This is a genomic window from Streptomyces sp. NBC_00386, from assembly GCF_036063235.1.
Classification (GTDB): domain Bacteria; phylum Actinomycetota; class Actinomycetes; order Streptomycetales; family Streptomycetaceae; genus Streptomyces.
This window is the reverse complement of record NZ_CP107950.1, coordinates 8,974,106-9,089,448: the sequence shown is the minus strand read 5'-3', so window position 1 is coordinate 9,089,448 and position 115,343 is coordinate 8,974,106. Positions and strand designations below refer to the sequence as shown.

Genomic DNA, 115,343 nt, shown 5'->3' with positions numbered 1-115,343 from the left:
GCCACGCTTGCCGACCGCACGGCCGACGCGGGCCCACCCGCGCGACGCCCAGCGCGCGGCCCGTCGGCGAACGGCCCCCTCGCGCTGCGAAGGAGACCGCCACGACGGAGAGTCGAGCCGGACGGGCCAGGCGAGAAGGAAGCAACGGACGGATTCTGTGAGCGATGCCAAGACCGGCCGGGACGGACACGGTTCGCGACGGCACCCATCGGCGGACGCGTGGCTGGACGCCCGGCTTGAGCGCGCCGCACAGGGCGACCAGGACGCGTTCACCGACGTGTACGACACCCTCGCGCGGCCGGTCAAAGGCCTGATCTGCCGCGTACTGCGGGACGAGGCACAGGCCGAGGAGGTGACACAGGACGTGATGGTGGAGATCTGGCGGACCGCCGACCGCTATCGCCCGGACCTCGGTACCGCCCGGGGATGGGTCCTGACCCTCGCGCACCGGCGGGCCGTCGACCGGGTCCGGCACGTCCAGGCCAGTACGGCACGGGAGCGGCGCAGCGCCCTGCTCGCGGAGGACCGCCCCTTCGACGAGGTGGCCGAGGCCGTGGAGCGGCACGAGGAGCACGATCGCGTGCAGCACTGTCTCGCCGACCTGGAACGGCATCAGCGCGTACCGCTGGTGCTCGCCTACTACCAGGGCATGACCTACCTGGAGGTGGCCGCCTGTCTGGCCACCCCGGCGGGCACCGTGAAGTCCAGGATGCGCACCGGGCTCCGCCTGCTCCGCAGATGCCTGGAGGAAGGCCGATGACGGCCGCCGAAGATCCCCACCAGTTCGTCGGCGCGTACGTCCTGCACGCCCTGCCGGCGGCCGAGGAAGCCTCCTTCGAGAACCATCTCGCCGGCTGCGCCGCGTGCCGGGAGGAAGTGGCGGAACTGTCCGAGGTCACGCTGCGACTGGCCTCGGCCCAGGACGCGACCCCGTCCCCCGAACTGCGCCGGGACGTCCTCGAACGGATCGCCCGCACCCGCCAGGAGCGCCTCCCGCGCGCCGTTCCGGTTCACCGGCGGGCACTGCGGGCGGCCCTGGCCGCGTGCCTGGCTCTCGCGGCCGCGCTCGGCGGGGTCGCCGTCTGGCAGCACACCGAGGCGGACGAGGCACGCGGCGAAGTCTCCGTGAGGAAGGCACAGGCCTCCGTCCTCACCGGCCTCCTGACGGCCCGGGACGCCACGATCAGCACTCAGAAACTGAGCAACGGGGCCGACATCGGCGTCGTCGCCTCCCGTTCCCAGGGCCGGGCGGCCTTCATCGCCTCGGACCTGCCCCGCCTCGGGAACGATCAGGTCTACGAACTCTGGTACGCCGCGAAGTCCGGCGGCCTCCGCCCGGCGGGCCTGCTCCCCGGCTCCGGCGGCGGGCACGCCCAACTGCTCCACGGCTCCCTGGACGACGTCGGCGCCGTAGGCATCACGGCCGAACCGGCGGGCGGATCGCGGCAGCCGACGAGCGATCCGCTCGGCATCGTCACGGTGCCCGCCTGACGTGCCCCCGGTCCGCGCCCGCCACCGCGGGCACCCGTCGCTTCAGGCCGCATCGATCCATGAGTCACCCGACATGACGCGGTAAAACAGGATAATTAACTTTTGATGCAATTAGCTCTTGATCACCCTATGCTGAGGTGAGGGGGGCTCGGGCGGCGGTCAACAGCCGGTTCCTGACCGGCGGGAAGCGGGCTTCCATGACTGATCGGTTGAAAAGGTCGGGGCTGATCGGCGAGTTGTCCGGTGAGTTCCTCGGCACCATGATTCTCATCCTGTTCGGGTGCGGCGTGGTGGCCCAAGTGGTCGCCGGCGGCGCGCTCACGACGCCGCCGGGCGGTCTGGGGAACCACGACAGCATCGCGTGGGCCTGGGGCATCGGCGTCACCATGGGCGTCTACGTCGCGGCACGCCTGAGCGGCGCCCATCTCAACCCCGCGGTGACCCTCGCCCTCGCCACGTTCAAGGGCTTCCCGTGGCGCAAGGTGGCGCCCTACGTGGTGGCGCAGACCATCGGCGCCTTCGTGGCCGCGCTGATCGTGCGCTGGAACTACACGGAGGCCCTGGCCAAGGCCGACCCCGGCCACACCATCAAGACCCAGGGCGTGTTCTCCACACTGCCCGCCAACGGCAACCCGAACCTGCCGGTCCACGAATGGGGCGCGTTCCGCGACCAGATCATCGGAACCGCCATCCTGCTCCTGGTGATCTTCGCGGTCACGGACCTGCTCAACACCCCGCCCGGCGCGAACCTGGGCCCGTTCGTCATCGGTCTGCTCGTCGTGGGCATCGGCATGGCGTGGGGAACCCTCGCGGGCTACGCGATCAACCCGGCCCGTGACTTCGGTCCGCGCCTGGCCAGCTTCCTCACGGGCTACGGAGGGGCCTGGCGAGATCAGTACGGCAACTTCTACTTCTGGGTGCCGATCATCGGTCCATTCATCGGTGGTGTGCTCGGCGCCGGCATCTACAAGCTCTTCATCGGCAGGTTCCTGCCGACGGCGGAGCCCGAACCGCCGGGACGCATCCCGCCTTCCGAGTCCTGACTCCCGCAACACCCACAGCAGAGGCGGCAACCCATGGCTGACTTCGTGGGCGCGGTGGACCAGGGGACCACCAGCACCCGATTCATGATCTTCGACCACGCGGGCAACGAAGTGGCGAAGCACCAACTGGAACACGCCCAGATCCTTCCGCGCTCCGGGTGGGTCGAGCACGACCCGGTGGAGATCTGGGAACGCACCAACTCGGTGATCCAGAACGCCCTGCGGCACAAGAACCTGACCGCGGAGGACCTGGCGGCGATCGGCATCACCAACCAGCGGGAGACCACCGTGGTGTGGGACCCGCGCAACGGCCGTCCTTACTACAACGCCATCGTCTGGCAGGACACCCGGACGGATTCCATCGCCGCGGCACTGGAGCGTGACGGCCGGGGCGACGTCATCCGCCGCAAGGCGGGGCTGCCGCCGGCGACCTACTTCTCCGGCGGCAAGATCCAGTGGATCCTGGAGAACATCGACGGGGTCCGGGAAGCGGCGGAGCAGGGACACGCGCTGTTCGGCAACACCGACGCCTGGGTCCTGTGGAACCTGACCGGCGGTCCCGACGGCGGTATCCACGCCACCGACGTGACCAACGCCAGCCGCACCATGCTCATGGACCTCGAGACCCTCGACTGGGACGACGAGCTGCTGGGCTTCTTCGGCGTGCCGAGGGCCATGCTGCCCAGCATCAACCCCTCGTCCGACCGCGAGGCGTACGGCACGGCACGCACCTCCAGGCCACTGCGCGCCGCCGTCCCCATCACCGGCGTGCTCGGCGACCAGCAGGCGGCCACCGTCGGGCAGGTCTGCTACTCGCCCGGCGAGGCCAAGAACACGTACGGCACCGGCAACTTCCTGGTCCTCAACACCGGTACGGAACTGGTCCGTTCACAGCACGGCCTGCTGACCACCGTCGCCTACCGGTTCGGCGGCGAGCCCGCCGTCTACGCACTGGAGGGGTCCATCGCGGTCACCGGATCCGCGGTGCAGTGGCTGCGCGACCAGATGAAGATCATCACGGACGCGGCCGGGAGCGAGACGCTGGCCCGCACGGTGGAGGACAACGGCGGGATGTACTTCGTCCCGGCGTTCTCCGGACTGTTCGCCCCGTACTGGCGTTCCGACGCCCGCGGCGCGATCGTCGGACTCGCCCGGTACAACAGCAACGCCCACCTGGCCCGCGCGACGCTGGAGGCGATCTGTTACCAGAGCCGCGATGTCGTCGAGGCGATGGAGCAGGATTCCGGAGTCCATCTCGACGTGCTCAAGGTCGACGGCGGGGTGACCGCCAACGACCTGTGCATGCAGATCCAGGCCGACGTCCTCGGCGTCCCCGTGAGCCGTCCCGTCGTCGCCGAGACCACCGCGCTCGGCGCCTCGTACGCGGCCGGTCTGGCCACCGGCTTCTGGCGGGACACCGACGAACTGCGCACCCACTGGCAGGAGTCCAAGCGCTGGGAGCCCCAGTGGTCGGAGGACCGGCGCCAACAGGGGTACGCGGACTGGAAGAGGGCGGTGGAGCGGACGCTCGACTGGGCGAAGGTGGAATAGGCGGGCCCGCCATCACGCGGGGTGACCGAGGGTGGATCACGTCGGTGACCGGAGGACACTCCGTTCAGCCCCTGGCGCGTAGCGCGCGTCAGGGGCCGGCCACTCGGTTCCGTCGACGTGGCCGGACTCCAGCAGGCGGGAGCTACGGGCCGCCTGAGAACCAGGGCCGGATACCCTGACGGAATGATCGAAAACCTTCCTCCCTGTCCTACGTGCTCGTGTGAGTACACCTACGAGATGAACGCCCTTGTGGTGTGCCCGGAGTGCGGCCACGAATGGGTTCCCGCCGAAAGCGGTGCCGAGGGTGGGTCCACCACCGGGGAGCGGGTCGTCAAGGACGCTGTCGGCAACGTGCTGCAGGACGGGGACAGCGTGGTTGTCGTCAAGGCGCTCAAGGTCAAGGGAAGCCCTTCGGGGATCAAGGCCGGCACCAAGGTGCGCGGCATCCGGTTGGTCGACGGCGTCGACGGCCATGACATCGATTGCAAGGTCGACGGTTTCGGGGCGATGCAGCTCAAGTCCAGCGTGGTCAAGAAGGCCTGATCCCTGACTCGCGGGTGACCGAGGCGGCAGTGTCTTGCTGAATTGCAAAATTTCGCAATTGGTTAGATGCTGTATTCGCTGTACCTGCAGGTAGCCTCAGGCACAGCCCTTTGTGTCTGCCCCGGGTGGGGCGCCATCCGGGGAAGGTGAGGGGTCGTGTCCGTTCCGCTGCACCAGGCCGAGCTCGGCTCGACGGTCGTCCACGCACTGGCCGGCGGGGACGTGGGCGACCTGATGAAGGCCGCGCGCCGGATCCCGACCCGGATGTTGTCCGGGCGCAACGAACTGCCGGCTGAGCTGCTGGAGACCGAGGTCGCCGCGCGATGACCTCGGGGATCAGCCGGGTCCGGGCCCGGATCGCCTCGCTGCTGCCCGCCCGCGGCGACCTGGCGGAGATGGGACGCAACCCCCGCCGGGACCTGCTCGCCGGGCTGGCTGTGGCAATCGTCGCGCTGCCGCTCGCCCTCGGCTTCGGCGTCTCCTCCGGGCTCGGCGCCGAGGCGGGCCTGGCCACCGCCGTCGTCGCGGGCGCCCTCGCCGCGTTGTTCGGCGGATCCAGTCTGCAGGTCTCGGGGCCGACGGGCGCCATGACGGTGGTGCTGGTCCCGATCGTGGGGCGGTACGGTCCGGCAGGCGTCCTCACGGTCGGCGTGATGGCTGGGGTGATGCTCGTCGGCCTCGCCGTGCTGAAGGCCGGGCGGTACATGCGGTACGTGCCCGCGCCGGTCGTCGAGGGCTTCACGCTGGGCATCGCGTGCGTGATCGGGCTGCAGCAGATTCCGGGCGTGCTCGGTGTGCCCGAACCAGAGGGCGACCGGGTACTGGTGGTGACCTGGCGGGCCATCGAGGAGTTCGTGCGGCACCCCAACTGGACGGCCGTCGCCGTCGCTGTCTCGGTGGCCGTGGTCATGCTCGTGGGAGCCCGGTGGCGTCCGACCGTGCCGTTCTCCGTCGTCGCGGTGATCGCCGCCACGGTCGTGGCACAGGCCGCCGGGCTGACCGGGGCGAAACCTATCGGTGAACTGCCCTCGGGACTGCCCGCGCCCTCGCTGTCCTTCCTCGACCTGGGCTCGCTGGGCTCCTTGCTGGCCCCCGCGGTGGCGGTCGCGGCGCTGGCCGCGCTGGAGTCGCTGTTGTCGGCCTCGGTCGCCGACGGCATGACCGTCGGCCGGCAGCACGACCCGGATCGGGAGCTGTTCGGCCAGGGCCTTGCCAACATCGCCGCCCCCCTGTTCGGTGGCGTGCCGGCGACCGGGGCGATCGCGCGCACCGCGGTCAACGTGCGCACCGGTGCGAGTTCCCGGCTCGCCGCCCTCACCCACGCCGCGATCCTCGCGGTGATCGTCTTCGCGGCCGCGCCTCTCGTCTCGAAGATTCCGCTGGCGGCCCTTGCCGGTGTCCTGCTGGCCACCGCGATCCGCATGGTCGAGGTCGGTTCGCTGCGGGCGATGGTGAAGGCCACCCGCTCGGACGCGCTGATCCTCGTCCTGACCGCCGTCGCGACGCTGGCCCTCGATCTCGTATACGCCGTCATCGTCGGCCTGGTCGTCGCGGGCGCCCTCGCGTTGCGCGCCGTTGCCAAGCAGGCCCGCTTCGACCAGGTACCCCTCGACCGCGGAAACCACACCGCCGAGGAACACGCCCTGCTCGCCGAGCACATCATTGCCTACCGCGTCGACGGGCCCTTGTTCTTCGCCGCCGCGCACCGGTTCCTGCTGGAGATGGCCGAGGTGGCCGACGTACGCGTGGTGATCCTTCGTATGTCGCGGGTGTCGACGATGGACGCGACCGGGGCGCTGGTGCTCAAGGACGCGGTCCAGAAACTGAACCGGCGCGGAATCGTCGTCCTGACCTCCGGAATCAGGCCGGGGCAACACCGAGTCCTCGACTCCGTCGGCGTGTTGGACCTTCTGCGGCTGGAGGGCCGCGAGTACACCACTACCGCCGAAGCGATCCACGGGGCCCGGGACCACCTGGAGAGGGCCGGGATCCTCCTCGCTGCCCGGAAGTCCGCCCACGACGTCACAGAGAAGAGAGAGGAGACACCCCGATGAGCGCCGCTCCCGCCACCCTGCGCATGGTCGAGAGCTCCGACACTGAGGCGCTGTGGCCATTGCCGGGGGCTGCCTCGAGCCGCCTTGTCTCTGTGCAGCGGGATCCGACCGTTGTCCGCCTGGCCCGGCATGTGTGGGAGTTGGGGCGGCTGGTGGTGCGCACACCACTGCGGGCTGCCGCGGCTCATTTGTCCGTGACGGACGACGTCGACAAGGTCCGGGCCGCGTCCGGCACCGGCACCGGCACCGGCACCGGCTGGACGGTGCCGGTCACTGGGCCCGCCGAGGCGACTGCCGACCCGCACGAGGCCGTCCACAACCGCCGAACGCTCGCCGGCCGGAGCCACGGCCCGCACGATGCGATCGTCTGCATCCGTCCCCGGACGGTATCCGGCCTCCGGCCGGTCCCAGGGACGGAGAGCTGATGTCCAGGCTGTTCGAAGCCCTGCCCTACCGGCACGTTCTCACCCTGCCCACCGAGCCGTCCGCTGTCCGGCTGTCCCGCCAGACCGCTGAACAGGCCCTGACCGAATGGGGGATCAACCTGCGCCACCCCACCGTCGACCCGGCGCTGTTGATCCTCGGCGAACTGGTCACCAACAGCGTCCGGCACGCTGTGACACTCTCCCCCCAGCTCACCGTCATCTACGCGGCCGGATCCGACTGCCTGGCTTTTGCCGTCCACGACCGCCACCCCCACCAGCCACCGCTGTACGGGGCCGCGATCGGCACGGGAACCGGCGGTCTGAGCACCGTCATGGAACTCACCCTCGGTCTGGGCGGCACCGCCGTCGTCCGCGGTGACGCCGACGGAAACGGCAAAAGCATCTGGATCACCCTGCCCCTGTGATCAGAGCCGATCCAGGAGACGAGCCGAACAGGTAACACCCACAAGAAGGTGCACCACCATGACCATCGAATGGCACCACACCGCCGGAGAGGATTTCAGTCTCCTCTCCCTCTCCGGGCACCTCGGACCCGAGGGCGCACATCGCTTCACCGGTGCCATCGGCTGGGTCCTGACCCGCGGAACCGGTCCGGTCATCGTCGACATGAGCGGACTGCGCAGCTGGTCCGCCAACGGCCGGCTCGCCGTCATCGAGGCAGCACGCCGGCTCACCGCACACGAACGCAGCCTGGAACTGGCCGCGATCCCCGCCGACGGCTCCCTCGTCCCTGACGGCGACTGCCCGCCCATCACCATCCACACCGACCTTGCGGCGGCCATCGCGGAACACGACGCGCACAACCAGCGCGATGCCGATCAGCAGCAGTGGCGTACCAACGGCTGGTCCGGCTGAATGCCGACCGGTGCTCTGAAGGCCCGACCTGCGCAGAACGAGGGATAGCCCACCGTTGACCGCCAGACCGAGGTTTCCCCTGCCCGAACTGTCACTGTGCAGCGGCGGAAGTCGGAGAGAGCCCTTGACCCGGGCACCGAGGCGCAGCTCGGCATGTGCCTCGCCGCGCGGAACCCTGCCACTCCCCGCCATGGGGTCATCCAGGTCGGCTGCCTGCGAGATCCGCCCTGACCGGTGGCCAGTTGCTCGCCACGGTGCGGCGACACCCAGGAGGGCGCTGCCGCAGAATGTGCCTACCCGGTCCTTCTCGCTCATGGCACGCGCGTTCACTTCCACACTCGCCATAGCGTCTCTCCTCTGTTGTCGGTCACGCGGGAGGAGCGGCAGTGCCGGTCCTCCCGCGTGACCGCACCGTATGCGCACGCCCGAGTCGCCAACGGAGCATCTCCGAGGCTTACATGCAGTGATCGGGCACGATCGCAAGAGAACCGCCTGTCGACTGCTCCTGCCGAAATCGAGCACCAGGGGCGCACTCGGAGCTCGCCCGTTGATCACTTCGCCTGGGCGAGCCAGACCGCGTCGGGGCCGGCCGGGAAGCGCAGCTGGCCGGTCGTGTCGTGCACGGCACGCCACACCGTCTCGGCGACGTCGCTCTCCTTGGTGAACAGGTCCTGGCCCGTGAATGCGTCCATGGTCTTCTTCGCCCACGGTGCGTAGGGCGCGGGGACCAGCTCGTCCGTCGAGGCGCCGTTGGTCGCGTTGGCTGCGAAGTTGGTCGTCGGACAGGCACCTGGCTCGACCGTCTTCGCCTGCACGCCGAAGGGCGCGAGTTCGAGCGAGAGGGATGCGGTGAACCCCTCGATGGCCATCTTGCTCGCCTTGTAGACGGCCGAGAGGGGCATGTGGCCCAGCACCACGCTGGAGGTCACGTTGACCACCACGCCGGAGCCCCGCTCACGGAACTGGGGGAGTACGGCCTGCGTTGTTGCCATCACGCCGAACGTGTTGGTCTCGAAGACGTCCCGCACCCGGGCCATGGGGGTGCCCTCGAACACGCCGATCGACGGGACGCCCGCGTTGTTGACCAGGACGTCGATGGGCCCCGCCGCCTCGAGCGCGGCGGTGATGGTTTCGGGCTTGGTCACGTCGAGTTCGATGACGCGCAGCCGGTCCGACTCGGGAAGGACCCCGACACGCGGCGTACGCATCGTGGCGATGACGTTCCACCCCTGTGAGTGGAAGTGGAGGGCGGTCTCCCGCCCGTATCCGGATGAGGCACCAGTGATCAGAACTGTCTTCATGCTGCGATCCTTGCGATGTAGTGGGATCCGCGACGAGCAGGCATTTTCCTACTCAGCGGAAGAACTACTGATCCCATTGAATCGCTCTGACCTGCATGAATAGTAGAACTATTCTCTCTTTGGCTTGCACGATCCTCCTTCATGTTCCAGTTCTACTCAGGGGAGGATGCTCACGGGGGTGCGCACGGCGTTCCGCAGGCGGGCCGCGTCCCGGCTCGGGGGTTCACCGAACTGGCGGCGGTACTCGCGACTGAACTGCGACGGGTTGTCGTAGCCGACGCGATGTCCGACCCCGGTGACGTCTCCAGGGTTGGTGGCGAGCAGCAGTCGGGCCTCCTGGAGGCGGATCTGCTTCTGGAACTGAATGGGGCTCATCGCGGTCACCGCCTGGAAACTGCGGTAGAAGGCGGAGACGCTCATGCCGGACATCCGCGCCACGTCCTCGACGCGGAAGGGCTGCGCGTAGTGCTCGCGGATCCAGCGCACGGCCCGGGAGACGTGACTGAGGCCGCTGTCGGCCAGGCCGAGCTGGCGTACCGTCGCACCCTGCTCGCCGGTGATCAGGCGCCACAGGATCTCGCGCTTGACCAGCGGGGCCAGCACGGCCCGGTCGCGGGGCTGGTCGAGCAGACGCAGCAGCCGGACCACCGCGTCGAGCAGGGCGGGCGGGGCGTCGCCGACGGCGATCCCCGACGGCGTGCCTCCGCCGGTGCGGGGGAGGTCACCCGGACCGGCCTGCAGCAGGAGTTCGGCGACAGCGGACGGTTCCAGGGTGAGGCCGAAGCCGAGGGCGGGCTGCTTGGGGTCGGCCTGGGTGAACTGCCCGGTGACGGGCAGGTCGACGGATGCGACCAGGTACTGCCCGGGGCCGTACTCGTAGACCCTCTCGCCCAGCGCGAGCCGTTTGGCGCCCTGGGCGATGACGGCGAGCACCGTGCCGGACATGGAGGGCGCCGACGGATCCGGCCGGTCGACCTTCGAGATCAGGACGCCGTCGATGGCAGTGGTCCAGTCGGGCCGGGCATGCCGGTCCAGCAGGGTTCGGAACTCTTCCAGGGACATGCGTCCATTGCAGCACCCCTCCGCCACCCTGCTCCCAAATTCGCGAGGATCGTGCAAATGCTCGCGAACATCGTTCTAACGTTTCAGCAGGTCAGGAGCATTGAATGGAATCAGCTCACTCCAGCAGTGCGAAGGAGAACATCATGTTTGCCAACTACGGCTTCAACGCCACCCTGACCGCCAAGCCCGGGATGGGCGGCCGACTGGTCGATCTGCTGCTGACCGGCCTGAACGAAGGCAACCCCGGCGCGAGCGAACACTGCGTCGTCTACCTCGTCTCCCGTTCCGCGTCCGACACCGACGTCATCCACGTCACCGAGGGCTGGACCAGCGAGGAGAACCACCACCGGATCTTCGCCGGCGAGGCCGCCCAGGCCATCGTGGCGCAGATCGCCGGGCTGCTGGCCAAGGAGCCCGAGTACACCGACTACGTCCCGGTCCTCGGCAGGACCGCCTTCTGAGCCCCCGGACCGATCTGCCGGCCCGCCACCTGGCCACCTGGCCAAACGCCACCCGTCTTCGTTTGTCCGGCACCACACCACGAAAGGCCCACGCCATGACCCCGGCACGCCCCGCTCTGGACCCCGAACTGCGCGAGCTGCTGACCGACATGCCCCTCCTGTCCCAGCTCGCCCCGGAAGTTCTCGCGCAACTGCGACAGCTCCCCTCGGCGCCCGTCGACTCGCTGCCGGCACACCGGCAGGTCGACAGGCGCGAGGTCAGCGTGCAGGCCAAGGACGGTGCCCAGATCCGCCTGTCAGTCTTCAGCCCCGCGAACACTGATCGCGGGGCGGCCGCCCCCTGCATCTACTGGATCCATGGTGGCGGGATGGTCATGGGCGACCGCTTCTCGCAGATCGACATCCCGCTGGAATGGCTCGACGAGTTCGGCGCGGTCGTGGTGTCCGTGGACTACCGGCTCGCGCCGGAAGCCACCGGCACCACCCTCGTCGACGACTGCTACCAAGGTCTGCTCTGGACTGCCGAACACTCCGAGGAACTGGGCATCGACCCCACTCGTATCATCGTCGCCGGCGCCAGCGCCGGCGGCGGCCTCGCTGCCGGCCTCACCCTGCTGGCGCGCGACCTCCATGCCCCGGCGATCGCCGCGCAGGTGCTGATCTGCCCCATGCTCGACCACCGCAACACCACCACCTCCAGCCGCCAGTACTCCGGCGTGCCCGGTGTCTGGACCGGCGAGATGAACGAGTTCGGATGGCGGGCCGTTCTCGGCGACCTCACCGTCGACGAGGTGTCCGCGTACGTCTCGCCCGCCCGGGCCAAGGCCCTCTCGGGCCTGCCGACCACCTACATCGACGTCGGCTCCGCCGAAGTCTTCCGCGACGAGGACACCGACTACGCCACCCGCATCTGGGCAGCCGGCGGCCAGGCCGAACTCCACGTCTGGGCAGGCGGCTTCCACGGCTTCGACGCCCTGTACCCGCAGGCACACATCTCGGCCACAGCCCGCCGAACCCGCACCGACTGGCTCGCCCGACTCCTGCTCTCGAACGGCTCCGCGTAACGCACACAACCCACTCACGCCCACACCCCGCCAGGAGAGCGGGAGCGAGGCCGCGGACACGGCGATGCAGCGCGGATCCTTCGTGCCGGAAGCCACCCCGCGCATCGGAGAGCCGCGCAGACGCTGCGCACCATGGGTTTGTTCGGTCCCCGGCGCGCCGGGGACGGGGTACGGCGGTCGACAGCCCCAGGTCGCGTCCGTCGCCGCGACTGCGAGCAGCTGGTCGCGCGGGAGGAACCGCGGCCCGCTCCCGTTTGACGGAGCGGGGAGGAGGTGTGGCCGAAGCAGTACGCCGACGGCCACACTTCCTCCCGGCGGTGTGTCAGCTCTTGCCGAGCATCTTGTTCATCTGCTCGATCTCAGCCGTCTGGGCCGTGATCACGTCGTCCGCGAGCTTGACGGCAGGACTCTGCTTGCCGTCGGCCTTCTCGGTCTTGGCCATCGTGATGGCGCCCTCGTGGTGTTCGACCATCATCTCAAGGAACATCTTGTCGAACCCGGTGCCGGAAGCCTTCTCCAGCTTGGCCATGTCCTCACTGCTCATCATGCCGGGCATGGACGACGACATGTCGTGGTCCATCCCGGGCATGGCGGACGACACGTCCTCGGGGACCTCCTCGCCCCACGAAGCGAGCCAGCCGGACATCGTCTTGATCTCCGGGGCCTGAGCGCCCTTGATTTCCGTAGCGAGATCCTTGACCTCCGGCGAAGAGGCGCGACTCGCGGCCAGATCGGCCATCGCGACGGCCTGACGGTGGTGCTGGATCATCTCCGTGGAGAAGGACACGTCCTGGTCGTTGTGGGCGCCGGCCTTGGCCGAGGCGGTCGCGGAGGGGCTGGAGCCGGAGTTCATCGACCCCGTGTCGTGGCCGCCGTTGTCGCTGCCACAGGCAGCCAGCGCGAAAGCGGCCGCACCAGCGGTGACGGCGAGGGCGGTACGACGAATGAGCCTGCGGTGTGCAGTCATGGTTGAGCTCCTGCGTTCGGATCCGGTGAAGGGCATGCAGAGGCACAGCACCGCGCCCGCAAGGGCATACGGCGGCATGCAGGCCGTTCTAGATCCGCAGGAGTTGCAGTTCGGAGAGTGAGGGCGGGGCGCGACCGCCGTCGGGGCCGCTTCCGGACGGCGAGTTGCCGGCATCCACCCGCTCGACGCAGGCCGCCACGTCGGGCAGGAGCACCGGTGCGACCGCAGGAGTCCCGGCGACGGACGCTGAGGCGCAGGTCGAGTCCGCATGGTCGATGTGACCCGTGCAGCCCCCGTCACCGTGATCGCATTCGCCCGGCATCGAGGCCGTGACTTCTGTGTGCCCGGGTGCCGCCATCCGGTGGAGCCCGGACTCGGCGTGCGCGCCGGGGACCGGCCCGAGACCGTGCATCCCCATTAGACCCAGCAGCAGGGCACCCACGAGCAGAACCCAGGACCGCAACGCCAGTTGCGGTCGGGCGAACTGTCCGGGGCTTGTCACGGCCCCATCGTAGGCATAGATCATCGGCACCTTGCATCCCGGGCGTCGCCGGAGCGGACCGGATACGCAATACCCGCCCAGAGTGTCCTCTCCAGTGCCGCATCAGGCAACGTTCGCCCCGTCTTGAGTCGCCCCGCGTGTCTTGCGGTGGGTAGGCAGGATGGAAGGGCTCCGGTCGTGCCGATCTTGGTCAGGGCTGCGGAGCGGGAGGACGTGCCCGCACTTGTCCGCTTGCGTCTCACGAATGCTGAAAGGCATGTCCAACTCGATCCGGCCATCTACCGCGTGCCGACATAGAGGCCGTGCGCGGGCGTTTCGAGGAGGTGCTTGCAGCCGAGTCCAAGGTGCTGATCTTGGTCGCCGAAATGGTGGGCGAGATGGTGGGCGAGATGGTGGGCGAGATGGTGGGCAGTCGCGCCGTCGTAGCGAGCGCGGCCCGGGCTCCATCATCTGGATGCCGGCACACGCCCAAGCAGCCGGCCGTGCTGGTCTGCTGACCCAGCAGCCGGCCTGTCGCGCCAGGTCGGCAGACCGGCCGATGCGCACACTTCCCTCGCCAGGGAGCTCCGACCAAGGCGTTCCATTGCGCCAGATCGCGAGTTGAGGGCGCATCCCGAGAGCCTCTTGCACGGAGGTGCCCGGGATGGAAACCGCACCAGCACGCCTGGACTGCCCCCAGGCACACAGACCGTCGAGGGCTAGCTGACATCCCGCCAAGCGGCTGTGTCCAGCCCAGGGACTGGTCCCGATTCCGCCCGCGGCGGTTCACTCAGTGCCGCCGCCGGGTGCGCGGTGCCGAGTTCGGTACGCGCCATGGAAGCCACCATGCGGCGCCGGCGCCGGCCTCGTCGTGGCGGGCCGAGCAGAGGTTGCCCAGGTTGAGGGCCGCCCAGGAGCCGGCCTCGGGGTGTCCGGACTCCAGCGCGCTTCGCCATGCCTCCCCAACGCCCGCCTTCGACGACGAACCGGTGCAGCTCGTCCAGCCAGATCACGGTGCGCCCGAAGTCGGCACCGGAGTCGACCTGCTCGACCGGTTCGGCCGCGCCGCGCGGGATGTAGAGCTTCCAATCGGACAGGCAGGCCCGTGCGGCCTCGTAGGCACAGCGCGTCTTGCCGGTCGCGGCGGCGCCGCAGAGCAGGAGGAAGCCTCCCGCGGAGCCGGGTCGGCTCGCCGCGCGCAGGGCGTCGCGGACGTCGGCGTCCACATCGCGGGTCACGTAGGTGGGAAGCTCCGCGTCGAGCTCGTCCGCGGTCCCTGCGGGCGGGCTGGTGGCCGGGTGGATCCCGAGCAGTTCGCGCCGGTCCGCGTTCCGGATCACCCTGTCCCTGCGACCCGAGACGGTCCAGGAAACGAGCCTCCCGTCCGCCGGAAGGCCGTCGCAGGACATCCACTGTCTCAACCGGCAGGGGCTGCGCAACCTCAGGAAGGCTGGAGAGGACCGACTGCCCATCCGCTCGGCCGGCATGCGGCGCACTTGAGCCGGACGACGCCCAAGCCGCGCAGGGGGATGCCCCTCACCCAAGCATCCCTTACGAGATATAGAATTTATTATCTTGGCAAGTCATGAGGCCTTCACTGCTTGAACGAGTGGACGGGTCCTCGCACACGGATTCGGATAGGTCGACTCCGCGGGCGAAGATGGGCGCCATATTGTTGACGAGTAGGTGGATGCGATGCACCGAGGACTGGCCGGCTCGGCCGGACACCTGTTCCGGGGAGGCGACAGCACGATGAGCACGCCGCTGTACCAGCTGAAGGCCGAGTTCTTCAAAACCCTTGGGCACCCTGCCCGCATCCGCGTCCTGGAACTGCTCAGCGAGCGTGAACACGCCGTCGCGGAGATGCTGCCCGAGGTGGGCATCGAAGCCGCGCACCTGTCCCAGCAGCTTGCCGTGCTGCGCCGGGCGAACCTGGTGGTGACACGCAAGGAGGGCTCGACGGTGTACTACTCCCTGACCAGCCCGCATGTGGCGGAGCTGCTCAGGGTCGCGCGGACAATCCTGTCCGGGGTGCTGGCCGGGCAGGCCGAGCTGCTCGCCGACCTGAAGGCCGCTCAGCAGGAGACGAAAGCGCCCTCCTAAGGGCTGTCCCGTAATCCCCGGTGGATCAGCGCGCGGCGTCGGATGCTGGGCCCCTCCCACGCCTTTCGGGCTGTGGGGGGAGCATCGCAAGGCGGAGGGTCGTCCTCATACCGGGTGTATTCGGGCGATCCGACAACGCGGCGTGGGTGTCCCCTGCTCGAAGAGCTCGGAGGAGTGCCGTAGTTGTCGTCGTGCGCCCGACGGGGATTACGGGACAGCCCTTAGCGACGGCCCTCGATCGACGGCCGCCTCCTGGAGGCGGGACAGCGCTCCGGTGTGGTGCCTGGCCGCGGCTGCTCCCTTCGGGCCGGACGCTCCACGGCAACAAGGCGGCCTGCCCCGGCCGGTCGCCATTCCTGTCGAAAATTCGGGCACCAGGGACGTACGCGGAACTCGCTCGGCGCGCACGGCACATCAGTCTCGAAGGCAGGCCCGTCCCACGCCTCCCGATAGCGTGCCGGGTCACTCGATCCATTGGACACGGGCCGGCTGCCGGCGCGCATCCGACCAATTTCCGACCCGCCAGAGCGGTGGCTGCCGGTACGCTTCCGGGCCGGTTGACGCAGCTCAATTCGCACCAGTGGGCGCGGGCGGATACCACGCGCCGGAGACCGCGGTGTCCCGGTGATATCCGAGACACGTTTCACCCGCGGCTCATCACTCCACCACCCCGGCCCACACGCCGAATGATCACCCCCGGTCACGCACCCACCCTCTCAGCTTCTCTATGCTCGGGGGCGAACATTCGCATCCATGAGGAGCAGAGCAATGAGCGAGAACGTCTACTTCGACGTCACCGCAAACGACGAGCCGCTGGGCCGCATCGAGTTCAAGCTCTACGACGACGTCGTCCCGAAGACCGCGAAGAACTTCCGTGAGCTCGCCACCGGCGCACACGGCTTCGGTTACAAGGGCTCGCCGTTCCATCGCGTCATCCCTGACTTCATGCTCCAGGGCGGCGACTTCACGCGGCAGAACGGCACGGGCGGCAAGAGCATCTACGGCGAGAAGTTCGCGGACGAGAACTTCCAGCTGAAGCACACCAAGCCGGGTCTGCTGTCGATGGCCAACGCGGGCCCGAACACCAACGGCTCGCAGTTCTTCATCACCACCGTCGTCACCGGCTGGCTGGACGGCAAGCACGTCGTCTTCGGCGAGGTCGTCAAGGGCATGGACGTGGTGGAGGCGATCGAGAAGCTCGGCAGCGGCAACGGCGCCACCTCCAAGAAGATCGTCATCTCCGACAGCGGCACCGTCTGAGCGGTCCGGCAGCCGGTCCCGGGTCCCTCCCGCGGACCCATGCCGGCGGGGGCGGTGGGTCCATCACCCGCCGCCCCCGGGCGGTCCGCCGCACCGGACTCCGCGGTCCCCTGAGCCGATCGTGCCCCACGCGTCGCGGCGCCTCGAAAGAGTTCAGCCGGATTCGTGGCCGGATCCCGTACTCAGGGGACCGGCCCGCCCGCGAGGGGTAGCCCTCCCCGGACACGCCGAAGCGCGCGAGGGTTGGGGGGAGCTGGCCCGAGTGAGTTCGAGGGGGCGGACACCGGGAAAACGCCTGTCAGCACGCGCACAGCGGCGCCGAGCCGTCCGCCGACTGCGTGCGGAAGGGGCCTACGGGCCCGCACTTCGCGAGGTGCTGCCCGCCCTCGCGGCGGTCGTCGTCATCCTGTGCGCGGTCGTAGCCGGCGTCGCCGTCGGTTACCGGGTCGCCGGTATCGGCGTACCGATCGGCGTTCTGGCCGTCCTGGCCGTCGTCACCCCCGCCTCGATACGACGGCACCGGCCACTGGCCCGCCGCCGCCTCGGCTTCTACACACCCGAGGAACTCGCGGAGCTGGACACCCAGGGTCTGGCCCTGGCCGTCTCCCGGATGCTGCGCCGGGACGGCTGGCGGGTGCTCCCGCAGCGCAGGAGCGAGGCCCGTGTCCGGGTCCGCGCCCGGGACGGCCGGGGGCACCGTCTGGAGGTCGCCTTCCGGCCCGTGGCCGAGCCGCTGCCCGACGAGGACACGCCCTCGCGTTCGGGGCGTACCGGCGGCCCCGGCCCCCCGCTCCGTCTCGTGGTGCACCGCGGGGCCTTCACCCGGCGTGACGTCCAGTGGGCGCGACGCCAGGGCGGTGTCCGTCTGATCGACGGTCCGTGCCTGCGGCGCTGGGCGCACGGAACCCCGCTGAACGAACTGAGCGACTCCCCCTGAGCCGTACGGACCCGTCCTCCGCCCGCCCGCGGGACCCGCGGGCGGCCACAGCGCCGAACGCTCGCCCCACCCCTGTCGGACCGCCTCCCGAACCGCCGCTCCGATCACCTCCCGGACCGCCTCCTCGACCGACACGTACGCCCTCGGTGTCCCGCCCCACGGTGGGTCCGGCACCGGATCCGCGCACGCCGGACGTCCGCACCACCCCCACCACACTCCTCACTCCAGGCCCGGGCGCAACAGCGGTTTCTCCGACAACAGACGAGGTCAGCGGCGTGGACACGTTCCGACCAGGTAGTTGAAGGAAAGCCCTTCGCACGGGCCGACGGGCCGCATAGCGTGCGAGGACCCGAGCCGTTCCCCCACCGTCCCGCGGTCCGTGCACGCCGGGCCCGCACCCCACCTGGAGACCGGCATGTCGTACGACAGTTCCGCCCCACGGCCCGCACGACCGCCGCGGGGACACCAGAACTCGTTCGCCCAGCACGTCCCGGACCCGTCCGCGGCGGAACCCTTACGCGGCGGGGCATCACCCCGCGCCTGGACCGGGCACCACCGCGATCTGCGCATCCTGCGGCGCGCCTACCGCCGCCAGCGGCGCGTGACCACCTTCGCGGTGCTCGGCTGCTTCACTCTCTTCCTCGGCCTGACCGCCGGCTGCCCCGGCCTGATGAACCGTCCCGTCACCGGTGGTCTCTCGGCCGGCCTGGTCATCGCCCTCTCCCAGATCCCCGCCACCTGGTTCGCGGTGCTCGTCTACGAACGCACCGCCCGCCGCTATGTGGATCCCCTCGCACACCGCGTGAACCGGAGCGTTCCGTGGGCCGAAGCCCAGCAGGAGCGGAAGCGGTGAGTGACTTCGCCGGCTCCACGCAGTCCTGGTCCCTCGTCGCCTTCTCCATCGCCGTCACGGTCACCCTGCTGCTGTGCGTTCTGACCGGCCCCGACAGCGACGATCTCGCCGAGTTCTACACCGGCTACCGCTCGCTCTCCCCGCTGCGCAACGGACTCGCCATCGCCGGCGACTACATCTCCGCCGCGACCGTGCTGACCATCGGCGGTGTCATCGCCCTGTGCGGTTTCGACGGCGTCGTCCTCGCTCTCAGCACGCTGCTCTCCCTGCTGGTGCTGATGTTCCTGCTGGCCGAACCCCTGCGGAACACGGGGAAGTTCACCATGGGCGACGTGCTGGCCCGCCGGATGCCGGGCCGCACCGTGCGGATCACGGGGTGCGGTGTCACGATCGCCGCTCTCGTGCCGATGATGCTCGTCCAACTCGCCAGCACGGGGCAGCTCCTGGCGTACATCCTCGGCTTCACGGACAGCTCCATGAAGACGGGCTGCATCGTGGGAGTCGGCACCCTGATGATCACCTACGCCGCCATCGGCGGCATGCGGGGCACCGCGTTGATCCAGCTCCTGAAGATGGTCGTGCTCCTCGGCTCCGGAATCGTCGTCTCCCTGCTGATCCTCCGTCAATTCCACTGGAACCCCGGGGCGTTGTTCACCGCGGCAGCGCGACGCAGCGGCTCACCGGACGCGTTCCTGCACGGCGGACTCCAGTTCGCCGGTGGCCCGCATCCCCGGCTCGACATGATCAGTACGCAGTTCGCCATCGTGCTGGGCGGTGCCTGCCTCCCACATGTGACCATGCGTATGTTCACCGCGAACAGCGCCCGCCAGGTGCGGCGTTCGATGTCCTGGGCGGTGTCGTCGGTGGCGTTGTTCATGCTGATGGCGGGCGTTGTCGCCATCGGGGCGATGGCCTTGATCGGCCGGGCCGGCGTCACCGCCGCCGACCCGCGCGGGCACACCGCCTATCTGCTGGGCTCTCGTGCCGCGTTCGGCCCCGTGGTGTCCCGGGCGGAGACCCTCTTGTTCACCACGGTGACCACGGCGATCTTCCTCACCCTACTCGCCTCGGTCGCCGGCATGACCCTGGCCTGCGCCAACTCGCTGGCCCACGACGTCTTCGCGGGCCACAGCACCGCCATGTCGTCCCAGCGGGAGACGGCTTTCGCCCGCGGCTCGGCCCTGGTCGTCGGCGCGCCCGTGATCGCCCTCGCGGTCCTCGTCCAGAACCGAAGTCTCCAGCCGCTGGCCACGATGTCCTTCTGCGTGGGCGCCTCGGCGATCGCCCCGGCCCTGGTCTACAGCCTCTTCTGGCGCCGCTACACCCGCGCCGGTCTGCTGAGCACGCTCATCGGCGGCACGCTCGCCGTCCTGGTCCTGATGCCGGGCACCAGACTGGTGTCCGGCTCCCCGACCTCCGCCTTTCCCACCGCCGACTTCAACTGGTTCCCGTTCACCACCACGGGGCTGGTGTCCATCCCGCTGGGCTTCGCGTTCGGCTGGCTCGGCAGCATGCTGTCCGGTCGCCGTGCGGCGGACCGGGAACGCGGGGTGTACGAGCGTGTCGAGAGCCTGATACTCGCCGGGCCGCGACCGAGGGACCGGTGACGGCGGCAAGGCGGCCGCCACCGTCACCCGGGCCTTCGTCGTCACCGGTTCACGGGCCGCTGACCACGATCTCCCGCTTGAGGATCTTGCCCGTGGGTCCCTTGGGCAGTTCGGCCGCGATCGTGACGACCCGGGGGTACTTGTACGCGGCGACCCGCTCCTTGGCGTGCGCGCGGATCTCCTCGGCCGTGGCCTGGGCGCCGGGCCGGAGCGTGACCACGGCCGCGATCTCCTCACCGTGCAGGGGGTGCGGCATCCCCACGACGGCGGCCTCGGCGACGGCGGGGTGCTCGTACAGCACTTCCTCGATCTCGCGCGGGTAGACGTTGTATCCGCCTCGGATGATCATGTCCTTCTTGCGGTCGACGATGAAGTAGAAGCCGTCCTCGTCGACGCGGGCCAGATCACCGCTGTGGAACCAGCCGTCGCGGACCGCCTCCGCGGTGGCGTCCGGCCGGTTCCAGTAACCGGTCATGACGTTCTCGCCGCGGATGGCGATCTCGCCCACCTCTCCGGGCGCGGCCGCGCCGCCGTCCTCGGCGACGAGCCGCATCTCGACCCCGCGGATGGGCATACCGATCGAGCCCGCCTTGCGCGGACGGTCCGGGTGGTTGAACGCGGCCACGGGCGACGTCTCGGACAGCCCGTACCCCTCCAGCACGGCGGCACCGAAGCGCCGCTCGAATCCGTGCAGGACCTCGACCGGAAGCGCGGCCCCGCCCGAGACGGCCAGGCGCACCAGGCCGGCGTCGAAGCCGTCGGGGAGTTCGGCGTGCAGCAGCGCCGCGTACATCGTCGGCACGCCGAGGAAGACGGTGACCTTGTCCCGGGCGATGATCTCCAGGGCGCTTCGCGGGTCGAACCGGGGCAGCAGGGTCAGTGTGGCTCCGGTCGCGACGGCCACGTTGAGCGCGCAGGTCTGGCCGAAGGCGTGGAAGAGGGGCAGGCCGCCGAAGAGCACGTCGTCCGGCCCGACCTGGAGGAGGGTCTCGGCCGTGGTGAGGGTGTTGCTCGCCAGGTTGCGGTGCGACAGTTCGGCGCCCTTGGGCGTTCCGGTGGTGCCGGAGGTGTAGAGGATCAGGGCGGGATCGTCGTCGGCCCGGTCCGGGGTCTCGCGCAGGGGTTCGTGGCCGCGCAGCAGGGTGTCGAAGTCCGCGGAACCGGTCACCAGGCAGTCGGTGCCCGTCTCCGCTGCGGCCTTGGTCACCTCGTCGGCGAACAGCGGGGACACCAGCGCGACGCGCGCTCCGCAGTCGCGCAGGGTGAAGGCGACCTCGCGGGCCTTGAGCAGCGGGTTCATCGGGACGACGACTCCGCCGGCCCGCAGGATGCCGTAGTAGAGGACCGGGAACAGCGGGACGTTGGGCATGGTCAGCGCGACACGGTCGCCCGGCAGCAGCCCGCGGTCCCGCAGCAGCGCCGCCACCCGCGCGCTGGCGTCGTCGAGTTCGGCGTAGGTGAGCGTGTCGTCGTCGTGGCGGACGGCGACGTTCTCGCCGTGGGCCGCGACGGTGGCGGCCAGAAGGGTGACGAGGTTGGTCATGCCGGGTATCTCCTTGCGTTCGTCGCGCGTGGCGCGGCGGTGCCGCGCGGTCGGATCACATCACGAAGCGTGACCCAGTGGTGGGTGTCCCGGCTGCCGGGTCCCTGCGGGAAGGCCAGCCAGAGGCGCAGCAGGTGGTGTTCGTGTTCCGGCGATCGAAGATCCTCGAACGCCGTACGGGCGTGCATCACCCTGTGTGTGTCGAGCACGAGCAGGTCCCCGGCCCGGAGGTCGAGGTCGAGCCGGTACTCGGCGGAGCCGGCCACGGAGTCGATGAGATCGAAGAGCTCGTGGTCGGCCGGTTCCAGGCGGGGCACGTGGGGGAAGCGCTGGGCGGATTCGAGACAGGACCGGTCGTAGCGCATGCTCAGCGCGCCCGCGGGGCCGTCGTGGCGGGAGACCAGCGGGGTCACCGCGCAGGGCGGTTCGCCGGGAGCGTGCTCCTCGCGGCGGTCGAAGTGGTACGTGCGGTACAGGCGCCCCGCGAGGTCGGGGCGCAGGTCCAGCACCGCGTTGTGGACCGCGGCCGCGCTGACCAGGGAGACGTGTCCGCCGGTGCGGGGCGTGCGCAGCGTCAGCAGGGCGAGGAGATCGGTGGGGTCGGTGTGGAAGGCCAGGGCCTCCCGGGTCCGGTCGTCACGTACGGCCGGGTCGCCCGGGCTGCGTCCGGTGTCCCGGACACGGCCGAGGACGAGTCCGTCGGCGTTCTGCGGTACGGGGTGCCCCAGGTGCCGGCCGATCCCCCAGAACACGGTGCTCGCGGCCGTCTCGCCGAGCCGCTCGACGGGGATGCCCCGGACGACCGCGAACCCGCGTCCGTGTTCGAGGACACCGCGGAGGCGCTCCAGGTCGGCGCCGAGGCCGGGGAGCGGGAAGTCGGCGGCTGTCAGCCTCAGCAGGGTGAGGTCCCGTCGGCGCGTCTCGCGCAGGGCGGAGTCGATCTCGGCGAGCCCGGTCTCCGACAGGCGTGTCCGCCACTGCCCGGGGTCGGCGAGCTCCGGGCCCGTCCACACCGCGGGGCCCGAGCAGGGCGGGGGCGGTGTCCGGTCCGCGTCCGTCAGTCCTGTCATGTTCGCCTCCAATCCGTCGCGCGTTCACCTGCCGGAGAGAATGACCCCTGAGCAGGCCCGGCCGGTGAACGGCGTCATGCTAGGTTCCTCGACCACCGCCGTGCTTGTCGTGGCGGGACAGGAGACTTGGCTTTTCGGGACATCCCTGGAGCGCGCCCATGAGACCTCTGGTCCGCACCGCCGCCCTGAGCGGCTACGTCGAGCTGTGCCGCTCCCTCGGGATCGATCCGCAGGCACTGCTGAAGCAGGTGGGCCTGGACACCGCCGCCCTCACCGTCCAGGACCGGTGGATCTCCGGCACGGCCGCCGTCCAGGTGCTGGAACTGTCGGCGGCCGAGTCGGGCCACGAGGACTTCGGAGTCCTCCTCGCCGAGTTCCGCCGCTTCTCCACGCTCGGCCCCATCAGCCTGGTCGTCCGCGAGGAACCGGACGTGCGCAGCGCGCTGGAGATGCTGATCCGCCATCAGTACATGTACAACGAGGTGCTGCACACCCGGCTGTCCGAGGGCGACGGGCTGGCCACGCTGAAGGTGGATCTGAGGCTCGGCGAGGCCATGGAGTCCCGGCAGGCGACGGAACTGGCCGTCGTCGCCTTCCACCGCATCCTGAGCGACTTCCTGCACGCCCGCTGGCGGCCGCTGTCCGTGTGGTTCCGCCACTCCGCGCCGGCGGACACCTCGGCGCACCAGGACGCGTTCGGGCCCATCGTGGAGTTCGACCGCGAGATCGACGGGATCGTCTTCTACGCCGACGACCTCGACGCGCCGAACGCCATGGCGGACCCGCTGATGCGCGAGTACGCCCGTCAGTACTTCGACGCGATCGCCGTACCGAAGGACACCACAGCCGCGGACCGGGTGCGCGAACTGATCGAGGTCCTGCTGCCCACCGGGCGCTGCTCGGTCGAGCAGGTGGCGCGCAGCCTCGGCGTCGACCGGCGCACGGTCCACCGCCATCTGGCCGGGTCGGGCGAGACGTTCTCCTCGCTCCTCAATGTCACCCGGCGCCATCTCGCGGAACAGTTCGTGGCGAACCCCCGGCGGTCGCTGACGGAGATCTCCGACCTGCTGGGGTTCTCGTCGCTGAGCGGGTTCTCACGGTGGTTCCGCGAGCAGTTCGGGTGCAGCCCCCGAGCGTGGCGCGAGAGCAGGACTCCGTAGCAACTCCCCCTGGGTGACGCGAGCTACGGGTGGGACCCACACCTCCGCCGTGCGCCGCTCCCGAGGCAGTCCCGCGTCACAGATGTCCCCAAATGACAAATCATCTGTCTCCTGAAGGCAAGCACGTCCCTGACCCCGGCCCTACCTTTGCACCACCGCACAGCACAACGCGGTCGGCCGTCGGAGGGAGCCGAGCCACTCCCCCAGGCTCCCTCCGGACCGGCCGACCGCAGCGGGCCACCTCGCGCCCGCTGTCACCGGTGACCCGCATCGATCCCCGCCGGACGTCCCAGGCCCGCGCAGTGCGCGGCGATGCCCCCGGCGAGTGATCACCGATCCGACGAAGGAGACGGACCGTGCACTTCCACGACGACTCACTGTTCCCCGAGAACCAGGAAAAGCTCGTCATCCAGGCCGCTCCCTACGGGCCCGAATGGCTTCCCGGCGACGCCGACGACCTGCCCCTGACGATGGACGAGCACGTGCAGGCGGCCGTCGACTGCTACAACGCCGGTGCCACCGTTCTCCACATCCACGTCCGCGAGCTCGACGGCAAGGGCTCCAAGCGGCTGTCCATGTTCAACGAGCTGATCGGACGGCTGCGCGAGACCGTGCCGGACATGGTCCTGCAGATCGGCGGGTCCATCTCGTTCGCCCCGGAGGGCGAGGGCGCGGACGCCAAGTGGCTCGACTTCGACAGCCGTCACATGCTGGCCGACCTTGACCCGAAGCCGGACCAGGTCACCATCGCGATCAACACCAGCCAGATGAACATCGTCGAGATCATGACCGACGACGATCTGGAAGGCACCTCGATCGCCAAGCCGGACTACTACAAGGCGTACCGGGACATGTACCTGGAGGCCGGTCCGGACTTCTACCTGGAGCACCTCAAGCGGCTGAGCGCGAGCGGTATCCAGCCGCACTTCCAGCTCGCGACCCTGGCCCAGCTCGAAACCGTGGAGCGGCTGATCCGGTCCGGTGTCCACACCGGCCCGCTGGTCCTCAACTACGTCGCGATCGGCGGCGGTTTCGCGGGCCGTCACCCCGCCGACCTGATCGAGTTCGTCCGCCGCGTCCCCGACGGCGCCGTCCTCACCATCGAGAGCTCCATGCGCGCCGTGGCGCCCATGAACGCGATCGGCATCGCACTCGGCGTGCACGTCCGGGTGGGCAACGAGGACAACCTGTGGGGGCGCAAGGGCCAGCGCATGTCCAGCGTCGAGCAGATCGAGCAGATGGTGCAGATCTCGCAGGCGCTCGGCCGTGACATCGCGACCGGCGCGGAGGCCAGGAAGATCTACAAGATCGGCGAGACCTACGCGAGCACCGACGAGACGCTCGCCCAGCTCGGCATGGTGCCCAACCGCCGTCCCGGACAGCGCGGCTTCATGCTGCGCGACGCCTGACCCGACGGCGCTCCACCGCACCACGACGCCGACCGCCGACCCGCGATACGCCGGCTGCCGCACCGATCGCCGGTGCGGCCGGCCGGGCCGGCGCCCGGCCCCGCGGTGCCACCCGCCCGGCCTGGGCGGAAGCACACGCCACGGGGCCGCCGGGGCCAGACCCCCCGGTTCCGGCGGTCCCCTCCCCTCCCATCCACACGACACGAACAACGGAGCCTCCCAGTGGCCCACGCCATTCGATTCAAGGAGACCGGCGGTCCCGAGGTCCTGCGCTGGGAGGAGGTCGTCGTCGGCGACCCCGGCCCCGGCGAGGTCCGGATCCGCCACCACGCCGTCGGGCTCAACTTCGCCGACACCTACTTCCGCACCGGGCTCTACCCCGCGCCGCTGCCCGCCGGGCTCGGCGTCGAGGCCGCGGGCGTGATCGAGGCGGTCGGCGCGGGCGTCACCGAGTTCACCGAGGGCGACCGGGTCACGTACACGGGAAGTCCGCTCGGCGCCTACAGCACTGAACGCGTCATGCCCGTCGGCTCCCTGATCCGGCTGCCGGACGGCATCGGCTTCGAGACCGCCGCGGCGATGACCATGCGCGGTCTGACCTCCGCCTACCTGCTCCGCAGGATCCACCCCCTCGCCGCGGGCGACTCGATCCTGCTCACGGCGGCGGCGGGCGGCGTCGGCCTCATCGTCTGCCAGTGGGCCAAGCTGCTCGGACTGAACGTCATCGGCACCGTCTCCACCGAGGAGAAGGCCGAGCTGGCCCGAGCGCACGGCTGCGACCACGTCATCCACTACAAGCGCGAGAACGTGGCCGAGCGGGTGCGCGAACTCACCGACGGCGCCGGGGTCCCGGTGGCCTTCGACAGCGTCGGCAGGACCACCTACGCCTCCTCGCTCGCGTCGCTGCGCCGCCGCGGCCTGCTCGTCTGCTTCGGCACCGCCTCCGGCCCCGTCCCGCCCATCGACGCCATGCAACTCGCCGTCCAGGGCTCCCTGTTCGTCACCCGGCCGGCGCTCGCCGACTACATCGCGGACCCCGCGGAACGGGCGGAACTCGCGGGCGAGCTCTTCGACCACGTCACCTCCGGCCGCATCACCATCGAGGTCAACCAGCGGTACGCCCTCGAGGACGCCGCCCAGGCACACCGCGACCTGGAAGCGGGGCAGACCACCGGATCGTCCGTCTTCGTGCTCTGAGCCCCACCGCTCCCCCTCGGTCAACTCCACTCTCTCCAGGAGGAAGCACCATGGAACACACGCTCGCTCCCCCCGAGGGCGCCCCGGTCCGCGCCCACCACCGCGGCTCGATCAGGGTCGAACCGCTGACCTGTACGATCGGCGCGGAACTGTCCGGAGTGAACCTCGGCGACGCCGCACGCGACGACGACCTCTTCGAAGAGATCAGGTCTCTGTTGCTCCAGTACAAGGTGCTGTTCCTGCGGGACCAGGACATCACGCGCGCCGAACACGTCGCGTTCGCCGAACGGTTCGGCGCGCTGGAGGACCACCCGGTGGCCGGCAGCGACCCCGAGCACCCCGGCCTGGTGCGGATCTACAAGGACCTGGACAGCCCGGCGGAGCACTACGAGAACGCCCTGCACACCGATGCCACGTGGCGCGAGAACCCGCCCATGGGCGCCGTGCTGCGGTGTATCGAAGGGCCTCCCGTCGGCGGGGACACGATCTGGGTGAACATGGCCGAGGCGTACCGCCGGCTGCCAGAGGACATCCGCACCAAGATCCGTGGCCTCCGGGCCCGGCACAGCATCGAGGCCACGTTCGGCGCCGCCATGCCGCAGGAGAAGCGGCACGCCCTCAAGGAGCGGTTCCCCGACGCGGAACACCCGGTGGTGCGCGTCCACCCGGAGACCGGCGAGGAGATCCTCTTCGTCAACGCGTTCGCCACCCACTTCGTCAACTACCACACGCCGGAGAACGTGCGGTTCGGGCAGGACTTCGCCCCCGGCGCGGGCCTCCTGCTCAACTACCTGATCGGCCAGGCCGCGATCCCGGAGTACCAGGTGCGCTGGCGCTGGACCCCGAACAGCGTCGCCATCTGGGACAACCGCTCCACCCAGCACTACGCCGTGCAGGACTACTGGCCCGCCGTCCGCCGGATGGAGCGCGCCGGGATCGTCGGCGACAGACCGTTCTAGACCCCTTCCTCCAAGAGCGCGTGAGGTGATGACAATGGAGTTGCACACCACTGCTGGGCCCATCCCCGAGACGGACACGACCGCCTCGTCCGGATGGCCCGTGTCCCGACGCTACGCCTGGGTGGTCTTCGCCCTCAGTTTCGGCCTGCTGCTGTCCGACTACATGTCCCGGCAGGTCCTCAACGCCGTCTTCCCCGACCTCAAGAGCGAGTGGCTGCTCTCGGACGCGAGGCTCGGCACGCTCAGCAGCGTCGTCGCCCTCATGGTCGGCCTGCTCACGTTCCCCATGTCGCTGATGGCCGACCGCTGGGGCCGGGTGAAGAGCCTGCTGCTGGCCGCGGCGATGTGGAGCGTGGCGACCCTGGGCTGCGCGGTCTCCGCGAGCTACGACCAGATGCTCGTCGGCCGGCTCTTCGTCGGCATCGGTGAGGCGGCGTACGGAAGCGTCGGCATCGCCGTCGTCCTGAGCATCTTCCCGATCGGTCTGCGCGCCACCCTCTCCGGTGCCTTCATAGCGGGCGGTGCCTTCGGTTCGGTCCTCGGCGTGTCGATCGGCGGCGCCGTCGCCGAACACCTCGGCTGGCGCTGGGCGTTCGGCGTCATGGGCATCTTCGGTCTGGTCCTGGCCGCGGTCTACGGGATCGTCGTCACCGAGAAGAGGCTGACGCCGGAAGCCGGTTCCACCGACACCGGTCCCGGTCCCGGACCACAGGGCCGGCTGCGCGTGCTGCTGCCCCGGCTGTTCTCCTCCGTGTCGGTGATCAGCGCCTATGTGGGCAGCGGTCTCCAACTGTTCATCGCCGCCTCCCTGATGGCCTGGCTGCCCAGCTTCTTCAACCGCTACTACGACATGCCCACCGCCAAGGCGGGTGCTACCGCCGGCGTCTTCATCCTCGTCATCGGCGTCGGCATGATCGGCGGCGGCATCGTCTCCGACCGCGTCAGCCGGGCGTTCCCCATCCGCAAATGGGCGGTCGCCATCGGGTGCAGCATCGGCTCGCTCGTCCTGCTCATGGCCGCCTTCCGGCTGCCGACCGGACCTCTCCAGCTCGCGGTGCTGGCGGCCGGAGCCCTGCTGTCGGCCGGCACCGCCGGTCCCGCGACCGCCATGGTGGCCAACCTGACCCCCGCGGCCATCTCCGCGACGGCCTTCGCCACCCTGACCCTCGCCAACAGCCTGCTCGGGCTGGCGCCCGGGCCCGCCGTGACGGGCGCGCTCGCCGACCACATGGGACTGCTCGGCGCCCTGCGGGTCATCCCGCTCGCCGCGCTCGGCGCCACCCTCGCGTTCCTGGTCGGCCGCCACTTCTACGAGCGTGACCTGCTCCGTCTGACGGGCGCCCCCGCCCCGGCGCCGGAGCCGGAGGACGCGGTGGTGACCGCGTGAGCACCCGGACCGACCCGGTCGTCGTGATCGTCCCGGGGCTGCGCGATCACGTCGCGGACCACTGGCAGACCCTGCTGGCGGACCGGCTGACGGAGGCCGGGCGCACCGTGCGCACCGTCCCGCCGCTCACCGAGGACTCCCTGAGCCGCGCGGCCCGCGTGGCGGCGCTCGACAAGGTGGTCTCGGAGGCCGAGGGCCCCGTCGTGCTCGTCGCGCACAGCGCCGGCGTGATCACCACGGTCCACTGGGCCGAGGGGCACACGGCACAGGTGCGCGGAGCGCTGCTCGTGACGCCGCCGGACTTCGACACCCCGCTCCCCGAGGGTTATCCGACACCCGAAGTACTCGGCGAGCACGGCTGGACACCGGTACCCCGGACCCCGCTGCCCTTCCCCAGCGTCGTCGCCGCCAGCGCGAACGACCCCCTCGGCACGGCCGAGCAGGTCGCAGGACTGGCCCGCGACTGGGGCGGCGCCCTGGTGGAACTCGGCGAGGTCGGCCATCTCAACCCCGCGTCCGGCTACGGCCCGTGGCCGCGCGCGGAAGAACTGCTCCGCGACGTGGAAACCGGCTGAACGCCGCGTCCAGCCCAGGAAGGCACCCGATGAACACCGACACCGACCTGCTGTGGTCCCCCGGTCGCCGCGAGTTGGAGGACTCCAACGCAGCGAGCTTCATGAACTGGGTGAGCGAAGTACGGGGACTCCACTTCTCCGACTACGCCGAGCTGTGGCGGTGGAGTTCCACCGACCTCGCGGGATTCTGGTCGGCGGTGTGGGAGTTCTACGGGCTGGACGCGGTCACCGACTACGACGAGGTACTGGGCGAGGCGTCGATGCCGGGAGCCGACTGGTTCCCCGGCGCCCGGCTGAACTTCGCCGAACGCTGCTTCGCCCAGGCCACGGACGCCCGCCCCGCGCTCGTCTGTCTGACCGAGGGCGGCACCCCCGAGGAGACCTCCTGGCGCGAGCTGCGCCGGCAGGTCGCCGATGTCGCGGCGGCGCTGCGCCGCATGGGCGTGGAGCCCGGCGACTGCGTGGCCGGATACCTCCCCAACCTCCGCCAGACCGTGGTGGCACTGCTCGCCACGGCCGCCGTCGGCGCCGTGTGGACGGCCTGTTCCCCGGACTTCGGCACGCCCAGCGTGCTCGCCCGGCTCCGCCAGGCACGGCCCGCCGTCCTCGTGGCGGCGGACGGATACCGCTACGGCGGCAAGACCTACGACCGGCGCCCCGAGGTCGCCGAACTCGCGGACGGGCTGCCCACCGTCCGCCACATCCTCGCCGTCGAGAACGTCTTCGACACCCCGGCGGATCCGTGGTCCGGCCGGCCCGACGTCCACCAGCACACCTGGTCCGCGCTGCCGTCCGCGGACGGTCCGGTGGAATTCGCCGACCTGCCCTTCGACCACCCGTTGTGGATCCTGTGGTCGTCGGGAACCACGGGGATACCGAAGGGGATCGTGCAGGGCCACGGCGGCATCGTGGTCGAACTGCTCAAGGCACTGGGCCTGGGCGTCGACCTGCGCGCCGACGACCGCTACCTCTTCATCACCTCCACCAGCTGGATGGTGTGGAACTTCCTGGTCGGAGGGCTGCTGCACGGCAGCACCGTCGTCCTGTACGACGGCAGCCCGACGTATCCCGGAATCGACGGCGCATGGGAGATCGCCGAACGGACCGGTGCGACCGTGCTCGGCGTGGGCGCCGCCTATCTCACCGCCGCCGAGAAGGCGGACACGCGTCCCGCGGACACGTTCGGACTCGGGCGGCTGCGGACCGTCCTGCAGACCGGGTCGACCCTGCCGCCGAGCACCTGGCGCTGGGTCCACGACCGGCTGGCGCCCGGAGTGCGGCTCCAGTCCATCTGCGGCGGCACGGACGTCTGCTCCGTGCTCGCGGGAAGCACCCCGCTGCTGCCCGTCCGCGTCGGCCGCATCCAGGCCCCCTCCCTCGGTGTCGCCCTGGCCTCCTGGGACCCCGAGGGACGGCCGCTGACGGGCGAACAGGGCGAGCTGGTGGTGACCGCGCCGCTGCCGTCCATGCCGCTGCGCTTCGTCGGTGATCCGGACGGCGCCCGCTACCGGGCCAGCTACTTCGACACCTACCCCGGGGTGTGGCGGCACGGTGACTGGGTCACCATCGACCCGGACCTGTCGGTCGTCGTCGCGGGCCGCTCCGACTCCACCCTGAACCGCTCGGGTGTGCGCATGGGTTCCGCCGACATCTACGCCGTCGTCGACCAGCTCCCGGAGATCGCCGACAGTCTCGTCATCGGGGTGGAACAGCCCGACGGCGCCTATTTCATGCCGCTGTTCGTCGTACCCGCCGAGGGAACCGCGCTCGACGACGGCCTGCGCCGCCACATCGCCACGGCCATCAGGAGCCGGCTGTCCCCGCGCCATGTGCCCGACGTGATCGTGCCGGTCCCCGCCGTCCCGCGCACCCTCACCGGCAAGAAGCTCGAGGTCCCGGTCAAACGCGTCCTCCAGGGCGCCCGCCCCGGCGAGGTCAGCAGCGAGGGGTCCATCACGCACCCGGAGATGCTGGTGTGGTTCGCGGAGTTCGCGGCCACCGGTACAGGGGGCGCCGGGCGCCATCCGTGATCAACAACTGGTCACCGGTGATCACCTATCTGTCATCCCGTACGCCTTTCGACGCTCCTTCCGCCAGTCCCGAAACAACCCGGCCGCGCGTCGCGGACGGTCCGTAGGGTCCGAGTCACCGGCCGGTCGGGAACTCCTCCGTCCGCGCGGTGACCCGAAGGAGACATCGGTATGGCAAATGTGGAGATCTCCCTCAAGGAGACGATGACGTCGATCGAGGGCTCGCTGGGCGTGGCCCTCGTCGACTACACGAGCGGCATGGCACTGGGCACGCTGGGGGGCGGCAAGGACCTCGACCTGAACGTCGCCGCGGCCGGCAACACCGACGTGGTCCGGGCCAAGGTGCGCACGATGGAACACCTCGGGCTCAAGAGCAAGATCGAGGACGTGCTCATCACGCTCGAGAACCAGTACCACGTGATCCGGCCACTCACGGGCCGCAACGGCAACGGACTGTTCCTGTACCTCGTGCTCAACAAGGCGACCTCGAACCTGGCCATGGCCCGCCACCAGCTCGCACGCATCGAAGCCGAACTAGAGGTGTAGACAGCCACGTTCTCCGCGCCTTCGCATGCCCACGACTTGAAGACTTCTTCAATTGGGTACATCCAGATCAGCTCAATCACGTGGGCATGCGGAGGCGGAGCCGCCAGGATCGGTCCTTACGGCACCGCTCGCGGCGGACGCTCGGAAGCCACCGCACCAGCCGGAGCAGCGGAGAGCCACCGCACCAGCCGGAGCAACAGACCGTCCCCAGGCGGCAGGGAGCGAACGATTTTGACCAGGCAGGTTCCCCTCTACCAGGCCAAGGCCGAGTTCTTCCGCATGCTCGGACACCCGGTGCGCATCCGGGTCCTGGAACTGCTGCAGAGCGGACCCGTCTCGGTGCGCGACCTGCTCAGCAAGATCGAGGTCGAACCCTCCAACCTCTCGCAGCAACTGGCCGTGCTGCGCCGCTCGGGGATCGTGGTGTCGATCCGCGAGGGATCGACCGTCAGTTACGCCCTGGCGGGCGGCGATGTCGCCGAACTGCTGCGCGCCGCCCGCCGCATCCTCACCGAACTGCTCGCCGGACAGACCGAGTTGCTGGCCGAGCTGCGCCAGGCGGACGTCGGCACGGGCCTGCCTCCCGGTCCGCGTGAGCCGGACCTCGTCGTCACCCGGTCCGTACGGCCCTCACCCGCGGTCCGGGGGCGCTGACACCCGGGAGGGCCTTCTGCCGGGCCGTCAGGCCCACCCCCTGCGCGCGGCGTGCCAGCCGAGCTGGATACGGCTCTCCGCACCTGCCCGCGTCATGAGTTCACCGATGCGCCGCTGTACCGTGCGGCGGGAGACGCCGAGGCGCGCACCGACCGCCTGGTCGGTGAGTCCCGCGAGGACCAGGGCGAGCATCCGGGCGTCGAACGCGTCTATGGCGTCCGCGCGTTGCTCGGCGACGCCGTCGCCCGCCGTGTGCGGCGACAGCGGGTACGCCTGCTCCCAGGCCAGTTCGAAATAGGCGACCAGCGCGTCCAACAGCCCGCCGACGTGCACCAGCACCGAGGCGGCCGCGGTGTTGCGGCCGCTGAACAGGGGAAGCATCGCCAGTTCGTGGTCCGCGATCATGAGTTTGACCGGCACGGCGTCGGCGACCCTGACCTGCTGTCCGGCTTCGAGCGCCCCGAGGGCCTGGGCCAGCGCTCCGGGCTCGGTCAGCGCCTCCCGGTGCAAGATCGTCCGGTAGAGCACGCCACGCCGGACGCCGGCCCCCTCCGCGACGTTGTCGCTGCGCGACACAACGGTCTGTTCGGGCACCATCATCGCCCGCACTTGTTGCCGGGCGGACTCCTGGAGCTGTCTGAACCGATGGCGAACCGCGTCGATGTCGCTGATCACTTCCACCGCGCCGCCCTCGGCACCCGTGCGGTGCTGCTCCGCGAGAGTGAGCACCGCGTGCTCCGCCGCGCTCAACTCGTCGCGACGCCGCCGAAGTTCCCCGCCCAGCGCCACCGCGGGGGGTGCCGCGAGATACCTGGTGACCGCGCCCTCGCTCGCCAGACGCACGACGAGACCGCGTCCGGCCAGATCGGTGAGGACTTCACGCACCTCGGACTCGGGGCGGCCACCGTCGGCGGCCAGTTCATGGACGGCAGCCCGTCCCCGGGCCACCAGAAGGCGGTAGACCTCCTCCTCGGCCGGACCGAGACCGAGCGCGGCGAGCATGGGCCACTCCTTGAAGTCGGCGTAGTGACGCCGGACGGGACGGGGGCTGCGAAACCCGTGGCCTGCCCGAACTCACGGTTCCTCCAAGGTCTACTTCAAGCCGTAGGCCCGTGTCACCTCCCGCGTGACGCTGTTGCCCGCATCGTCCCAAGTGCGGGCCTTGAGAGACGCGAATCACTGGTGAGGGGCGTCGAATCGGGCGGTCCAGTGGCCGGTGGCCGCAGGGTCCGGGCGCCCCGTACGCCGGTGACGGCCGTCGTCGTAGGAGACGGGCCCTGCGCGGGGGTGTCCGCAGCGACCGCGCTCACAGCCTCCAGGCCTGCTCCGGAGGGCATTGTCAGTGGTGGCAGGCAGGATGACGGGTATGACAACACCTGTTGCAGTGATCGTGGATGCCGTCGCCTACGCGCAGGCGGTCGAGGACGCGTTGAAGGCGTCGGCCGCCTACTACGAGGGCGGCACGTCCGTGCTGGACGACGACGCGTACGACCGGCTCGTGCGCGGCATCGCCGCCTGGGAGGCCGAGCATCCCGATCAGGTGCTGCCCGACTCGCCGACCGGGAAGGTCGCGGGCGGCGCCGTCGAGGGGGACGTCCCGCACACGGTGCCGATGCTGAGCCTGGACAATGTCTTCTCGCCCGAGGAGTTCACCGCCTGGACGGCGTCGCTGGCCCGGCGGACCGGTCACGAGGTGGAGCGGTACAGCGTCGAACCGAAGCTCGACGGCCTGGCCATCGCGGCGCGCTACCACCAGGGCCGGCTCACCCGGCTGATCACCCGTGGGGACGGCACGGCCGGTGAGGACGTGTCGCACGCGATCGGGACGATCGAGGGCCTGCCCGGCGAGCTCGCGGAGCCCCTCACGCTGGAGGTGCGCGGCGAAGTCCTCATGACGACGGCGCAGTTCGAGCACGCCAACGAGGTGCGCACCGCGCACGGCGGGCAGCCGTTCGCGAACCCGCGCAACGCCGCGGCGGGCACGCTGCGCGCCAAGGAGCGCGCCTACACGGTGCCGATGACCTTCTTCGGCTACAGCCTGCTGCCGGTGTCCGGCACCGAGGCCGAGGAGGCCGCACGGCTGGGCGAGCTCGCGCACAGCGAACTCATGGCGCGGGCGGCCGAGTTGGGCGTGAACACCACCGCGAGCACGGCCGTCCCCGGGATCACGGCGGCGACCGCCGAGCAGGTCCTGGCCCGCGTCCAGGAGATCGGGGCGCTGCGCGCCGAGCTGCCGTTCGGGATCGACGGGATCGTCGTCAAGGCCGACCTGGCGGCCGACCAGCGGGCCGCCGGGTCCGGTTCCCGCGCGCCGCGCTGGGCGATCGCGTACAAGCTCCCGGCCGTCGAGAAGATCACCCGGCTGCTGGCGGTCGAGTGGAACGTGGGCCGCACCGGCATCATCGCCCCGCGCGGCGTGCTGGAGCCGGTCGAGATCGACGGCTCGACCATCACGTACGCCACCCTCCACAACCCGGCGGACATCACGCGCCGCGATCTGCGGCTGGGCGACCACGTGATGGTCCACCGCGCCGGTGACGTCATCCCGCGGATCGAAGCGCCCGTCGCCCATCTGCGGACCGGCGAGGAACAGCCCATCGCCTTCCCCGAGACGTGCCCGAACTGCGGATCCGCGATCGACACCAGCGAGCAGCGGTGGCGCTGCGAGCAGGGCCGCAACTGCCATCTCGTCGCCGCGCTCTCGTACGCGGCGGGCCGCGACCAGCTCGACATCGAGGGCCTCGGTCACACGCGGGTCGTCCAGCTCGTCGAGAGCGGTCTGGTCGCCGATCTCGCCGGGCTGTTCAGCCTGACCCGCGAGCAGCTCCTCGGTCTGGAGCGGATGGGTGAGACCAGCACGGACAACCTCCTGGCGGCGATCGAGGCGGCCAAGGGCCGGCCGCTGTCACGGGTGCTGTGCGCGCTCGGTGTCCGCGGTACCGGCCGCTCCATGTCCCGGCGCATCGCCCGGTACTTCGCCACCATGGACGAGGTGCGTGCGGCGGATGCGGAAACGATGCAGCGGGTCGAGGGCATCGGCACGGAGAAGGCCCCCTCGATCGTCGCGGAGCTGGTCGAACTGGCCCCGCTCATCGACAGGCTCATTGCCGCGGGGGTCAACATGACCGAGCCCGGGGCCACCCCGCCCGCCGCGCCCGGCGAGGACGGCCCGGACGCGGAGGAGGGCGGGAGCGCCGGCGGGCCGCTGGCCGGGATGACGGTGGTGGTCACGGGTGCGATGACCGGGGCTCTGGAGCAGCTCAGCCGCAACCAGATGAACGAGCTCATCGAGCGCGCCGGCGGCCGTTCCTCCTCCAGCGTGTCGAAGAAGACGGCCCTGGTCGTGGCGGGCGAGGGCGCCGGGTCCAAGCGCGCCAAGGCCGAGACCCTGGGGATCAGACTCGCGGCGCCGGAGGAGTTCGCCGAACTCGTCGCCGACTACCTCGCCTGATCGCTCGGCTCACGCGGCACGACGATCCGCCGGGCCAGCACCTGGCCCGGCCAGGTCCCGGACAGGAATCGCTCGGCGGGGGTGAATCCCTGGCGCTCGTAGAACGCGACCAGTTCGCCCCCGCCGCCCGCCCAGCAGTCGACCCGCAGCAGTTCGACTCCGGCCCGCCGTGTCTCCTCGGCGGCGTGGGCCAGGAGCGCGGCCCCGATGCCGCGGCCGGCGTACCGGCGGTCGGACACCAGCAGCCGGACGTACCGCTCGGGTTCCGCGGCGGGCTCGATCGGCATCTGCGGGCTGGGCCCGGTGTCGAGGACCAGGGCCCCGACGGGTGTTCCGTCGGCCTCCGCGACGAAGGGCGCGTTCTCGGCCATGTACCGCCGGACGCGCTCCGCCCCGTTCGCCGTCCCCGAGTACGGGGTCGTACCCCACTGCTCGGTGTTGCCCCGGGCGTTCATCCAGACCACCGCTCCATCGAGCATGTCCAGAACGGCGGGTGCGTCGGCCGGGTCGCCCGGCCGGATCCGTATCGACCGTGAGATGTCCCGCTGGGTGCTGTTCACGGCGGAAGCCTAGGCCGCGTGGATGGCCCGCCACAGGGCCGGTCACCGAAAGGATCACCGCCGACGAGTCCGCCGACCGGCCGTCGGCCCCAGTCCGCCGTCGAGCGTCCGCCTCGGCGATCCGCCGTCGGCCATCGACTGTCCGCTCTGCCGTCTGCCGTCTGCCGTCTGCCGGGATCCAGGCGGAGCCTAGACGCACGAAGGGCACAGCCCCCGATAGGTGACCTCCGCGGCGGCCACGGTGAACCCGAATCGTTCCGTCGCCGGAAGGTCGGCCAGCGGGTCGCCGGTCGGGTGGACGTCACGGACGGTGCCGCAGGCGGAGCACACCAGATGCTGGTGCGGCCGGTGCGCGTTGGGGTCGTAGCGTTTGGCGCGGCCGTCGGTGGAGACCTCGATGACCTCGCCGAGCGAGACCAGCTCCCCCAGCGCGTTGTAGACGGTCGCCCGGGAGATCTCGGGCAGCCGTTCGGCCGCACGGGCATGCACCTCGTCGGCCGTGAGATGCACATGATCACCGTCGAGGACCTCCGCAACGACGCGCCGCTGGGAAGTCATCCGCCAGCCACGTCCTCGCAGTCGCTCCAGCAGGTCACTCATATCGGTTCACCTTTTCAGGATCGGTGGGAACCCGCAGTTTATCGGTGTGCATCCTGGGTCCGATCGAATATGGGTCTGGTGTTCTTCTTGACTTGGACTCTGTCCATCGTAGGATCGGTTTTGGCACTGGCCAAGGGACAAGAAGACTTCGGTACGAGCAGGAGAGACACAGATGTCGGGACCACCGCCGTGGAACCACGCGGCGCCGGCCTGCGTGTGACGGCCGCCATGACACGCAGCCCGGGACCCTCCCGGACCCCGGGACCGTCTCGGCGACGACGCGATCGCCACCGGGACGGGCGACCCGGCGCCGCACCTGCCCGTACGTCGCACACAGCCCTCCGTCCGCCCACCGTGGCGGGATGCGTACCCCGTATCGGACCGGTCCAGCCGGTCCGGCGCGAGCCGTGTACGGCGTCCCCGCTCCCGGCCGCACGGCTGGCCACCCCCTTTGCCCGTTATCGTCCGAAAAGAACGGCCTCCCCGTCGACTCGGTCGACGGTTCCGGGGCCGGTCGCCGGGGCCCCGCCCCGGCCGCTCCCCCCACCCGCAGTCGCTGAGCACCGAGATCGGCCCATCCGGAAGGATTCCCATGTCTGAGAACCACGACGCGATCGTCACCGACGCGAAAACCGAGGCCGCGGGCGGCTGCCCGGTCGCGCACGACCGCGCTCCGCACCCGACCCAGGGCGGCGGAAACCGACAGTGGTGGCCGGAGCGCCTCAACCTGAAGATCCTCGCCAAGAACCCCGCCGTGGCCAACCCGCTCGGCGAGGACTTCGACTACGCCGCGGCCTTCGAGGCCCTCGACCTCGCCGCGGTGAAGCAGGACATCGCCGAGGTGCTCACGACCTCGCAGGACTGGTGGCCCGCCGACTTCGGCAACTACGGCCCCTTCATGATCCGTATGGCCTGGCACAGCGCGGGCACCTACCGCATCAGCGACGGCCGCGGCGGCGCCGGTGCCGGACAGCAGCGCTTCGCCCCCCTCAACAGCTGGCCGGACAACGTCAACCTGGACAAGGCCCGCCGTCTGCTGTGGCCCGTCAAGAAGAAGTACGGCCAGAGCCTCTCCTGGGCCGACCTCATGATCCTCACCGGCAACGTCGCCCTGGAGCAGATGGGCTTCGACACCTTCGGCTTCGCCGGCGGCCGCGAGGACGTGTGGGAGTCCGAGGAGGACGTGTACTGGGGTCCCGAGAACGTCTGGCTCGACGACCAGCGCTACACCGGCGACCGTGAGCTGGAGAACCCGCTCGGCGCCGTCCAGATGGGCCTCATCTACGTCAACCCCGAGGGCCCGAACGGCAACCCGGACCCGATCGCCGCGGCCCGCGACATCCGTGAGACGTTCCGCCGCATGGCGATGAACGACGAGGAGACGGTCGCCCTGATCGCGGGCGGTCACACCTTCGGCAAGACCCACGGCGCCGGCCCGGCGGAGAGCGTCGGCGACGACCCCGAGGCCGCCCCGATCGAGTCGCAGGGTCTGGGCTGGAAGAGCACCTACGGCACCGGAAAGGGCGCCGACGCCATCACCTCCGGCCTGGAGGTCACCTGGACCACCACGCCCACCCAGTGGAGCAACGGCTTCTTCGACAACCTCTTCGGCTACGAGTGGGAGCTGACCCAGAGCCCCGCGGGCGCCAACCAGTGGAAGCCGAAGGACGGCGCGGGCGAGGGCACCGTCCCGGCCGCGCACGACCCGGCCAAGAAGATCGCTCCCTCGATGCTCACGACGGACCTGTCGCTGCGCTTCGACCCGATCTACGGTCCGATCTCCCGCCGCTTCCACGAGAACCCCGCCGAGTTCGCGGACGCCTTCGCGCGGGCCTGGTACAAGCTGACCCACCGTGACATGGGCCCGAAGTCCCTCTACCTCGGCCCGGAGGTCCCGGAGGAGACGCTGCTGTGGCAGGACCCGCTGCCGGAGGCGGAGGGCGAGGTCATCGGAGCCGACGACATCAGCGCCCTCAAGGCGAAGATCCTCGGCTCGGACCTGACGGTCGCGCAGCTCGCCTTCACCGCCTGGGCGTCGGCCTCGACGTTCCGCGGCAGCGACAAGCGAGGCGGCGCCAACGGCGGCCGCATCCGTCTGGAGCCGCAGCGCGGCTGGGAGGCCAACGACCCCGACACGCTGGCGACGGTGCTGCGCACGCTGGAGGGTGTCCAGCGTGACTTCAACTCCGGTGACAAGCACGTCTCGCTGGCCGACCTGATCGTCCTCGGCGGCGTCGCCGCGGTCGAGAAGGCCGCCGAGGACGCCGGTCACGACGTCCAGGTGCCCTTCACCCCGGGCCGTGTGGACGCGACGGACGAGCAGACCGACGCGGAGTCCTTCGCCGCGCTGGAGCCGACCTCGGACGGCTTCCGCAACTACCTCGGGAAGGGCAACCGGCTGCCGGCCGAGTACCTGCTGCTCGACCGGGCGAACCTGCTGACCCTGAGCGCCCCGGAACTCACCGTCCTCGTCGGCGGTCTGCGTGCCCTGGGCGCGAACCACGGGCAGTCCTCGCACGGTGTCCTCACCGCGACCCCCGGCAAGCTCACCAACGACTTCTTCGTCAACCTGCTCGACCTGGGCACGACGTGGAAGGCGACGTCGGAGGACGCGACCACCTTCGAGGGCCGCGACGACACCACCGGCGAGGTCAAGTGGACCGGCACGCGTGCCGACCTCGTCTTCGCCTCGAACTCCGAACTGCGCGCGCTCGCCGAGGTCTACGCGAGCGACGACGCCCAGGCCAAGTTCGTCAAGGACTTCGTCGCCGCCTGGGACAAGGTCATGAACCTGGACCGGTTCGACCTCGTCTGAGGTCGGGCGGCGCCTGACGCCGCCCGACACGGCCTGACGTACGGGCCGGTCCCCGCGGGGGCTGGCCCGTACGCGTTCCCCTGCGTGAAAGGCCGCGGCGTTCCCGGCCGCGCCCGTCGCGCCGCCGGGGGCGGTGGCGTTCTAGGCTGAAGGTCATGAGCTCACACTTTGACGTGGTGGTCCTGGGCGCCGGCCCGGGAGGATATGTCGCGGCGATCCGGGCCGCCCAGCTCGGACTCAGCACGGCGATCATCGAGGAGAAGTACTGGGGCGGTGTGTGTCTCAACGTGGGGTGCATCCCGTCGAAGGCGCTGCTGCGCAACGCGGAGCTCGCCCACATCTTCACCCAGGAGGCCAAGACCTTCGGTATCCAGGTGAACGGGGAGGTGAGCTTCGACTACGGAGCGGCCTTCACCCGCAGTCGCAAGGTGGCGGACGGACGCGTCAAGGGCGTCCACTACCTGATGAAGAAGAACAAGATCACCCAGTACAGCGGCCGTGGCACCTTCCGCGACGACCACACGCTCGACGTCGCCCTGGCCGACGGTGGCACGGAGACGGTCACTTTCGGCAACTGCATCGTCGCCGCCGGCGCCACCACCAAGCTGCTCCCCGGAACCTCGCTGAGCGAGCGTGTGGTGACGTACGAGGAGCAGATCCTTTCGGACACCCTCCCGGACAGCATCGTCATCGCGGGCGCCGGCGCCATCGGCGTGGAGTTCGCCTACGTGCTCCACAACTACGGCGTCCAGGTCACCCTCGTCGAATTCCTCGACCGGATCGTCCCGTTGGAGGACGAGGAGGTCTCCGCCGAACTGTCCCGCCGCTACAAGCGGCTCGGCGTCAACGTGCTGACCTCCACCCGTGTCGAGGCGATCGACGACTCCGGGGACAAGGTCAAGGTCATGGTGACCACGGGCGGGCAGCGGCAGACGCTGGAAGCCGGCAAGGTGCTCCAGGCGATCGGGTTCCAGCCTCGCGTACAGGGCTACGGCCTGGAGAACACCGGTGTGAAGCTGACCGACCGCGGTGCGATCGACATCGACGGCCGGTGCCGAACGAGCGTGCCGCACATCTACGCCATCGGAGACGTGACGGCGAAGCTGATGCTGGCCCACGCCGCCGAGTCGATGGGCATCGTCGCCGCGGAGACGATCGCCGACGCGGAGACCATGGAACTCGACTACGTCATGATCCCGCGGGCGACCTACTGCCAGCCGCAGATCGCCAGTTTCGGCTGGACCGAGGCGCAGGCACGCGAGAGGGGCTTCGACGTCAAGGTGGCGAAGTTCCCCTTCACGGCGAACGGAAAGGCCCACGGCCTGGGCGAGACGGCGGGATTCGTCAAGATCCTCAGCGACGCGCGCTACGGCGAACTCCTCGGCGCGCATCTGATCGGCCCTGAAGTCACCGAACTGCTGCCGGAGTTGACGCTCGCTCAGCAGTGGGACCTGACGGTCCACGAGGTCGCACGCAATGTGCACGGGCACCCGACGCTGGGCGAGGCGGTCAAGGAGGCCGTGCACGGGCTGGCCGGCCACATGATCAACATGTGACGGGTGAATGCCGCCGCGCCCCTTCCGACCTGCAGCGCAGCGAGCCAGGAAGGGGTGCGGCGGCGTCCCTGGGACTTTTCTGGACTTCCGGCCCCATCAACCGGCACGAGCGCGAAACAGCCGAAAGGCCATTCGCACAGGCCGGCGACCGCCGGTCACTCATCGTGGCAGGTCACCGCGTCGGCCGGAACGACGCTCGGCAACGGTCCCGTCTGTTTCAGTTGCCACAACACCGTCGTCGAGGGCTGAGCCAACCGGCATCGCGTCACCGCCCACCCCCTGCTCAGGCCTCGCCGAACCGGGCCGGCCGCGTGTACGGCCACCGCTCGACGCCGGGTACTCCCTCGCCACGGCCACCGTCACAATGTCACGAACCTGTTCGAAGACCGCTCCCGCTCGGTGCGATCAGGCGGCGGCACCGCTCCCATGAGGCACGATCACCGGGACATTCCGAATCCCGGGGGACTTCTCATGGCTCACACAGCTCGTTCACGCCGTACCACCGCCGCACTCGCCGCTCTGTCGATCGGCATCCTGGCCCTGACCGCATGCAACGGTGACGCCGAGAACGACGTAACCACCCCGGGCACGCACGCGAGCCCTTCCGCCACGGGTACGGACGAGGGCACCGACACGCCCTCGTCGGCCGACCCGGGTGACGGTGGCGGCGGCAGCGGGAAGTCCTCCGGCAGCCCCAGCACCCCGCCGTCGTCGCCGAAGCCCGGGGCCGACGACGATCAGGACGGAGGTGTCGGCATGTGCGAGACGGCCGACCTCACCTACAACGTCACCGTCGCGTCCAGGCCTGTCAATCACGCCTTGCTGACCGCGAGCAACAAGGGCAGCGACCCCTGTCTGCTGTCGGGGAACGAGCTGGTGATCACGATCCCGGGACTCGACGGCGCCGCCGGGCACATGGGACCCAACGGCAAGGACTGGATTCTGAAGCCCGGCGAGAGCGCGTATGCCGGGATCATGTTCTCGCGCGCCGACACCGCGGGTGGCAAGAGCACAGACAAGGTGGAGGTGGCACTCACCGCTTCCGAGAGCCCGACGACCGTTCCTGTCAACGATGGCCCCATCACGGTCAACGACAGCCAGGTCACCAGCTTCTTCGGTACCGCCGAGGACGCGCTGACCTACTGAGCTCTTTCAGCATGGCCGCTGATCGGGTGACGGGCTCGATGTCCGCAACGCACGAGGCTCCTGTGCCGCTGGGGAAGGTGTTCGAAGTCTCAACCCCCAAGCCCAGGAGTCGCGTTGGTTCCGAATTCTGCCGCACTCGACCTGCCCCCACCCTGGTCGAGTGGGCCACCCCGTACTGCTCCGGGAAGGTCCGAGGGGCGGTGGGCCTGCTTGACGTACGTCATCGTGCTCACCGTCGAGGACGGGCGCTCACGAGAAGGAGCAGCACAGCTCTGCCGAATCGCCGCGCGGACGACGACGCACTCGGCCGGGCCGGCGAGGCGATCCACTCGTCGCAAGGGCGGTCGGCCAACACCACCCCTGACCCGCCATCAGCCAACTGCACTCTCGACAACGCCTCTGACCAGGCCAGACAACGAAACACTGCTGGAGTATTAATACTCCAGCAGCACTTTGACGTTTTCCCTGTTCAGGGGCGGTTTGGGTGAGTGTAGTGGGCTGATTGCTGGCCTGTGTTCTCTTTCCCGGGCCGCCCCTCGATCGTGTGCAGCCGCCGTCGGTAGTGGCAACGCTCTGGGCAGCCTTCGGGCGTGATTGACGAGCGTGCAGTTGAGATCTGGAACGACGAGCTCGAGGAACTGTTCCTGCGTACCGGACACCGCTTCAAGCGCGTCGAGCCGCGTCGCAGGATGCGTGACTACATCCGTGGATTGATGGGCCCGGTCGGCCGAAAGAACGGGTGGCAACTGGCCGAATACGCTGGACACCAAACCCCTGACCGCCTGCAGCGGCTCCTCAACGGCGCTCGCTGGAACGCCGACGAGCTCCGCGACGACCTCCAGGGCTACGTAGCCGAACGACTCGGCGAGCCCGACGGCATCCTCGTCCTCGACGACACCGGCTTCCTGAAGAAGGGCACCACTTCGGCCGGCGTGCAACGGCAGTACTCGGGCACCGCCGGCCGCACCGAAAACTGCCAGATCGGCGTGTTCGCCGCCTACGCCACCACACGCGGACGCGCCCTGGTGGACCGGGAGTTGTATCTGCCCAAGTCCTGGACGGATGACCGCGCCCGCTGCCGCGCCGCCCACATTCCTGACGAGCGCACCTTCGCCACCAAGCCTGACCTGGCCAAGGCCATGGTGCTGCGGGCGATCGCCTCTCCCCTGCCGATCGCCTGGGTGACCGCCGATTCTGCCTACGGCCAGGAGTGGCGCTTGCGCCGCATGCTGGAAGAGACCGCCGTCGGCTACGTCCTGGCCGTCCCGAAGTCCCAGCAAGTGCCGCACTTCGGACGCATCGATCACCTCTTCTCCCAGGCACCGGGCGAGGCATGGGAGAGACGTTCGTGCGGTGACGGCGCGAAGGGCCCGCGCTTCTACCACTGGGCTGCCCTGCAGATCACGTCCATCGAGGACTTCGACGGCGACATGCCCACCCACCAGCGGTGGGCACTGGCCCGCCGCAGCATCAACAAGCCCGACGAGATCGCCTACTACCTCGCCCATGCACCGCTCGGCACCACGATCGAGACCCTGGTCCGTGTCGCCGGGATGCGCTGGGCCATCGAGGAAACCTTCCAGGCCGCGAAGAACGAATGCGGCCTGGATCAGTACGAAGTCCGCCGCTACACGGGCTGGATGCGGCACGTCACTCTGGCCATGCTGGCGCATGCCTTCCTGGCCGTCATGGCCGCCGACGCCGCGGCAAAAGGGGCAGCAGAAACGGTTCCTGCCTTGCGCCCCTCACCGTGGCAGAAGTTCGGCGGCTCCTGGCAACTGTCCACTCACCCACGGCTCGCCAGCCCCTCATCAACGCACGCGCACTGAGATGGTCACACTGGCGCAGACGACGCCAAGCCGTCGCCCGACAATGCCACTACCGACGACGGCTGCACACGATCGAGGGACGGCCCGGGAAAGAGAACACAGGCCGGCAATCAGCCCACTACACTCACCCAAACCGCCCCTGAACAGGGAAAACGTCAAAGTGCTGCTGGAGTATTAAATCGTTGGCGTGCGACCCGATGGCGCTTGTACGTTGGGATCGCGACCGCGCCTCCGATGCGCTCGGCTGCGGCTACTTCCTTCCGAAACCAAGTAACGCCGCCGCCACCTTTGATCTCGGCAGGCGCGGGCGCGTTCGCCCCGTCGGGGCGTCTTCGCCCCGTCGACCTTGTGGCCGGGGCCGTCCAAGTCCTTTGAATCCGGGGGGATTCGCTGCCTCGTCACACCCCGCGCGTCTCCAAGATCTGGTCCGAGATGCTCGTGGCCCCGCACATCTCGGCCACCGCCCGCACCCTGTCCCCACCACGGCTCGGTCACGAGTGCACGCCGGACTTCCGCACCTACGAGGGCGGCCAGGCCTTCGTCCGGGAACCCCGCGAGGAACTCTTCCTGCTCGCGGTCGGCAACTTCGTCTCCCAGCGCACCTTTTACGAGAGCGGTGCGGAGCGGGACGACCGGTACGCCCGCCTCGTCGGTGAACTCGCTCTCCAGGACCCCGCGTGGACGGCCGGCCTGCTGCGCTGGCTTCGCGGCGAGGGCAACATGCGCACGGCGTCCCTGGTGGGCGCCGCCGCGTACGTGCGGGCCCGGCTCAGGGCCGGGGAGTCCGGGGGCCCGTCCAACCGGTCCGTGATCGACTCGGTGCTCCAACGCGCCGACGAGCCCGGCGAACTGCTCGCCCACTGGATCTCGGCGTACGGGCGGAACGTGCCGCAGCCGGTGAAGCGGGGCATCGCCGACGGCGTACGCCGTCTGTACACGTCTCGGTCCCTGCTCAAGTACGACACCGCGTCCAAGGGTCTGCGCTTCGGCGACGTGCTCAACCTGGTGCACGCCTCCCCCGACCCGGACAAGCCCTGGCAGGGTGCGCTCTTCCGGTACGCCCTGGACCGCCGCCACCACCCGGAACAGGCGGTTCCGCCGTCCTTTGACCGTCTGCTGACCGCCCACCGGACCCTGATGGAAGCGCCTGCGGACGAGCGGCGCGCCTTGGTGACCGGGCCGGGCGGCTCCGAGCGGCTGGCCGCGGCAGGCATGACGTGGGAGGTGCTGGCGGGTTGGCTCCACGGACCGATGGACGCCGCTGTCTGGGAAGCCATGATCCCCACGATGGCGCCGATGGCGCTCCTGCGGAACCTGCGGAACTTCGACGAGGCGGGAGTCTCGGACGACGTCGCGGCCCAGGTCGCCGCCCGTCTCTCGAACGCCTCCGAGGTGGCCCGGTCCCGGCAGTTCCCCTTCCGCTACCTGGCCGCACACCAGCACGCACCGTCGCAGCGCTGGGCGGCCGCACTGGAACAGGCACTGACCCACTCCCTGGCCAACGTACCGCCGCTGCCCGGCCGGACCCTGATCCTGGTGGACCGGTCCGACTCCATGTTCTGGGACACGGTCTCCGAGCGGTCCAAACTGACCCGGTCGGACGCGGCGGCCGTGTTCGGCACCGCGCTGGCCATGCGCGCCGAGCAGGCGGATCTGGTGGAGTTCGGCTGGAGCAGCGCGCAAGTGCCGTTCGAGGCGGGCGAGCCGGCGCTCGATGTGCTGAAACGGTTCCGCAGTCTTGGAGGCACCCACACCACGAAGGCGGTGCGGACCCATTACCGGGGGCACGACCGGGTCCTGATCGTCACCGACGAACAGGCCGCCCCCTACGGACGCGGCGGAGCGGCAGAACCGGTCCCGCCCGGCATCCCGGTCTACACCTGGAACCTTGCGGGATACCAGCCCGCCCACGGACCGACGGGCCCCCACCGGCACACCTTCGGCGGCCTCACGGACGCCGCGTTCCGGATGGTCGGCCTCATCGAGGCCGGCCGTGAGGCCGCGTGGCCGTGGACCGCCGCACCGGCGTGATCCGCACGGTCACGCCCCAGCCGGTGGATCGGGTGCGCCATCAGCACCCCTGCCCGTCCAGCGCCCATCGCCGGAAGGCACCAGACACACATCAGAACGGGGGCTCTGCGCTCCAGGCCGTGGTCGAGGGCTGTGGCGGACGGGACTTGTCCTGAGCAGGACGGCAACGGCGTCTTCGACCCGGCCGAGCCGACGAGGTACCCGGCCAACTCGTGACTGTTCACGGAGGCGTGGGGTCGCAGGACCGCGACAGCCTCCTCGGCGCGTCCGGCGCCGGCCAGCAGCTCGGCAATGTGCGGCGCCGCGTACGACGTGCCGCCCTCGGGGTGAGCCCGGGCCCGTTCGATCGCTTCGTCGACGCGGTCGCAGGCGGCCGGCAGCGGAAGCCGGATCCAGAAGGGGTCCCACTCCTCCTCGCCACGGCGTGCCTTCAAGGCATCGAGGCGGGCCGGGCCGTCCTCGGGGCGGCCCGCGTCGGCGATGAGCCCGCCGAGCTACGGGAAAGGATCAGTGAATAACGACGCCAAGGAAGCTGAGAGCCTGGCTCGGGATGCTGACGTCAGCGGTGTTGGTCCTGTCGGCGACAGGGTGCGGAACACAGCGGGCAGGGACGCCGCCGACGCATACCGGAGTTCGCGTCCAACGCCGACCGGCACGAGGCGGACCGGTGCAGAGCGTGATCCTGGTCCGGGGGCGGAGCGTGACCAGCGGCTCCGGCTCGACGCTCCGTAAGTCGGGGGCGGCCGCTGCGTCGAGGTACGTACTGTGGCGGCGTGTCCTTCTTCGCCTTTTACGACGCCGAACATTTCTACGGCGAGCCGGAGCCTGTGCCCGGGGCGCGCGTGTCCTTCGTTCCCGACAAGCTGTTCGCCGCTCGTGAGCGCCGTCCCGTGCGACCGGCGGACCGACAGCCGGTCGGCGACGAGGGACTGATGGTGAACGAGATCGCCGCCGATGCCCGGCAGTGGCCGTCCAGCCTGTGGCGCGTGGCCGATCTCGAGCCGATGCGGCCGCTGTACGGCTACAGGTGGGTGCCCTGCCGGGCCTTCACGGTCATGGAGCAGGTGCCCGAATGGCTGGTCGCCGGCCCGCACGGGGACGCCGTGGAATGGGTGATCGCCCGGACGCGAACGCTGACCGGCGCCCAGGCCGACGCCCTTGCCGCGCTGTCGGACGACGGCGAAGAGCCTCTGATACGAACACTGTGGTCTCGCTGGTCGCGAGGCCACCACACTCTTTCTCCGGTCGGATGCGCCCTGACGACTCTCAACAGGGTTGTCACTGAGGCCGCTCACCGGGTGGGCCCGCATTTGTTCGGTCCGGATGAGGAGGTCGACGTCGAGGTGCTCAGCGATCCGGCCTGGCTGCGGGCCTTTCGTGCGGCGTACGCGGCCGCGCTGGCGCTCGGAGCCCCCGAGCTGCTCGCGCCCCGGGAAAACGCGGTGCTCGCCCGTCGCTGGACCACCGTGTTCGGCTCACCTGACCTGCCCCGACGATAGCGAGCGTGGCGACACCGAGAGCCGGGTGGTGCGCATCGATCGGCTCTCGGAGTCGGGCGAGCGTGAAGTGGCCCGCTACTGGCGAAGGATGACGCATGGTCAGCCGCGCCGGGGTCGGTGACCACCGCGATCCCGGCGGCGGTTCTCCTCCAGGCGGGCCGCGCCGTCGGCATCCTGAAGCGGTCGTGATCCGCCATCGCCGGAAGGCCGGCGCTCGGCGCTGCCCCCACGCGCCTCGCCGCCGTCCACCAAGCGGACACACGGGTAACAAGATGCCCGGCGCATCTAATGTGCGAGGTGCGCCGACCGATCGAGGGGAGCCCGACATGACCGAGGTGCGGACCGAGTCAGACGTCAGTGGCACGGGCACGGTGGTGGCGCTCCGCGACGTGAGCGTCCACCGTCACACCAGCGGCCAGGTGATCCTCTCGGACATCGACTGGACGGTACGGGCCGGTGAGCACTGGGCCCTGCTCGGAGCCAACGGCGCGGGCAAGACGACCCTGCTGCGGCTGCTGGGCGCACTGATGCATCCGACGACGGGGAGCGTCGAGGTGCTCGGCTGCCGGCTCGGCCGGGTCGACGTGCGCGAGCTGCGCGCCCGTATCGGCCATGTGAGTACGGCCCAGCGCGTACCGCAGGACCTCGACGCCCACTCCGTCGTCCTGACGGGCCACACCGGCACGGTCCAGCCGCTGTGGCGGATGTACGACGCCGAGGTGCGTCGGCGTGGCCACGAACTGCTCGCCGAGCTGGACATCAAGGAGCTGGCCGACCGGCCGTACGGGGTCTGCTCGGGCGGGCAGCGGGCCCGTGTCCTGATCGCCAGGGCGCTGATGGCAGAGCCGGCCCTGCTGCTGCTCGACGAGCCGTTCAACGCCCTGGACCTGCCCTCCCGCGAGGACCTCGTCGAGGCCATGCAGCGGCTGGCCGAGAGCCGCCCGGAGCTGGCCACCGTGACGGTCACCCACCATCTGGAGGAGCTGTCCCCGGCCGTCAGCCACACCCTGCTCCTGCGCGAGGGGCGCGTCCTCGCGCAGGGCACCGTCGAGGACACCCTGACCGATTCCTGGATGACCACCTGCTTCGGACGGCGGATCACCGTGGTCCGGCACGGCGGGCGATGGGCGGCCTATTCCGGCTCCCACCAGGGTAGTTGACAGCGGTACGAAGCAACTCGCGGCGTGGGAAAGGAAAGTGACGGGCGTCATGGCCGCCCAGTGAGTGCGGACAACGCGTGCGGCCGCCCCCGGCGAAGTCCCCGGCGTGAGCGCATCCGCACGGCGGGGCGCACCGGTCGAGGGAGTGTGCCCTGTACGCGCCCCCGCCCGTACGGCGAAAATGCGCCTGTCGACGGTCATTTCGCCAAGACACCGAGTACCCCGCCGCCAAGTCACCAGGAAAGCAGGTCGGCTGTCGTGCTGTTGCGTCTGCCCACGTCCGTGTCCGAAGCACAGGAGTACATGACCGAAGGGGATGTACCCATCGGCGGCGCCACACTGTTGTGGGCCACCTGGCAGCGGGACGGGTTCCCCGACCGGGCCATGTCGCTGCGCGAGCTCCCGGAGGCCAACACGATCGAGCCCGAGGCCCTGGGTTCGGCCGTGGTGCTCAGCCGCATAGACGACCGCGTGCCGGAGGTGCTGCGCCGGGCGGCCGCCGGCGTGGGGACCGGCGCCGTACGCCGGACGGCCACGGTGGGCGGCAACATCGTCGGCAGCACGCTGCGTTGTCTGCTGCCCGCGGCCCTCGTCCTGGACGCCCGCGCGGTGATCCTGGAACCGGAGGGCGTCACCGAGACCGATCTGGCCGAGGTGCTCGCCAAGCGTCACCTGCTCCTGAGCCTGCGCTGGCGCACACCGGTCACCAGCAACTACGTCAAGGCCGCGGCCGAGCCGGGCGGACCGTCGCCGCTCGTCGTCGCCGCCGCCCTGCACCGCGTCGACGACGGCCGGACCCTCCTTCGCGTCGCGGTCCGTTCCGAGGACGAGGTGTTCAGCGAGAGCGCCGAGTGCCACGGCGACACCGACGCCGAGGACATTCTGCGCACACTGCGGAACGGTTCCCTCGGCCGGCTTCCGGCCTCGGCGGGGGAACTCGTCGGCCGACAGGTGACCGACCTGCTGGCGCGCGCCGCCGACCGCTAGAGGTACTCGTCGTCCCCGCCTTCGTGGAAGACGGGGACGGAGACGCGCTCTCCCCGGGCCCCTGCCGGCAGGGGCCCGGGGCCCGGGAATTCAACAGGTGCCGGTCAGTCGTACCGATCCGGGGACGGAGACGCAGGCGCGCCCGTCCCCGGCGGGCCGCCATCCCTGGCTTCCGGCCCGCTGAACGGCATGTCCGCCCGGCGCGGTGCCGGGGACCGCGTTCGCACGGACCTCCGGCACCGGCCGCCGGACCACTTCCCTAATTCATCAACGTGGAAATCGCACGGCGGACTCCCGACTCTGGGTCCAGGCACCGGGAACCTCCCGGACCACTCGGAGGAAGGACGGAGCACATGCCCTCCACCCGCACCCCTGCCGCCGGTTCCCCGCCGGCCGTACGACACAACCTGGTCCTGGTGGTCACCTGCGTCGCCCTCGGCGCGGTGGTCGCCGCCATGGCGTCGCTCAATGTGGCGCTGCCCGATCTCGCCCGCGAGACACATGCCACCCAGACACAGTTGTCCTGGATCATCGACGCCTACAGCCTGGTCTTCGCCTCGCTGCTGCTGCCGGCCGGCGCCCTCGGCGACCGTTTCGGCCGCAGGCGGGCCCTGCTCGCGGGACTGGCGATCTTCGGCGCCGGATCCGCCGCCGCCTCGCTGACCACCGAGCCCTCGGCGCTCATCGTGCTGCGGGGCGTCCTGGGAGTGGGGGCCGCGCTGGTCATGCCGGCCACGCTCTCGACCATCACCAGCACGTTCCCGCGCGCCCAGCGGGCCCGAGCGGTGAGCGTCTGGGCGGCGGTCGCCGGAGCCAGCGCGCTGGTGGGTCTGTTCGCCTCCGGGGCCCTGCTGGAGGGCTGGTCATGGCGATCGGTGTTCCTGCTGAACGTCGCTCTGGCCCTGGTCGCCCTGGTCGGCACGTTGCTGTTCGTGCCCGAGTCCGCGGAACCGCGGCAGCCTCGGCTCGACGTCGGTGGCGCTGTCCTCGCCGTGGCGGGCCTGGTCACGCTGGTCTACTCGGTCATCGAGGCGCCGACCCGCGGGTGGGCCGACCCGGTCACGCTCGCCGGGATCGGGCTGGGCCTGGCCGTGCTGGCGGGGTTCGTCGTCTTCGAACTGCGCCGCGAGAACCCGCTGCTCGACCCCCGGCTCTTCCGCAACCGCCACTTCGCCGCGGGCTCGCTCTCGATCATGCTTCAGTTCTTCGTGTTCTTCGGATTCGTCTTCGTGATGATGCAGTACCTGCAACTGGTGCGGGGCGACAGCGCCTTGATGGCGGCGACCGCGATGCTGCCCATGGCCGTGACCATGGTGCCTGTCTCCCGCGCCACCCCTGTGCTGGTCGGCCGGTTCGGCTTCCGGGGGCCCTGGGTGGCCGGTCTCGCCGGTGTCGCGGCAGGCATGGGGATTCTTTCCCGGCTCGACGCGTCCAGCCCGTACTGGATCATCGCGGCCGGTCTCGTACCGCTGGGTGCGGGGATGGGCCTGGCCATGACACCGGCCACGACCGCCATCACGGACGCGCTGCCGCGCTCGCTGCAGAACGTCGGTTCGGCCATGAACGACCTGGCACGCGAGCTCGGCGGCGCCCTGGGGATCGCCGTCCTCGGCAGCCTGCTCAGCGCCGCCTACCGCGACCACCTGAGCAGCCTGCCCGGCCTGCCGCAGCAGGTGGCGGACGCGGCGCGCTCCTCGCTGGCCGCCGCCCATTCCATCGGCGGCCCTGTCTCCGGCCGGGCGACGGCCGCGTTCGTCGACGGCATGCACCTGGCGCTGCTCGGCGCCGCCTCGGCCGCCGTGCTGGCCGCCGTCGCCGTCGCGGCCCTGCTGCGTTCGGCTCCGGGGCCGGAAGCCCCTGCCGAGGACGACGAGGTTCCGGGCACCGTCGACGCACGGGAGCGGGCCGCGCAGGAGCAGCCCTCGTACCTCTGAACTGCCGCAGAGAACTCCGGACCGGCGCCTCGCACTGTGCGAGGCGCCGGTCTTCGTCGTGTCGGGGGCCCGACCAGGAGACCGGAACGGGGGCGCCGCGCCGGTCTTCGGTGCGTCGGGCCCCACCGGCACGACGGAACGGGACGGCCGGTCAGGGGCGCGGCACCGGTCGTGGTCGTGTGTCGGGGCGGCCCACCCGCGGAACGGACCGACCGATGGATCAGGGGCGCGGCACCGGTCGTCCGGCGGGTCGGGCGTCCCGCTCGGGGCGGCCGGGGCCGCGCAGGGCCTGCCGCAGTTGCGGGCTCACGAAACGGACCAGGTCGTCGGTCGTCATGGAGACGATGGGCTCCAGCCGCAGCAGATAGCGGGTGGCGATCAGCCCGGCCACCACGGTGGTGAACGCGGCGGCACGTTGCCGGGCGTCGCGTCCCGGCACGAGGGCCGCGATCCGGTCGACGATCTCGCGTTCGAGCGCCTCCTTCACCAGCGAGCCGAGGGAGTCGTCGTCGATCGCGGTCTTCATCATCGCGAGCAGGGGCGGACCCGTCACGGGGTCGTCCCAGACGGCGACGACCTGACGGACGACCCGTTCGGGGAACGTGCTGAGCTCACCCTCCTGCACGACCCGCGCGAGGAGTTCGGCCGGGTTGGCACCCAGCGCCAGAGCGGCACCGAACAGCCCCTTCTTGGACCCGAAGTAGTAGCTGATCAGGGCGAGATCGACGTCGGCCTCGCCGGCGACGGCCCGGAGGGTCACCGCGTGATAGCCGTCCTCGAGGAAGCGCCGCCGGGCGACGGCCAGGATCGCGGCCCGGGTGTCCGGGCTTCCCGGCCTGCGTCCGCGCTGTGAACCGGGTTTATTCATCACAGACGAATTCTATGGCGCCGCCGAACACGTCGCGGTGTGCTCGGCGGCGTCGCGGTGCGTTCCCATGTGTCGCGCGTTCCCATGTGTCGCGGTGCGTTGCCATGTGTCGCGATGCGCTGCCGTCTGTTGCGGTGCGTTCTGATGCGTCGCCCTGTGTACCGATGTCTGCCACTTCTTACGAAATGGCATCGTTAATCCGTATGAGTGGTACATCACACACCGAGGCCGTAGCGTCGAGGCAGAGCCGACACGCTGACGGCCACATGACAGAGCGTCCCGCATGGAGCTGATATGCGCAGAAACTCAATCCGGACCGCGTTCACCGTCTGCGCGGCCGCGTCGCTCGCAGCGGTGATGGGTACCGCTTCCGCCGCCCCCGCGACCTCGCACGCCACGCACGCCACGCAGCAGCGACAGGCGCCCCCTGTGCTCGTGGACTGCTTCTGGCATCCGGATGTGCGCCCCGCCGAGTTCATCCTGGCCTGCGGCGACGGCAACAGCCGACTCGTCTCGCTCCACTGGTCGCACTGGAACCAGGACTCCGCGGTCGCCCGCGGCGTCAACATGGTGAACGACTGCAAGCCGTACTGCGCGGCGGGCAAGTTCCACTCGTACCCGGTCATCGTCCGCCTGGACCACCCGCAGCCGTGGAAGAAGCAGCCGCAAGTGCAGCACTACGCGCGGATGACGCTGACCTACACCCACGACCACCCGGACGGATACGCGCAGAAGGTCAGCTACCCGCTGTGGGACTGACGCCGGCCGTTCGCCGACCTGGCGTCGCGGACTGACGGCCCCCGCCCGAGGCCGTTCCGAGGGGTCACCCGAGAACACACAAGCGCGCCGGACTCGCCGACGGTGTTCACCGTCGACTCGCCGATGGTGAACACCGTACGGAACCCCACAGCCACGGAAACAGGTACAAAATGGGGCGTGTGGGTATCCGGCGCATGTCAGTGGACCGTCTCGTGCAGCAACCGTCGGGCCGCGGTCTGGTGGCGATCCCGCTCGCGTTGATCGTCGTGATCACCGTGGTGGACATCCGCTCCCCCACCGACGTCCATCTGGGCCCCCTGCTGGTCATCGCGCCGACCCTCACGGCCTCGCTCGCGGGCCCCGCGCTGACGGCCCTGGTCGGCGTGCTGGCCGTCGCCGCCCAGGTGGTCATCGCCGTCCTGCACGGCGGACTCGGCACCACCAACCACATCGCGCAGCTCATCGCTCTGGTGGTGCTCTCCGCCCTGGTCGTGTTCGTGTGTCATGTACGGGAGCGGCGCGCCCGGGAGCTGGTGCGGGCGCGCTCGATCGCCGAGACCGCGCAACGCGTGCTGCTGCGCCCCCCGCCGCGCCGGATCGGTCCGCTGCGCGTGGCCTGGCTGTATCTGGCCGCCGAGGACGACACCCAGATCGGCGGCGACCTGTTCGCGGTCACCCGGGCCGCCGGCGCGTCCACCCGCGTCATCATCGGGGACGTCCGGGGCAAGGGACTGGCCGCCATCGGCGAGGCCTCGGTGGTACTGGGCGCCTTCCGCGAGGGCGCCCACCGGTACGCCACGCTCCCCGAACTGACGGCGGCCCTCGAGGTGAGCGTGTGCCGGGACCTGGACGAGGTGGCCGACACCGAGCACGACCCGGGCGAACACTTCATCACGGCGCTCGTTCTCGACATCCCCGACGACGGCGCGCAGGTCGAGATGATCAACTGTGGTCATCCCCCGCCACTGCTCCTGCGTGACAACCGGGTCACCGTCCTGCACGCACGGCATCCCGTGCCCCCGCTGGGCATGTGCGAGCTGCCCGCCACCAGCCATCACTCCGATCCGTTCGCCTTCGAGGCCGGCGACTTCCTGCTGCTGTACACCGACGGCGTGATCGAGGCCCGCTCCCCGGACGGCGCCTTCTACCCCTTGGCGGACCGGGTGGCCACCCTCACCGCCTCCAGCCCCGACGTCCTGCTGCGCCAGATCCACGACGATCTCGTCCGGCACATCGGTGACCAGCCCGGCGACGACGCCGCCTTCCTGGTCATCGAACGCACCCCCGCGCACCACCTCCGCCTCTCGCACCGCACGCCGGACGGCCACCACCGGCTTCCCACCGACGGATCGCCGCCTCCCGCACAACTCTGAACGCACGACGCCCTAGGCGACACCGCGCTTCTCGCGCCCGTGCCCGACTCGCGAGGCCGGCCGCCGCGGGGCCACGATGGTGGGAGATCGACTCGACGCAGGGGCTCACCCAGGGAGGCTCCCGTGGCCCACACCTTCGGAACCGACGTCGTGGTGGCGGGTGCGGGCCCGGTGGGTCTCACGGCGGCCGCGGAGCTGCGCAGGCGCGGGGTCCGCTGCCGTATCGTCGACCGGCTTCCGGCTCGGCTCCCGTACGCGAAGGCGGTGGGCATCCAGCCGCGCACGCTGGAGATCTGGGACCACATGGGGCTCACCCGCACGGTCCTGGAGGCGGCGGTACCGATGTACGGGCAGCTCGCCTACGTCAACGGCACCGAACAGGCCCGGATCGACCTCGTCCTGCCGCCCGAGGTGCCGTACGGCTTCGCCGCCCTGCCGCAGTACGAGACCGAGCGCATCCTCGACACCTATCTCGCACGGTTCGGTACCGGGATCGAGCGGGGCACGGAACTGGTCGCGTTCAGCCAGGACGCCGACGGTGTGACGGTCGCCCTGCGGTCGGCGTCCGGAGCCGAGGAAGAGGTCAGGGCGCGCTATCTGGTGGGCTGCGACGGCGCGCACAGCATCGTGCGCAGGAAGCTGGGACTCACCTTCGAGGGCAGCGCGTTCCCGGAGGAGTACATGCTCGGTGATGTCGAGGTGGACTGGGACCTGCCGCAGGGGTACGGCGTCCGTGCCATGCACCGGAACGGCGACGGCGAGGTGGACGACATCCTGGTGTGCATCCCGCTGCCCGGCCGGAACCGGTACCGGATGTCCATGATGGTCCCGCCCGCACTCTCCACGGCGGGGCGGAACGACGGGCCGGCCGACGGCGTCGTCCACGGCCTGGACGGCGGACACGCTCCCGCGCTCTCCGACATCCAGACCGTGCTGGACCGGCTGTCCCCCCGTCCCACGACCGCCTCCCGTCTGCGCTGGTCCTCTGTCTTCCGCATCAGTCACCGGATCGTCGACCGCTACGGCGACGGCCGGGTCTTCGTCGCGGGCGACGCGGCGCACATCCACCCCCCGACCGGTGCCCAGGGCATGAACACGGGTATCCAGGACGCCTGGAACCTGGCCTGGAAACTCGTCCTCGCCATCGAGGGCGGCGCGCGCCGCGATCTGGCGGCGAGTTACGACGCCGAACGGCGTCCCGTCGGTGAGGAGGTCGTCGAGCGCACGGTCCGCCACGCGACCCAGGGCGTCCAGGCGGACCCGGCCGCCCCGGGGACCGTGATGCTGCGCGAGGCACAGCTCCTCGTCGGCTACCGCGGCAGCCCGCTCGTGGGCCCCGCCTCCGAGGGCCCCGGACCCCAGCCGGGCGACCGGGCACCCGACTGCACCGGCCTCGCGACGGACATCGCCACCTTCCCGCTGCGCCTCTACGACCTCCTGCGCGATCGCGGGCACGTTCTGCTGGTGTACGGGGACGGCGAGCAGAGCGGTCAACTCGCCCAAGTGGCGGGTGAGTTCTCCGGAGGGCGGGTCGGTACCTGCGTGATCCGGCCCGCCGGGAGCACCACGAACACCTCGGGCTCTCCGGCGTACGTCGACGCGCTCGGCGAGTTCGCCCGTCTGTACGGCGTCTCCGACGGGGTGACCGCCTTCGTGGTCCGCCCGGACGGATACATCGGCGCCCGCCTCTGTCCGCCGACGGCGGCGCAGCTGACGGCCCACCTCGCCCGTACCTTCGCCCCGGCCGACTCCGGCACCCGGTAGCGGTAGCCTCAGGCCTCAACGGGCGGGATCATTCCATCAGTTGGACCGCGAGGGTCGCGCCGAGCTCCCAGCACGCCTCGATGTCGGCCTTGCCCGGCTCGCCGGTCACCTTCACCGCCTCGGCCGCACGGCGCCAACCGAGGCCCGTCGTCACGGACTCGATGCCGCGCACCGCCCCCGTGACGTCGTTTCCGCCGTGCACGTAGTAGCCGAAGGGGCGCGCGGCCGTCGTGTCCAGGCACGGGTAGTAGACCTGGTCGAAGAAATGCTTCAGCGCGCCCGACATGTAGCCGAGGTTGGCCGGGGTGCCGAGCAGATAACCGTCGGCGGCCAGCACATCCGAGGCGGTCGCCTCCAGCGCCGCCCGCCTCACCACCCGGACGCCCTCGATCTCGGGCGCCGTCGCGCCGGAGACCACGGCTTCGAACATGGCCTGGCAGTTGGGCGAGGGCGTGTGATGCACGATCAGCAGAGTAGGCACACCCCGCACCCTGCCGCGCCGCCCGCCGTCGCCGCAAGCACCACCGGGCCGAGCCGACCGCCGACTTGGACGAGGAGACCCCGGCTCCCCGCCCGTGCCTCCGACTCCCCGCCGCAGGCGCCGGGGTCCGGGCGCCGACACCGTCCGTCACGGGTGCCGCACGGCCGGGAGGCGGCGGCCCGCCCGGCTGCACGATCGGGTGCGCGGTGCAAGGCTGGAAGTAATCCGGAGCGGTTGGAGCCCGGCTGTTTCGGCACACCGCGACCGAAGGGTGATCCGATGACCAGCCGCCGGAAGAAGGACGGCCAGCACACCTCCGGGGCCGGCACGGCCGCCGCGTCGGCCGCCCGATCCCAGCCCGCCGGGGTCGAGCAGGCCGTGGACGAGCTGGTGGCGCGTGGCCTGGAGGCATTGGGAGAGTACGCCGACTACACCCAGGAACAGATCGATCACATAGTGAAGAAGGCCAGTCTGGCCGCGCTCGCCGAGCACACCCGACTCGCCATGATGGCGGTCGAGGAGACCGGGCGCGGCGTCTTCGAGGACAAGGCCGTCAAGAACATCTTCGCCTGCGAGAACATCACCCACTCGATGAAGGGTGTGAAGACCGTCGGCGTGATCCGCCGCGACGACATCGACGGGATCGTGGAGATCGCCGAGCCCGTCGGGGTGATCGCTGGCGTCACGCCCGTCACCAACCCCACGTCCACCACCATCTTCAAGGCCCTGATGGCGCTGAAGACCCGCAATCCGATCATCTTCGGCTTCCACCCGGCCGCGCAGAACTGCTCCGCCGAGGCCGCCCGGATCGTCCGGGACGCGGCCGTGCGGGCGGGCGCCCCCGCCCACTGCGTGCAGTGGATCGAGCGGCCGTCCAAGGAGGCCACCAGCGCCCTGATGAACCACCCCGGAGTGGCGTCGATCCTGGCGACGGGCGGCAACGCGATGGTCCGGGCCGCCTACAGCTGCGGCAAGCCGGCGCTGGGCGTCGGGGCCGGGAACGTACCCGCCTACATCGAGAAGAGCGCCCAGATACGGCGTGCGGTCAACGACGTGGTGCTCTCCAAGACCTACGACTACGGCATGGTGTGCGCCTCGGAACAGGCCGTGATCCTGGACCGGGAGATCCGCGACGAGGCGATCGGGGAGTTCCGCAAGCTCAAGGCGTACACGGCCAACGACCAGGAGAAGGCGCTGCTGGAGGCGTACCTCTTCGGTGTCGGCGCCGAGCAGCAGGGCGGACGCGACTGCGCGGGCGCCCACTTGAACGCCGACATCGTCGGGCAGAGCGCGGTCGCCATCGCCGAGGGAGCCGGCTTCGAGGTGCCCAAGGACACCTCGGTGCTCCTGGTCGAGGTCTCCGAGGTCGGTGTCGAGGAGCCGCTGACCCGGGAGAAGCTCTGCCCGGTGCTGGCCGTGCTGACCGTGGACAGCCGGACCGACGGGGTGCGGCTGGCCACCGAGATGGTGGAGTTCAACGGTCTGGGCCACTCGGCCGCCGTCCACACCGAGGACGCGGCGTTCGCCGAGGAGTACGGGCATGCCGTCAAGGCCTGCCGGGTGATCTGGAACGCGCCCACCTCGCAGGGCGGAATCGGTGACGTCTACAACGCGTTCATGCCGTCCCTGACCCTGGGCTGCGGCTCGTACGGCAGCAACTCGGTCTCCGGGAACGTCACCGCGCTCAACCTGATCAACATCAAGCGGATCGGGCGGCGGAACAACAACATGCAGTGGTTCAAGATCCCGCCGAAGATCTACTTCGAGCGCGACTCCATCAAGTACCTCGCCGACATGCGCGGCGGACGCCGGGTCGTCGTCGTCACCGACAAGACCATGGTGGAGATCGGCCACCTGGAGCGGATCCGCACGGTCCTCCGGCGCCGCAGCGAGCCCTCCGAGGTCCGGGTGATCGACAACGTCGAGCCCAACCCGAGCATCGACACCGTGCGCGCGGGCGCCGAGATGATGCGCCACTTCGAGCCGGACACCATCATCGCCCTCGGCGGCGGTTCGCCGATGGACGCCGCCAAGGTGATGTGGCTCATGTACGAGCATCCGGAGGTCGAGTTCGCGGACATGAAGGAGAAGTTCTTCGACATCCGCAAGCGCGCCTTCACCTTCCCCGACCTGGGCACCAAGGCCGATCTGGTGTGTATCCCGACCACCTCGGGCACCGGCAGCGAGGTCACCCCGTTCGCCGTCATCACCGACACGGCCACCGGCCAGAAGTACCCGCTGGCCGACTACGCGTTGACCCCGAGCGTCGCCATCTGCGACCCGGCGCTCACGTCCCGTCTGCCCAAGGACATCACCGCGGACTCCGGCTTCGACGCGCTCACGCACTGTCTGGAGACCTATGTCTCGGTGTACGCCAACGACTTCACCGACGGGCTGGCGTTGCAGGGCATCCGGCTGATCTTCGGCAATCTGGAACAGGCCGTGCTGGACGGGCCGAACAACCCGGTGGCGCGGGAGAAGATGCACAACGCCGGCACCATCGCGGGCATGGCCTTCGGGTCGGCGTTCCTCGGCGTGGTGCACGCGATGGCGCACACCCTGGGCGCGACCTTCCACGTCGCCCACGGCCGCACCAACGCGCTGCTGCTGCCGCACGTGGTCCGCTACAACGGATCGGCGCCCACCAAGGTCACGAGCTGGCCGAAGTACCACAACTACGTCGCCCCCGAGCGCTACCAGGACGTCGCCCGGATGCTGGACCTGCCCGCCGACACCCCGGAGGAGGGTGTGGAGTCCCTCGCCCACGCGCTGGAGGAACTGCGCGAGAAGGTCGGCATCCCGCGATCGTTCAAGGACGCCGGGGTCGACGAGGCGGCGTTCCTGGACGCCCTGCCCGAGCAGGCGATGTTCGCCTACGAGGACCAGTGCGCGCCCGCCAACCCGAGGCTGCCGATGCTGGCCGACATGCAGGAACTGATGCGCCGCGCCTACTACGGCGACCCGGTGTGAGCCCCCGTACGAACGCCAAGGCCCCGATCGACCGAGAAGGAGTCGTACACCGATGACCACGCAGCAGCAGCGGCCCGTCCGGAGCGCCTGGGACGGCTTCCGGGGAGGTCTGTGGCGCGACGAGATCAACGTACGGGACTTCATCCAGCAGAACTACACCCCGTACGAAGGTGACAACTCCTTCCTGGCCGGTCCCACCGAGCGCACCACGACCGTGTGGAAGAAGATCACCGATCTGTTCCCCGAGGAGCGCGCCAAGGGCGTCCTGGACGTGTCCTACGACGTCCCGTCCACCATCACCGCGCACCCGCCGGGCTGGATCGACCGCGACCGTGACCTGATCGTCGGTCTTCAGACCGACGCCCCGCTGAAGCGGGCCATCATGCCCTTCGGCGGCTGGCGGATGGTGGCCGGTGCGCTCAAGACGTACGGCTATCCCGTCTCGCCGGAGCTGGAGAAGGTCTTCACGCAGTACCGCAAGACCCACAACGCCGGGGTGTTCGACGCGTACACCCCGCAGATCCGGGCGGCCCGGAAGGCGGGCATCGTCACGGGCCTGCCCGACGCCTACGGCCGGGGGCGCATCATCGGCGACTACCGGCGGGTCCCGCTGTACGGCGTGGACCGTCTGATCGAGGCCAAGCAGGAGGAGAAGGCCGACCTGGACGCCCTGCCCCGCGACCCCGCACGCCTGGAGGAGGTGATCCGCGAACGCGAGGAGATCTCCGAGCAGATCCGTGCGCTGGGCGAGCTGAAGGAGATGGCCGCCTCCTACGGATCCGACATCTCGGGCCCGGCGAGCACCGGCCGCGAGGCCGTGCAGTGGCTGTACTTCGCCTACCTCGCGGCGGTCAAGGAGCAGAACGGCGCCGCGATGTCCCTCGGCCGCACCTCCACCTTCCTCGACGCCTACCTCCAGCGGGACATCGCCGCCGGGATCCTCGACGAGAGCGCGGCGCAGGAGATCGTCGACGACTTCATCATCAAACTGCGGATCGTGCGGTTCCTGCGCACCCCGGAGTACGACGAGCTGTTCTCCGGCGACCCGACCTGGGTCACGGAGTCCATCGGCGGCATCGGTTCGGACGGCCGCACCCTGGTCACCCGGACCTCCTTCCGCTACCTGCAGACCCTGTACAACCTGGGGCCCGCGCCCGAGCCGAACATGACGGTGTTCTGGTCACCGGCGCTTCCGCAGGGCTTCAAGGAGTTCTGCGCGCAGGTCTCGATCGACACCTCCAGCCTCCAGTACGAGTCCGACGAACTGATGCGCCCGCGCTTCGGGGACGACACCGCCATCGCCTGCTGTGTCTCGGCGATGGAGGTCGGCAAGCAGATGCAGTTCTTCGGCGCCCGGGTCAATCTCGCCAAGACACTGCTGTACGCCATCAACGGCGGCCGCGACGAGCTGTCCGGCACCCAGGTCGGCCCGGCCACCGGGCCGGTCACCGGCGAGACGCTGGACTACGACGAGGTGCTGGGCCGGCTCGACCGGCAGATGGAGTGGCTGGCCGAGACGTACGTCCACGCCCTGAACGTCATCCACTACATGCACGACAGGTACGCCTACGAGCGGCTGGAGATGGCGCTCCACGACCGTGACATCCGGCGCACCATGGCATGCGGCATCGCCGGGCTCTCGGTCGCCGCGGACTCCCTGTCGGCGATCAAGTACGCCCAGGTCGCTCCGGTGCGGGACGAGACGGGGCTGGCCGTGGACTTCCGCATCGAGGGCGAGTACCCGGCGTACGGCAACAACGACGAGCGGGCCGACTCGATCGCGGTGTGGCTGGTCGAGGAGTTCATGCGCAAGGTGCGCAAGCACCCCACCTACCGGGGCGCCGAGCACACTCAGTCGGTGCTCACCATCACCTCGAACGTGGTGTACGGGAAGAAGACCGGCAACACTCCGGACGGCCGCCGCGCGGGCGAGCCGTTCTCGCCCGGCGCCAACCCGATGAACGGCCGTGACACCCACGGTTACGTCGCCAGCGCGCTGTCGGTGGCCAAGCTGCCGTACGAGCAGGCGGAGGACGGGGTCTCGCTCACGAACACGATCACCCCGGACGCGTTGGGCCGCACCCCCGAGGACCGGATCCGCAATCTGGCGGGAGTCCTGGACGGCTTCGTCACCTCCCAGGGCTTCCACATGAATGTCAACGTGCTCAACCGGGACACGCTGATGGACGCGATGGAGCATCCGGAGAAGTACCCGCAGCTCACCGTCCGGGTCAGCGGTTACGCGGTCAACTTCGTGCGGCTGACGCGGGAGCAGCAGCTCGACGTGCTGGGCCGCACCTTCCACGGGTCGCTGTAGCCGCCTGCCTCCCGGGGAGAGCGGACCGCGCACCGCGCTCCCCGGGAACCGCCACGACGGAAGAAGGCTTCGTCATGACCCTGATCCAGCCGGGACACGCTCTCCTGCCCATCGTCTCCACCGACCCCGACAGGCCCGTCGAGCAGGCCGTCCCGCAGCGCGGCACCGGGCCCCTCACCGGGTCGGTGCACTCTTGGGACATCTCCACCGGTGTCGACGGTCCCGGCACCCGTTTCGTCCTCTTCGTGGCCGGCTGCCCGCTGGCCTGTCTGTACTGCCAGAACCCCGACACCCTGCGGATGAGCAACGGCAAGCGCGCCACGACGGACGAGGTCGTCGCGGAGGCGGCCAAGTACGTGCCGTTCATCCGCGCCGCGGGCGGCGGCTTCACCGTCAGCGGAGGCGAACCGATGCTCCAGCCGGACTTCACCGGCGAGATCCTGGGCCGCTGCCACGACGACCTGGGCCTGCACACCGCCCTGGACACCTCCGGCTTCCTCGGCGCCCGCGCCACCGACGCCTTTCTGGACAGCGTCGACCTGGTGCTCCTGGACATCAAGGCCTGGGACCGCGAGCTCTACATGCGCCTCACCAGCCGTCAGTTGGAACCGACCCTGGTCTTCGCCCGTCGCCTGGCCTCACTGGGCAAGGAGGTCTGGGTCCGCTTCGTCCTGGTCCCGGGTCTGACCGACCCCCCGGAGAACGTGGCGGGAGTCGCCGCCTTCACGGCGTCCCTGGGCAACGTCACCCGTGTCGACATCCTGCCGTTCCACAAGTTCGGCGCCGACAAATGGGCGGGACTGGGCATGAACTTCACCCTCGCCGCGACCCCGGTCCCGAGCGCCGCCCAGATCGCCGAGGCCCGCTCCGTCTTCGCCTCGTACGGCCTGAACGCGGTATGACCCGCTGAACTGCCGATATGCTCGGTCTTGAGCCCGCACCGAACACTCGGTGACGAGCCCGGCGTTGGTGGTCCAAGGAAAGACCCCCCGCTTCCTGCGGGGAAATGCAGGTGCAAGGCCTGCCCGGCGCTCCACATTCACCGCCTCCGGTCATTCGACCGGAGGCGGTGTTTCGTTGTGCCGTGTCAGTGCGCTGTCGTGTCAGGGCACTGTCGTCAGTGGCCGGGAACCACGAGATGCGCCCTCTCCCGGGGACGGGTCGTGTTCAGGTAGTGCTCCTCGGCCAGGCGCCAGCGGGCCTCCCAGTCGATGGGGCCGTGGTCGTCACCGCGGGCCCGGAGCCGGCGCATGGACTCCTCGGGCGGGGTGTCGACGTAGACGACCAGGTCGTAGTGGTCGGCGAGTTCGGGCCGGGCGGTGTAGACACCCTCGACGAGGACGATGCCGTCGCAGGCGACGGCACACACCTCGTCCGTCGCCAGGGATCCGGTCGGCCAGTCGTAGCGCCGGTAGGCCGCGTCGTGGCCGGTGGCGAGCGGGGTGAGGACCTCGTCGCGCAGCCGCTGCCAGTCGAAGTAGCGGTCGTAGCCCTGGGCAGGGGTCAGTGCGGCGCGTTCGTCGGCGTCCATCGGACGGTAGAAGTCGTCTCCGTGCACGACCACGGCATCATCGAGCCGGGCCACGGCGGAGGCCAGGGTCGACTTTCCCGACCCGCCCATGCCGTCGACCGCGATCAGCACCAGTCCTTTGTCGGCGCGGGCGCGGGCGGCGGCCACGACGCGCTCCGCGACTGTTTCGATCTTCGTCATGAGGCGATTGTGTCGGCACCGGGCGCTCCGCCCGTGGCGAATGAGCAGCACTCGTACGTTCCGACGACTCACGGGTCCGGGCGGCCGGGAAGACACGACACGACTGAGGGGCCGACATCGTGATGTCGGCCCCTCAGTCTTCGAGTAGCGGGGACAGGATTTGAACCTGCGACCTCTGGGTTATGAGCCCAGCGAGCTACCGAGCTGCTCCACCCCGCGTTGGTGAAATCAACTCTACGCCATGTTTTCCGGACCCAGGACCATGATCGCCCGCCGGCGGACTGCACGGGGGCTGTCACACGTCGGTGGGCAGACCGCTCACTTCGGCGATGCCCCGCAGTTCCTCGTCCTGACGGTGCCGCTCTCCGATGAAGTCGGCGATCTCTTTGCACCGCTCGGGATCATCGGCGGTACCCGAATCCGTGACGACCCGGACGACACCGATCTCCTCGGTCTCCAGCTCGACGATCCGGTTGTCCAGGCGTCCCGTGACGGCCACGGCGACCACGAGGGACGCCTCGTCACGGACCTCCTGCGGGACGCTCTCGGGTTCCGCGCCGTCGAGACACAGTTCGATCGCTCCCACCCTCTCCTCCCTGATCGCTTCGAGTACGGGCTCGACCATGCGCAGCAAGAGCGCGTAGTCCGCCGGAGCCATACGCAGGCGGAGCATTTCGAGGTACAGGTCGAGGGGCCGGTCATCCGGTGCCTGCTCTGATGCGTCCATGGAGCTTCGCCTTCCCCAATGTGGACGACATGATCGCGTCTCCCACCAGCATGCTGCGAATCGGCTCGCCCCGCCGGTCGAGACGACCGCCCGGAACACGGCCGAGGGGGCTCGTGCCCTGTTCGCACAGGCCACGAGCCCCCTCAAACTCGTTGTCCGGAATTCGTCCGTCAGGACTCGTCCGGCGAGTTTCATCCGCCAGGAGTCATCCGTCAGGACTCATCCGTCGGGAGTCGCCCGTACCGGGCTGTCCGTGTCACGCGTAGGTGCGCCGGATCCGGTAGAGCACGAAGATGCCGGAGAGGACGAAGATCCCTCCGATCACGCCCGGCCACAGGTTCGCCCCGGTCTCGGCGAGCCCGCCGGTCCCGACCGCCTGCGGCTCGATCCCCGACGTGGCCGGCGGGTAGGACCCGGCCGGGGGTTCCGTCTGCGCGGGTGTCCCCACCTCGGCGCCCTGGTCGTCGCCCGGGGTCGTCACATCGGACTTGGGCTCCACCGTGGCGGGAGGCGCGTCGTCTCCGGCCGGCTCGGTGGCCGGGGCTTCCTCGGTGGGCTCTTCGGCCTGACCGCCTCCGTTGTCACCGGAGCCCTGCTCACCCTTGCCGTCGGACGGGTCGTCCGCGGTGGGCGCCGGCTCCTCGGAGGGGTTCTCCGCGGGCTCCTCGGAGGGGTTCGGGTCCGCCTCCGAGGGGTTCGGGGCCGCCTCGGAGGGGTTCTCCGCCGGCTCCTCGGAGGGGTTCGGGTCCGGCTCCGACGGGTTCGGGGCTGCCTCGGAGGGGTTCGGCTCGGCGCTCTGCGACGGCTCGTCGGTGGCCGGCGGATCCTCCTGCTGCCCGCCCCCGTCACCGGCGCCGGCGCCGCACTTCTTGCCGCTGTTGATGCAGTCGACCACGTTCTTCATGGTGCCTTCGTCGAAGACGTTGATGAAGTCGCCGTGGTCCGTGACCGGCTTGTGGAGGTTCTCCGGGAAGGAGTCCACCGCGAACAGCGGCGAGGTACGGCCGCCGTCCTGAAGGCTCGGCGCGTCGATGTCGTAGACGATGCGCTGCACCAACTGCGGAATCGCCTTGAAGGCGCCCGGGCAGTTGCCCTGTGCGTCCGCGAAGGCCACGTGGGTACGGTGGTTGGCGCTGTCGATGTTCGCGCCGTCCCAGCAGCTCTGGAACTTGAAGGTGCGCACCACGTCGCTGCCCTGCGGGCAGAGCGGGTACTTGTCCTTCAGCTGCCGGTCCTCGAAACCGGTGCAGCTCCAGGAGGCGTTGGCGTTCGCGGGGCCGTTGACGAAGGCCTTGGCGTCACCGGTGATGATGCGCAGCAGCCGCGGCATCTCCGTGACCTTGCTGCGCGGGTTGCCGACGAAGGTCAGCGTGACCTGCTTGGGCGTGACGATCTTGCCGGCGTTGCCCTCGGTCCCGCCTCCGGGGGAACCCGCGTCGCGTTCCTGGGTTCCGTTCTGGAGGCGCACCACGGGCCAGTAGTACGAGGACTTGTCGCCCTTGTCCTGGCAGGAGGTGTCGGCCTTGACCAGGTCGTCGTCACTGGCGAAGGCCGTGTTGGACTGGTTGCCGATGTAGTCGTGGAAGTGGTGGGCGCCGTTGGTGACACCGGGAGCCACGATCACGTTGTCCGAGTTGAACAGGCCGTTGGCGTTCACTCCACAGCTGGAGACGAACTCACCCTGGGAGGCGTCGGCCTGGGGCTGCGGATTCGCCACGTTGGGCTGGACGGACTTGATGTCCGCGTAGTCGGCGGCCACGGGGCCGTTGCCGGCCGGTGCGGCGCCTCCCTGCTGGCCGCCCTGGTTCTGGGGCGCGCCGGCGCTCGGTGACGCGCTGTTCTGGTCCTGCGGCGCGGCGCTCTGACCGGTGTCCGCCCCGGTGCCGGGCTGGTTGCCGGAGGGACGCAGAGTGCAGGCCGCGAAACCGTCGAGCCCGCTCGGCGGGTCGCCCGCGGCATCGATCGCGGCCACGATGCGGCCGATCGACTCGGACCGCTTCTCCTTCAGCGGATTCATGATGGCGTCGGCGCCGCTGTCGCCGTTCTGCTGCATCTGGTCGGCTTTTGCCTGGAGTTGCCGGTACGCCTCGGCGATCTGCTGGTCCAGGTCTGCCAGTTCCTTGTCGACGCCCTCCTTCGCGGCGTCCGGAACCGTCTTCAACTGTTCACCGACGTCAGGGCAGTCGATGGTGGCGGACCCGGCGGACAGGACGTTCGCGTCCGTGGCACCGGTCTCGCTCGCCGATGCGTAGACGTTGATTCCTACGAGTCCGCCTCCGCCCAATATCAGTGCGAAAGCTGCAGAGGTCGCGCGGCGTGCGCCCGTTGGGCGTCTGCGCGTGTTGCGTCCCAAGGTGGTGCTCCTACGCGTCGTGGTCGGCTCGACATGGAAATCCCCCGCCCCTATACGCACGCGGGTCGCGTTGTGTTCAGCCGTCTCCCGAATTCACAGTGACCCCGTATGGAGCAACTGCCCCAGGGCGCTTCGGTGAACGCCGGAGGACCCGCTCGCCCCGGGCGGACCGGGCGGACCGGGCGGACCGGGCGGACCGGGCGGACCGGGCGGCGCCGAGCGTGGCCCGCACACCCCTGCGGTTGCACCGGGCGCGGACCGATGGCCTGATGGGAGCACTGCACCACGGGTACGCCCTGGACGTGGGGCCCCGGTCATGACCCGGGCCGGTGGCACAGGGCAGGGTGCTCCGCCGCTTCCGCCGTGGGCACGGCCAGGGCAGCGGCGTGAGGCGGTGGACCAGTGACGGGAGCGGCGATCGACTTCGGCGGTGTCTTCCACGCCCTGCCCGGCATGGTCGCCCTGCTCACCCCGGAGATGGTCTTCGTGGACGCCAACGACGACTACCTGAGCAACTCCGGGCGCTCCCGGGAGCAACTGGTCGGCCGGTACCTCTTCGACGTCTTTCCCGACCGGCCGGGCGACCCCGCCTCCACCGGGATGCGGAACCTTGAGGCGTCCCTGCGCCGGGTGGTGGAGTCCGGCGAGCGCGACGCCATGGCCCTCCAGCGGTACGACGTGGAGTCACTGGACCGGCCGGGCGTCTGGGAGGAGCGGTACTGGAGCCCGGTCAACGCCCCGGTGCTCCACGCGGACGGCACGGTGGCGCTGGTGGTGCACCGGGTGGAGGAGGTCACCGAACTCATCCGCGCCCGCGGCGGGCTCGCACCGGGCGACCGGACCCCGGTGCTGGAGGCCGAGTTGTACACGCGGGCCCGGGAACTGCAGGAGGTGAACGAGCGCCTGCGGCGCGCCCACGCCCGCGAACGGGAGGTCGCCGTCGCGCTCCAGGACGCTCTGCTGCCCTCACCGAACCAGGTGGTGACGCACCATGCCGCCATGCGCTACCAGCCGGCCACGAGTTCGCTGAACGTGTGCGGGGACTGGTACGACCTGGTGGCACTGGACGGCGACCGGATGGCGGTCGCGGTGGGCGATGTCGTGGGCCACGGGCTGCCCGCCGCCTGTGTCATGGGCCAGTTGCGCAGTGCCCTCAGTGCCGCGTCCCGGGCCTCCGCCGGTCCCGCGCGCGCACTCGAGGTGCTCGGGCTGTACGCGCGTTCCGTCGAGGGTGCCGAGTCCACCACGGCGGTGACGGCCTGGATCGACTGGGAGAGGCACACCATCGCGTACAGCAGCGCGGGACATCCTCCGCCGGCTCTCCTGCGCGGCGACGGGACAGTGGAGTTCCTGGACGGGGCGACCGACCCGCCGCTGGGAGCCCGGCCGGAGCACGCGGACCGCCCCGAGGCCGCGACGGACTTCGTCGCGGGCGACACCCTGGTCCTGTACACCGACGGTCTGATCGAGCGCCGCACCGAGGACATCGACGTAGGCCTCTCACGACTCGCCGCCGCGCTGATCCGCCACCGGGGGGCCGAGCCCGAGGCCCTCGCCGACGCACTGCTGTCGGAGCTGCTCCCGCCCGGTGGCGTCACCGACGACACGGCGCTGGTGATCCTCCCGCTGTGAACCCGACCGGCGGGGGACGGCTCCGGGGCCGACGGCCGCCCGGCGGCGGTGGCCACCGGACGGCGTCACCCGGTGGAGGCTGCCAGGGTGAGCCGGTGGGAGCGGACGACCGCGAGCACGCATGCGGCGAGGAGGGCCGCGGCCAGGGCGGCCAGGGCACGCAACGGCCCCGTCGGCACCGGTCCCGCGGTCAGGGCGTGTGGCGGCATCCGCCCCCCGGGGTCGTAGACGACGGCGAGCACGTCCCCCGGCCGGGTGGTCCGCCCGCATCCCCGCCATACGCGGACCTTGAGCGGTGCGCCGTCCCGGGCGACCACCGAGCACAGGTAGCGGGTGCGGCCCGCGCCCTCCTTCCCGCCGCCCTCGACGGACGTGACGACCATGGGCGCCACCCGCTCGCCGTCCGCCGGCACCACGTCCGCCGCGGCCTGCGGGGTCTGGAGGGCGAGACACACGCCGAGGGCCGCGACGATACCGATCAGCGCCCGCCCCGCCCGCAGGAGAACCAGGTGCAGGACGAGGATCCCGGCGCAGACGAGTCCGGCCTCACCGCTGGCCAGTACCGGCACTCCGGTCCGGTCGCCGAGGACCCCCGCGCCGACGATCGATCCGACCCCCAGCACTCCGGCGAGGATTCCCTCTCCCACCAGCCACCGGGGCGGCCATCCGACGAACTCGGAGGGCCCCCACACCGTGCTCCGCATGTACGCCGTCAGGTCCGGCTCCCGGACGGGCGCAGGACGACGCCACCCGCGCATACCTGGACCACCCACCATTCCTCGTCGTTCGACGCCTCGTATCCTGCCGTCCGGGCACGGGCCGTGGCCCTGCCCCGGTCCGGAACAGATGGCGTGGACAACGTTGCCGGGAGTCGGCAGCGAGGATCCGGTCGGACCCCCCGGGAGCGAAGGCGGTCCAGACATCCTGGTGACGGAGTGTCAAATATGCTGATTCCGGGTGCAGTCGGCTCTCTCAGCCCTCGGTGGCGGGGTTCTGGCGGGGTGGTACCGCCGAGGATCGCGCCAGCAGGACGCGTCCGCTGAGGCCAGCCAGCAGGAGCCCGGCCACCATGGGCACGAGGCAGAGAGCGGGACCCGAGGACCAGTCGACGGCAGTAGCGCGGCAGGACAGCACGACGGTCACGGCGACGGCGGTCCCGGGCAGGGCGATCAGAGCCGGGCCGGTGCGGCCGAGGTCGTCCTCGGCGAGCGCGCCGAGGACGCCGACACCGAGGGCCAGCGCCCAGACCCCGAGCGCCTGCGCGTCGGGGCGGTCGACGCTCCACGGCACGAAGTCGGCCCAGAAACCGGGCCGGACGAGCAGACCCGTGCCGATACCGAGCCACGCGGAACCGAGCACGGCCAGCGCCGGTTTCGACCAGCCGGGCAGCGGCGCACCGCGCGGGCCGAGCGGCCGGCCGGGGGTGAGGTACTGCAGGAACAGCGCGATCAGGACGCACACGCACAGGGCGCCGAGCACGAAGAGCCAGCCGAGGCTGAACAGCACGGGGACGATGGAGCCGCCCCGGGCGATGTACAGCTGCCCCGCGTTGAGCAGGCTCACGGTGAACAGCCCGACCAGGACGACCGCCAGCGGGTGGACGAGCGAGCGGACCTCGTGCCAGGCGCGGGCCCGGCTCACCGCGAAGAGTCCGGGCGCGGTGCCGAGCATGGCCGCGCCGATCAGCCCTGGAGTGAGCGACTCGGGGGAGCGCCACGCACCGAAGACGTGTCCGGTGAGGGCCACGGCCGCCAGCAGGCCGCCGACGAGGACACTGACCACGGCGACCGCAGTGGCCAGCATCGCCACTCCGGCGGTCAGCGCCCGCCCGCCCGCCGCGAGGGGTCTCGGCTGCCCGGGGACGTCGTCGGGCCGGGGCGGGTCGGATGCGTTCGGCATGGGAATTCCGTTTCCGGACGTAGGGCGCGACGGAGTGAACGAGCCGGGGAGCGAGGAGGGGGGCTACGAGACCGGTGCCGAGAGGCGGGAGGGCGAACCGGGGGCGGGCACGGCCCTCTTGAGGACCTCCCGTGCGTACATGACGCGCACGCTGACGATCAGGGTCGCCGTGAACGCCATGGCGCCGCAGCCGATCGCCGCCCCCGCGGCCAGTGCCGTGAGCCCGTCGAGCCCCAGCGACCGTTCGAAGAGCGGAGCGGCCCCGGCCGACAGCACCGGCGCCAGGCACAGGGCCACCCAGTGCAGACGCCACTCCTCGCGGGCCCAGAGGCGGCCCTCCCGGCCGGCGCGCCTCGCGCGCAGGGCCATCACCGCGTACGTGACGGCGTACGGCAGGAGATAGGCGAGCAGGAGCCTCGTCCCCCGCGTCCCGTGGTCCAGCGAGGCGCGCGCGATCCAGGTCAGCGCGGCCGCTCCGGCCAGGTGCGCGAGGGCCAGGACGGGCACAGGGGCCCACGACCCGGACACCCCCGCGACCTTCGCGCGCCGGTCGAGGGAACGCGAGGCGATCAGGGCGCCGAAAGCGACGACGGAGCCCAGGTGCATGGTGGCCAGCTGGTTGATCTCGGCCATGGACAGTCCCGGCAGGATCAGCGGCAGGCCACCCCACTCGAAGCGGAGCAGCGGGGCGGTCAGCAGAAAGCCGTAGCACAGCAGCATCCAGCGCTGGTGCAGGTCGGGGAACCCTCCGACGGCGGCGAGCACTCCGAACGTCACGCTCATCACGGTGCCCACCAGGATGGTCGCGAGCACGATCCAGAAGGCGGCGCCGCTGAAGGCGTCCTCGGGAGCCGTGCGCGCCAGGTACAGCCCGGCGCCCGCCATCGAGGCGTACACGGTCACCGCGAAGACCACCCCGAGACCCCGGTGCAGCCGCGTGCGCCGCCGTACGGCGGTGAGCACCTGCGCGGGGCCCAGCAGCATCAGCACACCACCGAGCACCGAGTGCACGATCATCGGCACGAGGCTGTGGCGGTACGGCCCGATCCGGGTGGCCAGCGCGTCGGCCACGTAGCGCGGCGAGACCACGTGGGCCAGGATCCACTCACCGAACGCCGGCGCGCCGGGGTGCGCGTACGGCCACAGCTCGGTCATCGCGATCGGCGCGTAGCCCACGCACACGGCGGACACGGCGATGACGGCGAGGCGGCGCCAGGTGGTGCCCGTGGGACGACGCACGACGACTCCCTGCTCGTGGCCGCGGCCCGGCCATCGATAGTCTCGTTTGGACTATCGAGACGGTAGGGCCGTCCACCGCCGGGGTCAACGGTCTGTCGTGTCCTCGTCCCGGCGCTGCACCCATTGCCAGAAGTCGATCATCATCCGCTCGTACCGGATTCCGAACTCCAGCGCGTCCCGCTGCCCGCGCGTCAGCAGTTCCCCGACGGTCTCGGCGAGTTCCTCGTACTCGCCCAGGGTCCGGCGGTGCTCACCGAGCTGTACGGGACCGAGCACGGCGGGCTCGCCACCGAACCACAGCTTGAGGATGCCGCGCTCACGAGCCTCCACCGGGACGAACTCGGGGTCCTCGAGCCAGCCCCGCAGGGCCGCCCTGCCCTGGTCCGTCAGCGTCAGCACCCTGCGGTTGCGGCCGCTCTCCTGCCGCACCTGGGACAGCATCCCGGCGTCGAGGAGACGGTCGCACTGCGCGTACACCTGCGCGTGCGGCACCGACCAGAAGGGCGCGACCGTCCGCGCCGCCTCCCCTTTCACGTCGTACGCGCTGGCCTCGCCCAGCTTGTCGATGATGCCGAGGACGAGATACGAGGCGGTGGTCAACCGAGCGTCAGCCATGGGGCGACCGTATCGCCACACGATCACCGGGCGGCAGGCACCGCCGGGCAGGCTCACCGCACCGCCGGCTCCGCCCGACGCGAAGAAGATCCGGGTGCCCGGCACAATGCGGGGTATACGGGCGATCACACAACCGACCGCACTTCAGGCCCACTCGCCGGCCGCACTAGGAGCTCCTGTGACCACCTACGTCATCACCGTTCCCGGGACGTTCGTCCACGGCCTGCCGGATGCCTCCCGTGCCGACGTGGAACGCAGGCTTCGCCCCCAGGATCCGCAGAACACGGACCTGGGCGAGAGCGAGGAGCTGAGCCTGCTGACCGTCGACGAGGACAACAGGTTCTCCGTCCGGCTCGAGGTCGAGGCCGCGGACCGGAGAAGCGCCGAGGCCGAAGCCGTGCGGCTCGTCTCCGGCGCACTCCTGGACAGCGGCCTGTCCCCCGACGACGCCCCGCTGGGGCCTGCCGCCGTCACGGGGATCGACAGCGAGTTCTGACGGCACGCCACCGCGCCCGCCCTCGCGGACGACGGCACTCCACGAACGGGCCTGTACGCCCCGGACGGCGGTACGCCCCTGAGCCGGACCGGAGCTCAGACCGGACGTACGACGCTGTGGATGGCCGCCTGTCCGGCGTATTCGACCGACTCCTCGGTGATGCGCGCTCCGGGACTCGGAGCGTGGACCATCATGCCGTCACCCACGTAGAGGCCGACGTGACTCACGTTGGCGTGGAAGAAGACCAGGTCACCCGGCTGCATGGCGCCGAGGGCGACCGCCGGGCCGACCTGTGCCTGGTCCTGCGTCGCACGGGGGAGCATGACCCCGGCGCTCTTCCAGGACGCCTGCGTGAGCCCTGAGGGGTCGTACGAACCGGGTCCGGACGCTCCCCACACGCAGGGTCTGCCGACCTGAGCGCGGGCGAAGGCGACCGCCTCCGCGGCCCTGCTGTCGGGTCCGACGACCGGCGGGGCGGCGGGCGCGACGAGGCTGTCGATACTGAACCCGGGGTTCGTGTCGACGGCTCCGGGAGCGGCGGGCCACGCCTGCTGCTTGCCGGCCGTCCGCAGCGACTGCCGCCAGGCGTCGTCGGCCGGCGGGGGCGCCGGCTGGTTCGCCGGAGGCACGGGGGCCGGCTGATACGCGGCGGGACCCGGTGCCGGCTCGTACACCGGAGGCTGAGGCACCGGCTCACTCACCGGGGGCATCGGAGCCGGCTGGTACGAGCTGGGAGGGGTCGCCGTCTCGTACGCGAGGGGCAGGAGCACCGACTTGTACTCGGAGGGCGGGGGCGGCGGCTCGTACCCGAGGGGCAGGAGGACCGACTTGTACTCGCCGGTCGGGGGCGCCGCCTCGTACCCGAGGGGCAGGAGGACCGACTTGTACTCGCCGGTCGGGGGCGCCGCCTCGTACCCGAGGGGCAGGAGGACCGACTTGTACTCGCCGGTCGGGGGCGCCGCCTCGTACGCCCCGGGCATGGAGCCCGTGTCGAAGACCATGGGCATGGGCGCCGGCTGGGGTGCCGCGGGCTGGGGCGTGGGCTCGTACGGGGCGAACTGGGGCGCCGGCTGGAACACGGGTGCCTGACCGACCGAGGGGAACGTGCCGGTCTGGCCGACCGACGGGAACGAACCCGTCTGACCGACCGACGGGAAGGAGCCGGTCTGACCGACCGACGGGAACGAACCCGTCTGACCGACCGACGGGAACGAACCTGTCTGACCGACCGACGGGAAGGACGGGAGCCGGGGTTCCTCCACCGGCCGGTACTCGATCGCCGGGGCCTGCGCGACGGGCATGCTCTGCCGTGCCGCGTACCGTGCCATCAGCTCCTGTGCGGCGGCGAGCTTGCGCCGGGCGGTCTGCTTCTTGACGTGCAGCGACGACTTCTGTGAGGCGGTCTCCGGAACGGACCCCGCGGGAAGCGCCGCACGGCCCGCCGCCTCGGCTCCCGGTGCCGGGGCGCGACCGGCCGTCGTCCCGGCCGCCGGACCCGCGGTCAGCTCCAGGACGGGGCGCGCGGCCGGCTCCGAGGCCGGACCGGCGGTCAGCTCGAGCATCGGTGCCGCTGTCAACTCGGCGACAGGCCGGATGATCTGCTCCAGCTGATACACCGTCGGAAGTTCCCCCGCGGACCCCTTGGGGCCTTTCGCACCCTCCCTCGGACGGGCACTCCCGCCGCCGCGCTCCGGCTGTCTGTCGGCCGGAAGGGTGGCCGGAGCCGAGGGTCCGTACCGGGAGCGCGCCCCGTCGTACAACTGCCGCATCAGATCTTCCTGGGCGGGATCGGAACCCCCGCCCCCCTGACCGGCGCCCCGTCGGCCCGGCCTGCGGGTGGAGTTCGCCGAGGCACGGGTCCCGTTGAATTTACCGGTGGCGAGCTCCGCCTGGTCGTAGAGGGACGAGAGCCGTCGGGCGACTTCTTCGCCGCTGGGCGGGGTGCGTTCCGGCGCCATGGAGTGGTGCTCCTTCCGTCGTCCGCCTACCGGGTTAGCTGTCGGGTTCGGGCGGACGATTCCGGAAGGTATGCCCTACGGCCCCTGCCCCGTAAGGCAGTTGGCCGATTCACCCCAAGTTCGGTGGGTCCCCGGCTCCAGCTGCCACGAGGACAGGCAGGATTCGGCGGAGGCCGCGCCGCCCGGCGAGCTCCGCCGGAGGGAGTCGGGCGGCCCGGTCGCCAACTTAGCCATGTTGTGCACCCGATGTGAAGATCCACGTCCCAGATGTCCGATACATTTTCGTGACCTTCATCGCATCACCTCGCAGCGCGACGGTGAGGACACGGGCCGTGCTCGAAAAGGCCGCTGAGCAAGGATGTTGGGCGCTCGGGGCCCGATGCCCGTCCCGGCCCCGCCCCGGACGCCGCTCGGCCGGACCGCCCCGCTCCACCCCGATCGCCGGCCGACCCGCACGGGGCCGGCCCGTCCAGGTCCGCCGGTCACCCGCCCAGCCGCCCCGGATGTGTCGAAAGCGTGCACAGAACTGACGTTCCCTGGCATGTCGTTCGACATCGACGGCACCCATTGGTCACACCTTGACCAGTTCTGGCCGAGCTGGCCGGATGACCACTGCGACCACGTGCCGGCCGTACCGTCGAGGCACGTCAGACCACGAGAGCGAGTCGAGGATCCCCACGTGCACGATGCGCCGATCTATGCCCAACTGATCTCCGAACGCGGCGACATACCGACGCTCGTGCGAAGCGAGGCCCGTCGGCTGCAACGCGACTTCGAGTGGATCCTCAGCTGGGATCCGTCGACGGGCGCCCCGCTTCCCGCGTCCACCGCACGGCCGTCGTCCGGCGCCCGGCGCCCCTTCTCCCCCACCCCGGATCCCGACGACCGGCTCGACACCCGCGGCCCCTGACGGCCGGCCGAATCCGACCGGAGGCCGAGGACCGGCCGGACGTCCCTGGCGGCCATCGACCCTCGAACGCCAACCGGTGACCGTCTGCTCCATCGGCCGGCACGTCCCGGGCGGCCGATGGAGCAGCCGCTCCCGACGGGTTGTCAGAGGACGCCGGGCTCGCCGCCCGGCCGTTCGGCGGGGAGCGGGTCGAGCCCAGCGCCGATCCGGATCACCAGATCGGCGACCGTCGCACCCGTGGCCCTGTGCCAGGTCCCCGCGCGCCGGAGCATGGCATGGTCACCGCCCTCGACCCGCACGGCGTTCGCGGAGGATCCCGCCTCCACGGCCCGGCGGACGAGGGCGAACGACTCCGCGGGGTCGGTGACCCGGTCCCGGTCGCCGTGCAGCACGATGACGCGTTTGCCCCGGAGGTGGGCCACCGGCTCACCCTCCGGGCACCAGGGCGCCAGCGCCACCACGGCCCGGACCTGAGGCGCGGCCGCGGCCCGCAGGGCCGCGCGCCCGCCCATCGAATGGCCCACGAGCACGACCGGCACCTCCCCCACCAGAGCGGCGAGTTCGTCCAGTGCCCGCAGAACGTCGGCGACGGGGTCGGCGTCAACGCCGTTCCATCCCCGGTAGCGGTAGCGCACCTGCCCGACGAACGCGTTCCCGTCCGGCAGGGCCCGCGTCACGGAGCGCACGAACGGCCGCATCCGGGCGCGTGCCACATTCCACGGCCGCAACGGGTCCTTGCTGTCGACGGTTCCACCGTGAAGGATCAGTACAGCGGCACGCGCGGGACCCGCGTCCGGACGGACGACGTGACACGGCCGCAGCGCCACGGGGGCGCCGCTCGCCCCGGACCGGGACACATCATCGGCGGACATCCGCACAGAGCCTCGCATGACACCTCTCCACCTCGCGGCGCTCCCGCACGCCTCGCACCGGACCGTGAGGAGGGATCGTCTCACCGGCCACCGGTCGCCGACCACCTGCCACCCTTCATCCGGAGCCGACCAAGCCGTGGTCTCAGCCCGTGTTCTCGGGCCGCGCGCGGTAACCGTCGCGCCACTCCTGGTAGAAGCGCCAGAGGCGTGCCGCCTGTGGGCAGCGTCCCGACTCCCGTCGGCACGTGCGGCAGTTGCCGACGTGACTGATGTAGGCGGTCTCGGGGGCGTCCCGCCCCGGCTCAGGATTCGGCATGGTCCTCGGCACCTGTCGGTGCGACGCGCACCGGCGCGGCGTCGCTTCTGATGCCGTGCTTCCGCGCCAAGGGCCTCGGCGGATGCACCTGCCGAGGACTCTGGTGCCCGGCCCGCGGATCTCAGTGGCCGGCGTGCGGCTTCCGGGCTCCCGCCGACGGCCGCCCGGTTCCCGTCTCAGTCGAGGAGGTCGGCGCCGTACTCCTCCGTTGCGGGGAAGGGCCTGCCGACCCGGGACCTGCGGACTGTCAGCCGGGCCACCTCGAAGTCCATCTCGAAGGCCTCGGGAGGCGGCGGCGGGTGGTAACGCCCGGCGCATACGGACAGGTTGACGATGAGATAGGCGTGCCAGGATCTGCCCACTCCGCGCCGGTCGTCGAAGACCTGGATCCCGTTCACCCACCACACGACCCGCTGGGCGCCGAACTCGACCATGAGGTCGACCCAGGCACCCGGCCGAATGGCGGGGTTCCGGTAGTAGCGGTGGGTGTTGCGTACGTGGTTGGACAGTTCCAGCAGGTCCGGGTTGTCGGGGTGGTACTCGAAGACGTCGATCTCCTGACCGCCGTCCCGCCATGTCCAGACGGCCGGCCAGGCCCCGGTCGCCGTCGGCAGCTTGACCCGCGTCTCCAGCACGTCCCCCGTACGGACCATGAACCCGTCCGCGCTGCCCTCGGTGGTGAGGAGGCCCGCGTCCCAGTCACCGTCCGGGCGTCGCGTGGCCAAGAAGCGGCCCGTCCGGCAGTAGGCGGGGTCGGTCACCAGATGGTCGAGTTTCCCGTCGTCCGGATTGACCGGACCGCCGTCGGGATAGGCCCAGGAATGGCCCGCGACCCACTGACGAGGCGAGGCGAAATCCGCCGTGAAGACGACATCGGACACGCGGCACTCCTCGATGACGACGTTGCGCGTACCTCCAGGTTCTCCCCAAGCACCGGACATCCACGCCCTGTTCACGACAACCCGCCACAAAACAACCCATCGGGGTGAACCAGTCGTACTCCGGCGCACCGTGTCTTCGGCCTGCCGCGCCTCGCCCCACGGCCCGCACCCCCGTACCCGCCCGCACGGCGCCCGGTTCGGCCGGCCGCCTGGTCGGGTGCCGCGTCCCGCGCACCCGACCAGGCTCCGCCGACTACAGGTAGGGGCGGGTGATCAACTCGATGGCATGGCCGGCCGGGTCCTTGAAGTACACGCCCCGGCCGCCGTGTTCGTTGTTGATCTCGCCCGAGCGCCGCATCCGGGGATCGGCCCAGTGCTCGATGCCGTCGTCACAGAGCCGCCGGTAGGCCCGGTCGAACAGCTCGTCGTCGATCAGGAACGCGTAGTGCTGCATCTGGATGTCCACCGGGGGCTCGGCGAACTGCAGCAGCACGCCGTCCGTCAGCTGGATGTTGGTGAAAGGCCCCCAGGACGGCGCTTCCGGCAGTTCCAGCAGCTCCCGGAAGAAGCGTGCCGACTCGTGGCGGTCCTTGGCTGCGATGATGGTGTGATTGAAGGTGACTGTCATTCGACTGACCTCAGTAGTGCTCGACACGGAAAAGGGACTCGCGGTGCACAAGCACTGGGAGGTCCACGTGCCGGACTGAGACGGTGCCTTCGGCGCACCCATCGGGCGATCAGCCCTCCACCGGATTGCCCATCCGTGTGTGGCTCGACGCCGGTCCGGTGTTCACGTCGGTGACGCTACTTGATCCGGTCGACCACTACAACGCCCCCGGGCGCGGCAGACTGAACGCCATGACTTCACCGGACCCCAAGGCCGAACTCCACCGCTATCTGCAGTCGGCTCGCGACGCCCTGATCTGGAAGCTCGAGGGTCTCTCGGAATACGACATCCGCCGCCCGTTCACCCCTACCGGGACCAACCTGCTCGGTCTGGTGAAACACGTGGCCACGATCGAACTGGGTTACCTCGGCGACACCTTCGGACGGCCGTCCGGGGAGCCGCTCCCCTGGCTGGAGCACGCCCACGAGACGAACGGGGACATGTGGGCCACCGCGGACGAGACACGCGAGTTCGTCGTGGGGCTCTACCGCCGGGCATGGGCTCACGCGGACGCGACGATCGACGCGCTGCCGCTGGAGACGACCGGCACGGTGCCGTGGTGGCCCGCCGGGAAGAACGAGGTGACGTTGCATCACGCGGTCGTTCGTGTGCTCGCCGACACCCAGCGGCACGCCGGGCACGCCGACATCATCCGCGAACTCATGGACGGCGCCGCCGGGATGAACGAGGACAACGACAGCCTGATGCCGGGTGACGCGGCGTGGTGGGAGGACTATCGGGCGCGGCTGGAGCAGGCGGCCCGGGACGCCGACAAGATCGGCTGACACCGGCGCCGGATCCGTCGGGCCGGCCGGGTGCCGAGGGCGTCACGCACCCGGCCAGGCCCCGCGCCCCGCCAGGTCGAGAACGAGAGCGGCGATGTTCCACGCATCGTCCTCGCCCCGGTGATGCCGCCCCTCCAGGGGCAGTTCGGCCAGGCGGAGGGCCTGCGCCATCCCCGGCCGCTTCCGCAGCCCGTGAGCTGCGGTGAAGACCGCCTTGGCGTTGGCGTGCCGGTGGCCGAAGGGGTACGGAGTCTCCGTGGCCGCGCACTGACGCGTGAACTGATGACGGTCGTAGTCGCCCCAACTCGCCCACGGCCGCTCCCCCGTACGATGCCGCGCGGCCAACTCGCGGCAGGCCTCGGCGAATTCGACCCCCTGCTCGACCTCGTCCGACGTCAGCCCGGTGAGCTGGGTGCAGAAGGCGCTGACCGTCGACCGCGCGGGCCTCACCAGGAGCCGGTGCTTCTCCAGCCGGACACCCTCGTCCAGGTCGACGACCGTCAGGCCGATCTCGATGATCTCGCTCACCGCTCCGGGCGGAGGCGCGTCCTCCCAGCAGGTCGCTTCGACATCGACGACGTTCAGCAGTCTCCCGGAACTCTTCATGCGGGCGAGCCTAGAAGGCGGCACGCCACCGCGTCGCCGGGTTTTCCGCCCCGCCCCGCCCGTCAGCAGGAGACCTCGCCGCCAGGAGATCGAGAAGCGGCGGCAGTCGGATCTCAGCTCACGGGCGCGGCCAGGGACGTCCGCCGATGCGCTCGATGCCCGTGTTGAAGCGCCGCAAGTAGGAGGCGAACGCGGCGATGTCGTCCTCCGGCCAGTCGGCCATGACCCGGTCCAGCGCGTCGATGAGCCCCTGCCGCTCCTGGTCCAGGAGCCGCGCCCCTTCGTCGGTGATGCTGAACTTGCGGGCCATGCCCCCGTCGGGGTCGGGGATCCGCTCTACGAGCCCGGCACGCATCGCCGCCGCGGTCTGCCGGTTGAGGGTCGAGGCGTCGAGCCCGAAGGCGTCGCTCAACTCACCGATCGACATCGGCCCCTGGATCCGGATACGGCTGAGCAGGATGTACGCGCTGCGCTCCAGGACACCGTCCTTGGTGCGGCCGCCTCTGTGGTTCATCCATCCGTGGCGGCTGAGCAGCATCTGCTCGTACTCGACCTCGTGTGTGGGCCTGACCATCCGCCTGCCGCCTCCCGGTGTCACCTGAGCCGCGCGTCCCGCGCACATCGGTGCGGCCCGGCTTCATGGTCCCATACCCCCATGCACGGCCCACATCACATGCATGAGCCACATCACATGCGCGATACATAAGACATGTACGATGCACATCCCTTGCCACAGACAGACCCGAGGAGTCCCTGATGGACGCCCCCCAGCCTTCCGCCCGAGCGGGCGGCGTGGTCGCCACGCTCGCCCTCGCCGGCACCGTGGCGGCGATCATGCAGACGCTGGTCACCCCGCTGATCGCCGAGCTGCCCCAGATCCTGCACACCACGCCCGCGAACTCCGCCTGGGTCATCACCGTCACCCTGCTGGTCGCGGCCGTCTGCGTCCCGGTCTCCGGCCGGCTGGGCGACCTGGTCGGCAAGCGGCGGATGCTGCTCGCCTGCTCCATCCCGCTCATGGTGGGCTCGGTCGTGTGCGCGCTCTCCTCGTCCGTCGTCCCGATGATCGTCGGACGCGGCCTCCAGGGCATGGGCATGGGCATCGTGCCGCTCGGCATCGCCCTGCTGCGCGACGTGGTGCCGGCGGAGAAGCTGAGCTCCTCCATCGCGCTGGTCAGCGCCTCCATGGGTATCGGCGGCGGCCTCGGCCTGCCCATCGCCGCCGCGGTCGCCCAGTACACGAACTGGCGCGTCCTCTTCTGGGGCTCCGCCGTGCTGGCCCTGGCGATCGGAACGCTGATCTGGTTCCTCATCCCGGACGTGCCGGCCAGCGCCAAGGGTCAGCGCTTCGACGTCCTCGGCGCGCTCGGACTCGGCGCCGGCCTGGTCTGCCTGCTCCTCGGCGTCTCCAAGGGCGCCGACTGGGGCTGGGGTTCCGCGACGACGCTCGGGCTGTTCGTCGCCGCCGTCGTGGTCCTGATCGCCTGGGGCGCCTGGGAGATGCGCACCAAGGACCCGCTGGTCGACCTGCGCACCACCGCCCGCCCCCGGGTCCTGCTCACCAACGTCGCCTCGGTCTTCGTCGGCTTCAGCATGTACGCGAGCATGCTGATCATCCCGCAGCTGCTCCAGTTCCCCGAGGCCACCGGCTACGGCCTGGGCCAGTCGATGCTCGCGGCGGGCCTGTGGATGGCACCCGGCGGCATCATGATGATGATCGTCTCCCCGCTCGGCGGGAAGCTGACGGACGCCCGCGGCCCGAAGTTCACGCTGGTCTGCGGTGTCCTCGTCGTCGCCCTCGGTTACGGGCTGTCGCTGGTTCTCATGAGCTCGGCCTGGGGTCTCATGCTGACCCTCATGGTCACCAGCAGCGGTATCGGACTCGCCTACGGCTCGATGCCGGCCCTGATCATGGGCTCGGTCCCGCTCTCCGAGACCGCCGCGGCCAACGGCTTCAACACACTGATGCGCTCACTGGGCACCTCGGTCGGCTCGGCCGTCGTCGGCGTCATCCTCGCCCAGATGACGACCAGCGCGGGCGGCTACACCTTCACCTCCGAGGACGGTTTCCGCACCGGACTCGTCGTCGGTGGATGTGTCGCCCTGGTGGCCGCGGCCATCGCCGCCCTGATTCCGGCCGTCCGCGCCACCGCCGGAGACGACAAGACCGGCCTCACGGCCACGCCGGAAGCGGCCACGGCCACCCGCTGAGGTTCACGCACCACCCGCACCGGTTCCGGCGGCCCCGTCCGCCGGAACCGGTGCGTTCACGTTTCCGCCACCGCCGTCGGCCTTCCCAGGTAGGTGAGGGGCCCTGGGTCGTCGACGGGAATCTCGTGGAAGCCGAGACGGTCGTAGAACGCCCTGGCCGGTTTGTTCGCGGTGACCATGCCCAGGTGGACCGCCCGCACCCCGCGGTCGTGCAGTGCGGCGAGGAAGGTGTTCATCAGCGCTCTGCCGTGGCCGCGCCGCTGGAAGTCCGGCAGCAGGTCGATGTGCAGGTGCGCCGGATAGGCGGCGAGTTCGGGCAGGATCATGCGCTCGGGGGTGTGCAGCAGCCCGACCATCACCTCGCCGGGTGTGCGCGGCGGCGTCGTGGGCTCGGGATAGCGGTGCGCGACCCGAGGGATCCATGTGTCGCGGAACCGGGCGGCGAAGTCCGCCGTGTCTCCGGTGCCGACCACATAGCCGACCGCCCGGCCGCTCCCGTCGTCGAGGACGAAGGCCAGGCCGGGCTCCAGATGGCAGTAGGGCGCCGCGAAGAGCGTCGGCATCAGCTCCTCGTCGGGATACAGGGCACGCGAATCCCCGCCGAGGTCCGCGGTGCTCACGCACACCTCCGCGACGGCGGCGCGGTCGGCGGGCCGGTAGGGGCGAATGGTCGGCACTGGGTTCATGGGTGCATCCTCCCTCGTATGGGAGCGCTCCCACAAGAGGTCGCTCGCACCCTCCGCGAGGCGGGACGCCTGGGCACCATCCGGCGCAGAACGCCGCGAGGTGCCATGCTGAAGTACCGGATCATGACCTGGGAGCAGGGAACGACGGCAGCGTGAGGACAGTGACTCGGCCGAACCGAGTGGCGATCTGGAACCGGTTCGTGGCATCCGACCCGGGCCTGCTGCGGCTCATGGCCGGACTGCGGACCGTCGGTGCGATCGCCCTCACTCTCGCCGTCCTCGGCCTGATGGGCTCCGGTCCCAGCCGCATGGTGACCGGAGCCATGACCGCCATGGTCGCCACGTTCTCCATCAAGGAGAAACACCGCGGCGAACAGGCCGTCACGCTGGCGCTCGGCCTGCCCGTGGCGGTGATGGCGATGTCGCTCGGTGCGCTGCTGCGCAATCATTCGGTCGCGAGCGACGCGTGCTTCGTCGCCCTGATCTTCGCCGCGGTCTACTGCCGCCGGTACGGAGACCGCGGTACGGCGCTCGGACTGATCGCCTTCCAGATCTACTTCCTGTCCCTGTTCGGCGGAGCGACCTACGCCTCCCTTCCCGAACTCTGGGCGACACTGGCCATCGGCTTCGCCTGCAGCGCCCTGGTGCGCTTCGCCGTGATCGCCGAGTCGACCGAGCGGGTCCTGGGACGGCTGCGCAAGGCGTTCCGGGCTCGCGTGGCCCAGTTGGTGTCCGTCCAGATCGACCTTCTCGACGCCGGTCAGGACGAGGTCGAGAAGGCCCTGGACGACGTACGGCTGCACACCGCGCGACTGCACGAGAGCGCGATGATGATCCAGGACCGCCTGGACGAGGGAACCGCCAACGGCGCGACCGCCTCGCTGCTTCAACGACGGGTCGCCGAAGCAGAGATCGCCGCGGAACGGCTCGGCGTCCTCATCCTCACCGCGCGCAGCGCCGAACAGGCCGACACGCTCGCCCTGCACCTGCCGCACGCGCCGCTGCCCGCGCCGGGAGACCGGCTCCGGAAGCAGGACGACACCATCGCGACGCTGCACCGCGACCTCGAAGCACTGCAAGTACTCGTCGTGGGCCCGGTCTCGGGTGAGCGCGGCGCCGGGGTGGCCCAGCTCCGCAACCGGCTGCTCGGCTACCGGGACGAGGAGAACCTGCCGCACGCCCCGGCGGCCGTGCAGGACGTCTTCCGCGGCATCGGCGAGGCGACGCGGGCCGCCCTCGGACTGCGGCTGGCGCTCGACGGCCCCCAGGACGAATCCGACGACTCCCCCGAGACGAAACGTTCCCGCGAGGAACTGGACGCCGAGGACGCCTCCATCGCCGCCGAGGAGGGCGAAGACGACGAGCCGCACCCCACGGGACTGGACCGGCCGACGACCCGGGCGGCGGTACAGGTCTCGGTCGGGTCGACCCTGGCCATCGTCGGCGGGGAACTGCTCTCCCCGCAACGGTGGTACTGGGCGGTGCTGACGTGCTGGGTCGTCTTCCTGAATACCTCCTCGACCGGGGAGATCCTGGTGAAGGGCTATCGCCGACTGCTGGGGACGATCCTCGGTGTGGTCGCGGGTGTCCTTCTGGCAGGCCTGGTGGGTGGCCACACCTGGACCGCGTTCACCCTGGTCCTGCTGTTCATCTTCGCCATGTACTTCACCGCCCCTGTGTCGTACGTCCTGATGTCCTTCTTCGTGACGGCGATGCTGGGGCTGCTGTACACGGTGCTCAACACCTACAGTCCAGCGGTGCTCGTCCTGCGCATCGAGGAGACTGCGCTCGGCGCGATCTGCGGGATGGTCGCGGCCATCGTGGTCCTTCCGGTGCAGACCGACCGCCGTACGGACGAACTCCTCGCCGCCGTGCTCGTCCGGCTCGGGGACGTCAGCGGCGCGGCGGTGGAGCAGCTCAGCGGCGGTATCGCCCTCGATCTGCTGGGCAAGGCCCGCGAGCTGGACATGGCCCTGGACAAACTGCGGGCCTCCACCAAACCGCTGACCCACCCCATCACGCCGTGGCGGGCCCGTCGTCAGACCGCCCGCTACATCGTCGCCCTGCTGGAGACGTGCGCCTATCACGCGCGGTCCCTCGCCGCGACGGCCGAACTCCTCCCGTACAGCAGGTCGGTCGCCGCGGATCCCCGGCTCAAACTGGCGGGCCGCCGGATCAGCCACAACATCGACGTCCTCGTCGCCCGGGTGGCGGCGGACGCCGGGGACGGTGTCGCGGAGACCGGGGCGAGCCTCGCCGCCATGCTGGAGTTGGACACGCCGGACTCGCCCCGGCACGACCGCGTCACGGGTCGCGTCCTGCGCCATCTGCAGCGTCTCGACGAAGGCGTGATCGGTCTGGCCCGCCCGCTGGGGGTGCGGATCTCGACGCCCGGCAAGAAGGCGGCCCGGAGCGGGGCGCGGTAGCCGCGGTGAGGAGTCGCGCGGTTGGCCGGGGCGGGGGCATGGCACGGTGGCCGGGGCGGAGGCTGTCGCACGTGGCCGCGGCGGAGGCACGGTTCGGTGGCCGGGGCGGGGTGTGCTCAGCCCACGTTCCACAGGAACCGGTGCGTGTGGATCCCGAAGTAGGGGAACGACTGCACCTGCCGGACGCCTTCGATCTGCCGTACGACGTCGTTGACGAAGTCCAGCAGATCCCGCGGTCCGGGACACACGACCTCGGCGAACAGGTCGAAGCCGCCCGACGTCAGGACCGCGTAGACGACCTCGGCCCGTTCGGCCAGCGCGTCGGCGACCGCTCGGGGGTCGCCGTCGACGGCGATGCCGAGCAGGGCCATCGCCTGTCCGCCCATGCCCATCGGGTCGGTGACGCCGACGACCTGGACCGCCTGCGAGTCGAGCAGGCGTTGCAGGCGCTGGCGGGCCGCCGACGCGGACAGCCCGACCTTGGGGCCGAGTTCGGCATAGGCGATACGGCCGTCGATCTGCAGTTCGCGCAGGATGGCCCGGTCGATCTCGTCCACGCTGTTCCTCTCCGGCTGACCCGGTCCAAGGTTAACGGGGCCGTTCAGCCGACCAGTTCGGCCAGGGCGGCGGCGAAGACCTCGGTGTGCCGGTCCACGTCCTCCTCGGTGGTCGCCGGGCACATGAGCGCCATGTTGTGGAACGGGGTCAGCAGGATGCCCCGGTTGGCGAGGTACAGGTGGAGGAAGTCCTCCAGCTCGGTGTCCGCCGCCGCGGCCGATTCCGTTCCGGTGCGCGGCGCGGGATCGGCGAACCGGTATTCCGTACGGGCTCCGAGCCGGCTCACCGACCACGGCAGGCCCCAGGTGTCGATCCCCGCCCGCACACCCGCCTCGAAGCGTTCGGAGAGCTTGGCCATCGTGTCGAACGCGGCGTCGGTGAGGACGTGTTCCAGGGTCGCGCGCGTCGCCGCGGTGGAGAGGGCGTTCCCGGCGAGGGTGCCGCCGACACCGCCCATGTCGACCAGGTCCAGATCGGCGCGGCCGAGCAGCTTGTCGGCGAGTTCGGCCGAGAGCCCGTACGCGCCGGCCGGAATTCCTCCGCCGATCGCCTTGCCGATCGTGAGCATGTCCGGCTCCAGGCCCCATGCGGCGGTGCAGCCACCGGGGCCGGCGGAGAAGGTGTGCGTCTCGTCGTTGATGAGGAGGCTTCCGTAGCGGCGCGTCAGGGCACGGACGCCCTCCAGGTAGCCCGGCTCGGGCAGCACGATGCCGATGTTGGTGAGCGCGGGCTCCATGAGGACGGCGGCGACGTCGCCGTGCGCGAGCTCGCGCTCCAGCTGCTCCAGATCGTTGAACTCCGCGACGCGGCTGGTGAGGGTGACGTCGCAGGGAGCGCCGACGTTTCCGGGGCGGGCTGTGCCGTGTCCGTCCGGGCCGACGACGATCAGCGACTCGTCGACGCTGCCGTGGTAGCTGTAGCTGTTCACCAGGATCTTCGGACGGCCGGTGACCGCCCGTGCCAGGCGGATGGACCAGCGGTTGGCGTCGGTCGCGGTGAGCGAGAAGCTCCAGCGCGCGAGACCGAAGCGGCGCGTCAGTTCGGCGCCCACCCATTCCGCGTCCTCGGTGGGCAACATCGCGGTCGCGCCGCCGCTCTCGGCGAACCGCGTCCGCACCGCCTCGGCGACCACCTCGGGTGAGTGACCGGCCATCGCGCCCGTGTCGCCGAGACAGAAGTCGATGTACTCGTGCCCGTCGATGTCGGTGACGCGGGCGCCGCGGGCGCTGTCCAGATAGCGCGGGAAGGCCCCGGCGGTCTTGTTCATCCAGGTCATCGGCACTCTGCCGAACAGGTGCTCGGCGCGCTCGTACGCGGCTCTGGACCGCGGGTTGCGACGCTCCGCCTCGGCGCTCTCCCGAGCCAGGAGCTGGTGCAGGCGTGTGCGGTCCATCAAGGGCTCCTCTGTCGGTGAACCCGGTCGGCGAGCTCGGTCGACGACACGTTCGGCGAGCGGATTCGGCCAGCGTACGAACGTATGCGGTGCCGAAGCAAGCCCAAACACTCGATTCAGTTGCACAAACAACCGATTCAACCGCCACCGCTCGTCATGAGACTCGATCCGGCGGCCGCGAGGGCGGGCGTGCCGGCCGGGGCCCGCTCGTACGGGTGAGGGTGACGGGACTCCGGCATTCGGATGACAGGACGGCCGGATGACCGGGAACGGGGGCCGCGGGCGGATCCGGTCCGACCGCCCGCCACCCCACTCCGCCCGGTTTCCGGAGCCGGCTACCGGGCGGCCTCCGGGGCCCACACCCGGTCCGCGTAGTCCAGGAAGTTCCTGCCGAGGATCTTCTCGATGCGCTCCGAGGTGTAGCCGCGCTGTTCCAGAAGACGGACGAGCTCCCGGAACTGGTCCACTCCGCGCAGGTCGAGCACGAAGGGAAGCGTGTCGTCGCGCTCCCCCGCCGCCCCGACACCCGCCTGGCGCCGCAGGGCCACATGCTCGGCGAGATGCGAGCGGTACGCGTCGAGGTCGTCGATGGACGTCACGGTCCCGTCGGTGCCTATGCCTACGTGGTCCTCGCCGCACACGTTGACCGCGTGGACGATGTGTTCCACGACGTCGGCGGCCGTCGCGTGACCCGACACGTTCAGGAAGGGCATGAAGTAGATGCCCACGAAGCCGCCGCGCGAGGCCACCAGGCGCAGTTCCTCGTCCGTCTTGTTGCGGGGGAGATCGGCGAGCGCGCGGCAGCCGGTGTGGTTGATCGACACGGGGAGCCGCGCCGCCTTGGCTGCCTCCAGACAGGTGCGCTCGCCGCTGTGGGAGAGGTCGACCATCAGGTGGTGCTCGTCGAGGGCCTCCACGACGCTGCGGCCGAAGTCGGTCAGGCCCCGGTTCTCCGGCGCCATGGACCCGTCACCGATGTGATTGGCCTGGTTGTACGTGAGCTGGACGACCCGGACGCCGAGATCGGCGAACGTGGCGACACGCCCGACGTCGTCGCCGACCGCGACGGCGTTCTGGAAGCCGTAGATGACGCCGATCCGGCGCTCCTCCCTGGCCCGGCGGATGTCCGTGACCGTACGGACCTTGAGAAGGTCGGCCGCGTTGTCCCGGATGATCCCGTCCCATACCGCGATCTCGTGCAGCGTGTGCTCGTAGGGCGGCAGATCGCCCATCGTGTAGCCGAGGGTGATGTTGACGGCGGTGAGGCCGGAGGCGTGGGCGTCGGCCAGTGTGCGGGCGTCGACGGTCATCTGCTCGCTGGAGGGGTTGAGCTGCGCGGCGGCCTCGGCCGACTGCGGGGCGTTCGGATTGTCGAGCTGCCCGAGCGCGTTGATGATCATGGGAAGGTCGGTCATCGGGTCTCCTCGACAGAGTGGGTCGACTCGGCGGGGCGGTTCACGTCGACGGGGTGGGTCGCGGCGGGCTCATCGGACCCGGAGCCTTGAGCGCCTTCGGGCCGCCCGGCGCCGGGGGCGGCGCCGTCGAAGTCCAGGCGCTCGAAGCGTCGGCCGCGCTTGACGGTCAGCGTGACGCTGCGCAGGTGCGCGATGTCCCGCAGCGGATCGTCCTCCAGGACGACGAAGTTGGCGAGCTTGCCCGCTTCGACGGTGCCCATGACGTCCTCGGCGCCGGCGCTCCGGGCACCGATCAGCGTGGCCGAGCGCAGCACCTGCGCGGGCGACATCCCGCAGCGGTCGACGAGGAACGCCAGCTCGTCGTACAGGGCGGGGAAGGGGTCCTCGGCGTCGGTCTCGTAGTCCGTGCCCGTCGCGATCTCCACACCGGCCCGGTGGGCCTGGGCGGTGAGCACGGCGGCGAGCTCGGTGTTGGCCGCCGCCCGCGCCGCGTCCTCGGGACCCTCGCCCGCGAGGGCCTCGCTCGCCCACATGCCCGCGGTCGCGTCGAGGACCGTGCCCCGCTGCCTCATCAGGGCGAACAGTTCCTCGACACGGAGGTCGTCACCGGCGGCGAACCGCTCGTGGTCGACCTTCGGCTTGGTCTTGTAGCTGGTCAGCGGCTCGTCCGTGCCCTCGAACGCGAGCAGGGTGACGTGCGAGACGCTGTCGGCGCCGGCCGCGACGATCTCGCCGGGCGAGGCCGGGAAGACGGTGGCGTGGGCCCAGACGGGGATGCCCTGGCGGTGCGCCTCCTCGGTGATCGCGGCGACGGTGGCGTGGTCGAGATCCGCGTACACCTTGATCGCGGAGGCATGGGTCCCGCGCGCCAGGGCGACGGCGATCGGCAGGTCGGTGTCCTTCGTGATCGCCTGCATCCACGGAACGGCACCGGGTGTCTCGCCCTGGGACACCTGGTGGGTGCGCGGGTCGTCGAAGAAGCCGGGTCCCGCCATCAGGGCGGCATAGCGGATGTCCGGGCCGGGGATCTCGCCGACGAGCGTCGCCCTCGCGAGGTCGCCCACCTGGCGCAGGTCGTCGGCCATGTCGCGGATGGCCGTGACGCCGCTGTGGACGAGCCGGCGCAGCACCGCCTCGGCGACGGGCCGGTCCGGCGGCGTCGCGATGTGCTGGTGGGCGTCGATCAGACCGGGGATGACGAAACGTCCGTCGAGGTCGAAGACCTGGGCGTCGGCGGGCAGGGTCCCGGCGATCACGGCGTCGTCGCCGACGGCACGGATGACCTGGCCGTCGATCACGATCGACGTCGAGCCGCGGGCCGGAGCGCCGGTTCCGTCGAACAGTGTCGCGCCGCGGTACACCGCGACGGCGCCCTTCACCGCGGGCGCGTGCGGGGCCGGTGCGCCCGAAGTCTCGTCCGTCATCTTCACCTCAGTAGTCGCTGTGCCCGGACCCGGCAGCCGCCGCCGTCCGGACCGATGGGCCGCTTGATGGATCTTGTTACGCTCTACGTAACAGACGTATCGTCTCTCGCAACATGCGCTACCGTACGCTCGCATCTCACGTCGTCACAAGGAGGGGCCGGAATTGCCCGCAGCACCCCGCACCGCGGTGGACAAGGCCCTGGACCTGGTCGAGGCCGTGGCCCGTGCGTCCCAGCCCCCGCGTCTCGTCGACCTCGCCGAGGAGGTCGGGCTGCATCGCGCGACCGCCTACCGCGTGCTCGTCGACCTGGTCCGGCGCGGCTGGGTACTGCGCGCCGGCGACCGCTATCTGCCGGGCACGGCAGTCCTGCAACTGTCGTCCTCGGCGGCCCGGAACTCGCTCGGCGCCCTCGCGCGGCCGGTTCTCGCGGCGCTGTCCGAGCGCACCGGAATGATGGTCAACCTTCAGGTGCCCGAGGTCGACCGGTCCCGCGTGATCGACGTCGTACGGCCCGACCGTCTGGCGATGATCAGCAGTCTGACCGGCCAGGCCCTGCCCGTTCACCGGTTCGCCGGCCCGCTCGCCCTGGTCGCCGCCCTCTCCCCGGCCGACCGGGTCCCCTATCTGCGCGCCGCGGAGGAGTCCGGGTATCCGCTGGAGGGACCCGACGGGCTGCTGGCCGACATCGAGGACGCCGAACGCACCGGATTCGCCGTCGAGTACGGGCGCAACGAGCAGCCGGTCGCCTCGCTCGCCCGCGCCGTGGTCACGCGTCCGGGCGCCCCCGTCTGCGCCCTCACCCTGGTCGGACTGGGCCCCGACTTCGGCGAGGCCCGGCTTCCCGGTCTGCGGGAGCGACTGCGCGAGGCGACGGAGGAACTGGCGCGGATCCTCGCCGGCCCCGGAACCTCCGAAGTCACCGAAGTCACCGAAGTCCCCCAGGCCACCGGGGCCACCGGGGCCACCGGGGCCACCGGCCAAGCGTCGCCCCTGCCCTCGTCCCCGTCCCTGACCACGTCCGCCCCCCTCCCCCTCTCCCCCTCCCCCGACGCCTCCCCGTCCCCGTCCACCGAAGGCCCGGCATGAGCGAGATCCTCTTCCTCGACGGGGCGCAGACGCGCGCCGCACTCGATCCGCGGCGCGTCCTGGACGCCGTGGCCACGGCCCTCGTCGCCATCGGCCGCGACGAGGTCTCCGTACCGCCGCGGATCGCCGCGCACACCCCGCACGGCCTGCTCGGCGCGATGCCCGGCCATGTGCCCGGTCTCGGGCTCGCGGCCAAGCTGGTCTCGGTGTTCGCCGACCCGGCACGGCCGGGTCGCAGCAGCCACCGGGGGATCGTCGCGCTCTTCGACGAGACCGACGGCCGTCCGCTGGCCCTGATGGACGCGGAGCCCCTCACCGAGATCCGTACCGCGGCGACGGCCACACTGAGCGCCCGCGCGCTGGCCCGCCCGGACGCCGAGCGGGTCGCCGTCATCGGGACGGGCGCGCAGGCACGCGCCCAGATCGCACTGCTCGCGGCCGTGGATCCCGAGACCCCCGTCTCCGTCGCGGGCCGCGATCCCGGGCGCGCCGGGAGCGCCGCCGCGCTCCACCCCGCCGGCAGCGTGGCGGAGGACATCGAGGGCGCGGTACGCGGGGCCGGCACGGTGTTCTGCTGCACCGGCGCCGTCCTCCCGGTGATCCGTCGCGCATGGCTCGCCCCCGGCACCCACGTCAGCTCGGTGGGCGGCTCCCACGGGCCCGAGCTGGACGCCGAGACGGTCCGGGACGCCACCCTCTTCGCCGAATGGCACGGCGCCGCCACGACCCGACCCCCCTCCGGCGCCCACGAGTTGCAGGACCTCCCGTCCGACCGGCGCGTGACGCTCCTCGGCTCGGTCCTCGGCGGCGAACACCCCGGGCGGCGCGACGAGGACGAACTCACGCTGTTCAAGTCGACCGGCCACGCCGCTCTGGACGTCGCGGCCGCCCATGTCGCCGACACCGTCGCCCGCGCCGGGGCATGGGGCACCCGTATCACCCTGTGAGGCGGCGACCCGTGAGCGTCGGTCCCGCTCGCCGGCGCCGGCATCATTCGGTGACCGATGGGGCCCGTGGACTTTCCTCCCCCGGTTCGGCCATGCTGAAGGGTGCTTCCGCCGGTCCGCGGGCGACCCCGGATGCCACGGCCGCGGTCCCGGACAGGCCGGTCCGGAACAGGCCGCGGGCGCGACGGAGCACGACGCGGAGGAGGCCGGTGCCCTATGAGAGTGACCGGAGCAAACGGCGGCGGAGTGCGGGAAAGGCTGGGCAGTGCCCTGTTCACCCGCGTCGCAGGCCCGGACGGACCGAAGAACCGCGCCCGTATCCACGGCACGCCCGGACCCCGCTGGTTCGGCCCGGACCGCCCCATCCGCACCGTGCACGGGGACGCGTCGATGTTCATCGGCGGCCTCTCCGCGCTGCTGCTCCAGTCGCTGCACCCACTCGCCATGGCCGCCGTCTCCGCGCACTCGGGCTTCCGCGGGGACCCGTGGGGAAGACTCCAGCGCACCAGCACCTTCCTCGCGGTGACGACATACGGCACGGCCGAGAGCGCCCAGGACGCCTGCGACCGGGTACGGGCGGTCCATGAGCGGGTGCGCGGTGTGACCTCGGAGGGAACGCCGTATCACGCGGCGGATCCCCACCTCCTCGGCTGGGTCCACGTCGCGGAGATCGACAGCTTCCTGCGCGCGCATCAGCGGTACGGCTCGCGGCCGCTCTCCGCGGCCGACTGCGACGCCTACGTGGCGGACACGGCCCGCGTCGCCTCCGCGCTGGGCGTCCTGGACCCGCCCACGAACCGTGCCGAGCTCGCGGACCGGCTGAACGCGTACCGCGGCGAGGTGCGCGCGACGGCACAGGCCCGCGACGCCGCGCGTTTTCTCCTGCTGGACCCGCCGGTGCCGCTCGTGGCCCGCCTGCCGTACGGGGTGCTCGCCGCGAACGCGGTGTCCCTGCTGCCCGCTTGGGCCGCCGCCGAACTCCGGCTGCCCCGGCTGCCGTTGGTGGACAGTGTGTGCGTACGTCCGCTCGGCAGCGCCTTCACCTCGGCGGTCCGCTGGGCCATGGCACCGCAGCGCGCGCGAACTGTCCACGCGGTCACGTGAGCGGTGGACGCGAGACCCGCCCGCCCCTCCCGGCCGGCCGGCCCGGCGCACGACGGGCCGGTTCGCCGCATCCGGGGGGCCGCCCCGGGCCGAAGCAGGGGTGAGCCCGGCGGACCGGCCGGGTCCCGGACGGCTCGGGAATCGAGGCGAGGCCCGTCATGATCCGCTGCCGCCGTGCACCGGGCCCCTCCACCCGTGGGTGGGGCACCTCCGCCGGAGCGCCGTCCACCGTCCTCCCGGGAGCCGCTCCGTGGAACTGAGCGCCGACGACGAGCCGGAGACCACGGGGGTGGGAGTGACGACGGGTTTCCTGGCGCGCAGGCTCGGGGTGTCGCCCACGACGCTGCGCTCCTGGGACCGGCGGTACGGTCTGGGGCCCGCGGTGCGGGCGGACGGTCGCCACCGCCGGTGGTCGCCCGACGACGTGGCCATGGTCCAGGAGATGTGCCGGCTGACCGCCACCGGCCTGCCCCCCGCCGAAGCCGCCCGCGCGGCCAAGGAGTCGGCTCGCGGCCGCGTCGCCGCGTCACCGGCCCTCGCCGCCCGGGCGCGGACCACCGCCCGTACGCGGACCGGTGCCCGGATACCGGAGGGGTCGTCGACGGCTCCGGCCCCGATGGCACCGGGATCGTCGGCGGGCACCGGCGCTCCGGGCCCGGGGACAACGGGATCGCCGACGGGCACCGGGCTGCCGTCGACGGACGTGGCCCAGGAGGGCCGGGGTCTCGCGCGTGCCGCCGTCCGGCTGGACGCCCGCGCCGTCCAGGAGCGGCTTGCGACGGCGGTCCGTACGCACGGCCTGGCCAGGGCCTGGGAGGACGTGATGGTGCCCGCCCTGCGGGTGGTGGGCCGCAAATGGGAGTCGTCGGGAGACCGTTACGTCGAGGTCGAGCACCTTCTGACCTGGCACGTCTCCGCCACCCTGCGACACGCCTACGTGTCCGCGGCGGGGCACGAACCGCCCGCCGCGGTGTCGCCCGTCCTGCTGGCCTGCACTCCGGGCGAACAGCACACCCTGCCCCTGGAGGCCCTCAACGCGGCGCTCGCGGAACGGCGCGTACCCGCCGTGACCCTCGGCGGAGCCGTCCCGCCCGAGGCACTCATGGCGGCGGTGCAACGCGTCGGTCCCCCGGCGGTCGTCCTGTGGTCCCAGTCGTGGTCGACGGCGAACCTGCCGCTCGCCCGGCACCTCGCCGCCACACGCTGGGGAGTACGGGGAGCACGAACCCGGAGCCGCATCCTGTTGAGCGGGCCGGGCTGGGACACACAGCCCGGCCCCGGACTCCTGCGTCCGCGTCAACTCGCCGAGGCGCTCCGCCTGCTCACCGCCCCGGACGACCGGGCAACGGGTCCGACGACACCGATGCGCTCCTGACCGGCCGGCCTCGCGCTCGTCCACGGCCCGGCCCGGCTCACTCCGGCACCGGGCCCGCGACGCGGGAGACCGACCCCGCGCCTACGACCGCAGGAAAGCCGCCAGGCCCTCCAGCAGCCGGTCGACGTCGTCCTTGTCGTTGTACGGCGAGAGCCCGACCCGCAGGCCCCCGGTGTCCCCGAGTCCGAGGTGCCGGGACGCCTCCAGCGCGTAGAACGATCCGGCGGGTGCGTGCACACCGCGGTCCGCCAGGTACACGGAGGCGTGCGCCGCCTCCCGGCCGTCGAACGTCAGCAGCAGGGTGGGCGTACGACGGGCCGCGCGGGAGCGGACCGTGACACCGGACAGTTCGGCGAGGCCCGCCTCCAACCGTTCGCGCAGCGCTTCCTCGTGTCGCTCGATCGCCGCGAAGGCCGTACGCAGACGGTCTCGGCGCCCACCCGTCGTGTCGCCCGAGAGACCGGCGAGGACGTCGATCGCGGCGGTGGTGCCGGCGAGCAACTCGTAAGGCAGCGTCCCGAGTTCGAACCGCTCGGGAACCGCGTCGGTGGACGGCAGCAGTTTGTCGGGGCGCAATTGTTCCAGCAGCCGCGGGGACGCGGTGAGGACACCGTGGTGCGGGCCGAGGAACTTGTAGGGCGAGCACACGAAGAAGTCGGCGCCGAGCCGCGCGAGATCCACGAAGGCGTGCGCCGCGTAATGCACCCCGTCCACGTGAAGCAGCGCCCGTGGGTGCCGGTGGACCAGGCGGGCGATCCCGGCGACGTCGGGCACGGTCCCCGTCAGGTTCGAGGCGGCGGTGACCGCGACCAGCCGGGTGCGCTCGGTCAGCAGGGCGCCCACCGCGGAGGACGGGAGTTCACCGGTCTCCGGGTCGAAGTCCGCCCAGCGCACATGGGCGCCGGCCCGTTCGGCAGCCTGGACCCAGGGCCGGATGTTCGCGTCGTGGTCGAGACGGCTGACGACGACCTCGTCACCGGGAGCCCAGTCCTTCGCGAGCGCCCGGGCGACGTCGTACGTGAGCTGGGTGGCGCTGCGGCCGAAGACGACTCCGGACGGATCACCGCCCACCAGGTCGGCCACCGCCTGCCGGAACCCCTGGACGAGGTTCTCCGCGTTCACCTCTCCCGGCGTCAGGCGCCCCCGGATCGACAGCGGGCCGGTGAGCGCGTCCGCGATCGCACCGGCCACGCGGGCCGGGGTCTGTGTGCCCCCCGGCCCGTCGAAGTGCGCGACACCGGACACCAGGGCGGGGATCTCGGCGCGCAGCGCGCCGACGTCGTACGTCACTCGGGCTCCTCACTGGCTGCGGCGCGGCCCGCACCGGGCGGCCCGGAACGGGTCCGGACGTCGAAAGCCCGTGACGGGGCGGGCCCGCGCGTTCTCCGGTGATCATGGCAGGAGGCCCGCCGCGGTGGGAAGGCGGCGCGGCGCCCCGGGCGTGCCCCGGGGGGGTGACGTACGGCCTGGGGCCGGCAACCGGGAACTCCGGTGCCGGCCCCAGGCCGTGAGTCATGACGCGTCGAACGGGCCGGGGCCCCTTCACGCGTGGCGGTGCGACCGGCTGTTGCCCGTCAGCACGCGGTACAGAACAAGGAGGATCAGCGATCCCGCGATGGCGGCGATCCAGGTCGACAGGTCGAAGAACCCGTCGATCGAGTCGACGCCGAAGACGACCTTGCCCAGCCAGCCGCCCAGCAGGCCGCCCGCCACCCCGATCAGCATGGTGATGATGATCCCGCCCGGGTCCTTGCCCGGCAGGAGCAGCTTGGCGATGGCACCGGCAAGCAACCCGATCAGAATCCAAGCGATGATGCCCACAGTTCCTCCATCGTCCGTCCGTACAAGATGTGGCTTCCTCAGTCCGTGTGCGCCGTCCTGGCCGGAACAAACCTGTGAACCTCAGACTGGCGCCCGGTTCCTCGCCGCCGCGGCCTTGTCGAGTTCGGCCGTGAACTGCGCGCCGGCCAGCAGCGCGAGGTTGGACAGCCACAGCCACACGAGGAAGACGACAAGGCCCGCGAGGGACCCGTAGAGCCGGCTGTAGGCGCCGAGGACGGAGGCGTAGAAGGCGAATCCGGCCGAGACGGCCAGCCAGAGGACGGCGGCCAGGACGCCGCCGGGCAGGCTGTGCCGGCGACGGCGGGCGGGCGGCGGCCCGGTGTGGAACACGACGAGGACCAGCAGGGCCACCAGGCACGTCAACAGGGGCCAGCGGAGCAGGTTCCACGCCACGGCCACCGGACCGTCGACCCCGACGACACGGCCGGCGGCCTCGGCCACGGGGCCGGTCAGCAACAGCAGGAGCGCGCTGACGACGAGCAGTCCGAGAAGCGCCAGCGCGGTCAGCACCAGCCGGTGCGCGGTGCGCCAGGCCGAACGGTGGTCCGCCGTGTCGTGCATGCGGTGCAGAGCCCTGCGGAACACCGCCAGGTAGCTCGACGCCGACCACAGCGCGCTGGCCGCACCGGTGACCAGCAGCGTCCAGGCGGCGGACCGCTGCCGCAGCATCTCCCCCAGCGCCTGGTGCAGTTCGGCCCCCGACTGCGCGGGCGCGTACGCCGTGACGTGCGCGATGAACTGTTCGGCGGTATCCGGACTGATCAGGCCGAAGGCGACGACCATGACCAGCAGGGCCGGGAGCACCGAGAGGATCGCGTAGTACGTCAGCGCGGCCGCCCAGTCGGACACGTCGTCGTTCCACATCGAGACCGGGGTGCGGCGCAGCGCCGGCCACCAGAAGGCGGGCAGCCGCGGCCCGTACCGGCGGAGCCGTGCCGGGCCGACCGCCTCGATGACACTGTTGGGCCCCGGCTCAGCGGACATGCCCGGTCCCCGGGAACCGCGTGACGCCTCGTCTGTTCATCCCTCACCTCTCCGCGCCGGTCCGGCCGGCGTTCCGGACCCCGTGTCCGGCGGAGTCGGTCGAGGCTCTCCTTCCACGCGCGGGTCCCTCTACGCCTGCTCACCTCGTCCGTGGCGGCCGGCCGCGCGCGCACCGCCGTACGTCACCGCGCGAGGGCTCATGCGGGTTGCCTCGGCGGGAGGCTTCGGTAGTAGGTCCCGACGCTGGACAGGTACGCGGGGTCCAGGGTCTCGCGGTCGGTCTTGAACACCGGCGCCGATTTGATCTCCTCGCGCGTGCACGCGACGGTGATCTTCTGGGACTCCGTGTCGATGCCGGCGACGACACCCACGGGCACCAGCACACTCTTGCCGAACACCCAGACGCCGGTGTCGACGACGATGTGCCGCATCCCCGATTCGTCGGCCTGCCGGTCGACATGCCCTATCGTCCCGTCGGTCGCCTCGACGCTGTAGCCGGACAGTTCGTTGGCTTCGGGCTGGTTGAACTCCGGTGCGTACGACCAGATTTCGTCGATCGTCATGTCTTCCTCCGTCAGCTCGCGGGTTCGCCGATACGCCCCCGCGCCGTCTCACAGGGCTGCCAATACCCCGCTATGCGGCGGGCATTCGATGAATCGGGCGTGCTGATACGCGGGCTCGGTGCCGTTCGCCCGAGTGCGTGACCGGGGCGTGCGCCGTGTCAGCCGGTCCCGGGACTCCGCGCCCCGGCGCTCTCGTCGCGGGGTGCGGTGAGGTGCTCCAGCGTTCCCGTGATCTCCAGCAGCCGGTCCAGGCCGCGGGGCCGCTGATCGAGACACAGGCGCACACCGGCGGCGTCCGTACGGCGACGGATCATCAGCAGGGCGGAAAGGCCCATGGAGTCGATGGTGCCGAGTTCGGTGAAGTCGACGCGCAGTTCGAGGAACTGCCCCTCGGAGTCCCGGGGGGCGAAGAGATTCTGGTCGACGGCCCTCATCAGTTCGTCGCACGTCTCGTAGTCGAGATCTCCGGCGACCCGGATCACGAGTGCGGCCGGCTGGACGTCGACGGTCAGCGTGAAGGCAGGGGAATGTGAAGTGGTCATGCGGGCTTTCCGGGGCCGGGGATCGTGGGCAGCGGCGTTCGGTCTCCGAGCGCCTCGCGCGCGCGGGCCAGCGTGCGGCAGGCGCGCGGGAAGTCCTTGAGTTGCCGGGCCAGCAGGTCCAGCGCGGGGTCCAGGCTCCGCGCGGGGACACGGCGGGCGGTCAGGATGTCCGCGGTCCAGAGGACGAATCTCGTGAACAGCTCGTCGTCGGCGACGTACAGGGACGTGGCCAGGTACTCGACGATGTGCGCGAGGTCCTCCGCGGTGTGCCGCCGCTGCCGTTCGGTGTAACCGCGCAGCGGCTCGAACCGCTCCTCCAGGTCCGCCAGTGTCTGCTTGACGAGCTGGTGCGTCGTCCCGGCGACGATCGTGTATTCCTGGTCGGCCAGGTGCGGCAGACGGTCCACGGTCCGGTGGACGGCCGGGGGGCCTGGACGGTCGAGGCCCCGTTCGAGGACCGCCGCCGCGCCCCTGGCGTCGGGGGCCCATCCGTCGGCCCCCAGGACACGGGCGTAGCGGCCGTCGGGGCCGAAGGCGGCGCCGCCCGCGATGACGGGCACGCCCGCCGCCTGACACGCCGTGATGGCCATGTGCGCGGTGGGCAGATGGGTGGGGATCGAGGAGGAGAGCGCCACCGCCCGCGGTCCCGTCTGGTGCAGATGCGCGATGAGATGCGGGGTGGGTACGTGCGCACCGAGGAAGTCCACCCGCCATCCGCGCAGCCGCAGCACCTCCGCGAGAAGCCTGGCCGGCAGGGCGTGCCACTCACCGTCGACGCAGGCCACCGTGACACGCGGTCCGGTCGGCGCCTCTCTCCGCCGGTCCGGGTGGTGGGCGAGGACCGCGATGACCCGCTCGTGGATGGCGGTGGCGGTGTGTTCCTGGGCGACGGTGAGCCGGTTCGCCGCCCACTCCGTGCCGACTCTCGTCTGCACCGGGGCGATCAGGTCGAGCAGAACGGTCTCGGGGTCGGCCGACGACTCCAGTGCGTCCAGGACGACGTCCGCGGCACGGCGCTCGTCGCCCTGGTGGACCGCCGACCACAGGAGGTCACGGGCGGGGCCGAGTGATACGGCGTCGGCGTGCTGTGGGAGGGGTGGGGTCATCCTGTGTACCTGCCCCGGGTGTGGCCGTTCACCGCACTCAGATGCGCGTGGTGGGGTGCGGTGACCGCGACCGTGGCCATGTCGTCGTGGCCGCCGCGGCCGACCCATTGCGCGGCGAGCATCTGGATGTGCTCCACCACGGCCTCGGCGGGCATGCCGGCGCACTGCGCGAGCGCCGTCTCCAGCCGCCGGGCGCCGAAGAACTCGTCCCCCAGCGGCCCTCCCCTGGCCTCGGTTATGCCGTCCGTGAAGAAGAGACAGGTCTCGCCGGGCGCGAGTTCGATCCGGGCCGTGGTGGAACTGACGTCCCAGAACGCGCCGATGAGGGTCCCGCGTGTGCCGGCCTGTTCGACCGCGCCGTCGGCCCGCACGATCAGCGGAGCGGGATGTCCCGCGCTGGTGACCCGCAGATGCACGATGCCCGCGCGGCGCACCACGGAGGCCATGGCCAGGGTGGCGAAGCGGGTGTGATGGGAGTTCATCAGCGCGCCGTTGAGCAGTCCCAGCAGCCGCTGGTGGTCGTCGGCGAGCGGCAGGAGCGCCTGCACCGTGTTGCGGATCTTGCCGGTCAGCACGGCGGCCTCGAGTCCCTTGCCGCAGACGTCCCCGAGGACGACGAGCGATTCCTGTCCCTCGTCCGCGGCGGGGTGGACGTCGTAGAAGTCGCCGCCGACGCGTTCGGCCCGGCCCGCGGGGCGGTACCGTCCGGCGAACTCGACCCCGTGCACCGCGTGCAGCCGGGGCGGCAGCAGCTCGCGCATCAACGTCGCCGTGATGGCGGCCTGTTCGGCGTACATGCGGGCCGCGGACATGGCGGCTCCGGCGCGTGAGGCGAAGAGCCGGGCGAAGATCTCCTCGCTCTCCGTGAAGGCGGCCTGGTGGCTCGACCGGAGCAGGATCAGAGCGCCCGCGGGCACCCCGTGGCCGGGCAGCGGGGTCACGACGGCCGAGCCGACCGGTTCGGTGAACCCCTCCGGCACGGCCCATCCGGGGACCGTGGCCGGGTCGATCCAGCGGGACGGTACGGGCGGGAATCCGCGCAGGGCCTCACTGAGCCCCGGCAGCTCCTGTACGTCGTTCTGCACCGTCCGGTGCACCACGGAGCCGTCGGGCCCGCAGAACGTGAGCTGGACCTTGCGCCCGCGCGGAGGGGCGACGATCACGGCGGCGTCGGCGAGGTGTTCGGCGGCCAGCTCTGCCGTCACCTCCATGCACCGTTCGACGTTCAGTGACGACAGCAGGGCGCTGGACGCGCCGGCCAGGAAGGCGGCGCGTTCCCGTTCGGTCCTGAGGGCGTCCTCCGCCAGCCGCCGGTCGGTGTCGTCGACCAGCCACCACATGACGTCGCCGTCGTCCGTGGGGGTGGGATGCGCCTCGAAGGTCCGGTCGCCGACCGGGCCGTGCACGGACGCGCCGGGACCGGGGTTCCGTGGCCCGGGCACGAGGCCCCGCAGCCGGGTGTGGGCGTCGGCCATCCACGCGGGGACCACGTCCTCCAGCCACGCCCCGGCGATCGCGTCGGGGAAGAGCGTGGCCGCCGCGGCGTTCGTGTCGACCACGCCGCCGGACGGGTCGGCGACCACCACGGGACAGGGGGCGAAACCCCACCTGGCGGCCGGACCGGCGCCACGCGGGCCGGCGGGAGGTTGCTGGGAAGTGTCCACGAGCAAGGGCCCGCTCGGCGAGCCCACCACCTTTCCGGACGACAGATTGTTTCCGTCCGACAACCATCTCGTGACGGACCGTGCCACGGCAAGTCACCCGGGCGAAGTCACACGAAAAGGACCGTTCCGGCCGGCGGGCGCCGTCGCGTCATCCGCGTCATCCGCGTCATCCGCGTCAACAGCGCACACCGCCGGGGAGACGGTCCCCGCCCGTCAGCGGCGACGGCTGCGCGTCGTCCAGCCCCCGCCGACGCCCGAGAGGTGAAGGGCGAGCAGGGCGAGCCCGATGAGCATGACATTGGTGGACGTGAACACGTGATTGGTCGAAACGTCACCGGCGTTGATCAGGAACGCGATGAACAGCAGTACGGCGGCAGCTATGCCGAGCATGAGGACTCCTTGTGAAGGTCCGGCAGTCGAGCGATGGAGTCCGGATGCCCCGAGAAGGCCGCCCGACACTACGTCGTGTGACGGATCCGTCGAATCCACTCCCGTCAAGGCCCGCACGACAACCCGGCAGAGGCGGCCACGCACGCGAGAGGGCGGGCACGCGGGGGCGGCGGCAGGGGGCGGAAGGTCGCGGGGGCACGCTCTTGAGGAGCGGGCGGCAGGGGACCGGCGCACAAGGGGCAAGCACGCAAAGGGCAGGTACGCACCCGTACGTATGCGACCGGCAGGCGGCGCTCGGACGCGGGCGGATCGCCCGGCGAGCGCCGCCTCGGACCTCCGTCCTAGGTGACGCTCCCGGCCGAAGCCCCCACGCCCTCAAGCGCGGCCGCGCCCTCCACCGGGCCGGTCGCCCGCCACACGCTCTCGTGGTCCTCGGCCAGTCCGAGTCCGGCCAGGCCCTTCAGGTGCCCGAGCACGGTGGAGCGCCGGAAGCCCACGGACGCGGTGAGTTCGGCGACCTCGACGCCCTCGGCGCCCGCTTCCGCCAATCGCTCCCACGTACGCACGGCATGGCGGCTCAGACCGCTCTCACTCACCGTTCTGGACACGGCCTCGGCCCGTTCCCCGTTCGCGTCCTGCCCGGGAACGGGAGGCCTGGCCCGCGCCGGCTGCGGGCCGACCGCACCCGCGCCCACCTGCTCCCGGACCTCGCGGGGCGATCTCCTCGGTCCGACCGGACGGGGCGTCATGTTCACCTTGCGGTGCCTACGGCCTTTGCTGTGTCGGCTCATCGATTCCTCATCTCCGCCTCGACGATGCTCACAGCAGGAGAACGAGCGGGGGCCGACTAGGTAGTTCAGCCGTTCGACGGACAACAGGGGCGCCACCCGATCAGGGGAGGCGCCCCTCCACGTACGCGAGCGGCGCTCAGCGGAGCGGGCCGGACATGTCCAGACGCCGGCCGCTCAGCGTCCGTACCTCCGTGGGCGGCTGTGCGAGCGGCGGGGCGGCGGACACCGCCTTCGGCGAGGGCGCCGGGGACGTCACACTCCCCAGCAGTCCGGCCCGCCCCGCGTCCCGCCGCTTCTCTCCGGCCACGAGCAGGGCGTCGGCGGCGACGACGGCGTCGCGCACGCTGGTCGTTCCCGTCATCACACAGAGCGTGTACGTGACGTCCTCCAGGCCGCGGGCCGTCTCCAGTGTCTCCTTCTCGGCATACGCGATCTTCAGGGCCGCGTAACGCGTCAGCAGCCTCCGGACAACCTTCGGGTCGGGCACGAGCACGGCGAGGGCTCCTCTCTCGAGTTTCCGTCCGTGTGCCCGGGTTCGCCACGGTTCATTCCCAACAACCGCCCCAGACAACCTATGTGGCCCAACGTCGCCCCTGTGGCGGCATCCCCGCCGCTCCCACCCGTCGCCCGCGGAACGGAGCGGCGCCCTGGCGAAAAGGTGTGACGCAAAGGAACCAGGGCACTTGGAGGCACCGGAGGTTGACGGCGATGGTTCCCCTGCCAGGCGCGTCCGGCATCGGCCGCTGCCGCCGGCACCGCCGGCAGCCCCACCACGGACGGCCACGCGCCGGAACACGTACAAAAGATCTGTGTGAAGGAGAGGGACATGACGACTTCCACGACACCGAAATACACCGTCCCCGGCGTCAGCACGCACGACGGCGGCCGGATCATCGATCTGCTGAGCATGCGGCTGCACGCTCTCAACGACCTGTCGCTCACGCTGAAACACATCCACTGGAACGTCGTGGGCCCCCATTTCATCGCCGTGCACGAGATGCTCGACCCTCAGGTGGACCGCGTGCGCGAGATGGCTGACGACGCCGCCGAACGGATCTCCGCCCTCGGCGGGGTGCCGCACGGTACACCGGGAGCGCTCGTCGCCGAACGGACCTGGGACGACTACAGCGTCGGCCGCGCTGACGCCATCGCCCACCTCGGCGCCCTCGACCTCGTCTACACGGGGATCGTGGAGGAGCACCGCGCGGCCGTGGCCGAGGTCGGCAAGATCGACCCGGTGACCGAGGACCTTCTCATCGAACAGCTCCGCGCGCTCGAACAGTTCCAGTGGTTCGTCCGGGCGCACCTGGAGAGTTCGGGCGGGTCGCTGTCGCAGGCCGGCGCCCGCACGGAACGCGAGGCGGCGCGATCGGCCCGGCAGGGCACCGCGGAATAGGGCCTGCCGTTTGGATCATGCCAAGGAACAGCGGTACACGTCGGTTGTGGGGCCCGGACCGGGAACACAGGGTCCGGGCCCCACGGCCGACGTGCGTGGTGAGCCGGTCAGCCGCGGCCGATGTAGCTGCGCACCGTCGTCCCGGAGGTGTCGGTGTGCACACGGACGAGGTCCGACAGGAAGTGCACGAGGAACAGGCCCCGTCCGCCGATCTGGTCGGGACGCACGGGATGCCGGCCGGCCAGAGGATCGCTGAGCCGGCCCTCGTCCTGCGCCTCGCACACGATCTGCTCGCTCTCGGCCCAGATCCTCAGGATCCCCGAACCGCCCCCGTGCACCACGCTGTTGGTCGTCAGCTCCGCGACGACGAGGTTCAGGTCGTGCAGCCGGGCCGCTGTCATCCCGCGGTCCCGGGCCTCGGCGAGGGCGAAGTCGCGGGCGACGGGCAGGAGTTCGGCGTCGAAACGGACCACCGCCGCTCCCGGGGGGTGGCGCAGAACCTGGTTGAAGCGCGTCAGCACCCCGTCCGGGTCGTAGGCCGGGCTGGCGCTCTGCCGGCCGGCGCTGATCACGACCGGGTGCGTGGCGTGGGCGTCGGCGATCACGTCCGGGGAGAGGGCACGCCCGTCGTACGGGCACAGGATCGTCACGTCCCGTCCCGCGAACGCCCTGTTGATCAGGGCTTCGTGCTGGACGCAGGCCGGGTACTCCACCGCCGTACGGCCCTGCCAGATGGGCTCGCCGATGATCCGTACGTGGACGTCCTGATGGGTGTCGGCGAACGCCCGCAGGACGGAGGGGATGATGCGGCCCGGGTTCAGGCCCGCCCGCGTCATGTCGATCCAGCGGACGCCGGCGCCCAAGGGCCCCAGGGCGCCGCGGATGAGTTCCAGTCGCGGGGCGGGGACGGCCACCGCCACCGGCTCCCCTGCGGCTACGCCGTCGGAGACGAAACGTGTCGTCCCTTCCACGTACTCACGGTCGTCGTCGTAGACGAGCGCGGGGTGGACGAAGGGATCGTCGCGAAGTGCCGCCGTAGTCATGCCACGATCACCGCGCCCCGGGGCCGGCGTCCGGCGAGCGGTCCCGCGTCGGGGCGCGCCAAGGGCGAGCGCGTGTGCGCTCGGCCGACTCGCCGCTCGATACCCACGGACTCACCCCGCGATCCATTTTACGTCGCCGTCACGACAGCGGGGCAGGCCCCCGGACGCGAGAGCGCCGTCGCGACGGTCGCCCTCCGTCCTCACCTGCCCCCTCGATCCCCGGCGGAACCGTGTCGGCGTTCGGGCTTAACCGGTATCAGTCGGGCCAAAAGCGACATCAGCCCGGTCGGGAAATCGGTGCCACAACCCCGCATCCGAAAGGTGCCCCCGGGAGGAAGTAGACCCTGACCCGGTGTCAGGGGGAGTCTGGACGTACGCGTCCCGCAGAATTTCGCAACCGGGTGGCATGAGCGGTGTGAAGCAGGGCAGACGGGCCCTGTCATCATTTCCTTCGGACGATTTGGGGTGGACGGCATGGCGGCCGTGGCGGCAGCGAAGGCAAGGGACACGGCGCACCGGGCAGCGACGACCGAGGGGGGCGTCCTGCCGCAGATCGACGAACCGCTGAAGATCAGCCCGAAGGACGCGCGCGAGCTGTCCCGCCAGTTCTTCGACCGGCTCTCCGTCCTGGAGGAGGGCACGCACGAATACCAGTACGCGCGCAACACCCTCATCGAGATGAATCTCTCCCTCGTCCGGTACGCGGCGGCCCGCTTCCGCAGCCGCAGCCAGGGTGAGATGGAGGACATCGTCCAGGTCGGCACGATCGGGCTCATCAAGGCCATCGACCGCTTCGAGCTGTCCCGCGAGGTCGAGTTCACGTCGTTCGCGGTTCCCTACATCGTCGGTGAGATCAAGCGGTTCTTCCGCGACACGAGCTGGGCGGTCCACGTGCCCCGCCGTCTGCAGGAGGCGCGCGTCGAGCTCGCCAAGGCGACGGAGGAACTGCGCACCCGCCTCGGCCGTACGCCCACCACCCGTGAACTGTCCGAGCTGATGTGTCTGTCCGAGGAAGAGGTCATCGAGGCCCGCAAGGCGTCGAACGGCTACAACTCCTCGTCCCTGGACGCCGCCCTCACGGCGGACGGCGGTGCGGACGGCGAGGCGGTCCTCGCGGACTTCATCGGCGAGGAGGATCCCTCGCTGGAACTGGTCGAGGACTTCAACTCCCTGGCCCCCCTGATCGCCCAGCTCGACGATCGGCAGCGCCGGATCATTCATCTGCGCTTCGTCGAGGAGTGGACCCAGGCGCAGATCGGCGAGGAGCTCGGCATCTCGCAGATGCACGTCTCCCGGCTGATCACGCGCATCATCAAGCGTCTGCGCACCGGACTCCTCGATCCCGCGGTCGCCTGAGGCTTCCGCACGTCACGGCCCGTACGACGGTCCCGTCGGCCCGCCCCGGACTCCGGTCCGGGGCGGGCCGACGGGATTTCGCGTACACGGTCCCGGCGAACGGGACCGAGAGGGTCCTGTGTATCCAGTTCCGTCCAGGTCATTCCTGCTGCCGGCGAGTTTTCCGGCCCCTGGAGAATTCTTTCCCGCGCTTTGTTCCGTCCCCGCGATCTGGGTTAGCCTGCGGCGTATTTTCTTAAGGGGATGACCTGTGATCTGCGGGAATCCCACGGGCAGGCGGGGGCCGCCCGTGGGCCCCGCGCGGTTCCGAGTTCCGTGACACGGGACTCCAGGGGAGCGGAACGAGGGTGGCCATGACCAGGGCAGCGAGCGGGACGTCCGTACAGACTCCGGGCGAGCAGGAGTTGCGGCAACTGCTGGCCGGCCTCACCGCCGTGCGCGACGGCGACTTCGGCACCCGGCTTCCCGACGAGGCCGGTGGCCTGCTGGGCGACATCGCCACCGTGTTCAACGGCATGGTCGACCAGCTGTCGGTGTTCACCTCGGAAGTGACACGGGTGGCCCGTGAGGTGGGCACGGAGGGGACGCTCGGCGGCCAGGCGGAGGTGCCGGGGGTCTCGGGCACCTGGGCGGACCTCACCGACTCCGTCAACGCCATGGCGGGCAATCTCACCACCCAGGTCCGCGACATCGCGCAGGTGGCCACGGCGGTCGCCAGGGGTGATCTCTCGCAGAAGATCGACGTTCCGGCCCGCGGCGAGATCCTCCAGCTCAAGGAGACCGTCAACACGATGGTCGACCAGCTCTCCGCCTTCGCCGACGAGGTCACCCGCGTCGCCCGTGAGGTCGGCACCGACGGACGCCTCGGCGGCCAGGCCCAGGTCCCGGGTGTCGGCGGCGTCTGGCGTGATCTCACCGACTCGGTGAACTTCATGGCCGGCAACCTCACCGCCCAGGTCCGCAACGTGGCCCAGGTCACCACGGCGGTGGCCCAGGGAGATCTCTCCCAGAAGATCACCGTGGACGCCCGCGGCGAGATCCTCGAACTGAAGAACACCATCAACACGATGGTCGACCAGCTCTCCGCCTTCGCCGACGAGGTCACCCGCGTCGCCCGTGAGGTCGGCACCGACGGACGCCTCGGCGGCCAGGCCGACGTGAAGGGCGTCAAGGGCACCTGGCGTGATCTCACCGACTCGGTGAACTTCATGGCGGGCAACCTCACCGCCCAGGTCCGCTCGATCGCCCAGGTGGCCACCGCGGTGGCCAAGGGCGACCTGTCGCAGAAGATCACCGTGGACGCCCGCGGCGAGATCCTGGAGCTCAAGGAGACCATCAACACGATGGTCGAGCAGCTCTCGGCGTTCGCCGACGAGGTGACCCGGGTGGCCCGCGAGGTCGGTACGGCGGGCAATCTGGGCGGACAGGCCACCGTGCGGGGCGTCTCGGGCACCTGGAAGGACCTCACGGACAACGTCAACGTCATGGCGTCGAACCTCACCGGCCAGGTCCGCTCCATCGCGCAGGTGGCGACCGCCGTGGCCCGCGGCGACCTCTCGCAGAAGATCACCGTGGAGGCGAAGGGCGAGGTCGCGGCCCTGGCCGACGTCATCAACACGATGGTCGACACGTTGTCCGCGTTCGCCGACGAGGTCACCCGCGTCGCCCGTGAGGTCGGCACCGAAGGACGTCTCGGCGGCCAGGCGCACGTGCCCAATGTGGCGGGCACCTGGAAGGACCTCACCGACAACGTCAACTCGATGGCCAACAACCTCACCGGGCAGGTGCGCAACATCGCCCTGGTCACGACGGCCGTGGCCAAGGGCGACCTGTCCAAGAAGATCGACGTCGACGCCCGGGGAGAGATCCTCGAACTCAAGACGACGATCAACACGATGGTCGACCAGCTCTCCGCCTTCGCGGCCGAGGTCACCCGGGTGGCGCGGGAGGTCGGCAGCGAGGGCAGGCTCGGCGGCCAGGCCGAGGTGGAGGGCGTCTCGGGCACCTGGAAGCGGCTCACCGAGAACGTGAACGAACTGGCCGGCAACCTCACGCGTCAGGTCCGCGCGATCGCCGAGGTCACCGGCGCCGTCGCCGAGGGCGACCTGACACGGTCGATCGCCGTGGAGGCCTCCGGCGAGGTCGCCGACCTGAAGGACAACATCAACTCCATGGTGGAGTCCTTGCGTGAGACCACGCGGGCCAACCAGGAGCAGGACTGGCTCAAGACGAACCTGGCCCGTATCTCCGGCCTGATGCAGGGATACCGCGACCTGGACGTGGTGGCCGACCTCATCATGGACGAGCTCACCCCGCTGGTCGCCGCGCAGTACGGCGCCTTCTACCTCGCCGAGGAGACCACGAAGGGCACGGAGCTCAGGCTGGTCGGCTCGTACGGCTATCCCGACGAGGACGGGCGTCCCACCCGTATTCCGCTCGGCCGCTCCCTGGTCGGGCAGGCCGCGCGCAGCAGGCGGGCGATCACCGTGGACGAGGTGCCGCCGGGGTACGTCACCATCTCCTCGGGCCTCGGGCAGACGGCACCGACGGCGCTGGTGGTCCTGCCCATCGTCGTCGAGGAACAGGTGCTCGGCGTCATCGAGCTCGCCTCGGTCACCCGCTTCAAGCAGGGGCACCGGACGTTCCTGGAACAGCTGATGGAGACCATCGGCGTCAATGTCAGCACCATCGTGGCCAACGCCCGCACCGATGAGCTGCTGGGCGAGTCGCAGCGCCTGACCGCCGAACTCCAGGCCCGCTCCGAGGAGTTGCAGGTCCAGCAGGACGAACTCCAGCGTTCCAACGCCGAGCTGGAGGACAAGGCCTCCCTGCTCGTGACCCAGAACCGCGACATCGAGGCGAAGAACCTCCAGATCGAACAGGCCCGGCAGGAACTCGAGGCACGGGCCCAGCAGTTGTCGCTGGCGTCCAAGTACAAGTCCGAGTTCCTCGCCAACATGAGCCACGAACTGCGGACCCCGCTCAACAGCCTGCTCATCCTGGCCCAGTTGCTGGCGCAGAACCCCTCGCGCAATCTCACGCCGAAGCAGGTCGAGTACGCGGGCATCATCCACTCCGCGGGTTCCGACCTGCTCCAGCTGATCAACGACATCCTCGACCTGTCGAAGGTCGAGGCCGGCAAGATGGACGTGACCCCCGAGCGGGTCCCGCTGCGGCAGCTGCTCGAATACGTCGAGGCCACCTTCCGCCCCATGACCTCGCAGAAGAGCCTGGAGTTCACGGTCAGCACCGCTCCCGGGGCCCCGGTGGACCTGCTCACCGACGACTCCCGGCTGCGGCAGGTGCTGCGCAACCTGCTGTCGAACGCCGTCAAGTTCACCGAGCAGGGCCGGGTCGAACTGCGCATCGAACCGGCGGCCGACGCGGAGATCCCCGCGGGCGTTCCGCGCGGCGGCACGATCGCCGCCTTCCGGGTCAAGGACACCGGCATCGGCATCCCCGAGCAGCAGCTGGAGACGATCTTCGGCGCCTTCCAGCAGGCCGACGGCACCACGAGCCGCAAGTACGGCGGCACAGGTCTGGGTCTGTCCATCACCCGGGAGATCGCCCACCTGCTCGGCGGGGCGGTCACCGTGGACAGCACCCCGGGACAGGGCAGTACGTTCACGCTCTTCCTCCCGGTGGCCCGGCCCGAGTTCGAGGAGCTGCTGGCCGGCGGCCGGGCGCCCGAACCGGCCGTGGACGAGGGCGCCTCGGCGCACACCGAACCGCGGCACACCGCTCCCGGTTCGGCCGGCCTGCCCCGCCGGCGGCGGCGGCTCCTGGTCGTCGAGGAACGGCCGCGGGGGCTGCTCACGCTGGTGGCCGAGAGCGCGGTCGGGGATGTGGCGCGCAGCCGTGACGAGGGCGACACACGGGAGCGCGTCGACATCATCACCGTCGTCGGGGCGCAGGAGGCGGCGAGCGCCCTCGCCGCGGAGCCGTGGCACTGCGTCGTGCTCGAACTCGGCATGCCGGAAGGCGAGACGGCCCGGTTCCTGGAAGCGGTGGAGGGCGACTCGGCCCTGGCGACCGTGCCCGTCCTCGTCCACAACGGCAGCCGGGTCGACCTCGCGCAGGAGCAGGCGCTGCAGTCCCGCTCGGGCGCACGGTCGCTGGAATTCCTGTCCAGTCTCGACGAGTTGCGCGAGCGGATCGCGCTGCACCTGTCCGCGGAGCAGCCGGGCGACGTGGTGCCGCTGGTCCGCGCCGAGGAGGCCAGGAACCGGCCCGCGCGGCCGATCGACAACGCCTTCCAGGGCCGTACGGTGCTCGTCGTCGACGACGACGCCCGTAACCTCTTCGCGCTCAGCGGGATCCTGGAGCTGCACGGGTTCCAGGTGCTGCACGCGGAGAACGGCAGGAAGGGCATCGAGACACTGCTGGCCAGGCCCGAGGTCGCGCTGATCCTGATGGACGTGATGATGCCCGAGATGGACGGGTACACCGCGACCGCCGAGATCCGCAGGATGCCCCGGTACGCGGACCTGCCGATCATCGCGGTGACGGCGAAGGCCATGCCCGGCGACCGGGAGAAGAGCCTGCTGTCGGGCGCCAGCGACCACGTCACCAAGCCGGTCGACACCGACGACCTCATCGCCTGTGTCCGACGCTGGCTCGGGGAGTGACATGACGCCCGGTACCCTCCACCGCGGCCGTGCGGCGGGACACCCGCCGCTGCCGCCCCTCCCCCGCCCTCCACAGGGTCCCCGCCGAGGAGCGGCAGCACGATGAACAGTCCTGAGGCAACCGGCCCGAGCGTCCCCGACTCCCCGGACGACGTCGCGGACGCCGGGCAGGCCGGCGAGCTGTCGGGCGCGGCCCGGACGTCTCCGGTGGGCCGGCTGGCGGCCACCGTCGAACGGCTGCGCCGCGAGGTACGGGCCGCGCAGGCGGAGGCCGAGGGGCGGGCCCTGATCGAGCTGGCCAAGGGCATCCTGGTCGAGCGGCTGGGCTGCGGACCGGCACAAGCCGCCCGCCAGCTCACCGAGTTGGCCGAACAGGCCAAGGTGCCGCAGCTCCAGCTCGCGGTCGAGATCATCAACCAGGCGGCCCACGACCGGCTTTCGGAGGTGACCAGCGCCTTCCTCTCCGCCACGACGGAGCATCCCCCGAAGGACGACGCCCCCGCGGTACGGCTGCGCGCGGCCGAGAGCGGCGCGCTGGCGGCCGGCGACAGCCAGGCGGTGGCCGACTCCCTGCTGCAGCACGCGCTGACTCCCCTCGGGGCGGTCGCCGTGGCCATCTGGGCGGCGGACGCCGACGGTTCGCTCTCCCTGGCGGGCAGCGCCGGGTTCTCGGCGGCCGAGGCCCGGCGCTGGCGTTACGTTCCCCCGGGCGTGGCGACGATGGCACGCCGCGCGCTGTCCGACCGTACGGCGCAGTGGGCGGGCTCGCTGACGGACACCGGGCTGCCCTCCATCGGGCACGCGGAACATCCGGACGGCGGGCGGGTCGCGGTACCGGCCGGCTCCGGAGGCCGGATCCACGGCGTCCTGGAGATCGCGTGGCCGTCCGCCCTGGCACCTCAGCCACCGCAGGTGGTCCGCCAGGTCGAGGCACTGGCCGAACTGTGCTCGCACACACTGGAGACCCACGCGCCGTCGGGCGACTTCCACGACGTGCGGGGGACGGCCGATGTCTGCGAACTGATCGACCTGGTGGACGGGTTGCACGATCCCGCCCTGGTGCTGGTCCCCCAGCTCGACGACCAGGGGCGGCTCGCCGACTTCCGCATCCGTCATGTGAACGGACGCTTCCTCGATCCGGCCGGCCGGCCGCGCGGCACCGTTCAGGGGTCGCTGCTGCTGGAGGCCTATCCGCTGGCCGCAGGGGACAGCGGCCTCTTCCAGTGCGTCGAGCGCGTCTACGCCACCGGGGAGCCGTTCCGGGCGCGGCGCATGGATCTGACGGCGCTGGTCGACCAGGTGCGGCTGTCGGCCGTGGCCGACATCAACGTCAGCCGGCACGGCGGAACCGTGCTGCTCATCTGGCGCATAGAGGACGAGACTGCGCGGCTGGCGAGTCTGCTCCAGCATGCCCAGCGGCTCGGCAGGATCGGCGGTTTCGAGGAGAACCTGCTGACCGGCGAGACCATCTGGAACGAGACGCTGTTCGATCTGTACGGCCGCTCCCCCTCGGGCACTCCCGTCCCGCTGGAGGAGCTGGCCTCGCACGCCCATCCCGACGACGCCGTCGCCATCGGCCGCTTCCTGCGGACCGTCCTGCACCGTCACCGGCCGGCGTCGGCAGCGTTCCGGCTCCAGCGTCCCGACGGCGTGACCCGGCACATCCGCGTGGTGGCCGAACCGGTGCTCGACGCCGACGACCGGCTGTTCGCGGTCCGCGGGGCCTACCAGGACATCTCGGCGCAGCACTGGACCGAGGTGGCGCTGGCGGTCACCCGCGACCAGCTCGCGCACACCGAGCAGCAGGCGCACGAGCGCAACCGGCTGACCCTCCAGCTTCAGCACGCGATCATGCCGCCGACCCAGGCGCCGTTGCGGGCTCCGGGCCTCGACGTGGCGGTGCGCTACCGGCCCGCGGAGACCGAGCAGCTCGTCGGGGGCGACTGGTACGACGCCGTCGTGCTGTCGTCCGGCCTGGTCCTGCTGTGTGTCGGCGATGTGGCCGGTCACGGGATCGAGGCGGCGACCAGCATGGTGGTGTTGCGCAACGCGCTGCGCGGACTCGCCGTGACGGGTGCGGGGCCGGGGCAGCTGCTGTCCTGGCTCAACATCGTGGCGCACCATCTGACGGGCGGGGTCACCGCCACCGCGGTCTGCGGGATCTACGATCCGCGCCGCCGTGTTCTGCGCTGGGCGAGGGCCGGACATCTGCCGCCCGTTCTGGTCCGGGACACGGACGCCAACCCGCTGCCGCTCCTCAAGGGCATCCTGCTCGGTGCCGTCCCCGAGGCGACGTTCGAGGAGGACGAGGTGCAACTGGACGTCCACGACACGCTGTTGATGTACACGGACGGTCTGATCGAACGGCGGGACCGCTCGGTGGAGGTGTCGCTGCGCCAGCTCCTCAACGCGGCCCGTACGACGTCCGGGACGCTGGACCATCAACTCGACCGGCTCCTGACGTACAGCAGGTCCGACACCGACGACGACACCTGCATCGTCGGCATCCGGGTGGAGTAGGGCCGTACGAATGCGGCCCCGCCGGCAGCCGGGGGGAGTGACTGCCTGCGGGGCCGTGCAGCTCGGGTTTCGCCAGGGGGGTAGCTTCCCGAGCTGTCTCAGGATGCTGCTGCCCCGCTCCCGGCGATGCATGCACACGGGTTTCCGGCCGGTATTCCCCTCGTATGGCCGAACGATCGGCTCACGAGGAGTCACGCAGGGCGCGCAGGAGTGGCTCCAGGGAGTCCGTGACGCACCGGTCGGGAACGCCGGCCTCCCGCAGTGCCCGCGCTCTGGCGGGGTGGCGGGCGTATCCGAGGAATCGGACACCGGCGTGGTGCGCCGCCGCGTGGTCCGCCGGGGTGCCGCCGATCACCAGCGAGACGTCGGGTGCGGCCTCCATGGCGCCCAGGGCCAGTGACAGGGCGGACGGACGGGGGGTGAGCGTTCCCGGGTCCGGCGCCCGGCCGAATATGTACGGGGCGAAGCGGGGTGTGAGCCCCCGGGCGTCCAGGTACGAGGTGACGGCACGGGCCGATGTGCCGGTCGCCACGGCGAGCCTCGCCCCGACCGCCGCCCAGGTGTGGATCAGCGGATCCGCGTAGGCCGTCGGCATCGCCGTGCGCACCGCCTCCAGCTCGGCCCGGGTGAGCCACGCGTCGAGCCGGGCGAGGGCTTCGCTGCCCGGGTGCCGTCCGGCCACCGCCGTCAGGACGCGGTAGGGGTCCGCGGGGCCGCGCTCCTCGTCGGTGAGCATCGCGCCGAGGCCCGCTTCCGTCAGCCGGTCCCGCTGGGCTCGTGCGACGGCCGTGGCCGAGGGCCCGGAGAACAGCTGACAGATCGGGCCGTCGAAGCCGAGGACGACATAGCGCGTCCGTGCGACCAGTTCCCGAACGTTCTCGATCCGACTCGTCACCACCAGGGTCTTTCCCATCCCGGCAGTCACCAATCGAGCGGGTACCGGCCAGTCGCCTCCGGCGGCCGTGGCCACGGCTTCGGCGTCGGTCAGGGGACGGGCGGGGCGGGTGCGGGCCGGGCCGGGCGGCCGTCAATGGGCCATGTCCGCGAGGTGCGGGACCACGCGGGTCAGCCGCAGCACGCCCCACAGGACCAGCCCCGCGCCGATCAGCTCGGGCAGCAGCCACCAGCCCGTACGGATCGTCTCGTCGAAGAGCGTGACACCGAGCACCAGGCTGAGCGTCGCGTCGCCGATGGTCAGCGCGGGCTGCGAGGCGGCCAGGGGGCCCGCCTGGAGGGCGTTCTCCAGCAGCAGGACGGCGGTGATCCCGGTCAGGGCGAATCCGTACGTCTGCCACACGCCCAGGAAGGCGACGAACCCGTCGTCGTCGAGTGTGCCCACGGCCGATTTGAGGAGAGCGGCGGTCAGCGCGTTGCTGATGGCCGACGCCGTTCCCAGCATCGCGGCGCGGAAGAGCGGCGGCCGGCCCGGACGGGCGACGACGACCGCGGCCGCCACGGCGCCCAGGCACAGGACCAGCACCGGGATCCAGCGTGCCATGGAGGCGTCGGACCGTGC

General features: G+C 70.8%; 103 protein-coding genes, 1 tRNA gene and 1 riboswitch (1 of these 105 cut by a window edge). Of the genes, 59 read left to right on the top strand and 45 right to left on the bottom strand.

Features of this window, described 5'->3' with window-relative positions; genetic code table 11:
- The first annotated feature begins 157 nt into the window (after positions 1-157).
- The 10 genes from sigK (at position 158) to OG780_RS39720 (ending at position 7,983) form a co-directional block, all read left to right on the top strand.
- Positions 158-760, top strand: a complete 603-nt coding sequence (gene sigK, locus OG780_RS39765; RefSeq protein WP_328456562.1) for an ECF RNA polymerase sigma factor SigK — start codon at positions 158-160, stop codon at positions 758-760.
- Positions 757-1,491: an anti-sigma factor gene (locus tag OG780_RS39760; RefSeq protein ID WP_328456560.1), complete on the top strand. Its 735-nt coding sequence runs from the start codon at positions 757-759 to the stop codon at positions 1,489-1,491. The genes sigK and OG780_RS39760 overlap by 4 nt, the downstream gene beginning before the upstream one ends.
- A gap of 197 nt (positions 1,492-1,688) precedes the next feature.
- On the top strand, positions 1,689-2,534 hold the full coding sequence (locus OG780_RS39755) for an MIP/aquaporin family protein (protein WP_328456558.1): 846 nt from the start codon (positions 1,689-1,691) through the stop codon (positions 2,532-2,534).
- Positions 2,535-2,567: 33 nt separating this feature from the next.
- Positions 2,568-4,085, top strand: a complete 1,518-nt coding sequence (gene glpK, locus OG780_RS39750; protein ID WP_328456556.1) for a glycerol kinase GlpK — start codon at positions 2,568-2,570, stop codon at positions 4,083-4,085.
- A gap of 183 nt (positions 4,086-4,268) precedes the next feature.
- The gene (locus OG780_RS39745) at positions 4,269-4,628 is read left to right on the top strand and encodes a zinc ribbon domain-containing protein YjdM (protein ID WP_326789896.1); all 360 of its coding nucleotides are present in this window, start codon (positions 4,269-4,271) and stop codon (positions 4,626-4,628) included.
- 156 nt (positions 4,629-4,784) lie between these two features.
- Positions 4,785-4,955 (top strand): hypothetical protein, encoded by a 171-nt coding sequence (locus OG780_RS39740; RefSeq protein ID WP_443062269.1) that lies wholly within the window; start codon positions 4,785-4,787, stop codon positions 4,953-4,955.
- Positions 4,952-6,682: a SulP family inorganic anion transporter gene (locus OG780_RS39735; protein WP_328456553.1), complete on the top strand. Its 1,731-nt coding sequence runs from the start codon at positions 4,952-4,954 to the stop codon at positions 6,680-6,682. The genes OG780_RS39740 and OG780_RS39735 overlap by 4 nt, the downstream gene beginning before the upstream one ends.
- Positions 6,679-7,107 carry a pyridoxamine 5'-phosphate oxidase family protein gene (locus tag OG780_RS39730; RefSeq protein WP_328456551.1) on the top strand — a complete coding sequence of 143 codons (429 nt, stop codon included), beginning with the start codon at positions 6,679-6,681 and terminating at the stop codon, positions 7,105-7,107. The genes OG780_RS39735 and OG780_RS39730 overlap by 4 nt, the downstream gene beginning before the upstream one ends.
- Entirely contained in the window at positions 7,107-7,532 is a 426-nt protein-coding gene (locus OG780_RS39725) for an ATP-binding protein (RefSeq protein WP_328456549.1), read from the top strand. Before OG780_RS39730 ends, OG780_RS39725 begins: the two co-directional genes overlap by 1 nt.
- Before the next feature lie 58 nt (positions 7,533-7,590).
- A complete protein-coding gene (locus OG780_RS39720; protein ID WP_328456547.1) occupies positions 7,591-7,983 on the top strand; it encodes an anti-sigma factor antagonist in 393 nt (130 codons plus the stop codon).
- 551 nt (positions 7,984-8,534) lie between these two features.
- On the opposite strand, the gene OG780_RS39715 is transcribed toward OG780_RS39720, so the two are convergent.
- A complete protein-coding gene (locus OG780_RS39715) occupies positions 8,535-9,284 on the bottom strand; it encodes an SDR family oxidoreductase (protein ID WP_328456545.1) in 750 nt (249 codons plus the stop codon).
- A gap of 156 nt (positions 9,285-9,440) precedes the next feature.
- On the bottom strand, positions 9,441-10,346 hold the full coding sequence (locus OG780_RS39710; protein ID WP_328456543.1) for an AraC family transcriptional regulator: 906 nt from the start codon (positions 10,344-10,346) through the stop codon (positions 9,441-9,443).
- A gap of 143 nt (positions 10,347-10,489) precedes the next feature.
- On the opposite strand from OG780_RS39710, the gene OG780_RS39705 reads away from it, so the two are divergent.
- Both OG780_RS39705 and OG780_RS39700 read left to right on the top strand, forming a co-directional pair.
- Positions 10,490-10,807 carry a putative quinol monooxygenase gene (locus OG780_RS39705; protein ID WP_328458705.1) on the top strand — a complete coding sequence of 106 codons (318 nt, stop codon included), beginning with the start codon at positions 10,490-10,492 and terminating at the stop codon, positions 10,805-10,807.
- 95 nt (positions 10,808-10,902) lie between these two features.
- Complete coding sequence (locus OG780_RS39700; RefSeq protein ID WP_328456541.1) at positions 10,903-11,871, top strand: alpha/beta hydrolase; 969 nt, start codon at positions 10,903-10,905, stop codon at positions 11,869-11,871.
- A gap of 322 nt (positions 11,872-12,193) precedes the next feature.
- On the opposite strand, the gene OG780_RS39695 is transcribed toward OG780_RS39700, so the two are convergent.
- Complete coding sequence (locus tag OG780_RS39695; RefSeq protein WP_328456539.1) at positions 12,194-12,838, bottom strand: DUF305 domain-containing protein; 645 nt, start codon at positions 12,836-12,838, stop codon at positions 12,194-12,196.
- 88 nt (positions 12,839-12,926) lie between these two features.
- Complete coding sequence (locus tag OG780_RS39690; RefSeq protein WP_328456537.1) at positions 12,927-13,340, bottom strand: DUF6153 family protein; 414 nt, start codon at positions 13,338-13,340, stop codon at positions 12,927-12,929.
- Between the two features lie 323 nt (positions 13,341-13,663).
- Here OG780_RS39690 and OG780_RS39685 point away from each other — a divergent pair, with 323 nt between their 5' ends.
- Positions 13,664-13,837 (top strand): hypothetical protein, encoded by a 174-nt coding sequence (locus OG780_RS39685; protein WP_328456535.1) that lies wholly within the window; start codon positions 13,664-13,666, stop codon positions 13,835-13,837.
- A gap of 201 nt (positions 13,838-14,038) precedes the next feature.
- Here OG780_RS39685 and OG780_RS39680 read toward each other — a convergent pair whose 3' ends face one another.
- The gene (locus tag OG780_RS39680; protein WP_328456533.1) at positions 14,039-14,659 is read right to left on the bottom strand and encodes a hypothetical protein; all 621 of its coding nucleotides are present in this window, start codon (positions 14,657-14,659) and stop codon (positions 14,039-14,041) included.
- 412 nt (positions 14,660-15,071) lie between these two features.
- On the opposite strand from OG780_RS39680, the gene OG780_RS39675 reads away from it, so the two are divergent.
- From OG780_RS39675 to OG780_RS39655, 5 genes are all read left to right on the top strand, one after another.
- Positions 15,072-15,422, top strand: a complete 351-nt coding sequence (locus OG780_RS39675) for an ArsR/SmtB family transcription factor (RefSeq protein ID WP_328456531.1) — start codon at positions 15,072-15,074, stop codon at positions 15,420-15,422.
- Between the two features lie 768 nt (positions 15,423-16,190).
- Positions 16,191-16,682 (top strand): peptidylprolyl isomerase, encoded by a 492-nt coding sequence (locus OG780_RS39670; protein ID WP_326789884.1) that lies wholly within the window; start codon positions 16,191-16,193, stop codon positions 16,680-16,682.
- A 373-nt stretch (positions 16,683-17,055) separates the two neighbouring features.
- Complete coding sequence (locus tag OG780_RS39665; RefSeq protein ID WP_328456529.1) at positions 17,056-17,619, top strand: hypothetical protein; 564 nt, start codon at positions 17,056-17,058, stop codon at positions 17,617-17,619.
- Between the two features lie 415 nt (positions 17,620-18,034).
- Positions 18,035-18,472, top strand: a complete 438-nt coding sequence (locus OG780_RS39660) for a DUF485 domain-containing protein (protein WP_328456526.1) — start codon at positions 18,035-18,037, stop codon at positions 18,470-18,472.
- Positions 18,469-20,079, top strand: coding sequence for a sodium/solute symporter (locus tag OG780_RS39655; RefSeq protein WP_328456524.1), 1,611 nt, complete (start codon positions 18,469-18,471; stop codon positions 20,077-20,079). The genes OG780_RS39660 and OG780_RS39655 overlap by 4 nt, the downstream gene beginning before the upstream one ends.
- A gap of 49 nt (positions 20,080-20,128) precedes the next feature.
- Here the strand turns inward: OG780_RS39655 and OG780_RS39650 are convergent, their stop codons facing one another.
- A complete protein-coding gene (locus OG780_RS39650) occupies positions 20,129-21,622 on the bottom strand; it encodes a long-chain-fatty-acid--CoA ligase (RefSeq protein WP_328456522.1) in 1,494 nt (497 codons plus the stop codon).
- Complete coding sequence (locus OG780_RS39645; protein ID WP_328456520.1) at positions 21,619-22,692, bottom strand: TauD/TfdA family dioxygenase; 1,074 nt, start codon at positions 22,690-22,692, stop codon at positions 21,619-21,621. Before OG780_RS39645 ends, OG780_RS39650 begins: the two co-directional genes overlap by 4 nt.
- 158 nt (positions 22,693-22,850) lie before the next feature.
- Here OG780_RS39645 and OG780_RS39640 point away from each other — a divergent pair, with 158 nt between their 5' ends.
- The 9 genes from OG780_RS39640 to OG780_RS39600 all read left to right on the top strand — a co-directional run bounded on the left by OG780_RS39640 (position 22,851) and on the right by OG780_RS39600 (position 32,609).
- Positions 22,851-23,852 (top strand): AraC family transcriptional regulator, encoded by a 1,002-nt coding sequence (locus OG780_RS39640; RefSeq protein ID WP_328456518.1) that lies wholly within the window; start codon positions 22,851-22,853, stop codon positions 23,850-23,852.
- A 356-nt stretch (positions 23,853-24,208) separates the two neighbouring features.
- On the top strand, positions 24,209-25,261 hold the full coding sequence (locus tag OG780_RS39635; protein WP_328456516.1) for a 3-keto-5-aminohexanoate cleavage protein: 1,053 nt from the start codon (positions 24,209-24,211) through the stop codon (positions 25,259-25,261).
- Between the two features lie 222 nt (positions 25,262-25,483).
- Complete coding sequence (locus OG780_RS39630) at positions 25,484-26,458, top strand: quinone oxidoreductase family protein (protein ID WP_328456514.1); 975 nt, start codon at positions 25,484-25,486, stop codon at positions 26,456-26,458.
- A 50-nt stretch (positions 26,459-26,508) separates the two neighbouring features.
- A complete protein-coding gene (locus tag OG780_RS39625) occupies positions 26,509-27,417 on the top strand; it encodes a TauD/TfdA dioxygenase family protein (RefSeq protein WP_328456512.1) in 909 nt (302 codons plus the stop codon).
- Between the two features lie 34 nt (positions 27,418-27,451).
- Positions 27,452-28,804, top strand: a complete 1,353-nt coding sequence (locus tag OG780_RS39620) for an MFS transporter (protein ID WP_328456510.1) — start codon at positions 27,452-27,454, stop codon at positions 28,802-28,804.
- Entirely contained in the window at positions 28,801-29,379 is a 579-nt protein-coding gene (locus OG780_RS39615) for an RBBP9/YdeN family alpha/beta hydrolase (RefSeq protein ID WP_328456508.1), read from the top strand. The genes OG780_RS39620 and OG780_RS39615 overlap by 4 nt, the downstream gene beginning before the upstream one ends.
- 29 nt (positions 29,380-29,408) lie before the next feature.
- A complete protein-coding gene (locus tag OG780_RS39610) occupies positions 29,409-31,409 on the top strand; it encodes an acetoacetate--CoA ligase (protein WP_328456506.1) in 2,001 nt (666 codons plus the stop codon).
- A gap of 171 nt (positions 31,410-31,580) precedes the next feature.
- Positions 31,581-31,955, top strand: coding sequence for a hypothetical protein (locus tag OG780_RS39605; protein WP_326789871.1), 375 nt, complete (start codon positions 31,581-31,583; stop codon positions 31,953-31,955).
- Between the two features lie 279 nt (positions 31,956-32,234).
- Positions 32,235-32,609, top strand: coding sequence for an ArsR/SmtB family transcription factor (locus OG780_RS39600; RefSeq protein WP_443062349.1), 375 nt, complete (start codon positions 32,235-32,237; stop codon positions 32,607-32,609).
- Between the two features lie 27 nt (positions 32,610-32,636).
- Here the strand turns inward: OG780_RS39600 and OG780_RS39595 are convergent, their stop codons facing one another.
- The gene (locus tag OG780_RS39595; RefSeq protein WP_328456501.1) at positions 32,637-33,611 is read right to left on the bottom strand and encodes a helix-turn-helix domain-containing protein; all 975 of its coding nucleotides are present in this window, start codon (positions 33,609-33,611) and stop codon (positions 32,637-32,639) included.
- Between the two features lie 355 nt (positions 33,612-33,966).
- Here OG780_RS39595 and ligA point away from each other — a divergent pair, with 355 nt between their 5' ends.
- Entirely contained in the window at positions 33,967-36,060 is a 2,094-nt protein-coding gene (ligA, locus tag OG780_RS39590; protein ID WP_328456499.1) for an NAD-dependent DNA ligase LigA, read from the top strand.
- On the opposite strand, the gene OG780_RS39585 is transcribed toward ligA, so the two are convergent.
- Positions 36,048-36,539, bottom strand: coding sequence for a GNAT family N-acetyltransferase (locus tag OG780_RS39585; RefSeq protein WP_328458703.1), 492 nt, complete (start codon positions 36,537-36,539; stop codon positions 36,048-36,050). The genes ligA and OG780_RS39585 overlap by 13 nt on opposite strands.
- A gap of 270 nt (positions 36,540-36,809) precedes the next feature.
- On the bottom strand, positions 36,810-37,220 hold the full coding sequence (locus tag OG780_RS39580; protein ID WP_328456497.1) for a Fur family transcriptional regulator: 411 nt from the start codon (positions 37,218-37,220) through the stop codon (positions 36,810-36,812).
- Positions 37,221-37,812: 592 nt separating this feature from the next.
- On the opposite strand from OG780_RS39580, the gene katG reads away from it, so the two are divergent.
- The 10 genes from katG to OG780_RS39530 all read left to right on the top strand — a co-directional run bounded on the left by katG (position 37,813) and on the right by OG780_RS39530 (position 52,177).
- The gene (gene katG, locus OG780_RS39575; protein WP_328456495.1) at positions 37,813-40,035 is read left to right on the top strand and encodes a catalase/peroxidase HPI; all 2,223 of its coding nucleotides are present in this window, start codon (positions 37,813-37,815) and stop codon (positions 40,033-40,035) included.
- Between the two features lie 155 nt (positions 40,036-40,190).
- Positions 40,191-41,591 (top strand): dihydrolipoyl dehydrogenase, encoded by a 1,401-nt coding sequence (gene lpdA, locus OG780_RS39570; protein ID WP_328456493.1) that lies wholly within the window; start codon positions 40,191-40,193, stop codon positions 41,589-41,591.
- A 471-nt stretch (positions 41,592-42,062) separates the two neighbouring features.
- The gene (locus OG780_RS39565; protein ID WP_328456491.1) at positions 42,063-42,737 is read left to right on the top strand and encodes a DUF4232 domain-containing protein; all 675 of its coding nucleotides are present in this window, start codon (positions 42,063-42,065) and stop codon (positions 42,735-42,737) included.
- Between the two features lie 614 nt (positions 42,738-43,351).
- Positions 43,352-44,566, top strand: a complete 1,215-nt coding sequence (locus tag OG780_RS39560; protein WP_443062348.1) for an IS701 family transposase — start codon at positions 43,352-43,354, stop codon at positions 44,564-44,566.
- A 432-nt stretch (positions 44,567-44,998) separates the two neighbouring features.
- Positions 44,999-46,597 carry a TROVE domain-containing protein gene (locus OG780_RS39555; protein WP_328456489.1) on the top strand — a complete coding sequence of 533 codons (1,599 nt, stop codon included), beginning with the start codon at positions 44,999-45,001 and terminating at the stop codon, positions 46,595-46,597.
- A 230-nt stretch (positions 46,598-46,827) separates the two neighbouring features.
- A complete protein-coding gene (locus tag OG780_RS39550; RefSeq protein WP_328456487.1) occupies positions 46,828-47,115 on the top strand; it encodes a hypothetical protein in 288 nt (95 codons plus the stop codon).
- 255 nt (positions 47,116-47,370) lie between these two features.
- The gene (locus tag OG780_RS39545; RefSeq protein ID WP_328456485.1) at positions 47,371-48,096 is read left to right on the top strand and encodes a hypothetical protein; all 726 of its coding nucleotides are present in this window, start codon (positions 47,371-47,373) and stop codon (positions 48,094-48,096) included.
- A 326-nt stretch (positions 48,097-48,422) separates the two neighbouring features.
- A complete protein-coding gene (locus tag OG780_RS39540) occupies positions 48,423-49,256 on the top strand; it encodes an ABC transporter ATP-binding protein (protein ID WP_328456483.1) in 834 nt (277 codons plus the stop codon).
- A gap of 258 nt (positions 49,257-49,514) precedes the next feature.
- Positions 49,515-50,243, top strand: a complete 729-nt coding sequence (locus OG780_RS39535; RefSeq protein WP_328456482.1) for an FAD binding domain-containing protein — start codon at positions 49,515-49,517, stop codon at positions 50,241-50,243.
- Between the two features lie 353 nt (positions 50,244-50,596).
- On the top strand, positions 50,597-52,177 hold the full coding sequence (locus tag OG780_RS39530) for an MFS transporter (RefSeq protein WP_328456480.1): 1,581 nt from the start codon (positions 50,597-50,599) through the stop codon (positions 52,175-52,177).
- A 220-nt stretch (positions 52,178-52,397) separates the two neighbouring features.
- Here the strand turns inward: OG780_RS39530 and OG780_RS39525 are convergent, their stop codons facing one another.
- Positions 52,398-53,045 (bottom strand): TetR/AcrR family transcriptional regulator, encoded by a 648-nt coding sequence (locus tag OG780_RS39525; RefSeq protein ID WP_328458701.1) that lies wholly within the window; start codon positions 53,043-53,045, stop codon positions 52,398-52,400.
- A gap of 294 nt (positions 53,046-53,339) precedes the next feature.
- On the opposite strand from OG780_RS39525, the gene OG780_RS39520 reads away from it, so the two are divergent.
- The 3 genes from OG780_RS39520 to OG780_RS39510 all read left to right on the top strand — a co-directional run bounded on the left by OG780_RS39520 (position 53,340) and on the right by OG780_RS39510 (position 56,941).
- Positions 53,340-53,804 carry a hypothetical protein gene (locus OG780_RS39520; RefSeq protein ID WP_328456478.1) on the top strand — a complete coding sequence of 155 codons (465 nt, stop codon included), beginning with the start codon at positions 53,340-53,342 and terminating at the stop codon, positions 53,802-53,804.
- A 194-nt stretch (positions 53,805-53,998) separates the two neighbouring features.
- A complete protein-coding gene (locus OG780_RS39515; protein ID WP_328456476.1) occupies positions 53,999-55,177 on the top strand; it encodes a PP2C family protein-serine/threonine phosphatase in 1,179 nt (392 codons plus the stop codon).
- Positions 55,178-55,300: 123 nt separating this feature from the next.
- Positions 55,301-56,941 carry an FAD-dependent monooxygenase gene (locus OG780_RS39510; RefSeq protein ID WP_328456474.1) on the top strand — a complete coding sequence of 547 codons (1,641 nt, stop codon included), beginning with the start codon at positions 55,301-55,303 and terminating at the stop codon, positions 56,939-56,941.
- A gap of 28 nt (positions 56,942-56,969) precedes the next feature.
- Here OG780_RS39510 and OG780_RS39505 read toward each other — a convergent pair whose 3' ends face one another.
- A complete protein-coding gene (locus OG780_RS39505; RefSeq protein WP_328456472.1) occupies positions 56,970-57,422 on the bottom strand; it encodes a flavodoxin family protein in 453 nt (150 codons plus the stop codon).
- A 279-nt stretch (positions 57,423-57,701) separates the two neighbouring features.
- Between OG780_RS39505 and adhE the strand changes: the two genes are divergently transcribed.
- From adhE to pflA, 3 genes are all read left to right on the top strand, one after another.
- On the top strand, positions 57,702-60,392 hold the full coding sequence (gene adhE / locus OG780_RS39500; RefSeq protein ID WP_328456470.1) for a bifunctional acetaldehyde-CoA/alcohol dehydrogenase: 2,691 nt from the start codon (positions 57,702-57,704) through the stop codon (positions 60,390-60,392).
- 52 nt (positions 60,393-60,444) lie between these two features.
- Positions 60,445-62,709, top strand: coding sequence for a formate C-acetyltransferase (gene pflB, locus OG780_RS39495; protein ID WP_328456468.1), 2,265 nt, complete (start codon positions 60,445-60,447; stop codon positions 62,707-62,709).
- 74 nt (positions 62,710-62,783) lie between these two features.
- Entirely contained in the window at positions 62,784-63,611 is an 828-nt protein-coding gene (gene pflA, locus OG780_RS39490) for a pyruvate formate-lyase-activating protein (protein WP_328456466.1), read from the top strand.
- Positions 63,612-63,826: 215 nt separating this feature from the next.
- Here pflA and OG780_RS39485 read toward each other — a convergent pair whose 3' ends face one another.
- The 4 genes from OG780_RS39485 to OG780_RS39470 all read right to left on the bottom strand — a co-directional run bounded on the left by OG780_RS39485 (position 63,827) and on the right by OG780_RS39470 (position 67,500).
- The gene (locus tag OG780_RS39485; protein ID WP_326789846.1) at positions 63,827-64,420 is read right to left on the bottom strand and encodes a uridine kinase family protein; all 594 of its coding nucleotides are present in this window, start codon (positions 64,418-64,420) and stop codon (positions 63,827-63,829) included.
- A 145-nt stretch (positions 64,421-64,565) separates the two neighbouring features.
- Positions 64,566-64,639: transfer RNA gene (locus tag OG780_RS39480), tRNA-Met, on the bottom strand.
- A 76-nt stretch (positions 64,640-64,715) separates the two neighbouring features.
- The gene (locus tag OG780_RS39475; protein ID WP_326789845.1) at positions 64,716-65,147 is read right to left on the bottom strand and encodes a hypothetical protein; all 432 of its coding nucleotides are present in this window, start codon (positions 65,145-65,147) and stop codon (positions 64,716-64,718) included.
- A gap of 256 nt (positions 65,148-65,403) precedes the next feature.
- Positions 65,404-67,500 carry a DUF1996 domain-containing protein gene (locus tag OG780_RS39470; protein ID WP_328456462.1) on the bottom strand — a complete coding sequence of 699 codons (2,097 nt, stop codon included), beginning with the start codon at positions 67,498-67,500 and terminating at the stop codon, positions 65,404-65,406.
- A gap of 402 nt (positions 67,501-67,902) precedes the next feature.
- Here OG780_RS39470 and OG780_RS39465 point away from each other — a divergent pair, with 402 nt between their 5' ends.
- Positions 67,903-69,132 (top strand): PP2C family protein-serine/threonine phosphatase, encoded by a 1,230-nt coding sequence (locus OG780_RS39465; protein WP_328456460.1) that lies wholly within the window; start codon positions 67,903-67,905, stop codon positions 69,130-69,132.
- A gap of 65 nt (positions 69,133-69,197) precedes the next feature.
- Here OG780_RS39465 and OG780_RS39460 read toward each other — a convergent pair whose 3' ends face one another.
- The 4 genes from OG780_RS39460 to OG780_RS39445 all read right to left on the bottom strand — a co-directional run bounded on the left by OG780_RS39460 (position 69,198) and on the right by OG780_RS39445 (position 72,885).
- Entirely contained in the window at positions 69,198-69,890 is a 693-nt protein-coding gene (locus tag OG780_RS39460; protein ID WP_328456458.1) for a hypothetical protein, read from the bottom strand.
- A 214-nt stretch (positions 69,891-70,104) separates the two neighbouring features.
- A complete protein-coding gene (locus tag OG780_RS39455; protein ID WP_328456457.1) occupies positions 70,105-71,031 on the bottom strand; it encodes a hypothetical protein in 927 nt (308 codons plus the stop codon).
- Positions 71,032-71,094: 63 nt separating this feature from the next.
- The gene (locus tag OG780_RS39450) at positions 71,095-72,270 is read right to left on the bottom strand and encodes a DUF2306 domain-containing protein (protein WP_328456455.1); all 1,176 of its coding nucleotides are present in this window, start codon (positions 72,268-72,270) and stop codon (positions 71,095-71,097) included.
- 84 nt (positions 72,271-72,354) lie between these two features.
- Positions 72,355-72,885: a PadR family transcriptional regulator gene (locus tag OG780_RS39445; protein WP_328456453.1), complete on the bottom strand. Its 531-nt coding sequence runs from the start codon at positions 72,883-72,885 to the stop codon at positions 72,355-72,357.
- 178 nt (positions 72,886-73,063) lie between these two features.
- Between OG780_RS39445 and OG780_RS39440 the strand changes: the two genes are divergently transcribed.
- On the top strand, positions 73,064-73,381 hold the full coding sequence (locus tag OG780_RS39440) for a hypothetical protein (protein ID WP_328456451.1): 318 nt from the start codon (positions 73,064-73,066) through the stop codon (positions 73,379-73,381).
- 95 nt (positions 73,382-73,476) lie between these two features.
- Here OG780_RS39440 and OG780_RS39435 read toward each other — a convergent pair whose 3' ends face one another.
- Positions 73,477-75,339, bottom strand: a complete 1,863-nt coding sequence (locus OG780_RS39435; RefSeq protein ID WP_328456449.1) for a C40 family peptidase — start codon at positions 75,337-75,339, stop codon at positions 73,477-73,479.
- 7 nt (positions 75,340-75,346) lie between these two features.
- Positions 75,347-75,518, bottom strand: a riboswitch (cyclic di-AMP (ydaO/yuaA leader).
- 500 nt (positions 75,519-76,018) lie between these two features.
- On the opposite strand from OG780_RS39435, the gene OG780_RS39430 reads away from it, so the two are divergent.
- Positions 76,019-76,249 (top strand): hypothetical protein, encoded by a 231-nt coding sequence (locus OG780_RS39430; protein WP_328456447.1) that lies wholly within the window; start codon positions 76,019-76,021, stop codon positions 76,247-76,249.
- Positions 76,250-76,392: 143 nt separating this feature from the next.
- Here OG780_RS39430 and OG780_RS39425 read toward each other — a convergent pair whose 3' ends face one another.
- The 4 genes from OG780_RS39425 to OG780_RS39410 form a co-directional block, all read right to left on the bottom strand.
- The gene (locus tag OG780_RS39425) at positions 76,393-77,139 is read right to left on the bottom strand and encodes a dienelactone hydrolase family protein (RefSeq protein WP_328456445.1); all 747 of its coding nucleotides are present in this window, start codon (positions 77,137-77,139) and stop codon (positions 76,393-76,395) included.
- Positions 77,140-77,263: 124 nt separating this feature from the next.
- Entirely contained in the window at positions 77,264-77,437 is a 174-nt protein-coding gene (locus OG780_RS39420; RefSeq protein ID WP_328456443.1) for a hypothetical protein, read from the bottom strand.
- Positions 77,438-77,613: 176 nt separating this feature from the next.
- Positions 77,614-78,318, bottom strand: a complete 705-nt coding sequence (locus OG780_RS39415) for a beta-glucanase (RefSeq protein WP_328456441.1) — start codon at positions 78,316-78,318, stop codon at positions 77,614-77,616.
- A gap of 253 nt (positions 78,319-78,571) precedes the next feature.
- Positions 78,572-78,946: a VOC family protein gene (locus OG780_RS39410; protein WP_328456439.1), complete on the bottom strand. Its 375-nt coding sequence runs from the start codon at positions 78,944-78,946 to the stop codon at positions 78,572-78,574.
- A 230-nt stretch (positions 78,947-79,176) separates the two neighbouring features.
- Between OG780_RS39410 and OG780_RS39405 the strand changes: the two genes are divergently transcribed.
- A complete protein-coding gene (locus tag OG780_RS39405) occupies positions 79,177-79,770 on the top strand; it encodes a DinB family protein (protein ID WP_328456437.1) in 594 nt (197 codons plus the stop codon).
- Positions 79,771-79,812: 42 nt separating this feature from the next.
- Here the strand turns inward: OG780_RS39405 and OG780_RS39400 are convergent, their stop codons facing one another.
- Positions 79,813-80,376, bottom strand: a complete 564-nt coding sequence (locus tag OG780_RS39400) for a 3'-5' exonuclease (RefSeq protein WP_328456435.1) — start codon at positions 80,374-80,376, stop codon at positions 79,813-79,815.
- 118 nt (positions 80,377-80,494) lie between these two features.
- Positions 80,495-80,950: a MarR family winged helix-turn-helix transcriptional regulator gene (locus OG780_RS39395; RefSeq protein ID WP_328456433.1), complete on the bottom strand. Its 456-nt coding sequence runs from the start codon at positions 80,948-80,950 to the stop codon at positions 80,495-80,497.
- A 182-nt stretch (positions 80,951-81,132) separates the two neighbouring features.
- Here OG780_RS39395 and OG780_RS39390 point away from each other — a divergent pair, with 182 nt between their 5' ends.
- Complete coding sequence (locus OG780_RS39390) at positions 81,133-82,587, top strand: MFS transporter (protein ID WP_328456431.1); 1,455 nt, start codon at positions 81,133-81,135, stop codon at positions 82,585-82,587.
- A 56-nt stretch (positions 82,588-82,643) separates the two neighbouring features.
- On the opposite strand, the gene OG780_RS39385 is transcribed toward OG780_RS39390, so the two are convergent.
- On the bottom strand, positions 82,644-83,273 hold the full coding sequence (locus OG780_RS39385) for a GNAT family N-acetyltransferase (RefSeq protein WP_328456429.1): 630 nt from the start codon (positions 83,271-83,273) through the stop codon (positions 82,644-82,646).
- A gap of 18 nt (positions 83,274-83,291) precedes the next feature.
- Between OG780_RS39385 and OG780_RS39380 the strand changes: the two genes are divergently transcribed.
- Entirely contained in the window at positions 83,292-83,429 is a 138-nt protein-coding gene (locus OG780_RS39380; RefSeq protein WP_328456427.1) for a hypothetical protein, read from the top strand.
- On the top strand, positions 83,426-85,699 hold the full coding sequence (locus OG780_RS39375; protein WP_443062268.1) for an FUSC family protein: 2,274 nt from the start codon (positions 83,426-83,428) through the stop codon (positions 85,697-85,699). Before OG780_RS39380 ends, OG780_RS39375 begins: the two co-directional genes overlap by 4 nt.
- 116 nt (positions 85,700-85,815) lie before the next feature.
- Here OG780_RS39375 and OG780_RS39370 read toward each other — a convergent pair whose 3' ends face one another.
- From OG780_RS39370 to OG780_RS39355, 4 genes are all read right to left on the bottom strand, one after another.
- Positions 85,816-86,256 (bottom strand): Lrp/AsnC family transcriptional regulator, encoded by a 441-nt coding sequence (locus OG780_RS39370; RefSeq protein WP_328456425.1) that lies wholly within the window; start codon positions 86,254-86,256, stop codon positions 85,816-85,818.
- Positions 86,257-86,300: 44 nt separating this feature from the next.
- Positions 86,301-87,650 (bottom strand): transaminase, encoded by a 1,350-nt coding sequence (locus OG780_RS39365; protein WP_328456423.1) that lies wholly within the window; start codon positions 87,648-87,650, stop codon positions 86,301-86,303.
- A 335-nt stretch (positions 87,651-87,985) separates the two neighbouring features.
- Positions 87,986-89,065 (bottom strand): dipeptidase, encoded by a 1,080-nt coding sequence (locus OG780_RS39360; protein ID WP_328456421.1) that lies wholly within the window; start codon positions 89,063-89,065, stop codon positions 87,986-87,988.
- Positions 89,062-90,489 carry an amidohydrolase family protein gene (locus tag OG780_RS39355; protein ID WP_328456419.1) on the bottom strand — a complete coding sequence of 476 codons (1,428 nt, stop codon included), beginning with the start codon at positions 90,487-90,489 and terminating at the stop codon, positions 89,062-89,064. The genes OG780_RS39360 and OG780_RS39355 overlap by 4 nt, the downstream gene beginning before the upstream one ends.
- 163 nt (positions 90,490-90,652) lie before the next feature.
- On the opposite strand from OG780_RS39355, the gene OG780_RS39350 reads away from it, so the two are divergent.
- The 4 genes from OG780_RS39350 to OG780_RS39335 all read left to right on the top strand — a co-directional run bounded on the left by OG780_RS39350 (position 90,653) and on the right by OG780_RS39335 (position 95,002).
- Positions 90,653-91,576, top strand: coding sequence for an IclR family transcriptional regulator (locus OG780_RS39350; RefSeq protein ID WP_328456417.1), 924 nt, complete (start codon positions 90,653-90,655; stop codon positions 91,574-91,576).
- A complete protein-coding gene (locus OG780_RS39345; RefSeq protein WP_328456415.1) occupies positions 91,573-92,523 on the top strand; it encodes an ornithine cyclodeaminase family protein in 951 nt (316 codons plus the stop codon). The genes OG780_RS39350 and OG780_RS39345 overlap by 4 nt, the downstream gene beginning before the upstream one ends.
- Positions 92,524-92,739: 216 nt before the next feature.
- Complete coding sequence (locus tag OG780_RS39340; protein WP_328456413.1) at positions 92,740-93,627, top strand: oxygenase MpaB family protein; 888 nt, start codon at positions 92,740-92,742, stop codon at positions 93,625-93,627.
- 250 nt (positions 93,628-93,877) lie between these two features.
- On the top strand, positions 93,878-95,002 hold the full coding sequence (locus tag OG780_RS39335; protein ID WP_328456412.1) for a MerR family transcriptional regulator: 1,125 nt from the start codon (positions 93,878-93,880) through the stop codon (positions 95,000-95,002).
- 81 nt (positions 95,003-95,083) lie between these two features.
- On the opposite strand, the gene OG780_RS39330 is transcribed toward OG780_RS39335, so the two are convergent.
- The 10 genes from OG780_RS39330 to OG780_RS44775 all read right to left on the bottom strand — a co-directional run bounded on the left by OG780_RS39330 (position 95,084) and on the right by OG780_RS44775 (position 103,377).
- Positions 95,084-96,292 carry a cysteine desulfurase-like protein gene (locus OG780_RS39330; protein WP_328456410.1) on the bottom strand — a complete coding sequence of 403 codons (1,209 nt, stop codon included), beginning with the start codon at positions 96,290-96,292 and terminating at the stop codon, positions 95,084-95,086.
- A 252-nt stretch (positions 96,293-96,544) separates the two neighbouring features.
- Positions 96,545-96,823, bottom strand: a complete 279-nt coding sequence (locus OG780_RS39325) for a GlsB/YeaQ/YmgE family stress response membrane protein (protein WP_326789817.1) — start codon at positions 96,821-96,823, stop codon at positions 96,545-96,547.
- An 81-nt stretch (positions 96,824-96,904) separates the two neighbouring features.
- Positions 96,905-97,828 (bottom strand): YihY/virulence factor BrkB family protein, encoded by a 924-nt coding sequence (locus tag OG780_RS39320; protein ID WP_443062267.1) that lies wholly within the window; start codon positions 97,826-97,828, stop codon positions 96,905-96,907.
- A 197-nt stretch (positions 97,829-98,025) separates the two neighbouring features.
- Positions 98,026-98,391 (bottom strand): PRC-barrel domain-containing protein, encoded by a 366-nt coding sequence (locus OG780_RS39315; protein WP_328456408.1) that lies wholly within the window; start codon positions 98,389-98,391, stop codon positions 98,026-98,028.
- Between the two features lie 158 nt (positions 98,392-98,549).
- Positions 98,550-98,933: an STAS domain-containing protein gene (locus OG780_RS39310; RefSeq protein ID WP_328456406.1), complete on the bottom strand. Its 384-nt coding sequence runs from the start codon at positions 98,931-98,933 to the stop codon at positions 98,550-98,552.
- Positions 98,930-100,039, bottom strand: a complete 1,110-nt coding sequence (locus OG780_RS39305; protein ID WP_328456404.1) for a cobalamin B12-binding domain-containing protein — start codon at positions 100,037-100,039, stop codon at positions 98,930-98,932. The genes OG780_RS39310 and OG780_RS39305 overlap by 4 nt, the downstream gene beginning before the upstream one ends.
- Positions 100,036-101,625 carry a PP2C family protein-serine/threonine phosphatase gene (locus OG780_RS39300; protein ID WP_328456402.1) on the bottom strand — a complete coding sequence of 530 codons (1,590 nt, stop codon included), beginning with the start codon at positions 101,623-101,625 and terminating at the stop codon, positions 100,036-100,038. Before OG780_RS39300 ends, OG780_RS39305 begins: the two co-directional genes overlap by 4 nt.
- Positions 101,626-101,916: 291 nt before the next feature.
- The gene (locus OG780_RS39295; RefSeq protein WP_192582574.1) at positions 101,917-102,093 is read right to left on the bottom strand and encodes a hypothetical protein; all 177 of its coding nucleotides are present in this window, start codon (positions 102,091-102,093) and stop codon (positions 101,917-101,919) included.
- Positions 102,094-102,434: 341 nt separating this feature from the next.
- The gene (locus OG780_RS39290; protein ID WP_328456398.1) at positions 102,435-102,842 is read right to left on the bottom strand and encodes a hypothetical protein; all 408 of its coding nucleotides are present in this window, start codon (positions 102,840-102,842) and stop codon (positions 102,435-102,437) included.
- A gap of 178 nt (positions 102,843-103,020) precedes the next feature.
- Complete coding sequence (locus tag OG780_RS44775) at positions 103,021-103,377, bottom strand: DUF5133 domain-containing protein (RefSeq protein WP_443062266.1); 357 nt, start codon at positions 103,375-103,377, stop codon at positions 103,021-103,023.
- A 333-nt stretch (positions 103,378-103,710) separates the two neighbouring features.
- Between OG780_RS44775 and OG780_RS39280 the strand changes: the two genes are divergently transcribed.
- The gene (locus tag OG780_RS39280) at positions 103,711-104,280 is read left to right on the top strand and encodes a Dps family protein (RefSeq protein ID WP_328456396.1); all 570 of its coding nucleotides are present in this window, start codon (positions 103,711-103,713) and stop codon (positions 104,278-104,280) included.
- A 107-nt stretch (positions 104,281-104,387) separates the two neighbouring features.
- On the opposite strand, the gene OG780_RS39275 is transcribed toward OG780_RS39280, so the two are convergent.
- Positions 104,388-105,323 (bottom strand): sensor histidine kinase, encoded by a 936-nt coding sequence (locus tag OG780_RS39275; RefSeq protein WP_328456394.1) that lies wholly within the window; start codon positions 105,321-105,323, stop codon positions 104,388-104,390.
- A 474-nt stretch (positions 105,324-105,797) separates the two neighbouring features.
- On the opposite strand from OG780_RS39275, the gene OG780_RS39270 reads away from it, so the two are divergent.
- From OG780_RS39270 to OG780_RS39260, 3 genes are all read left to right on the top strand, one after another.
- On the top strand, positions 105,798-106,679 hold the full coding sequence (locus OG780_RS39270) for an RNA polymerase sigma factor SigF (RefSeq protein ID WP_328456392.1): 882 nt from the start codon (positions 105,798-105,800) through the stop codon (positions 106,677-106,679).
- A gap of 353 nt (positions 106,680-107,032) precedes the next feature.
- Entirely contained in the window at positions 107,033-111,307 is a 4,275-nt protein-coding gene (locus tag OG780_RS39265) for a HAMP domain-containing protein (protein ID WP_328456390.1), read from the top strand.
- Positions 111,308-111,409: 102 nt separating this feature from the next.
- Positions 111,410-113,827 carry a SpoIIE family protein phosphatase gene (locus OG780_RS39260; RefSeq protein WP_328456388.1) on the top strand — a complete coding sequence of 806 codons (2,418 nt, stop codon included), beginning with the start codon at positions 111,410-111,412 and terminating at the stop codon, positions 113,825-113,827.
- A gap of 181 nt (positions 113,828-114,008) precedes the next feature.
- Here the strand turns inward: OG780_RS39260 and OG780_RS39255 are convergent, their stop codons facing one another.
- Positions 114,009-114,740 carry an HAD family hydrolase gene (locus OG780_RS39255; protein WP_328456386.1) on the bottom strand — a complete coding sequence of 244 codons (732 nt, stop codon included), beginning with the start codon at positions 114,738-114,740 and terminating at the stop codon, positions 114,009-114,011.
- 114 nt (positions 114,741-114,854) lie between these two features.
- Positions 114,855-115,343 carry the 3' portion of a DMT family transporter gene (locus OG780_RS39250; protein WP_443062347.1) on the bottom strand. Its footprint extends 318 nt past the window's final position, so 489 of the gene's 807 nt are visible here — the last part of the coding sequence; its start codon lies off the right edge, out of view — the gene reads right to left on this strand; the stop codon is at positions 114,855-114,857.

Coding starts and splice junctions, on each gene's coding strand:
- OG780_RS39310 (WP_328456406.1), bottom strand. CDS start 98,933: ATGACCACTTCACATTCCCCTGCCTTCACGCTGACCGTCGACGTCCAG.
- OG780_RS39425 (WP_328456445.1), bottom strand. CDS start 77,139: ATGCGAGGCTCTGTGCGGATGTCCGCCGATGATGTGTCCCGGTCCGGG.
- OG780_RS39595 (WP_328456501.1), bottom strand. CDS start 33,611: ATGCTCGCCGCGCTCGGTCTCGGTCCGGCCGAGGAGGAGGTCTACCGC.
- OG780_RS39760 (WP_328456560.1), top strand. CDS start 757: ATGACGGCCGCCGAAGATCCCCACCAGTTCGTCGGCGCGTACGTCCTG.
- OG780_RS39675 (WP_328456531.1), top strand. CDS start 15,072: ATGAGCACGCCGCTGTACCAGCTGAAGGCCGAGTTCTTCAAAACCCTT.
- OG780_RS39365 (WP_328456423.1), bottom strand. CDS start 87,650: ATGGACCGCACACGCCTGCACCAGCTCCTGGCTCGGGAGAGCGCCGAG.
- OG780_RS39695 (WP_328456539.1), bottom strand. CDS start 12,838: ATGACTGCACACCGCAGGCTCATTCGTCGTACCGCCCTCGCCGTCACC.
- OG780_RS39620 (WP_328456510.1), top strand. CDS start 27,452: ATGGAGTTGCACACCACTGCTGGGCCCATCCCCGAGACGGACACGACC.
- OG780_RS39525 (WP_328458701.1), bottom strand. CDS start 53,045: ATGAATAAACCCGGTTCACAGCGCGGACGCAGGCCGGGAAGCCCGGAC.
- OG780_RS39395 (WP_328456433.1), bottom strand. CDS start 80,950: ATGGTCAGGCCCACACACGAGGTCGAGTACGAGCAGATGCTGCTCAGC.
- OG780_RS39600 (WP_443062349.1), top strand. CDS start 32,235: ATGCTCGGACACCCGGTGCGCATCCGGGTCCTGGAACTGCTGCAGAGC.
- OG780_RS39540 (WP_328456483.1), top strand. CDS start 48,423: ATGACCGAGGTGCGGACCGAGTCAGACGTCAGTGGCACGGGCACGGTG.
- OG780_RS39270 (WP_328456392.1), top strand. CDS start 105,798: ATGGCGGCCGTGGCGGCAGCGAAGGCAAGGGACACGGCGCACCGGGCA.
- OG780_RS39725 (WP_328456549.1), top strand. CDS start 7,107: ATGTCCAGGCTGTTCGAAGCCCTGCCCTACCGGCACGTTCTCACCCTG.
- OG780_RS39380 (WP_328456427.1), top strand. CDS start 83,292: ATGGGAGCGCTCCCACAAGAGGTCGCTCGCACCCTCCGCGAGGCGGGA.
- OG780_RS39530 (WP_328456480.1), top strand. CDS start 50,597: ATGCCCTCCACCCGCACCCCTGCCGCCGGTTCCCCGCCGGCCGTACGA.
- OG780_RS39745 (WP_326789896.1), top strand. CDS start 4,269: ATGATCGAAAACCTTCCTCCCTGTCCTACGTGCTCGTGTGAGTACACC.
- OG780_RS39340 (WP_328456413.1), top strand. CDS start 92,740: ATGAGAGTGACCGGAGCAAACGGCGGCGGAGTGCGGGAAAGGCTGGGC.
- OG780_RS39710 (WP_328456543.1), bottom strand. CDS start 10,346: ATGTCCCTGGAAGAGTTCCGAACCCTGCTGGACCGGCATGCCCGGCCC.
- OG780_RS39610 (WP_328456506.1), top strand. CDS start 29,409: ATGAACACCGACACCGACCTGCTGTGGTCCCCCGGTCGCCGCGAGTTG.
- OG780_RS39520 (WP_328456478.1), top strand. CDS start 53,340: ATGCGCAGAAACTCAATCCGGACCGCGTTCACCGTCTGCGCGGCCGCG.
- pflB (WP_328456468.1), top strand. CDS start 60,445: ATGACCACGCAGCAGCAGCGGCCCGTCCGGAGCGCCTGGGACGGCTTC.
- ligA (WP_328456499.1), top strand. CDS start 33,967: ATGACGGGTATGACAACACCTGTTGCAGTGATCGTGGATGCCGTCGCC.
- OG780_RS39445 (WP_328456453.1), bottom strand. CDS start 72,885: ATGGCTGACGCTCGGTTGACCACCGCCTCGTATCTCGTCCTCGGCATC.
- OG780_RS39475 (WP_326789845.1), bottom strand. CDS start 65,147: ATGGACGCATCAGAGCAGGCACCGGATGACCGGCCCCTCGACCTGTAC.
- OG780_RS39410 (WP_328456439.1), bottom strand. CDS start 78,946: ATGACAGTCACCTTCAATCACACCATCATCGCAGCCAAGGACCGCCAC.
- OG780_RS39305 (WP_328456404.1), bottom strand. CDS start 100,039: ATGACCCCACCCCTCCCACAGCACGCCGACGCCGTATCACTCGGCCCC.
- OG780_RS39435 (WP_328456449.1), bottom strand. CDS start 75,339: ATGGCGCCGGAACGCACCCCGCCCAGCGGCGAAGAAGTCGCCCGACGG.
- OG780_RS39405 (WP_328456437.1), top strand. CDS start 79,177: ATGACTTCACCGGACCCCAAGGCCGAACTCCACCGCTATCTGCAGTCG.
- OG780_RS39565 (WP_328456491.1), top strand. CDS start 42,063: ATGGCTCACACAGCTCGTTCACGCCGTACCACCGCCGCACTCGCCGCT.
- OG780_RS39515 (WP_328456476.1), top strand. CDS start 53,999: ATGTCAGTGGACCGTCTCGTGCAGCAACCGTCGGGCCGCGGTCTGGTG.
- OG780_RS39755 (WP_328456558.1), top strand. CDS start 1,689: ATGACTGATCGGTTGAAAAGGTCGGGGCTGATCGGCGAGTTGTCCGGT.
- OG780_RS39720 (WP_328456547.1), top strand. CDS start 7,591: ATGACCATCGAATGGCACCACACCGCCGGAGAGGATTTCAGTCTCCTC.
- OG780_RS39275 (WP_328456394.1), bottom strand. CDS start 105,323: ATGACTACGGCGGCACTTCGCGACGATCCCTTCGTCCACCCCGCGCTC.
- adhE (WP_328456470.1), top strand. CDS start 57,702: ATGACCAGCCGCCGGAAGAAGGACGGCCAGCACACCTCCGGGGCCGGC.
- OG780_RS39705 (WP_328458705.1), top strand. CDS start 10,490: ATGTTTGCCAACTACGGCTTCAACGCCACCCTGACCGCCAAGCCCGGG.
- OG780_RS39390 (WP_328456431.1), top strand. CDS start 81,133: ATGGACGCCCCCCAGCCTTCCGCCCGAGCGGGCGGCGTGGTCGCCACG.
- OG780_RS39265 (WP_328456390.1), top strand. CDS start 107,033: ATGACCAGGGCAGCGAGCGGGACGTCCGTACAGACTCCGGGCGAGCAG.
- OG780_RS39315 (WP_328456408.1), bottom strand. CDS start 98,391: ATGACGATCGACGAAATCTGGTCGTACGCACCGGAGTTCAACCAGCCC.
- OG780_RS39555 (WP_328456489.1), top strand. CDS start 44,999: ATGCTCGTGGCCCCGCACATCTCGGCCACCGCCCGCACCCTGTCCCCA.
- OG780_RS39650 (WP_328456522.1), bottom strand. CDS start 21,622: ATGACCAACCTCGTCACCCTTCTGGCCGCCACCGTCGCGGCCCACGGC.
- OG780_RS39260 (WP_328456388.1), top strand. CDS start 111,410: ATGAACAGTCCTGAGGCAACCGGCCCGAGCGTCCCCGACTCCCCGGAC.
- glpK (WP_328456556.1), top strand. CDS start 2,568: ATGGCTGACTTCGTGGGCGCGGTGGACCAGGGGACCACCAGCACCCGA.
- OG780_RS39420 (WP_328456443.1), bottom strand. CDS start 77,437: ATGCCGAATCCTGAGCCGGGGCGGGACGCCCCCGAGACCGCCTACATC.
- OG780_RS39700 (WP_328456541.1), top strand. CDS start 10,903: ATGACCCCGGCACGCCCCGCTCTGGACCCCGAACTGCGCGAGCTGCTG.
- OG780_RS39660 (WP_328456526.1), top strand. CDS start 18,035: ATGTCGTACGACAGTTCCGCCCCACGGCCCGCACGACCGCCGCGGGGA.
- OG780_RS39255 (WP_328456386.1), bottom strand. CDS start 114,740: ATGGGAAAGACCCTGGTGGTGACGAGTCGGATCGAGAACGTTCGGGAA.
- OG780_RS39400 (WP_328456435.1), bottom strand. CDS start 80,376: ATGAAGAGTTCCGGGAGACTGCTGAACGTCGTCGATGTCGAAGCGACC.
- OG780_RS39580 (WP_328456497.1), bottom strand. CDS start 37,220: ATGAGTGACCTGCTGGAGCGACTGCGAGGACGTGGCTGGCGGATGACT.
- OG780_RS39730 (WP_328456551.1), top strand. CDS start 6,679: ATGAGCGCCGCTCCCGCCACCCTGCGCATGGTCGAGAGCTCCGACACT.
- OG780_RS39360 (WP_328456421.1), bottom strand. CDS start 89,065: ATGACCGACCTTCCCATGATCATCAACGCGCTCGGGCAGCTCGACAAT.
- OG780_RS39280 (WP_328456396.1), top strand. CDS start 103,711: ATGACGACTTCCACGACACCGAAATACACCGTCCCCGGCGTCAGCACG.
- OG780_RS39385 (WP_328456429.1), bottom strand. CDS start 83,273: ATGAACCCAGTGCCGACCATTCGCCCCTACCGGCCCGCCGACCGCGCC.
- pflA (WP_328456466.1), top strand. CDS start 62,784: ATGACCCTGATCCAGCCGGGACACGCTCTCCTGCCCATCGTCTCCACC.
- OG780_RS39625 (WP_328456512.1), top strand. CDS start 26,509: ATGGAACACACGCTCGCTCCCCCCGAGGGCGCCCCGGTCCGCGCCCAC.
- OG780_RS39585 (WP_328458703.1), bottom strand. CDS start 36,539: ATGCTCGATGGAGCGGTGGTCTGGATGAACGCCCGGGGCAACACCGAG.
- OG780_RS39345 (WP_328456415.1), top strand. CDS start 91,573: ATGAGCGAGATCCTCTTCCTCGACGGGGCGCAGACGCGCGCCGCACTC.
- OG780_RS39320 (WP_443062267.1), bottom strand. CDS start 97,828: ATGTCCGCTGAGCCGGGGCCCAACAGTGTCATCGAGGCGGTCGGCCCG.
- OG780_RS39645 (WP_328456520.1), bottom strand. CDS start 22,692: ATGACAGGACTGACGGACGCGGACCGGACACCGCCCCCGCCCTGCTCG.
- OG780_RS39670 (WP_326789884.1), top strand. CDS start 16,191: ATGAGCGAGAACGTCTACTTCGACGTCACCGCAAACGACGAGCCGCTG.
- OG780_RS39460 (WP_328456458.1), bottom strand. CDS start 69,890: ATGCGCGGGTGGCGTCGTCCTGCGCCCGTCCGGGAGCCGGACCTGACG.
- OG780_RS39455 (WP_328456457.1), bottom strand. CDS start 71,031: ATGCCGAACGCATCCGACCCGCCCCGGCCCGACGACGTCCCCGGGCAG.
- OG780_RS39735 (WP_328456553.1), top strand. CDS start 4,952: ATGACCTCGGGGATCAGCCGGGTCCGGGCCCGGATCGCCTCGCTGCTG.
- OG780_RS39640 (WP_328456518.1), top strand. CDS start 22,851: ATGAGACCTCTGGTCCGCACCGCCGCCCTGAGCGGCTACGTCGAGCTG.
- OG780_RS39715 (WP_328456545.1), bottom strand. CDS start 9,284: ATGAAGACAGTTCTGATCACTGGTGCCTCATCCGGATACGGGCGGGAG.
- OG780_RS39605 (WP_326789871.1), top strand. CDS start 31,581: ATGGCAAATGTGGAGATCTCCCTCAAGGAGACGATGACGTCGATCGAG.
- OG780_RS39355 (WP_328456419.1), bottom strand. CDS start 90,489: ATGACGGACGAGACTTCGGGCGCACCGGCCCCGCACGCGCCCGCGGTG.
- OG780_RS39290 (WP_328456398.1), bottom strand. CDS start 102,842: ATGACGCCCCGTCCGGTCGGACCGAGGAGATCGCCCCGCGAGGTCCGG.
- OG780_RS39295 (WP_192582574.1), bottom strand. CDS start 102,093: ATGCTCGGCATAGCTGCCGCCGTACTGCTGTTCATCGCGTTCCTGATC.
- OG780_RS39485 (WP_326789846.1), bottom strand. CDS start 64,420: ATGACGAAGATCGAAACAGTCGCGGAGCGCGTCGTGGCCGCCGCCCGC.
- lpdA (WP_328456493.1), top strand. CDS start 40,191: ATGAGCTCACACTTTGACGTGGTGGTCCTGGGCGCCGGCCCGGGAGGA.
- katG (WP_328456495.1), top strand. CDS start 37,813: ATGTCTGAGAACCACGACGCGATCGTCACCGACGCGAAAACCGAGGCC.